Origin of the sequence: Nitratireductor sp. StC3 (genome assembly GCF_003015025.1) — a bacterium.
In the GTDB taxonomy this organism is placed as follows: domain Bacteria; phylum Pseudomonadota; class Alphaproteobacteria; order Rhizobiales; family Rhizobiaceae; genus Mangrovimarina; species Mangrovimarina alexandrii.
Genome location: NZ_PYBP01000003.1, coordinates 55,554 through 167,569, shown reverse-complemented (window position 1 = coordinate 167,569; position 112,016 = coordinate 55,554). Strand labels below are relative to the sequence as shown.

Below are 112,016 nucleotides of genomic sequence, written 5' to 3'. Positions count from 1 at the left end.
TCGGCTAAAGAACGCCATCATGTGGAAAAGCGCTCGCCTTCGCCGGATTGCGATACGAATTACGGGCCCGGCCCTGCGGGCGGCCTGAGGCTGCCGGAAGGTCCGGGTAGTTCTGCGCCTCGCGCATCCCCTTCGTTCTTTTCAGCCCGGCCCGGGCGCCACAGCCCCGCGGCCACCGACACGGCGAGACCATGACCGACACGTCCGACAAGCTCGACTATTCCAAGACCCTTTATCTGCCGAAGACCGATTTTCCCATGCGCGCCGGCCTGCCGCAGAAGGAGCCGCAACTCGTGGCGCGCTGGCAGGAGATGCAGCTTTACAAGACGCTGCGCGAGGCGGCGGCCGGACGGCCGCGCTTCGTGCTGCATGACGGGCCGCCCTATGCCAACGGCAACATCCATATCGGCCACGCGCTCAACAAGATCCTCAAGGACATGATCACGCGCTCCTTCCAGATGCGCGGCTACGATTCCAACTACGTTCCCGGTTGGGACTGCCACGGCCTGCCGATCGAATGGAAGATCGAGGAGCAGTACCGCGCCAAGGGCAAGAACAAGGACGAGGTGCCGGTCAACGAGTTCCGCAGGGAGTGCCGCGACTTCGCCCAGCACTGGATCGAGGTGCAGACCGAGGAGTTCAAGCGGCTCGGCATCGAGGGCGATTTCGAACGGCCCTACACGACGATGAATTTCCACGCCGAGGCGCGGATCGCCGGCGAATTGCTGAAATTCGCCATGTCGGACCAGCTTTATCGCGGCTCCAAGCCGGTGATGTGGTCGGTGGTCGAGCGCACCGCGCTGGCCGAGGCCGAAGTCGAATATCACGACTACGAATCCGACACGGTTTGGGTGAAGTTTCCGGTGGCAGAAGGCGCCGATGAGCTGCTTGGCGCCTTTGTCGTCATCTGGACGACCACGCCCTGGACGATCCCCGGCAACCGTGCCGTGTCGTTTTCGCCGCGCATCGCCTACGGTCTCTACGAGGTCACCGCCGCCGAGAACGATTTCGGGCCGCGGGCCGGCGAAAAGCTGATCTTCGCCGACGCGCTGGCCGAAGAATCCTTCACCAAGGCGAAGCTGGACTATAAGCGCCTGCGCGATGTCTCCCCTGAAGAACTGGGCGCCATCACCTGCGCCCACCCGTTGAAGGGTCTCGGCGGCGGCTATGACTTTTTCGTCCCGCTGATCGCCGGCGAGCACGTCACCGACGACGCCGGCACGGGATTCGTGCATACCGCGCCCGGTCATGGCCGCGAGGATTTCGACGCCTGGATGGACGCGGGCAAGGATCTGCGCGCGCGCGGCATCGACACCGCGATCCCGTTCACCGTCGACGATGCCGGTTTCTTCACCAGGGACGCGCCGGGCCTCGGTCCGGACCGCGAGGGCGGGGCGGCGCGCGTCATCGACGATAACGGCAAGAAGGGCGACGCCAACAAGGCCGTCATCGAAGCGCTGATCGAAAAGGACATGCTGTTCGCGCGCGGGCGGCTGAAACATTCCTACCCGCATTCCTGGCGCTCGAAGAAACCGGTGATCTTCCGCAACACGCCGCAATGGTTCGTCCATATGGACAAGGATCTCGGCGATGCCACCACGCTGCGCTCGCGGGCGCTGAACGCCATCGACGCCACCCGTTTCGTGCCGGCCGCCGGCCAGACCCGGCTGCGCTCGATGATCGAGGAGCGCCCCGACTGGGTGTTGTCGCGCCAGCGTGCCTGGGGCGTGCCGATCTGCGTCTTCGCCGACGACAACGGCACCGTGCTGAAGGACGAGGCCGTCAATGCCCGCATCCTCGAGGCGTTCGAGAACGAGGGCGCCGACGCCTGGTTCGCCGAGGGCGCCAAGGAACGCTTTCTCGGCAACGAACACGATCCGGCAAAGTGGAACCAGGTTACCGACATCCTCGACGTGTGGTTCGATTCGGGGTCCACGCATACGTTCACGCTGGAGGACCGGCCCGATCTGAAATGGCCGGCCGACGTCTATCTGGAAGGCTCCGACCAGCATCGCGGCTGGTTCCATTCCTCGCTGCTGGAAAGCTGCGGCACGCGCGGCCGCGCGCCCTACGACACCGTCATCACCCATGGCTTCACCATGGCCGAGGACGGGCGCAAGATGTCGAAATCGCTCGGCAACCAGGTCTTTCCGCAGGACGTAATGGCCAAGTCGGGCGCCGACATCCTGCGGTTGTGGGTGTCGACCACCGACTATTGGGAGGACCAGCGCCTCGGCAAGAACGTCATCCAGACCAATGTCGACGCCTATCGCAAGCTGCGCAACACGATCCGCTGGATGCTCGGCACGCTCGCGCATGACGACGGCGCGGAGGTGGCGCTCGCCGACATGCCGGAACTGGAGCGGCTGATGCTGCACCGGCTGGCCGAGCTCGACGGGCTGGTGCGCACCGGCTACGACAATTTCGACTTCAAGCGCATCGCCCGCGCGCTGGTCGATTTCATGGTCGTCGACCTGTCGGCGTTCTATTTCGATATCCGCAAGGACGCGCTCTACTGCGACGCGCCGTCGAGCGTCCGGCGCAAGGCGGCGATCGTGGTCGTGCGCCGGCTGTTCGACGCGGTGGTGAAATGGCTGGCGCCGATGCTGCCCTTCACCATGGAGGAAGCCTGGCTCGCGCGCTACACGAATGCGGTTTCGGTGCATCTGGAACAGTTTTCCGAGATCCCCGCCGACTGGCGCGACGAGGCGCTCGCGGCCAAATGGCGCAAGATCAGGCAGGTGCGTCGGGTCGTCACCGGGGCGCTGGAACTGGAGCGGGCCCGCAAGACGATCGGCTCGTCGCTGGAGGCGGCCCCGGTCGTCCACGTCGCCGACGCCGAGCTTCTGGCCGCGCTAGACGGCGTGGATCTCGCCGAGATCGCGATCACCAGCGGTGCCGAACTGGTGGCCGGTGCGGCACCCGACGGCGCGTTCGCCCTTGCCGAGGTCGATGGCGTAGGCGTCGTTTTTGCCCGCGCGGCGGGCACAAAATGCGCGCGCTCCTGGCGGTTCACCGACGATGTCGGCTCCGATCCGGACTTTCCCGACGTGTCGGCGCGCGACGCCGCGGCGCTGCGCGAGTTACAGGCGGCGGGACGATTGTGATCGGGCAGACGCGCCTGCCGGGGGCGGGCGCGTTGCTCTTGTTTCGGGCTTCAGGTAAAAGGCGGGCCGATGTCCCGTCAATTTGTTGCCGGATTTTCGGCTCAAGACGGTGCGGACGGGCAGATTTGCAAGACCAAGAGGCGGTTTGAAGTGAAAACAACTGGCGTTTTACGCACAGGCGGTCCCGCCGGGGCGAAAGTGCTGATGCTTGCCGCGGCGGCCGTTTCGCTGTCGGCCTGCATGGGCGCACCGACCTACGGCACCGACAAGCCCGCCGACCAGCAATTGCTGGAGGATCTGACCGGCGTTCTGTCGCTGGGGCCGAAGGACAAGAAGACGATCCAATACAAGCCGCGTCCCGAACTGGTCAAACCGGCCTCGACCGCGAGCCTGCCGGCGCCGCAGGACGATGTCGTGACCGCGTCGAACCCGGCCTGGCCGGAATCGCCCGAGCAGCGCCGCGAGCGCATTCGCGCCGAAGCCTCGATCGGCAGCGAAGCCTATAATTTCGAACCGGAAGTGGTCGACGGTGCCGCGACCAGAAGGCAGCGTATGCCTTTAAGACATACGAAAGGCGATCCGGTCGACATCAACGGCAATTCGATCCTCGAAAACACGGGAAGCGGTCGCAAGGAATTCAACCGCCGGCTGGCGGAGAACAATCAGGGCAGCCCCACCAACCGCAAATATCTGTCCGAACCGCCGCTCGATTACCGCGCACCGGCCGCCTCGGCACCTGCCGGGGATGTCGGCGAGGACGAATGGCGCAAGAAGAAGCGCCGCGAGCAGGGCAGCACCAAGGGAAGCTGGAGCCTGCGCGATCTCGTGCCCTGGTGAGCGCGCGTGCCTGACGCGCCGGGGCTCACATGATCGTGACCCGCGACCGCGTTTCCAGGCCAAGTGGAAACCCGCTCGCCGTTCGGAAGCGCGTTAGGTCAACAAGTCAGAGCCGGTCTGCGGAACCGTGAAAGGCAGAACGGCGCTAATCGCGGCGGTCGCGAAAAAAATCCTTCAACAGCGCGGCGGCTTCGCGCTCGGCGAAGCCTGAATAGATTTCCGGCGCGTGGTGGCAGGTGGCCGAGGCGAAGAATCGGCCGCCATGGTCGACCGCGCCGCCCTTGACGTCGGCGGCGGCGAAGTAAAGCCGGCGGATGCGGGCGAAGGAGATCGCCGCCGCGCACATGGCGCACGGTTCCAGGGTTACGTAGAGATCGGCCCCGTCGAGGCGCTGCGAGCCGGCGGCGCGACAGGCCTGACGGATCGCGAGTATCTCGGCATGCGCAGTCGGGTCGTTCAGTTCGCGGGTGCGGTTTCCGGCCCGCGCGACGATCTTTCCGTCGGCGACGATGACGGCGCCGACCGGCACTTCGGCGCGCGCGGCAGCGGCGCGCGCCTCGGCCAGCGCCTCGCCCATGAAATCGGGACGTTTCACGGCGTCTCCATCGGATAATTCTCTCGCATGCCTTCGGGCTTGCTGATAGTTAGCCGCGCGGGACGGCTGAGACCAGAGCCAATGGAGGCACGGGCGGCCATCCCGCAGATCAGGCACGACCCGGCGATGACAGGGCGTGATCGCGTTTGGACGAGACGGCGCCATGCCCGTTACCGGTCGCGGGCACGCAACGAGAAAGCAAGACGAGACGATGTCGAAGGATGACAAGGCGGGTCGCGGCCGGCGCGACCAGGATCGCAAGCCGGGCGGCGGCGCGGGCTCCAAGCCAGGCTTTGCCAAGCGCGCGAAAATGGGCGGCCGCGGGGCGCCGGACGCAGAGCGCGAAACCGGCGAGCGGATTGCCAAACGTCTGGCGCGGGCCGGCATCGCGTCGCGTCGCGAGGCGGAAACGCTGATCGCGGCCGGGCGCGTGGCCGTCAATGGCCGGGTGCTCGACAGTCCCGCGATCAATGTCGGGCCGGCCGACCGGATCGAACTCGACGGCAAGCCAATCCCGGCGGTGGAGCGCACGCGGCTTTTTCTGTTTCACAAGCCGGCCGGTCTGGTCACCACGAATCGCGACCCGGAAGGCCGCACGACGATTTTCGATGCCCTGCCCAAGGACCTGCCGCGCCTGATCACGGTCGGCCGGCTCGACATCAACACCGAGGGGCTTTTGCTTCTGACCAATGATGGCGGCTTGGCGCGGACGTTGGAACTGCCGTCGACGGGCTGGTTGCGGCGCTACCGTGTGCGCGCGCATGGCGCCGTCGACGAGGCGCGTCTGAAGGCGCTTGCCGACGGCATCGCCGTTGACGGGGTTTTCTACGGCTCCATCGAGGCGACGCTGGAACGCCAGCAGGGCAGCAATGCCTGGCTGAGCATCGGCCTGCGCGAGGGCAAGAATCGCGAGGTCAAGAACGTGCTCGGGTCGCTCGGCCTGGAGGTGACGCGGCTCATTCGCATTTCCTTCGGTCCCTTCCAACTGGCCGACCTCGCCGAAGGCGCCGTGCTGGAGGTCAAGGGCAAGACCCTGCGCGACCAGCTCGGCGAACGGCTGATCGAGGAGGCCGGCGCCAATTTCGACGCACCGGTCGTCACGGCTTTTTCCAACAGTCCCGTCGTCGCGTCGCCGGCCCGGCCGGCGCGCGAACCGGCCGGGCCGGGCGAGCGCCGGCGCCGCGAGCCGCTGGAGGCAGGCGAGGGCGGGCTGATCAAGTCGAAGCGCCGGTCGCGCGACGATCGCCGGGAGGGCGCGCTGTCGCGGCTCGACACCAAGCCGCAACGGAAGGATTTCGGGGCCAAGAAAACGGCCGAACCGCGTCGCGCCCGCTCGGCCAATGTGTGGATGGCGCCCGGAGCCAGACCGCCGGGCAAGGCGAAGGCGGACGAGCCGGCCGAAGCGGAGCGGCAGCGGAAGGGCACGCGCGGCGAGGCCCCGCGCAAACCTTATGCGCGGTCCGAACGCGACAAGGGCGAGGGACGCGGCGACGGCCCGCGCAAGCCTTATGCGCGGCCCGAGCGCGACAGGACCGAGGGACGCGGCGACGGCCCGCGCAAGCCTTACGCGCGGCCCGACCGCGACAGGACCGAGGGACGCGGCGACGGCCCGCGCAAGCCTTATGCGCGGTCCGAGCGCGACAAGGGCGAGGGACGCGGCGAGGCCCCGCGCAAGCCTTATGCGCGGCCCGAGCGCGACAGGACCGAGGGACGCGGCGACGGCCCGCGCAAACCTTATGCGCGGCCCGAGCGCGACAAGGGCGAGGGACGCGGCGAGGCCCCGCGCAAACCTTATGCGCGGCCTGATCGCGACAGGACCGAGGGACGCGGCGACGGCCCGCGCAAGCCTTACGCGCGGCCCGAGCGCGACAAGGGCGAAGAGCGGGGTAAGGCCGAAGGCGTCCGCCATGACGGCAAGCCGGCCGGCCCGCGCAAGGATTTCACCGGCAAGGGCAATAGCGGCAAGCCCCGTCCGCCGGGTCGGGCCGGCGCAGGGGGCAAGCCGACAGGCAGGCCCGGCGCAAAACCGGCTGACGCGGCCGGCAAGGGCGGCAAGCCCGGCGGTTTTGCCGGCAAACCCGGCGGCGGTCCGCGCAAGAGCGGTCCGCGGGTGAAGCCGAAGGCACGCTGATGCGGATTGTGGGCGGTGCACTGCGCGGCCGGCCGCTGAGCGCGCCGCGCTCGGACGCCATCCGGCCGACGAGCGACCGCGCCCGCGAGGCGTTGTTCAACATTCTCGCACACCGTTTTTCCGGCCGGCCCGAGGGCGCGCGCGTGCTCGATCTTTTCGCCGGTACCGGCGCGCTTGGCCTGGAGGCGCTGTCGCGGGGGGCGGAGTTCTGCCTGTTCGTGGAGGAGGCGGCCCCGGCGCGCGCCCTGATCCGCGCCAATGTCGAAAGTTTCGGCCTGCAGGGACGCACCAAGATTTTCCGCCGCGACGCCGCGCGCCTGGGCGAGGCGGGCACGATCATGCCCTTCGACCTGGTCTTTGCCGATCCGCCCTACGGCAAGGGGCTGGGCGAGCACGCGATCGCGGCCGCGCTGGCGGGCGGCTGGCTCAAGCCCGATGCGCTGATCGTGCTGGAAGAGGCCGCGTCGGCCGCCTTCGTATCGCCTGCCGGCACGCAGATTGTCGAAGAGCGCCATTTTGGCGACACGATCCTCCGCTTCATGCAAGCGACCTGAGCCCTCCGCGCAAGGCGGTGCCGAAGAGTTCATCGGCGCGCCGTTCAGGCAACGGCCGCGTTGCGCTAGGCTGCGCGGGACAGATCCACGATCGAGGTGATTCATCATGCCACAGGCCCGATACCGTTTTCGACTGGCGGCCGCCGCCGTCATGTCGGGTGCGGTCATGCTTTCCGCCGCCAGCGCCGCACCGCCGGCGCCGGCTCCCAAACCGGACGGGCAATCGGCGGTCAGCCGCTTCGTGCTCGACAACGGGCTCGAAATCGTCGTCATACCCGACCGCCGCGCGCCGATCGTCACCCATATGTTGTGGTACAAGGTCGGCAGCGCCGACGAGGCGCCGGGCAAGTCCGGCATCGCCCATTTCTTCGAGCATCTGATGTTCAAGGGCACCACCAACCACGCACCGGGCGAGTTTTCGCGCCGTGTCGCGGAGATCGGCGGCCAGGAAAACGCCTTCACCTCGTATGATTATACCGCCTATTTCCAGCAGGTGACGCCCGAGGCGCTTGAGACGATGATGGCCTACGAGGCCGACCGCATGCGCAATCTCGTCCTGACCGAGGCGGTGATCGGGCCGGAGCGCGACGTCATTCTGGAAGAGCGCGGCTCGCGGGTGGAAAACGAACCGGGCGGCCTGCTGGGCGAGGAGGTCAACGCCACGCTCTACCAGAACCATCCCTACGGCGTGCCGGTGATCGGCTGGATGCACGAGATCGAGGCCCTCAACCGGACCGACGCGATCGCCTTTTACGAGCGTTATTACGCGCCCAACAATGCGGTGCTGGTGGTGGCCGGCGACGTCTCGGCCGAGCGGGTGCGCACGCTTGCCGAACGGACTTACGGCAAGGTGGCGCGCGGTCCGGCGCTGCCGCCGCGGCTGCGGCCGCGCGAGCCGGAGCAGAATACCCGGCGTACGGTGACGCTGAACGATGCGCGCGTGTCGCAGCCCTCCTTCCGCAAGGCCTGGGTGGTGCCGTCCTACGCGACCGGCGCCTCCGGGGAGGCCGAGGCGCTCGACCTTCTGTCGGAAATTCTCGGCGGCGGCGTACGCAGCCGCGCCTATGAGGCGCTGGTGGTCGAACAGGGCATCGCCTCGTCGGTGGGCGCTTATTACCAGTCCAATGCCCTCGACGATACCAGCTTCGAGATTTACGGCCGGCCGCGCGGCGGCGCGACGATCGCTGAGGTCGAGGAGGCGCTGGACGCCGAAATCGACCGGATCGTCACGGACGGGGTGAGCGAAGACGAGCTTGCCGCCGCCAAGAAGCGTTATGTCCGCTCGCTGATCTTCGCGCGCGACAGCCAGCGCGGCATGGCGCATATTTACGGCGCGACCCTGACGACGGGCGGCACGATCGAAGACATCGAAAAATGGCCTGAGCGCATCGAGGCCGTCACCGCTGAACAGCTCCGGGACGTCGCGCGACGCTATCTGGTGCTCGACCGGTCGGTGGCCGGTTATCTGTTGCCGCTCGAGGAGGCCCGCCCGTGATGCTTTTCCGTCCGATGCAGAAACCGATCCTTGCCGCGGCACCGTTGCGCCCGGCCGTCATCCTTGCCGCCTGCGTCGCCGTCCTGGCGAGCGCCTTGATCGCGATCGCGCCGGCCCGGGCGGCGGTCGAAATCCAGAAAGTGGTCAGCGACAAGGGCATCACCGCCTGGCTGGTGGAAGACTATTCGGTGCCGCTGATCTCGATCCGTTTCGCCTTCGAGGGCGGCAGCACCCAGGAGCCGGCCGGCAAGGAAGGCTTGGCGAAGCTCATGGGCGGCCTGTTCGACGAAGGCGCCGGCGATCTCGAGCGCAAGGCGTTTCAGGAGCGTCTCGACGCCAGCGGGGCGGAAATGTCGTTCAGCTCGGGCGCCGACGCGTTTTACGGGTCGATGCGCATGCTTGCCGAGGAACGGGCCGCGGCCTTCGAATTGTTGGCGCTCGCCGTCAACAAGCCACGCTTCGACGCGGAGCCGCTGACGCGCATCCGCGCCCAATTGATCGCGCGGCTCAAGGCGCGCGAGCGCGACCCGGCAACCCGCGCGGATATCGCCTGGACCAGCGCGATCTACGGCGAACATCCCTATGCGCGCCGCAGCGAGGGCACGGCCGAAACCCTGGCCGGATTGACGGCCGACGATCTGGCGGCGTTTCACTCCCGCCTATTCGCGCGCGGCAATCTGGTCGTCGGCGTGGTCGGAACGATCGATGCCGAAACGCTCAAGGGCGAACTCGACCGCGTGTTCGGCACGCTGCCGGCCGCGCCGCGGCTTGCGCCCGTCAACCAGGTCGAGCCGAAGCTTGATCAGCGCATCGCGCTCGATTTCGACGTGCCGCAGGCTTCGTTGCGTTTGGCCTATCCCGGCATGGCGCGCGACGATCCTGAATTCTTCGCCGCCTATCTGATGAATCACGTTCTGGGCGGGGGCACGTTTTCCTCGAGATTGTTCACCGAAGTGCGCGAAAAGCGCGGCCTGGCCTACGGTATCGGCTCGGGAATCGTGAACCGCGACTATTCCTCCGCGTTGATGATCGGGACGTCGACCCGCGCCGACCGCGCGGCCGAGACGCTGGCCGTCATCCGAGACGTGGTCGCGGACATGGCCGAGAACGGGCCGACCGCGCAGGAACTGGCGGACGCCAAGGCCTATGTCAAAGGCGCCTACGCGATCGGCAATCTCGACACCTCGATGGCGATCGCGCGCACGCTGGTCGATTTGCAGGTGGAGGATCTCGGCATCGACTATATCGAACGGCGCGAGGCGCTGATCGACGCCGTCAGCCTGGACGCGGTAAAAAAAGCGGCCAAACGCTTGCTCTCGGCCGAACCGGCGGTGATGATCGTCGGACCGGCGACCGGCGCCAACAAGGAGGACTGAGCGGTGCGGGATGAAGCGGGGCGGGGCGGCAGCACCGGCGGCGGGCCGACATTCGCGGTCGCCTTCGGCGGCGGCGGCGCGCGCGGCCTTGCGCATATCCACGTGATCGAGGCGCTCGACGAACTCGGCATCCGGCCGCGCGCGATCAGCGGCTCCTCAATCGGCGCGATCATGGGCGCGGGCATGGCGGCCGGCATGAGCGGGCGCGACATTCACGCCTATGCGCGCTCCATTCTCGGGCGCCGCTCCGAGGTCGCGACGCGGATGTGGCGCGCGCGGCCGGGCAGTTTCGCCGAATTCGTGTCGGGGGGCGTCCGCGTCAGCCAATTCAATGTCGAACGCATCCTGAAATCCTTCCTGCCCGACGCGATACCGGACACGTTCGAGGAGTTGTCGATACCGCTCAAGGTGACCGCCACCGACTATTACCGCCACGACCTGGCGGTGTTCGACAGCGGCGAGCTCAATTCCGCGCTTGCCGCGTCGGCGGCGATACCGGCCGTGTTCCGGCCGGTGCGGCGCGACGGACGCATCCTGATCGACGGCGGCATCTACAATCCCGTGCCGTTCGATCTGGTCGAGGGCCTGGCCGATATCGTGATCGGCATCGACGTCGTCGGCGCGCCGGCGCCCGAAGCCACCAAGATGCCCAATTCGATCGACCTGATGTTCGGCGCCACGCAATTGATGATGCAGTCGATCATCGCGCTGAAGCTGCAGTCGTCCCGGCCGGCGATCCTGCTGCGGCCGCCGGTCTCGCGGTTCCGGGTGCTCGATTTCCTGAAGATCGACGCCGTGATGGCCGACACTGTGTCGATCAAGGACGAACTCAAGCGCGCCGTCGACGTTGCGGTGGCGAAACACGCGAAAATTCCCGCCGAATAGGCCTTGCCGTTCCGGAACCGGCTTATCCGGCGGTCGCGGCCTTGCCGGTGGAAAACGGCGACTGGCCGGCCGGCGGCGGCCCGGGCAGGGGCGGTTCGGCGGGCGGATCGTCCGCGATCCGGCGCACCACCCTGAAACAGACGACGACCGCCGCCAGGCCGAACATCACCGCGCCCAGGCCCCAGCCGGCGATCACGCCCTCGGCGCCGTAGAAATGGGCGCCGGCCCACACGAACGGGATGACGCCGAGCGTCGAGCGCCCCCAGTTGAAGGCGGTCGAATAGGTCGGATAGCCGAGATTGTTGAAGGCGGCGTTGGCCACGAACAGGGCGCCGTTGAACAGGAAACTGCCGGCCGCGAACAGGCAGAAGAACACCACCAGGTCGCGTGCGCCGCCATGGGCGTTGAACAGGGCGGCGATCTGCTCGCTTAACAGCGCAAGCAACGCCCAGGCAAACAGCACATAGACCACCGTGACGATAAGGCTGCTGCGCATCGTGTCGTAGAGCCGATCGAAACGCCGGGCACCGTAATTTTGGCCAAGAATCGGGCCGACCGCGCCGGAAAGCGAGAAAATCGCGCCAAAAGCGACGGGAATCAGGCGGCCGATAATGGCCCAGCCGGCCACCGCCTCGTCGCCGAAACGGGAAATGACGCTGGTGACATAGGCGTTGCCGACCGGCGTCGCGATTTGGGTGAGCACGGCCGGAATGCCGATTGAGAAGAACGGGCGCGCCGTCGCCATGAAGCGCGTGCGGTCCGGCCAGCGGATAAGCCCATGCACGATCTGGGCGCCGTGTAGGCCGACCACGATCATCACCATGCGCGATAAAACCGTGGAAATGGCGGCGCCGTCGAGGCCGAGACCGAAGCCGAAGATCAGCAGCGGATCGAGGATCGCGGCGGCGAAGCCGCTGGTCAAGGTCACGTACATGGCGCGGCGGGCGTCGCCGGTGCCGCGCAGAACGCCGGTTAATGCCATGCCGACGCCCACGATCGGCGCCGACGGCAGCACGATCTGCAGGAAGCGCGTCGCCATGTCGAGGGTTCTGCCCTCCGCGCCGAGAAGGGCGACGAGTTCGCGCAGGAACGGCCAGGCGATCGCCGTCATCAGCCCGAGCGTGGCGGCCATGTAGACGAGCGCGGCGCCACCGGCGGCGGCGGCGTCGTCGCGCGAGCCGCGCCCAAGAGCGCGCGACACCAGCGCCGAGGTCGCGATCGTCAGCCCGATGCCCACAGAAACGGTGAAGAACATCAGCGTGGTTGCAAAGCCGATCGCCGCGGCGAGTTCCTGGACGCCGAGCAGCGAGATGTAGAACAGGTTGAGCGCGTCGACGATGAAGATCGATACCAGACCGACCGAGCCGGTGGCCGTCATCACCACGACGTGGCGCATCGTCGACCCGGTGGTGAACTTGGCCTGCTCGGGCGGCGGCGTGCCGGTTTCCGGTTCGGCGGTCATGCCGCAACCACCCGCTCGACGGGGCTCGTCCGGGCACGGGCGCGTGCTGGTGAAAATGCGGTCATCCGGTCGGGTTCCAGAAAGAATGCGGGCACGAGGCGTTTATCGGGCGGGTTCGGTGTTGCCGGACGCCTCGGCGTCCTTGTCGATGCGCCGCGCCTCCCGGCTCGGCTTGACCAGCGGTTCGGGTGTCATGGGTCGGGTCTTCAACATGTCGGTGCCGGCGTAAAGCCCCTCGACCGCCTGGATCGCCAGGCGTTCCTCGTCGCGCCGCCGCACGTCCTCGCCGATCCCGGCGACGGTTTCCTCGTCGAAGCCCAGGGCCTCCAGGGTCCGGCGGCCGAACAAAAGCCCGGATTCGAAGGTTTCGCGCAGTTCGTAATCGACACCCTTGGCGCGCAGTTCGAGCGCGTGCGTGCGGTCGTAAGAGCGCACATAGAGCTTGGCGTGCGGATATTCCATCTGGATCAGGTCGACGATGCGGTCGGTCGTCTCCTTCTCCCTGGTGCAGATGGCGACGATCTTGGTGTGGCGAATGCCGGCGGCCTCCAGCACGTCCTTGCGGCAGCCGTCGCCGAAATAGATGCGGAAGCCGAATTTCTCCACCGCGCGCACCCGGTTGGCGGAATGGTCGATGATGGTGACGTCGCGGCCGCCCGACAGCAGGATCTGGGCGGCGATCTGGCCGAAGCGCGAAAAGCCGATCATCAGCACGTCGGAGCCGGCGCCGTCGAAATCCTCTTCCATGGTTTCGGCCTCCTCGGCGGGGATGAGCCAACGCGACAGTCCGGCGCCGATCGGCGTCAGCACCATGGACAGCGTCACGATCGAGATCAGCAGCGAGGCGGTGGTCTCGGGGAAGATCGAAGCCGAGGCGGCGGCCGAGAAAATGACGAACCCGAACTCGCCGCCCTGCGGCAGCAGCAGGCTGACGCGCACCGAGGGGGCATGCGGCGAGCCGAACAGGCGGCACAGCGCATAGATACAGGCGGCCTTGATCGCCATCAGGATCGGCACGGATACCACGATCGTCAGCCAGTTCTCCAAAATGACGTCGAGCTGCAGCGACAGGCCGACGGCCATGAAGAACAGCGCGATCAGGATGCCGCGAAACGGCTCGATATCGGCCTCCAGCTCGTGGCGGTAGGACGATTCGGCCAGCATCACCCCGGCGATGAAGGCGCCCATCGCCATCGACAGGCCGGCAAACTGCATCAGCGCGGCGGCGCCCAGCACGACGAACAGGGCGGCCGCGATCATCGCTTCCTTGGCGCCGGTATTGGCGATGATGCGAAACAAGGGGTTGAGCAGATAGCGGCCGGCGGCGAGCAGGGCGACGACCGCCACGACCGCGATCGCGAACTGCTCGAGACCGGTGCGTTCGCTCTCGCCGCCGCCGGGCGCAAACAAGGGTACCAGTGCCAAAAGCGGCACGATCGCCAGATCCTGAAACAGCAGGATCGAAAACGACGTCTGGCCGTAATGGCGGTTGGTGTCGCCGCGTTCCTCCAGAAGCTGCATGGCAAAGGCGGTCGAGGACAGCGCGAGCGCGAACCCGACGATCATGGCGGACTGCCAGACCAGATCGGTGAAAGCCAGCGTGACCGCGGTCAGGACAAGGCCGGTGACCATCACCTGGCTCAGTCCGAGGCCGAAAATGTCGCGGCGCATCGCCCACAGGCGCGAGGGTTTGAGTTCCAGCCCGATGACGAACAGCAACAACACCACGCCGAGCTCGGCGACGTGCAGCAATTCCTCGCCGTCGGCGATCAGGGTCGCGACCGGGCCGATCGCCACGCCGGCGGCGAGATAACCAAGCACCGTCGCCAGGCCGATCCGCTTGAAAAGCGGCGCTGCGATCACGGCCCCGCCGAGAAGCAGAAGCGCCTGCGAGAAATATGTCGCGCCTTCGGCAGCCATGGACCTCCCCGGTAATCGTTCGAGCGCGGCGATGCGCGCCATTGCACATGAGCCTGCGGCGCAATAGATGGAACCTGTCCGCGTCGCGGCCGCTCCTGCCCGCATGGCGAGGCTTTCCACCGGAAATAACGTATGTCAGACCGCATGAATACCGAAAAGCTTGGCGACCTTGTCACGGCACTGGTCGAGGCGGGCACGCGCGCCGGGGCCGATGCAGCCGACGCCGTCGTCATGCGCAGCCGCTCGTCCAGTGTCTCGGTGCGGCTCGGCAAGGTGGAATCGACCGATTCGTCGGAAAGCGATTCGGTCGCGCTGCGGGTTTTCGTCGGTCGGCGCGTGGCGAGCGTTTCGGCCAGCAACGGCGCGGATATTCCCGCACTCGCCGAGCGCGCCGTCGCCATGGCCAAGGCCTCGCCGGAAGACCCGTTTCAGGGGCTGGCCGAGCCGGCCCTGCTGGCGGCCGACTTTCCCGATCTGGACTTGTTCGATCCCACGGAGTTGAGCAGCGAGCGGCTGCGCGCCGACGCGCTGGCGGCCGAGGAGGCCGCGCTCGCGGTCGAGGGCGTCACCAATTCTGGCGGGAGTTCGGCCAGTGCCGGTCTCGGCGGACTGGTGCTGGCGACCTCGAACGGATTTTTCGGACACTATGCCAAAACCCGGTTTTCGCGCGCGGCAAGCGTGATTGCCGGCGAGGGCACGGCGATGGAGCGCGATTACGATTTTTCCTCGCGGCTGCATTTTTCCGAACTCGACGCTCCCGAGGAGATCGGACGCAGAGCGGGCGAACGCGCGGTGCGCCGGCTCGGCGCACGCAAGGCCGGAAGCGGGCCGATCACCGTGATATGCGATCCGCGTGTGGCGCGCGGCATCGCCGGGCATCTGGCGAGCGCCATCAACGGCGCGGCGGTGGCCCGCAAGACCAGTTTTTTGCGCGACCGCATGGGCAAGCCCGTGGCCGCGGCCGCGATTACGGTAACCGACGCGCCGCGTCGCGTGCGCGGCCCCTCGTCACGGCCCTTCGACGGCGAAGGGGTTGCCGGCGAGGCGCTGGTGATGATCGACAAGGGCGTGCTCGGGCACTGGTTCTTGTCGACCTCGGTCGCGCGCGAACTCGGCCTGCGCACCAATGGCCGCGGCGTGCGCTCGGGCTCCTCCGTCACGCCGGCCTCCACCAATCTGGCGATCGAGCCCGGCGAGGCGTCGCCGCAGGAGCTGATCGCCTCGGTGCAATCCGGGTTTTACGTCACCGAGGTGTTCGGTCAGGGCGTCAACATGGTGACGGGTGAATATAGTCGTGGTGCGTCGGGGTTTCTGATCGAAAACGGCGAACTGACGCGGCCGGTTTCGGAAGTCACGATCGCGTCCAATCTCCAGGACATGTTCATGCGCATGGTTCCGGCGAACGACATCGACCGCAGCTTCGGCACCGCGGCGCCGACCCTTTTGATCGAAGGAATGACGCTTGCGGGAGACTGACCCCACCCGGCTTCACGAGGCTGATCTCGACCTGATCCGCGAGGCGGCGACCGAGGCGGGCCGGATCGCGCTCGGCTATTTCGGCAAGAATCCGGAGGTCTGGCTCAAGGGCGGCCGTTCGCCGGTCAGCGAGGCCGATCTCAAGGTCGACCGCTTCCTGCGCACATCCCTGACCGCGGCGCGGCCGGACTATGGCTGGCTTTCTGAAGAAACCCAGGATTCGCCCGCACGGCTGACGGCGCGGCGAACCTTCGTCGTCGATCCGATCGACGGAACACGCGGTTTTCTTGAGGGCCGCGACACGTGGTGCGTCAGTATCGCCGTCATCGAGGACGGCAAGCCTTTGGCAGGCGTCCTCGAATGTCCGGCCACGTCGGAGACCTTTTGGGCGACGCCGGCGCAGGGCGCGTTTCTGGACGGGCGCGGCATTGCCGTCAGGCAGCCCGGCGAGCCGGCGCTTGTCGGCGGTCCGAAAGGGCTCGTGGGCGCGGTGGCCGAGCCGCTCCGCTCCGGCATCAAGCGTGCCGCCTACGTGCCGTCGCTGGCCTACCGTCTCGCGCTCCTGGCCTGCGGCCGGCTCGACGCCACGTTCGTCAGTCCCAATTCGCACGATTGGGACCTTGCCGCCGCCGATCTCATCTTGAGGGAGGCGGGCGGGCTTATCTTGAACGAATTCGGGCAAGCACCGATCTATGGCAGGCCGGATGTGAGCCACGGCGCGCTGGTGGCCGGCAGCGGCGATCTGGTGCGGGCGCTGGCGAAAACCATCGACCCGCAGGCGGCGTGAGAGGATGCGCGTCCGAATCGCTGATGTGGCGGCGAACGCGTGAAACGGAGCCGGCGGTTTACGTAAACGGAAAAGCGTGTGTTTCCATCCGCGCATGAATGATTTAAGCAGATTCGGAATTTCGAACATGATGGCGGGCAAGGAAATGGCTGAGGACACCGGCGAGAAGCAGCTTTTGCACCTGGTTTTCGGCGGCGAGCTCGATTCCCTCGACGGCGTCAATTTCCGCGATCTCGAGGCGCTCGACATCGTCGGGGTCTATCCGAACTACAAGGCGGCGGAAGCGGCCTGGCGGGCCAAGGCGCAAGCCACTGTCGACAACGCGCATATGCGCTATTTCATTGTCCACCTGCATCGTCTTCTCGATCCAGAGACGGACGGTTAGCGGGACGGATCCGATGACGGATGAGCATCTGGGCCGCCTTGACGATGCGCCGGCCCCGCGCGCGAGAAAGCGACCGGCCATGACCAAGAGGCTTTGGCGCAAGGTGCGGGCTCCGCTCGCCGAATCCACCTTCGTGCTCGACGGCATCGCGGTGGCAATCGGCGCGGCGTTGCGCTTCATCTACGCCACCAACAGGGCCGTCAAGGGGTCGCACGACGCCACCGCCGCCTTCGACGCCCATGCGCCCGGCATCGCCGCCTTCTGGCACGGCCAGCACATCCTGGCCCCTTGCGTGAAGCCGAAAGGCGCGGAGATGGCGGCATTGTTTTCGCGCAGTCGCGACGCCGAGCTCAATGCGCGGGTCGCCGAACGGTTCGGGTTCGAGATCGTGCGCGGTTCGGGCGGACGCGACCGCGCGCGCACGCTCGAAAAGGGCGGTATTCGCGCACTCCTGAGCCTGAAAAAAGCCCTCGACGGCGGCAAGGCGGTCGCCATGATCGCCGATATTCCGCACGGAACCCCGCGCGAGGCGGGTCTGGGGATAGCCATGCTGGGGCGGATTTCCGGCCGCCCGATCGTGCCGGTCGCGTTTGCCACCAGCCGGCGCAAGGTGATCGAAAGCAGCTGGGACAAGACGACCATCAATCTGCCGTTCGGGCGCAAGGCGGTGGTTTTCGGCGATCCGATCCATGTGCCGGCGGATGCCGACGACGCCGAGCTCGAGCGCAAGCGCCGCGAAATCACCGCCGGGCTGAACGCGGCCACCGCCGAGGCCTATCGCCTGGTTAGCGCGCGGCAATGAGCGAACGCTGGGCGCGCACCTTGCTGTCGGCCTACCGGCTGGCCGGAGCGGCGGCCTATCCGCTGATCGGCGGCTACGTGGCGTGGCGCTCGACCCGGGGCAAGGAAGAGGCCGGCCGCCGGCGCGAGCGGTACGGCTTCACCACCGTGGCGCGCCCGCGCGGGCCGATCGTGTGGATGCATGCGGCCAGCGTCGGTGAAACCAACGCCGTGGTGCCGCTGATCGAGCGCATCGTGGGGTACGGTATCGGCGTCGTCATGACCACCGGGACGGTCACCTCGGCGCGCGTCGTCAGGGAGCGACTCGGCGACCGGGTCATCCATCAATATGTGCCTCTCGACCTGAAGCCGGCGGTCAGCCGGTTCCTGTCGCACTGGTCGCCCGATCTGGCCATCATCGCCGAATCGGAGATCTGGCCGATGACCATTCTGGAACTGGGCGCGCGCCGGGTTCCGCAGGTCCTGGTCAATGGCCGTCTTTCGGACCGGTCTTTCGCGGCCTGGAAAAAGCGCAATCACCTGGCCGAGGCGCTGTTGGAAAATCTCGCCCATGTCGTGGCGCAGTCGGAAACCGACGGCGAGCGTTTCACTGCGCTCGGCGCCCGTCCGGTGACGGTGTCGGGCAATCTGAAGGTCGATACCGACCCGCCGCTGGTCGATCAGGCATGCCTGGCGCAACTGAGCGCCGATATCGGCGCGCGTCCGAGCTGGGCGGCGGTTTCCACCCATGACGGCGAGGAGGCGATCGCCGCCGACGTCCACGCGCTTTTGAAGTCGCGCCATCCTGATATCCTGACGATCATCGTGCCGCGCCACCCCGAGCGCGCCGACGCCTTGCTGGCGTTGTTCGCCGAAAAGGGACTGAAGGTCGCCCGCCGCAGCCGCGGCGAGCCGGTGACGCCCGACACCGACATTCTGTTGGGCGACACGATCGGCGAGATGGGGCTTTATCTGCGCCTGACCGAAATCGCCTTCGTCGGGCGTTCTCTGGTGGCCCAGGGCGGGCAAAACCCGCTCGAGCCGGCAATGCTCGACACGGCGGTGCTTTCGGGCAAGAACGTCCAGAATTTCCGCGACGCCTATCAGCAACTGATCGAACGCGGCGGCGCGCGGCTTGTCCACGATCGCGACATGCTGGCCGGGGCCGTCAACTTCCTGCTCAACAATGAAGCCAAGCGCCGCGAGATGATCGTTGCCGGGCGCGCGGCCGTCGAAGACATGCGCGGCGCGCTTTCCACCACCCTGCGCGCCCTCGAGCCCTATATCCAGCCGCTGATCGTCAAGGCCCGGCTCGAGGATGCGAGCGCCAGGAGGCGCTGACAGTGGCGAGCGAGGCCCCCCTTTTCTGGTGGGAGAAAGCGGATTGGCGCGCGCGCGCCCTTTTCCCGTTGTCCTGGGTCTACGGCCTCGTCGCCGGCCGGCGGATGGCGCACGCGCCGCGCGAGAAAGTGGCCGCGCCGGTGCTGTGCGTCGGCAATCTGACCGTCGGCGGCGCCGGCAAGACGCCGACCGCGATCGCGATGGCGCGGGCCGCCCGGCGCGCCGGTTACAAGCCCGGCATCCTGTCGCGCGGCCATGGCGGAACCAATATGCGCACGCATGTCGTCGACGCCAAGCGCGACGCCGCGCGCCATGTCGGCGACGAGCCGTTGCTTCTGGCCAGACACGCGCCGGTCGTCGTGACGCCGAAACGGGCCGAGGGCGCGCGGGCGCTGATCGCCAAGGGCTGCGATTTTGTGATCATGGATGACGGTTTCCAGAGCGCCCACATCCATATCGATTGCGCGCTGATCGTCATCGACGCGCGGCGCGGGCTCGGCAACGGTCACACCATTCCCGGCGGTCCGGTGCGCGCGCCGGTGGTGCGGCAGATGGCGTTCGCCGACGCCGTGCTCGCGGTCGGCGACGGTGCAGGCGCCGCCGGGGTGATCCGGCGCGCCTCGCGCGCCGGCAAGCCGGTCTATGCGGCGACGGTCAAACCGAAAAAGGCCCGTGCCCTGCGTGGCCGGCGGTTTTTGGCGTTTGCCGGCATCGGCGACCCTGAAAAATTCTTCCTGACCGTCGAGGCCGCGGGCGGCACCGTCGTCGTTCGCCGCGGCTTCGGCGATCATCACGTGTTCGCGGAGGACGAGATCGCCGATCTCGCGGCCGAGGCGGCGGCGCAGGATCTCGACCTGATCACGACCGAAAAGGACGCGGTGCGGCTTGCCACCGGCTCGGATGCCGCGCGGGCGCTGGCGCAAACCGCCACGGTTCTGGAGATCGGGCTCGCCTTCGAGCCGGCCGACGCGCCGCAGCGCATCATCGCCGCAACGCTTGAAGCCTACGAGACCCGGCGCCATGGCGTGTCGCGACACGGCTGAAGGGCGCACCACCGGCATCGGCTGCCGGCCGTCATCGACGCAGCGGCCGGGCGAGGCCGGGCACGGTCAGTCGCGGCGGCGCAAATCCGGGTCGAGGTCGATCTCGCGGTCGAGCGACACGGTGGCGCTGACATAGGCTTCCTGGCGCGCCACGCTCCAGTAACGCAACTCGTCGAGCGGGATCGGCTCGCCGGTCACTGCGCAGCGCACGAAGGATCCCGGGCTGGTGACCTGAAAGTCTCCGTCGAGATAACGCAATCGCGCTTCCTTGGCGCCTGGTCCTTCGAACCGGTTCATCGTCCGCTTTCCATGGTTGCGATGTGCGACCTAAGCGCCATATTTCGCCCGCCGGGTCAAGCCGGCGCGGGCACCGCGTGCCGCCCGCGCGGTCAAAAGCGCGTCAGCGGCGGCCGAACAGGCGCTCGATGTCGGCCAGTTTCAATTCGATATAGGTCGGCCGGCCGTGATTGCACGTGGCCGAACCGGGGGTCGCTTCCATCTGGCGCAGGAGCGCGTTCATCTCCTCGGCCTTCAGCCGGCGGCCGGAGCGTACCGAGCCGTGGCAGGCCATGGTCGCGGCGATGCGGTCGAGCCGCTCCTTCAGCGTGTCGGCGGTGTCGTTTTCGGCGATCTCGTCGGCTAGGTCGCGCACCAGGGCGGCGGCGTCGGTTTTTCCCAGCATGGCCGGCGTCTCGCGCACCGCCACCGCGCCGGGGCCGAAACGTTCCAGGCCGAGCCCGAAATGGCGCAACGTGTCGGCATGGCGCGCCAGCCGGTCGGCGTCGTCCTCGGCCATGTCGACGATCTCCGGCAGAAGCAGGAGCTGGGCGGGCAGGGGACGGGCGTGGATCGCGGTCTTCAGCGCCTCGTAGACCAGGCGTTCATGCGCGGCGTGCTGGTCGACGATGACCAGCGAATCGGCGGTCTGGGCGACGATGTAGTTTTCGTGCACCTGCGCGCGGGCGGCCCCCAGCGGCGCACGCAGCAATTCGGCCGGGACGTCGGGCGCGGCCGCCCGCGCGTCGGCGCTTGGTTCTGCGGCGGCAAAGAAGGCGGCCTGGCCCGGCTCGGCGAAGCCGTCGACGAGCGGACGGTGCGGCGAGCGCGCCGGGTCGAAACCCGGCCCGGCGAAGGGGCGCGGCCAGGAGGCGGGCGCGCCGTGGCCGGGGCCGGCCGGCCGGCCGGCGCCCGCGCCCGGGCGAAAGGCCTCGACCAGTTCGCTCGCGGCGCTGGTGGCGGGGCGGATGCCGGCCTCGGCGAGGCTCTGGCGGATGGCGCCGATGATCAGACCGCGCACCAGACCGGGGTCGCGGAAACGGACGTCGGCCTTGGCCGGATGGACATTGACGTCGACAAGGGCGGGGTCGAGGGTCAAGAACAGGGCGGCGACCGCGTGCCGGTCGCGCGGCAGAACGTCGGCATAGGCGGCGCGGATCGCCGCGGCGACCTGGCGGTCGCGCACCGGCCGGCCGTTGACATAGGCATATTGGTGCAGCGCGTTGGCGCGGCTGAAGGAGGGGATGGAAATCCGCGCCGACAGTTTCACCCCTTCGCGCTCGGCTTCCACGGCAAGCGCGTTTTCGGCGAATTCGTCGCCCAGCACGCGGGCGAGCCGGGCGAGCATGCCATTGGGGCCGGGCGCCTCGGCGGGCAGGTCGAGACGCGTGCGGTCGCCGCTGGTGAGCGTGAAGCGGACCTGCGGAAAAGCGACCGCGATGCGCTTGACCATATCGGTGACGGCGCTGGTTTCGGCGCGCTCGCCCTTCATGAATTTCAGCCGCGCCGGGGTGGCGAAGAAGAGGTCGCGCACCTCCACCATCGTGCCCGGATTGGCCGGCGCCGGTTGGGGGCCGTTGAGAACCCCGCCCTCGACACGGATTTCGCTGCCGCTGCCCGCGCCCCTGACGCGCGATCGGATGACGAGCCGGGCGACGGCGCCGATCGAGGGCAGCGCCTCGCCGCGAAAGCCGAGCGAGCGGATGTCGTGGATGTCGTCGGAGAGTTTGGAGGTGCAATGGCGCGCCACGGCAAGCGGCAATTCGTCCTCGGCGATGCCGCCGCCATCGTCGAGGACGCGGATCAGGTTGAGCCCGCCGCCGGCGGTCGTCACCTCGATACGCCCGGCGCCGGCGTCCAGCGCGTTCTCGACCAGTTCCTTGACGACGCTGGCGGGACGCTCGATGACCTCGCCGGCGGCGATCTGGTTGATCATCGTGTCGGTCAGCTGGCGAATGGGCATGGCGCGCTTATAGCCGGATTCGCCGGCAAGGACAGCGGGGGCGGCGTGCCGATCTTGCCGCTGCCGACCGGGGTCAGGCCTGGCTCAAAAGCCAGTCGCGGACGGTGCGGGCGTTTTCGGTGAGCTCGCGGTCGCGCGGCCAGACGACGAAAAACCGCTTGCCGGTCGTCATGGCGTGGTCGGTGACGCGGACCAAAAGCCCGCTGCCAAGCAACCGGCCGGCCAGGTGCTGCCATCCCAGCGCGATGCCCTGGCCCTCCATCACGGCCTGAATGACCAGCGCGTAGTCGTTGATCAAAAGGCTGCGGCTCGCTACCTGGCCCGTGAGGCCGGCCGATCGGAACCAGTCGGCCCAGCTCGCCGCCTCGCGATAGGGCTCCTCCAGGTGGATCAGGCGATGCGCGTGCAGCGCGGCCACCGTCTCCGGCACGCCGAAACGGGCGGCGTAGGCCGGGCTTGCGACGGGAAAGATCACCTCTTTTGCCAGCGGCAGCGCTTCGTAGCGCGGCCATTGCTTCGGGTCGCCGCCGCGAATGCCGAGCGGAATATTCTCGGCGACGATGTCGAGGTCGCGCTCGGCTGTCTGGATGCGCAGATCGATACCGGGCACCTGCTCGCGAAAAAGCTGCAACCGCGGCATCATCCAGAACGAGGCGAAGGCGGTCGACGCCGACAGCGTGACGTGGCCGCCGCTGGCGGCCAGGCGCAGGTCCTCGGCCGATTTGCGGATATGGGAAAGCCCCAGCGACACGTCGGCGAAGAAATGGCTGCCCGCCTCGGTGAGACGAACCTGCCGGTGGCGGCGCTCGAACAGCGGCAGGCCGAGCCGCTCTTCCAGGCCGCGAACGGCGTAGGAGACGGCGGCCTGGCTCATACCGAGCTCGCGCCCGGCGGCGGTGAAGCTTTGCAGCCGTCCCGCGGCCTCGAAGACGATCAGGCTGCCGGCCGACGGCAGCAGGTGACGCAGGCTTTGCATAATCGGAGCTTATAGAAAGACTGAAGATTTTCCAGCATCACAAAAGATCGCGACACGGTTAGCCTCGATCCTGCTTTTGCTTGCTTGTGTTCGGGAGGTCCCATGGAAGCGGCGGCAACTCAGGCCACGACGGACGGGACGCGCCGCGAAAGGGGCGGACGCAGCGCGCGTCGCGAACAGCGCGCGCATGCCGGGCAGGGGCCCGGGCGGCCCTATATCACCCGCAACATTCCCACCTACGACATCCTGTCGGACGAAAACCTCGCGCGCATCGAGGCCACGGCCGACCGGATCCTGGCCGAGATCGGCATCGAGTTCCGCGACGATCCGGCCGCGCTCGACCATTGGCGGCGCGCGGGAGCGCGTGTCGACGGCGTGCGGGTGACCTTCGAGCCCGGCTTGTTGCGCGAATTGCTGAAAACCGCGCCGTCGAGCTTTACCCAGCATGCCAGAAACCCGGACAAGACCGTGCGGATCGGCGGCGACGCGGTGGTGTTCGCGCCGTCTTACGGCTCGCCCTTCGTGATGGATCTCGATCAGGGACGACGTTACGGCACCATCGAGGATTTCCGCAATTTCATCAAACTCGGCCAGGCCTCGCCGTGGCTGCACCATTCCGGCGGCACGATCTGCGAGCCGGTCGACCTGCCGGTCAACAAGCGCCATCTGGACATGGTCTACAGCCATATCCGCTATTCCGACCGTCCCTTCATGGGCTCGGTCACGGCGGAGGAGCGGGCCGAGGATTCGATCGCGATGTGCCGCCTGCTGTTCGGCGCGCCGTTCGTCGAGGACAATTGCGTCATCCTCGGCAATCTAAACGTCAATTCGCCGCTGGTCTGGGACGGCACGATGACCAGGGTGCTGCGCGCCTATGCGCGCGCCAACCAGGGCACGGTGATCGTGCCGTTCATCCTCGGCGGCGCGATGGGACCGGTCACCAATGCCGGCGCCATCGCCCAGTCTCTGGCCGAGACGATGGCCGGTTGCGCGCTCGCCCAGCTCGAACGGCCGGGCGCGCCGGTGATCTTCGGCAATTTCCTGTCGTCGATGTCGCTGCGCTCGGGCTCGCCGACCTTCGGCACGCCGGAGCCGGCGATCGGCTCGATGGTGGTCGGCCAGCTCGCCCGCCGGCTCGGCCTGCCGCTCAGATGCTCGGGCAATTTCACCACCTCGAAGCTGCCCGACGCGCAGGCGATGACGGAATCGACCATGTCGATGCTGGCCGCGATCCATTGCGGGGCGAATTTCATCCTGCATTCGGCCGGCTTCCTCGACGGGCTGTTGTCGATGTCGTATGAAAAATTCGTCATGGACACCGATCTGTGCGGCGCGCTGCACCGCTATCTCGACGGTGTCGTGATCGACGACAACCAGCTTGCCCTCGACGCGTTTCGCGAGGTCGGGCCCGGCAGCCATTTCTTCGGCTGCCAGCACACCATGGCCAACTACCAGACGGCGTTCTGGGACAGCGAGACGGCCGACAACGATCCGTTCGAGAAATGGGAGGCGGCCGGCGCCGACGATACCGCGACGCGGGCCAACCGTCTGTGGAAGACGCGGCTGGCCGAGTTCGAGGCGCCGCCCCTCGATGCGGGTGTGGACGAGGCGCTCAGGGATTTTATCGCGCGCAAGGACGCGGCGATGGAGGACGCGTGGTATTGAGGATGCAGCCTGCCGCCCGGATAATCGGGGCAAGACCGCGCGCTTCGTCGAGGGGCGATGCTGCGATGAAAACGATCGAACGGTCGGGCCAATGAAGATCACCAAGATCCGCGTCACCCATGTCAACGTGCCGTTCGATGCGCCGTTCTGGTGGACGGCCGGGCTTTATGGCGGGGCGTCGAAATCGATCGTCGAGGTGGAAACCGACCAGGGGCTGGTCGGGCTCGGCGAGGCGCCGTGGTGGCATTTCGGCGAGGTGATCAAGGCCGAGATCGCGCCGGCCCTGTTCGGCGCCGACCCGCTCGACCTCGCCGATTGCGAGGCGCGCTGCGTGCCGCCCTGGCAGATCACCGCCAATACCGGCGAAAACGCCGCTTCGGTCGCCTTCGGCGCGGTCGAACTCGCGCTGTGGGACATTCGCGGCAAGGCGTTCGGCCTGCCGCTCTACAAGCTCCTCGGCGGTGCGGTCAGGAAGGACATCCCGTTTTCGGAATATTTCGCCTTCCGCCCGTCGCAGAACGGCGCCGGCGGCGAAATGAGCCCGGAGGCGATCGTCGACTATTGCCTGAGGATGCGGGCCGAGCACGGTGCCTCGATCTTCGAGGGCAAGCTGATCCTCGGCGATCCGCAGCTCGAAATCCGCACCGTGCGCATGCTGCGCGAGGCGCTCGGCGAGGAGGTCCAGCTCAAACTCGATTCCAACATGCAGTGGTCGCTGACGACCGCGCGCTGGGTGCTGCGCGAGATCGAGCCTTTCAATATCCGCAATTACGAGGATCCGGTCGCGACGTTCGAGGACATGGCGGCGCTGCGCCAGCATTCGGCCATCCCTTTTTCCACCCATGTGCCCGACCTTCGCCGCGCCGTGGCGCTCGGTGCGCCCGACACGTTCGTGTGCAATTTCGCCGCCCTGGGCGGGCTGTCGAAAACGCTGAAATTCATCGCCGCCTGCGAGGCAATGGGCAAGGGGTTCTGGTGCTACTCCAACGATCTCGGCATCATGACGGCGGCCTATCTGCACGTGGTGGCGGCCACGCCGTGGATCACCGAAGCCTCGCAATCGCTGTTTCGCTGGCAGGTCGGCGACGTCATTCGTGACGGGCCGTTCCGGCAAAAGAACGATACGGTCCGGGTTCCCGAAGGGCCGGGGCTCGGCGTGGAGCTCGACCCGGCGGCGATGAAACGCTGGGCGGCGCATTTTTCCGAAAACGGTCCGATGAGTCATTTCGACGACCCGGCGCGGCCTGGCCGCTATCGCCGCCTGCCGCTACACTGACCTCCCGGTGATGCCATGACCAACGATCCGCTGCTCCAGCCCTATCGGCTCAAGCATCTGACGCTGAAGAACCGCGTCATGTCGACCGCGCACGAACCGGCCTATTCCGAGGATGGCCTGCCGAAGGCGCGCTACCGGCTCTACCATGCCGAAAAGGCCAAGGGCGGCATGGCGCTGACCATGACGGCCGGATCGGCGCTGGTGTCGCGCGACAGCCCGGCCGCCTTCGGCAATCTGCACGCCTTCCGCGACGAGATCGTGCCGTGGCTGGCCGAACTGACCGACGCCTGCCACGAACACGACTGCAAGGTGATGATCCAGCTCACCCATCTCGGCCGGCGCACGGGCTGGAACACGGGCGACTGGCTGCCGGTCCTGTCGGCCTCGCCGGTGCGCGAGCCGGCCCATCGCGCCTTTCCCAAACAGGCCGAGGACTGGGACATCGAGCGCATCGTCGCCGACTACGCGGCCGCGGCGCAAAGGATGCAGGCGGCCGGCCTCGACGGCATCGAGTTCGAGGCCTACGGCCATTTGATGGATTCGTTCTGGTCGCCGGCGACGAACCGGCGCGAAGACGCGTTCGGCGGGACGCTCGACAACCGGCTGCGCTTCGCCTTTCAGGTGATCGAGGCCGTGCGCGCGGCCGTCGGCCCGGACTTCGTCGTCGGCGTGCGCCTGGTCGCCGACGAGGACTGGCAAAAGGGGCTGTCGCGCGAGGAGGGGATGGAAATCGCGCGCCGGCTCGCCGGCTGCGGCAAGGTCGATTTCCTCAACATCATCCGCGGCCATATCGAGACCGACGCCGCGCTGACCGGGGTGATCCCGATCAGCGGCATGGCGTCGGCGCCGCATCTCGACTTCGCCGGCGCTGTCCGGGCGGAGACGAAATTTCCGGTCTTTCATGCCGCCCGCATTGCCGACGTCGCCACCGCGCGCCACGCGATCGCGGCCGGCAAGCTCGACATGGTCGGCATGACCCGGCCGCACATCGCCGATCCGCATATCGTCAAAAAAGTGCTGGCCGGCGAAGAGGACCGCATCCGCCCCTGCGTCGGCGCCACCTATTGCCTCGACCGCATCTACGAGGGCGGGGAGGCGTTGTGCATCCACAATGCCGCGACCGGGCGCGAGGCGACGATCCCGCACGTGATTACGCGCAGCGACGGGCCGTTGAAACGGGTCGTGGTGGTCGGCGCCGGACCGGCGGGCCTGGAGGCGGCGCGGGTGGCGGCCGAACGCGGCCACACGGTGACGGTGCTTGAAGCCGCGCCTTTGGCCGGCGGCCAGGTGCGGCTTGCCGCGCAGAACCCGCGCCGCAAGGAACTGATCGGCATCGTCGACTGGCGGCTTGCCGAACTCGAGCGGCTTGGCGTCGACATCCGTTACGATTGCTGGGCCGAGGCAGACGACGTCACCGCGCTTTCCCCGCAGATGGTGCTGATCGCGACCGGCGGCCTGCCGCAGCCGCCGCCGCTGGAGGCGGGCGAGGAACTGGTGACGACGAGCTGGGACATTCTTTCCGGTGCGGCCAAGCCGGCCGGTTCGGTGCTCGTCTATGACGACAATGGCGGCCACCAGGGCATGGGTGCCGCCGAAATCGCCGCGTCGTCGGGGGCGGCGGTCGAACTGGTCTCGCCCGAACGGTTTTTCGCGCCGGAAATGGGCGGCATGAACCACGTGCCCTATATGCGCGCCTTCCACCGGCATGGCGTGCGCGTGACGATCAACACCAGGCTTCTGGCCGTGCGCCGCGAGGGCAACCAGCTTGCCGCCGTGCTCGGCTCGGACTTCGCGCCCGAGTGGCGCGAGGAGCGGCTGGTCGACCAGGTGGTGGCCGAGCACGGCACCGCGCCGCTCGACGAGCTTTACCTGGCGCTCAAGCCGTTGTCGCGCAATCGCGGCGCGGTCGACTACGAACGGCTTGTCAGCGGCGGGGCGGTGTTTCCGTCGCAAGACGCGGCCGCGCCGTTCGACCTGGCGCGGATCGGCGATGCGGTCGCCGCGCGCAACGTGCACGCCGCGATCTATGACGGCATTCGCTACGCGCTGCGGATCTAGGCCGGCTCAGCCCGTCTCGCGCGTCTCGGTCTCGATCCAGGACAGGAACTCGCGCAGGCCCGGCTGCTCCTCGCCGCCGGGCCGGTAGGCGAGGCGGTAGGGATGCTGGCCGGCGATCGCGTTGTGCGAGGCGAGCGCCAGGCGGTCGTTTTCGAGTTCGGCTTCGACCAGCAGGCGCGGCACCAGCGCCACGCCGAGCCCCGCGGCGGCGGCCTCGATCAACATCGAGAACTGCTCGAAGCGGTGGCCGCGCAGGGTGGTGCGCGGGTCGATGCCGGCGGCCTGGAACCATTCCAGCCACAAGGTCGGCCGCGTCGATTGCTGCAATAGCGGCAGCGCGGCGAGTTCGGCGTCGTCGAGAAATTGGCGGCCGGCGAGCAGGGCGGGCGCGGCGACCACGATCAGCTCCTCGTCGAACAGCGGCACGATGCCGGTGGTCGCCTGGTCGACCGGCCCGCGCTGGATGGCCGCGTCGAAGGGCTCGGCCTCCAGATCGACCGGGTCGAGCCGGACGGCGATGTCGACGGTGACGTGCGGGGCGAGCTTGTGGAAGCGGCCGAGGCGCGGGATCAGCCAGCGGTCGGCGAAGGTCGGCAGCACGGCCAGGCTCAGCACGTCGGCCTGGCCGCCGAAGGCCATCACGCGCACCGCCGCCTCGTGCAGGTCGTCGAGAATGGCGTCGGCATCGCGCAGGAAGCGCCGGCCGGCATCCGACAGCACCAGGCGCTGGCGCACGCGGTGGAACAGATGGACGCCGAGCCGGTCTTCCAACTGCCCGACCGAGCGGCTGACCGAACTTTGCGTCAATCCAAGATGATCGGCCGCGCGCATCGTGGTGCCGAAGCGAACACAGGCGCGAAACGCCTGAAGCTCCGAAACCGTCGGGATAAAGGCGCGGCGCATCGAGTTCTTATGCCTGTCATCTATCGAAAAAATGCATCATCCGGTCCGAAATAGTTGTTAGCGCGAAATCGCCCGAGCGTCTACAATGCTCGACGATGCCGCTGGAAAAGGCGGCTTTTTCGTTTGCAGGGTTTTCGTGCCACCCATGGTCGCGGCCCTGTCCAGCAGAACAGACCGGGAGGTTGTTTGACTATGTCCGCTCAAAAGCCGGCGAGCTTCGTGTGGAACGATCCGTTCCTGATTGAAGACCAGTTGACCGAAGACGAGCGCATGATGCGCGATGCGGCGGCCGCGTTCGCCGCCGACAAGCTCGCGCCGCGCGTGCAGGACGCCTATATGGAAGAAAAGACCGACCCGGCGATCTTCCGCGAGATGGGCGAGGCGGGCCTGCTCGGCATCACCATCCCCGAGGATCTCGGCGGTCTCGGCGCCAACTATGTCACCTACGGGCTGGTGGCGCGCGAGATCGAGCGTATCGATTCGGGCTATCGCTCGATGATGAGCGTCCAGTCCTCGCTGGTAATGTATCCCATTCACGCCTATGGCACGCCCGAGCAGCACAAGAAATACCTGCCCAAACTGGCGTCCGGCGAGTATATTGGCTGCTTCGGCCTGACCGAGCCCGATGCGGGGTCCGATCCCGGCGGGATGAAGACGCGGGCGGAAAGGATCGACGGCGGCTACCGGATTTCCGGCTCCAAGATGTGGATCTCCAACGCGCCGATCGCTGATGTCTTCGTCGTGTGGGCCAAGTCGGCCGCGCACGACAACCAGATCCGTGGTTTCGTGCTGGAAAAAGGCATGAAGGGGCTGTCTGCACCGAAGATCGGCGGCAAGCTTTCGCTGCGGGCCTCCATTACCGGCGAAATCGTCATGGACGGCGTCGAAGTCGGCGAGGATGCGCTGTTGCCGAACGTATCCGGCCTGAAAGGGCCGTTCGGCTGCCTCAACCGGGCGCGCTACGGCATTTCCTGGGGCGCGATGGGAGCGGCCGAGGATTGCTGGTTCCGCGCCCGGCAATATGGGCTGGAGCGCAAGCAGTTCGGCAAGCCGCTCGCCGGCATGCAGCTATACCAGAAGAAGCTCGCCGACATGCAGACCGACATTTCGCTCGGGCTGCTGGGCTCGCTGCGCGTCGGCCGGCTGATGGATGAAGGCCGCATGGCGCCGGAGATGATCTCGATCGTCAAGCGCAACAATTGCGGCAAGGCGCTCGACATCGCCCGGCTCGCCCGCGACATGCATGGCGGCAACGGCATCCAGATCGAGTACCACGTCATGCGTCACGCGCAGAACCTGGAAACGGTCAACACCTATGAGGGCGCGCACGACGTGCACGCGCTGATCCTGGGCCGCGCCCAGACCGGCCTGCAGGCGTTCTTCTGACGGGACGGGCCTTCCCCGCGCTGTGGGAAGGCCCGTTCGTCGCCCCTTTCGGGCATTTTCGGAACTATCGCGAAGACCGGTCCGTCTATTTCGCCGAAATCACGGTCATGACCAGCTTGTCGTCAACCCGGACGGGACCGTCCTCCTTGGCGCCAAGCGTGTATTCGAACACGCCAGTCTTCATGCCGCCGGCCTCGCCGTGGACCATAAGCATCAGCATCTCGCCCGATTTTACCTCCTCTTGGAGGATCGCGCTGACATCCATGTTGTCGCCGGCCTTGAGCGGGGCATAGCCGATGACGGGTCCAGGTTTCATCTGCGTATCGGTGCGATGCACGACCAGCCAGCCATTGGCGTCGGCAGTGATCTTGTCGGCGGTCACGACGCCGGACGAAACGTCCTGGTCGGTGACCATGACCGCGTCATTCGACATCGCGAGCGCGGCGGAGCCCGACAGGGCAAGGGCAAAAGCGGCAGTTGGAAATTGGCGCATAACAAGTCTCCTGTGTTGAGATCGCCCCATAGCCACGGAGACTGCGCCGGATTAGTTTCATCCTTAGGGGCGTTGGGTGGCGGCATGCGTAAGTGCGGAGCACGTGCGGTGCCTGTCTGAACGTCGAGCGATCCGGAATTCGGGCGGAAAACCCGCTCAGGCCACGTCCTGGGCGCGCGGGCGGTTGTCGAAGCAGACCCGGTTGCGGCCCTCCGACTTGGCGCGATAGACGGCGGCGTCGGCCTCCTCCATCAGATCGGACAGGGATTTCGGCCGATCCGCCGCGCGCGTCGAGACACCGATGCTGACGGTAACACGGCACCTGACGCGGTGTGGGCCCGACATTGGCAGCGCCTGGACATTGGCGCGGATCGCCTCGGCGCGTGCCCGTGCCTCTTCAGCCCCGACATCGCTCAGCACGATCGCGAACTCCTCGCCGCCGAGGCGCGCGACGAGATCGTGTTCCGGGCGGACACTGCCGAGCAGCGCTTTGGCCACGCTCACCAGACAGGTATCGCCTTCGACATGTCCATAGGTGTCGTTGTACGATTTGAAGTGGTCGATATCGACGATCATCATCGCGCAACGGCCGCGCACCGCGCGGGCGAAACTCATCAGCCGGCGCCGGTTGGCCAGGCCGGTCAGCGGATCGGTGTGGCTTTCGATCTCGAGCTCGCGGTTGGCGGCCTCGAGCGCGGCGCTGCGCTCCTCCAGATGCTGGGCCAGGCGCTTGTTCTCGATCGACAGACGCAGCGCGGTCGAAAGCTGGTAGCCGAGCACCCGGCCGATGACGATGGCAAAGGCGCCGAGAAGAAAGAAGCCGATCGCGATCGGCCAGCTGTATTGCAGCGAACTGAACAACGCGCCGACGGCGTAGGACCAGAAGATCGGCAACTGGAACAGATTGTAGGCGGGCAGGTGCACGACCGACGGGATCGATACGGTGACGGCGGCCAGGCCGATCGATACGGTCACGAGCGCCTGATGCTCGTTCGCGAAACTGAGCATCCAGCCGCCGCCGACGCCCCATGCCAGGCCGGACAACAGATGCATGACGCTAACGAAGCGGGCCCAGGAGCGGGCGTTCCAGCCCGACGGAAGGCCGCGGGCGTAAAGGAGCGTGGACAGCAAATTGGTGAGAGCGACGGCCACGATGCAGGCCAGCCAGGCGATCAGGCCAAATGCAACCGATGGTGCCCAGTAGACGTAGACCGCGACCAACCCGCCGACAATGCTGAGAAACGATGCGGGCGATGAATTGAGCATCGCGTCCATGCGCATCGACAAAATGAGGTCGCGTTCCTCGTCGTCGGCCAGCTCTCCGGTCACGGTACCGTTTCTCCTTCCCGGCAGTGCCTTCACGCTAGTTGGGCAGTCCTAACATTTGCTTTCGCGACGCGGCCGTCCCTGGCGCGGCAATCCGGCGCGAATATCGCGGAGCGCGCTCGGCGACCATTGTTTGCATGCGCCGAATGCGCGACAAGAACCGAGGAGGTCCTTGATGACGACGACATTTCTCACCCATCTGCAGAGCGAGCTTTCCGAACTGCGGGGGGCCGGGCTCTACAAATCCGAACGCGTGATCACGTCCACCCAGTCGGCCGAGATCGCGGTCGCCGGCGGCGGCAAAGTGCTCAATTTCTGCGCCAACAACTATCTCGGCCTTGCCGACAGCGAAGAATTGCGCGAGGCGGCGAAGGCAGCGCTCGACCGCTACGGCTACGGCATGGCCTCGGTGCGCTTCATCTGCGGCACGCAGGAGGAGCACAAGCAGCTCGAAGCGCGCATCGCCGGCTTCCTCGGCATGGAAGACGCGATCCTTTATTCTTCCTGTTTCGACGCCAATACCGGCCTGTTCGAGACCTTGCTGTCGCAGGAGGACGCGATCATCTCCGACGCGCTCAACCATGCCTCGATCATCGACGGCGTGCGGCTGTCGAAGGCCAGGCGCTATCGCTACGCCAACAACGACATGGCCGACCTGGAGCGCTGTCTGAAAGAGGCGGCCGACGCGCGCTTCCGGCTGGTGGCGACCGACGGCGTGTTTTCCATGGACGGCATCGTCGCCAATCTCGAGGGCGTGTGCGATCTGGCCGAAAAACACGACGCCATGGTGATGGTCGACGACAGCCACGCGGTCGGGTTCGTCGGCGCCGGCGGGCGCGGTTCGCCCGAACATTGCGGCGTGGAAGGCCGTATCGACCTGATCACCGGCACGCTCGGCAAGGCGCTCGGCGGGGCGTCCGGCGGTTACACGGCCGGCCGGCGCGAGGTGGTCGACTGGCTGCGCCAGCGCTCGCGGCCCTATCTGTTTTCCAACACGCTGATGCCGGCGATCGCGGGTGCGTCGCTGAAAGTGTTCGACCTGATCGAAGGCGGCGGCGCGCTGCGCGAGCGGCTTTACGCCAACGCGGCGCGCTTCCGGGCCGGGATGAGCACGCTCGGGTTCACGCTTGCCGGTGCCGACCATCCGATCATCCCGGTGATGATCGGCGACGCCGGGCTGGCAGGCGCCATGGCCGACAGGCTGCTGGAACGCGGCATCTACGTGATCGGCTTTTCCTTCCCGGTCGTACCCAAGGGCCAGGCGCGCATCCGCACCCAGATGTCGGCGGCGCACACGCCTGACGACATCGACCGGGCCGTCGACGCGTTCGGCGCGGTCGGCAGGGAACTGGGCATCATTGCTTGATCAGCGACAATATTAAAGATATTGTCGCAAAGCGATTCGGGAGATGACCAATGTCGGAAACGATGAACCTCAATGTGCGAGTCAGCGGTTCGCTTCGCGACTTTGTGACCGAAACGATTTCTGGCGGCGACTACGAAAATGTCAGCGAATATGTCCGCGCCCTCATTCGACACGACAAGGAGCGGGCCGAGCGGGAAGCGTTCGAGGCCATGAAGCTGCGATTGCAGGATGGATTTGCCACGCCTGACAGCGAGTACGAACATCTTTCGGCGGACGATATCCGGCGAAGGGCGCTGGCGCGAGCACGACGATGAAAAAATACTTCCTCCAGCCGGCCGCGTCGGCACGGCTGGAGGAGATATTTCTTTATACGCTCGATCGCTTTGGCCCGGTTCAGGCAGACGAATATCTGGATGGCGCCTTTGCCCTGTTCGAGGACATCGCCGAACGGCGGGTCGCGTGGCAGCGCATCCCAAGCGGTTTCGACGTTGACGGTTTTTTTGCGCGATACGAAAGTCATTTCGTGTTCTGGAAATTGCGGTCCGACAATCAAGTCGCGATCGTCGCGATTCTCCATCAGCGCATGGACATGGCCCGCAGATTGCGTGAGGCTGTCGGTGACCGCTGAACGTCGTGGTGCCCGGCGGTGAGAAGCCATTTCTGGAAATTCACCAATATAAGGAAACCAGAAAGCGCCCACCACCACACGTCAATGACCCGGGCTTTGCTCACATTGCCTTCGAGGTGGAAAATATTCGAGCGATGAGAAGCGAAATCATTCGGTTGGGCGGAACGGATCAGGGGAAAATTACCGAACTTGGAACGTCCAAGTCAGCCTTCTTGGCGGTCTATATGAGGGATCCGGAGGGCAATGTGATCGAACTGGAGCAATCCTGACTGTTTCGGTTTCGACGAACGGCAGGCGGCGTCGAGGCGCGGTTTGCGAGGCGGTTTTTCGTTACGTTTGGGAATTTGAGCCATGTCCAACATGATGCGGGCGCTGGTGAAGGCGAAAGCCGAGCCGGGGATTTGGATGGAACGGGTGCCGGTGCCCGAGATCGGCCCCAACGACGTCCTGATCAAGGTCGGGAAGTCGGCGATCTGCGGCACCGACGTCCACATCTACAATTGGGACGAATGGGCGCAAAAGACCGTGCCGGTGCCGCTGGTGACGGGGCACGAATTCGTCGGCGAGGTCGTCGATGTCGGCCAGGCCGTCAGCGAGTACCGGGTCGGCCAGCGCGTGTCGGGCGAGGGGCATATCGTGTGCGGCCATTGCCGCAACTGTCGTGCCGGCCGCGGCCATCTGTGCCGCAATACGCTCGGCGTCGGCGTCAACCGGCCGGGCAGTTTCGCCGAATATCTCAGCCTGCCGCAGCACAATGTGGTCGCCATCCCCGACGACGTGCCCGACGAGATCGCCGCGATCTTCGATCCGCTCGGCAACGCCGTCCACACCGCCTTGTCGTTCGATCTGGTGGGCGAAGACGTGCTGGTCACCGGCGCCGGACCGATCGGCATCATGGGGGCGCTGGTGGCCCAGGCGGTCGGTGCGCGCAAGGTGGTCATCACCGACATCAACCCGGTGCGGCTCGCGCTGGCGCGCAAGCTCGGCGTCCATCACGTGGTCGATGCGTCGGCGGAAAAGCTCGCCGACGTGATGGAGGAGGAGCGCATGAAGGAGGGTTTCGACGTCGGGCTGGAAATGTCGGGCTCGGCGATCGCCTTTCGCGACATGATCGATGTGATGAACAATGGCGGCAAGATCGCCATTTTGGGCATCGCGCCGACCGCCTTCGAGATCGACTGGAACAAGGTCATCTTCAAGATGCTGACCCTGAAGGGCATCTACGGCCGGGAAATGTTCGAGACCTGGTACAAGATGATCGCCCTGGTGCAGGGGCCGCTCGACGTGTCGGGCCTGATCACCCACCGGATCGGCATCGACGACTACCGGACCGGCTTCGAGGCGATGCGCGACGGCAGCGCCGGCAAGGTGGTGATGGACTGGTAGGGCGTGTGCCGCGCGCCGGACGAGCTGGGGCGACGCTCAACCGAATGCGCGTTCGAGCGCGCGCAGGCCGGCCAGAAGCGCGGCGCGATCCTGCGGGCTGATGCGGGCGAGAAGTTTTTGCTCGAAATCGCGCGCGATCGGGACGAGTTCGCGATAGACGCGCGCACCGGCCTTCGTCAGCGCGAGATTGTCCACCCGCCGGTCGGCCCCGTCGGGCAGGCGGGTCAGCCAATGGCGTTTTTCCAGCGCGGTGACGGCGCGCGAGACCTTGGTCTTGTGCATGGCCGAATGGCGTCCCACGGCGGTCGCCGTCATGGTGCCGTACTGGCCGAGCGTGGCCAAGAGCCGCCATTCGGGCCGGGTCAGCCCGTGGCGTTCCTTGTAGATGCGGGCGAAGTCGCGGCTGACCGCATCGGCCAGCCGGTTGAAGCGGTAGGGCAGGAAGTTTTCCAGTTCCAGCGCGGCCGCATCCATGGTCTCATGGCGGGAAGAGGACATGGCGAGAATCGTTGATGGTTGCACTTTTGATCGTTACGGGTGCAACAAATTTCGCAACGGGTCAAACCCGGCCGGCCTTCGTGACCGGGCCGGGGCCGGCCAAAAGCATGGGAGCAGGCGGACTTGAAACTCGCGACGCTGAAAGACGGAACCCGCGACGGCAGGCTGGCGGTCGTTTCGCGCGACCTGACACGTTATGCCGACGCCTCGTTCCTGGCGCCGACATTGCAGGGCGCCCTCGACGACTGGAAGCGGATCGCGCCGCATCTGGAGGCGCTGGCCGAAAGCCTGGAGCACGGCTCCGTGCCGGCGGAGCGCTTTCACGAGCACGACGCGCATTCGCCGCTGCCGCGCGCCTTTCAGTGGGCGGACGGGTCCGCCTATGTCAACCACGTCGAACTGGTGCGCAAGGCGCGCAACGCGGAGATGCCGGCCTCGTTCTGGACGGACCCCTTGATGTATCAGGGTGGCTCCGATGCCTTTCTGGCGCCGCGCGACCCGATCCTGATGGCCGACGAGGCCTGGGGCATCGACATGGAGGGCGAGGTCGCCGTCATCGTCGACGATGTGCCGATGGGCGCCAGCCTGGATGAGGCGCGCGCGGCGATCCGGCTCGTCATGCTGGTCAACGACGTGTCGCTGCGCGGCCTGATCCCGGCCGAGCTCGGCAAGGGGTTCGGTTTTTTTCAGTCGAAACCGTCCTCCGCCTTTTCGCCGGTCGCGGTCACGCCAGACGAGCTCGGCGCGGCCTGGGACGGCGGCAAGCTCGCGCTGCCGCTGTGGGTGGACCTGAACGGCAAGCCGTTCGGGCGCGCGGATGCCGGCACCGACATGACGTTCGACTTTCCGACCCTGATTGCGCATGCAGCCAAGACGCGGCCGCTTTCGGCCGGCGCGATCATCGGGTCGGGCACCGTCTCCAACAAGCTCGACGACGGGCCGGGCAAGCCGGTCGAGGCGGGCGGCGTCGGCTATTCCTGCATCGCGGAGATCCGCATGATCGAAACCATCGAGACCGGCGCGCCGAAAACGCCCTTCATGCGCTTCGGCGACACGGTGCGCATCGAGATGAAGGACGCGTCCGGTCATTCGATTTTCGGGGCGATCGAACAGACGGTGGAGAAATACCGGCCCTGATCTCGGTCGGTGAGCGAGAGATTGTAATGGCGGCGGCTTCGGCTATCGTGCCGGCCTGCACGCGGATCGCGACCTTTTCGGCCGGTTGCGGCCGCGTCAGGCTATGTGATCGTGTATCCGTCTGCCGGGGAGTGCGTGGGGAATGAACGGCCTGTTTTTCGTGGTCAGCGGCTTGTGGGCGGTGGCGATGCTGGTGCTTTTCGTCCAGGCGATCCGCCTTAGCTATCGCATCGAGGCCCGTTCCGATGGCCTTCGCAATCGCAGCGGATTGCCGCGCTATGCCGCGATGCCGTTCACGGCGACGAATTACAAGGTGGCGCGCGATGCCGAGACCCAGGCGCTGCGGCGGCGCATGCTTGCCTATCTGGCACTGGTTGCGACTGGCTTCGTGCTGATGGCGGGATGGCTGGCGACGGGCGGGTCTTGAGCCGAAAGCTCGCCGGGAGGGTAGCCCCGGCGCATGCCTCCGGCTCCAAGGCTAAGGCAGCGGGTCGTCGGGCAGGACGAATTTCGGCTGCAGCGTTTCGATGCAGGAGACGTCCAGTTCCGCCGTCGGGTCGTTGGTGAAGGCGGCCGCAATATCCCGTGCGCAGCTTTGGTAGATGATCGTGCCGTGCCCGGCCTCGGGGATGATGTAGTTGCGCGCATTGCCCAGCGTCTCGGCGGCCAGTGCGCCCCAGTGCATCGAGGTCTGGGTGTCGAGCGTGCCGTTCAGCGCCAGGGTCGGGATGTCCGAGACGACGGGGTCCAGGAACCCTTCGCGGGGGTGTTTCTCAAAATAGGCGCATTGGTCGATCGCGCCAGTGGCGATCTTGCGGAGATCCTCGTCGCCGAAGATCGGGTAGCGCGCGGCAATCTCCTTCGTCACACGGTCGTAACCTTCGAGGCTGTTGTCGGATTCCTGGCAGATATAGATATCGAACCCGATCGCCTTGGCGACTGCGATCTCGTAGGGTTTCGTGGTTTCCGCAGCGATGGCGAAGGTGCGCTCGATATCCGCCGGGCCCATGGCGGCGACGAGGGCCAGAAGGTCGGCCCGATCCTGTCCCGTGAAATGCTCCCGAACGAAGCTTTCCAGAGCCTCGCGCGATGGCGGGCCCGACCGCATCACCGTATAGTCGGTCATGAACCTTGCCGCCGCTTCGCGGTCGGTCATCTCGCGCAGCGCTTCGCTGGCGCGCCGGTCGAAGGCCTCGGCGACGCTGACCGATCGCAGCGTGGCATTGAGGTCTCCGCGCAACTGTCTGACCACCGCATCGGCCGAGGCGCCGAGGGTGCGCATGGCGGCCGCCATGTCCAGCGCGGCGGCGGCAAGCGCGCGCGCGTCCTCCGTCAGCTCGGCGCTTCCCAGACCGGCCTTCGGATCCGGCGCCTTGCCGAACCCGGCCACCATCGCGTCGAAGGCATCGCGCTTGCCCTCGACCGCCTCGGCGAAGATGCGCGGCAAGTAGGGGGTGATGGTGTATTGCAGGCGCCACTTTTTCCGCAGCTCGAAGGTCGCGTGATAAAGCGCGCCCGCATCCAGGGACTGGTCTCGCGGGCCGCCGGCAATGGGGTCGGTCTGGAGCTTTTCGAACGCCGCATTGAACGAGGCGCTGATATCCGGGTAGGCCGCGTGACAGGCGGCGTCTGCCGCGCACTGGTCGGCAAGCTTGTCCAGCGCGTCTGCGAAGGGGGTGTTGAAGGTGTCGAGAATCGGGACAAAGGCGGGCGCGACTCCGTCGATCACGACCGAACGCACGCCCTCGGGCGCTGTGCGCATGACTTCCAGCGCCAGGCGCGTGCCATAGGAGATGCCATAGACATTGTATTCGCCATAGCCGAGCGCCGACACCAGGGCGCGAACGTCGCGGGCGTTGTTCTCGGTATTGTAGGCCGACAGATCAGCGCCCGAGGCCTTGATCTCTTCGACGCAAGGGGCGACCAGTTCGGACAGATAGGCCGCTTCCCGAGCGGGCGAGTCCTTCGTCGCCACCGCAAGCTCCAGCATGTGGTCCGCCAGGCCCGTCGTGCAGGCCACCGAACCGGCGGAAAGGGCGGCACCGCGCTGATCGAAGGTGAGGATGTCGCGCGTCAGCCGGTGTTTGGGGAAGGCGGCGGTCGCGACGGCATCGATCATGTGCAGCGTGCCTCCAGCCGGGCCGCCATGCAGGTAGACCAGCGGGTCGGGGGCGGGCGACTGGGTGAGCGCATCGAACAGCGCGAATTCCAGCCCGACGCGACGCCCTTCTGGCTTGTCGTAATCCTCGGGCACGCTGACCGTGCCGCAGAGGATCGTCGAGCCCTCGACCTCGAACGGCGCAGGCGGAAAATCGCAGGCATGGACCTCGACCGGATAGCGATCGTCGTGGCCGCCGGAGCGCAACTGGTCGAAGTCGGGATTTTCCGTTCCGGCAATGAGCGTGGCGACGGCCGCAAGAATCTGGTCTGCTGTCACCGTGTCATCCTTCGATGCGTTGCTACACGGGGGAAACACTCACGGCGCGACCTTGGCGCCGGGCGCATCGCCACCTTGCCGGCAAGAGCCGGCGAAGTCCACCCTGAGGGCGTTGCGCTGCCTGCCCGCGTGGCTGGCCGGCAAGAACGCCGCCTGATGCACGGGCCGCCGAAATCGCCAAAGAAAAAGCGGCGGAAACCCGCCGCTTTTTCCGTCGTTTCGAGTTGAAGGCGCGGCCTACTCGGCAGCTTCGGTTTTGATCACGCCGCGGCGAAGCTGGTCTTCCTCGATCGATTCGAACAAGGCGCGGAAATTGCCCTCGCCAAAACCTTCGTCGCCCTTCCTCTGGATGAACTCGAAAAAGATCGGGCCGATCACGGTCTTGGAGAAGATCTGCAGCAGGATCTTGGTCATGCCGCCGTTCACCACGCCTTCGCCGTCGATCAGAATACCGTGCTTTTTCATGCGTTCGATCGGCTCGTCGTGGCCGCTGACGCGCTCGTGGCTGCGCTCGTAATAGGTCGGCGGCGGGCCGGGCATGAATTTCAGACCGTTTGCGGCCAGCCTGTCGGTGGCGTCGTAGATGGCGTCCGTGCCGACGGCGATATGCTGGATGCCTTCGCCGCGGTATTTTTTCAGATATTCCTCGATCTGGCTGGTGTCGTCCTTGGACTCGTTCAGCGGAATGCGGATCTTGCCGCAGGGCGAGGTGATGGCGCGGCTGACCAGCCCGGTGATGCGGCCGTCAATGTCGAAGAAATGGATCTGCGAAAACCCGAACAGTTCGCGGTAGAAGTCCCACCATTTGTCCATATTGCCGCGATAGACATTGTGGGTGAGGTGGTCGAGATAATAGAATCCGACCCCTTCGGGTTTCGGGTCGCGCTTGCCGATCCATTCGAATTCGGCCTCGTAGGCGAAGCCCTTGTCGCCGTATTTTTCGACGAAATAAAGCAGCGAGCCGCCGATGCCGACGATCGCCGGCACGTCGAGCGTCTTGTCGTCGCCTTCATAGGGCGTGGCGCCCTTCGACACGGCGTGTTCAAAAGCATGCCTGGCATCGACGACCCGCCAGGCCATTGCGGGGGCGCAGGGACCGTGCTGGTCGACGAAGCGCATCGCGTGCGAGCCCGGTTCGGCATTGACGATGTAGTTGATGTCGCCCTGGCGCCAGACCGTGATCGCCTTGGTCTTGTGCCGGGCAACGGCGCTGTAGCCCATCCGGGCAAACAGCTCGCCGAGCTTTTCCGGTTCGGGGTGGGCGAATTCGACGAACTCGAATCCGTCCGTTCCGGCCGGATTGTTTTCGGTGATTTTAGCCGGTGGCGCGTCGTGCGGGAACGGTCCCATGCTGTCCTCCTCGGTGTCGGCGGCGCGGGAAAGGCGCGTTTGCGATTTTTAACAGTGTAACGCGACGGCGCCGCACGGGGCTTGCAATCTGGGCGGCGAAATGGTCTTTTTGCGCACAAATCATGCACGATATCGGCCTTATGAGGGAAGCGTGACGCAGATCGATCAATTCGACCGCAAGATACTCGCGCATTTGCAGGAGGATGCGCGCCTGACGAACAACGATATCGCCGAGCGGGTGAACCTGTCGCCGTCGCAATGTTCCCGGCGCCGGCAGCGGCTGGAGGAGGACGGTTACATACGCGGCTATCGCGCCGTGCTCGACCGCGAGAAGCTCGGCTATTCGCTGGTCAACATCATATCCGTCACGCTTGCCACCCATAATCGCGACAATGCGCGCCGCTTCGCCGAGCTTTTGTCGCGCCTGCCGGAGGTGCAGGAGGCGCACGCTTTGACCGGCGAAATGGACTATGTGCTCAAGGTCGTCACGCCCGATCTTCGCTCGCTGTCGGAATTCGTCAACGGCGTGCTGTTGCCGCACGAATCGGTGCAGCACGTCAAAACCGCGATCGTGCTCGAAACGCTCAAGGAAGCCGGCGGGTTGCCGGTGCGCTAAACGCCGGTGGCCGCCAGGCGCCGAATTCCGGCCAGCAACCCGGTCATGCGCGCAATCGCGCGCAACAATGTTACGATAAAATCGCCGCGGCCCGCTTTATTGTTACACTTTTTCCGCTAAGGATAGATTCCGACCGGACGCTGGTCGTGGCCGTCAGTCGCCAAGCTCCGGCTTAGGATCAAATGGGAGGAACAGAATGAAAATGAATTGCTTGAAGACGCTGGCACTCGCCGGCGCGGTCACCGCCTCCACGTTCCTGGCGGGAAGCGTGGCCTTCGCGCAGGACGTCACGCTGAGGATGCATCAGTTCCTGCCCGCGCAGGCGAACGTGCCCAAACTGGTGCTCGATGTGTGGGCCAAGGATGTCGAGGAGGCCTCGGGCGGCCGCATCAAGGTCGAGCATTATCCGTCGATGCAGCTTGGCGGCACGCCGCCGCAGCTCATGGACCAGGCGATCGACGGGACGGTCGACGTGATCTGGACCGTGGTCGGCTACACGCCCGGCCGTTTCCCGCGCGTGGAAGTGTTCGAACTGCCCTTTATGATGACGAATGCCGATGCGACGTCGCGCGCCTATTGGGATCTGTTCGACAAGGAGATGAAGGACACCGATTTCAAGGATGTCCACATCATCGGCACCTGGGTGCACGGACCGGGCATGATCCATTCCAGCAAGCCGGTCAACGGGCTCGCCGACATGAAGGGCCTGAAGCTGCGCGCGCCGACGCGCATCATCACGGGTCTGCTCGGCGAACTCGGCGCGACGGCGGTCGGCATGCCGGTGCCCGCGGTCACCGAGGCGCTGTCGAAAGGCGTCATCGACGGGGCGGTCATTCCCTGGGAAGTGACGGCGGCGCTGAAAGTGCCGGAACTGGTCAGCAACCATACCGAGTTCGGCGGCGACCATGCCCTCTACACCACCGCCTTCGTTCTGGCGATGAACAAGGAGCGCTACGAAAGCCTGCCGGACGATCTGAAAAAGGCGATCGACGACAATTCGGGCCGCGAGTTCTCCGCCTTCGCCGGACGGACCCAGGCCTCGGCTGACGGACCGAGCAAGCAGGCCGCGGTCGACCGCGGCAACAATATCATCACGCTTGACGAGGACGAGGTCGCCCGCTGGAAGGAGGCCGCCCAGCCGGTCTACGACAAGTGGGTCGAGGAGATGGAGGCCAAGGGCATCGACGGCCAGGCGCTGATCGACGAAGCCCGCGCCCTGATCGAGAAATACACCAATATGTGATCCGGCATGCCGGTGGCGGGGCGGGCTTTGCAGCGCGCCCCGCATCCCGTTCCAGTCCGTGGCGCACATAGGCCGATGTGCAAGTAATATGTCGGGATCGGTGCGTGCGGCACAGATCGTTGCGCATCAAACGATGCCATGGCATCAAGGCTTGTCGGCGACTTTTAATTGTTATAGGGCATAGCAAAAATCGGTGCCGATCAAGGGACCAGCGCGGCCGCGAGCCTGCGAGCGGGGTGGATCATGGAGAGGATTTCCGGCGTCATTTACGCGCTTGCCCGGATGATGGCCATTGTCGGAGGCATCGTCCTGGCCGCGATCACCGTGTTGACCGTGATCAGCGTTACCGGGCGTTCGCTGGTGCCGATCGGCCTGGCGCCTGTGCCGGGCGATTTCGAACTGGTCGAGGCGGGAACGGCGTTTGCCGTCTTCGCCTTCCTGCCCTGGTGCCAGCTCAACCGCGGTCATGCGACGGTAGACCTGTTCACCAGCTATCTTTCGGCCGGCGCCAATCGATGGATCGACCTGGTCGCCGAAATTCTGATGACGCTCACGCTCATCGTGTTGACCTGGCGGCTGGCCTACGGGATGGCCGACAAGCTTCGCTATGGCGAGACGACCTTCATCCTGCAGTTTCCGGTCTGGTGGGGTTTTGCGGCCGCGATGGTCGGGGCGGTGGTCGCCGTGATCATCTCGCTCTACATGATGGCCATGCGGGTGCGGGAAGTGGCGACGGGCAGGACGCTTTTCGCGCAGCGCCATGGGGGCGGGCATTGAGCAATCTCGAAATCGGCGTCTGGTCCTTTCCGGTCCTGCTGCTCATGATCTTCCTGCGGCTGCCGATCGGCCTGTCGATGCTGTTGTGCGGCATCGTCGGCACCTATCTGGTCACCGGCACCTGGAAGCCGATGCTGGGCAAGCTGAAACTGGAAACCTATTCGACCTTTTCCAGCCATTCCCTGTCCATCATCCCGCTGTTCCTGCTGATGGGCCAGTTCGCGGGCCTGGGCGGCATGTCGCGGGCCCTGTTCAAATCGGCCGAGACCTGGCTCGGCCATCGCCGCGGCGGGGTGGCGATGGCGGCGATCGGCGCCTGCGCGGGGTTCGGCGCGATCTGCGGCTCGTCGCTGGCCACGGCCGCGACCATGGCCCAGGTGGCCCTGCCGGAACTGCGCCGCTACGGTTATTCCGGTGCGCTGGCCACCGGCACGCTGGCTGCCGGCGGCACGCTCGGCATCCTGATCCCGCCGTCGATCGTGCTGGTGATTTACGCCATCCTGGCCGAGCAGAACATCGCCAAGCTGTTCTTGTCGGCCTTCGTGCCCGGCGTCCTGGCCGCGATCGGCTACATGATCGCGATCTCGATCTATGTGCGCGTGTTTCCGGATTCCGCCGGCGCCAGCCCGCGCGCGCCCTACAAGGAACGCTTCCGCGCGCTCGTCGACGTGTGGCCGGTGCTGATGGTGTTCTTCGCCGTGGTCGGCGGCATCTATTTCGGCTGGTTCACGCCGACGGAAGGGGCGGCGGTCGGCGCGGCCGGCACGGGTCTGATCGCCTTCGCCAATGGCGGGCTGACGCGCAAGACCTTCATCGATTCGGTGCTGGCGACGGCGACCGCCACGGCGATGATCTTCTTCATCGTGTTCGGCGCCTCGATCTATAACGGCTTTCTGGCGCTGTCGCAGGTGCCGCAGGAAATCGCCGCCTATATTTCGGGCCAGGGTTTCAATCCGTGGGTCGTGCTCGTCTTCATCCTGCTGCTCTACCTGATCCTCGGCTGCGTGATGGATTCGCTGTCGATGATCCTGCTCACCATTCCGATCTTCTTTCCGATCGTGACGGCGCTCGATTACGGGCTGACGGCGGAGGAATTCGCCATCTGGTTCGGCATCCTGGTGCTGATCGTGGTGGAGGTGGGGCTGATCACGCCGCCGGTCGGCATGAACCTGTTCGTCATCAACTCGATGGCCAAGGACACGCCGATCTCGCACACCTATCGCGGTGTGGCGCCCTTCGTGGCGGCGGACCTGACCCGCACAGCGATCCTGGTGCTGTTTCCGTCGATCTCGCTGTTCCTGCTGCGCTGGCTTTACTGAGCCGTCGCGGCCGGCGCCAGCTTGGCGATCGCCATGTGCTGGGACAGGAAGAGCTCGCCGGTCATGTGGTCGAGGAAATCGGTGCGCTCGAGCCGGTCCATGACCGGGCCCTTGACCTCCGAAAGATGCAGCGTGACGTTCATGTCGGCCAGGCGGTGGTTGATCGCCTCGAGCGATTCCAGCGCGCTCATGTCGATATGGTTGACGGCCGGACACATCAACACGACGTGGCGGATGTCGGGCGTCTGGGCGACGAGATCGTAGACCCTGTCTTCGAGATAGCGCGCATTGGCGAAATAGAGGCTTTCGTCGACGCGCAAGGACAGGATGCCGGGCTGGGTTTCGACCGTGTGGCGGCAGACATTGCGGAAATGCTCGGTGCCGGGCACGCGGCCGACGACGGCCATATGCGGCTTCGAGGTGTTGTAGAGATAAATCAGCACCGACAGCGCCACGCCGGCGGAAATGCCGGCCTCGACACCGACCAGCAATGTTGCCAGGATCGTTACGGAAACGGCGGCGAAATCGGCTTTCGAATAGGTCCAGGCGCGGCGCAGGATCGAGAAATCGACCAGGGAGAGCACGGCCACGATGATGGTCGCGGCGAGCGTTGCCTGCGGCAGGAAGAACAAAAGCGGCGTCAAGAACAGCGTTGCGAGCGCCAGGCCGACGGCGGCGAAGGCACCGGCCGCCGGCGTTCTGGCGCCGGCGTCGAAATTGACGACCGAACGGGCGAAGCCGCCGGTGACGGGATAGCCGCCGGTGACGCTGGCCGCCACGTTGGCGGCGCCGAGCCCGATCAGTTCCTGGTCGGGCTCGATGTGCTGGCGCTTCTTGGCCGCCAGCGTCTGCGCCACGGAAACCGATTCGACGAAGCCGATAATGGAGATCAGTGCTGCCGAGCCGAACAGGCTTGCCCACAGATCGGGCGACAGGTCGGGCATGGTGAGCGGCGGCAGGCCCTGCGGGACCGCGCCGACGAGCTTGACGCCGGCCTCTGCGAGCCCGAAGCCCCAGGCCGCGACCGTGGTGGCGGCGACGGCGGCGACCGGGCCGGCCTTGGCGATCACGTCGGCCGATCGCGCGCCGAGGCCAGCGCGCATGAGAAGCGGTTTCAGGCCCTTGCGCACCCAGAACAGGAAGGCGGCCGACAAGACGCCGATGGTCGCGGTGATCGGGTTGATCTCGGACAGGTTGCGCGCCAGCGATCCAAGGATTTCAAGAAGATTGTGACCGCCGGCGTCGATGCCGAACACATGTTTGAGCTGGCTGGCGGCGATCAGCAGACCGGAGGCGGTGATGAAGCCGGACACGATCGGGTGCGACAGCAGATTGGCGAGGAAACCGAGCCTGAACAGGCCCATCGCCAAAAGGATGACGCCCGACATGAAGGCGAGCGCGATCGCCGCCGTCACATAATCGGTGCTGCCCTGTTCGGCGATCCTTCCGACCGCGGTCGCCGTCATCAAGGACACGACCGCGACCGGCCCGACCGCCAGCGCGCGGCTGGTGCCGAACAGCGCGTAGGCGAGCAGCGGCAGGATGGAGGCGTAAAGGCCCATCTCCGGCGGAAGGCCGGCCAACAGCGCATAAGCGAGCGATTGCGGGATCAGCATGATGGTGACGATCACGGCGGCGAGCAGATCGTCGGCGAGCACGCCGCGGCCATAGTCCCGTCCCCAGTCGAGAACCGGCAGATATCGGCGCAGGAGGCCGGTCTTGTCGGCGCTATTGTTGTTCATGCCGCAGGTTCCTTCAGCGCGCACGCCACGGGCGGCCGGCGGCAGGCGCCGGCGCGTGGTCCAGTCTTGTTGCAGGTCGCGGGGCGGCCGGCGTGCGCCGCCCTTAAGCCGTTCTGCCTTTCACGGAAGCGCAGATCGGCTCTAACTTTTTACGGCGTTTGCGAACGGCGAACCGGCTTCCGTTTCGCCTGGAAGCGTTCTCGGTGCCGCTTAGCCGGCCGTTTGCTGCACCAGGCCGTAAAGGTTCATGCAGCGCCCGCCGGTGCGGCAGTAGGCGAGTACGGGCCGGGGCAGCGCGGAAAGCGCCGCCGCCATCTCCGAGACGTTGTCTTGGGTCACGGCGCCGGACACGACGGGAATGAAGCGGAACTCCAGCCCCGCCGCGCGAACCGCGGCCTCGACCTCGTCATGCGGAACCGCGCCTTCCTCGCTGTCGGGCCGGTTGCAAACCACGCTTTTGAAGCCCGCATCGGCGATGGCCTGAACGTGCTCGGCGCCGATCTGGCCGGCCACGGCGAAATCCTGGTTGATCTGGCGGATTTCCATGTCTTGAACCTCTTGCGGTGCTGCGTGGTGAAGGTGGACGCGCAGGCGCTTCAAAGCCCGTTTACCGGCACCTTCAGATAGGTTTTGCCGTCTTCTTCCTCGGGTGGCAAGTGTCCGGCGCGCATATTGACCTGCAGCGAGGGAATGATCAGCTTCGGCATGTCGAGCGTGGCGTCGCGCGCTTCGCGCATGGCAACGAATTCGTCCTCGGTGATGCCGTCACGCACATGGATATTGTGCTGACGCTCCTCCGCGACCGTGGTTTCCCATTTGATGTCGCGGCCGTTCGGGCCGTAGTCGTGGCAGATGAAGAGCCGCGTCTCGCCGGGCAGTGCCAGCACCCGCTTGATCGAGCGATAGAGTTCGCGGGCGTCGCCGCCGGGAAAGTCAGCGCGGGCCGACCCGCCATCGGGCATGAACAGCGTGTCGCCGACGAAGGCGGCATCGCCGATCACATGCGTCATGCAGGCCGGCGTGTGGCCGGGCGTGTGCATGGCATAGGCGGTCATGGAGCCGATCGTGTAGCTGTCGCCGTCCTTGAACAGTCGGTCGAACTGCGAGCCGTCGCGCTGGAACTCGGTGCCCTCGTTGAAGACCTTGCCGAACGTGTCTTGCACGATGGTGATCCGGTCGCCGATGCCGAGCTTGCCGCCGAGCTTCTCCTGGATATAGGGCGCGGCCGACAGATGATCGGCATGGACATGGGTCTCGATGATCCACTCCAGGGCCAGGTCGTTCTTGCGGATGAAGTCGATGATCTGGTCGGCGTGATCATAGGTGATGCGGCCGGCCGCGTAATCGATATCCATCACCGAATCGACCACCGCGCAGGCCTTCGAGTTCGGATCTTTGACCACATAGGTGACGGTGTTGGTGGCCTCGTCGAAAAATGCCGTGATTTCCGGCTTGACCGACAGGTCGGGGGTAAAGGGCAGGGGGGACGTCATGTCTGCGCTCCTTTGTCGAACATGGGTTCAGGCGATTGCGGCGCGGGTCGTGCGGGCCTTGAGCCAGCGCGCCAGGATAATGCCGGCGATCATCGCGGCGAGGAAGATCGGCGTCTGCGGATGGCCGAGGCCGAGTGCGGGAACCGCGCCGCCCGGGCAGAAGCCCGCAATGCCCCAGCCGATGCCGAACAAGGCCGAGCCGCTGACAAGCGGCATGTCGATGTCGCGGGTGGTCGGCAAGGAGTACCGCGCGTCGAAAAGCGGGCGTTCGCGGGCACCGAAGACCAGGCGGTAGCCGATCGCGGTGGTGACGAGCGCGCCACCCATGACGAAGATCAGGCTGGGATCCCAAGTGCCGGCGATGTCGAAGAAGTTCAGAACCTTGGCCGGGTTGGCCATGCCGGAAAGGGCGATGCCGATGCCGAACAGGCCACCGATCAGAAAGGCGGAAACGATTTTCATCTTCAGGCTCCGATCACATGACGGGCAATATAAACGGTCACGAAGGACGCGATCATGAAAACAACGGTGGCAACAATCGAACGCGGCGACAGCCGGGCCATGCCGCAGACGCCGTGGCCGCTGGTGCAGCCGGCGCCGTAGCTGGCGCCGAAGCCGACGATCAAGCCACCGACGACGAGCGCGACCGTCGACACGGGCACGGAAAAGGCAACGCTGCCGCCCGCCGCGATGAAGACGAGCGGGGCCGCGACCGCGCCGGCCAAAAACGCAGCCCGCCAGGCCCAATCGGTCGCCAGGGGAGGGATGACGCCGGCCAGAATGCCGGTCATGCCGGCCACGCGGCCGTGCACGGCCATCAGCGCGACGGCCGCCAGTCCGATCAGGACGCCGCCGAACAAAGAAAGGTACGGTGTGAATTCTGTCATGGGAAGGTTACCGGAGGGGTTGGAGGTTGGGCTTGCGGTTGCTGGTTTCTCGCCATATATGATTACATATTCATATGTTCAAGGAAAAAAATATGCGCATGGATATCGATCTGCTCGATCGTTCCGCCGAAAGCGCGGCCGAACTCCTGTCCGCGCTCGCCAACAAGAACAGGCTCATGATCCTGTGCAATCTGCTGAATGGCGAAATGGCGGTCCAGCCCCTGGCCGAGGCCGTCGGCATGAGCCAGTCGGCGCTGTCCCAGCAGCTCGCCAAACTACGCCTTCAGCATCTCGTGGCCACGCGCCGCGCCGGGCGGGAGGTCTATTATCGGGTCGCCTCGCCGCAGGTCGCCGAAGTGTTGGCGACGCTTTACCGCCTCTATTGCGAGCCGATCCAGGAGGCCTCGGGCCACAACGCGGTGGCCGTCGGCGCGTGATCCGGGCGCCACAGGGCGCCCGGATCGGCGGCGGGCCTTCTTGATCTGTCGTCGCGGTCTGTGCGTTCGTCGCCGAAAGCCCAGCCGGTCCCGGTCGCGACGCGTCTTATGCGGCCGCGTCGGCGAACAGCCCGCCCGCGCGCGCGAGTTGGCGCAGATGGTGGTCGGCATTGCCGAAGGCGACGTCGATCATGGTCATGCGCTTGAAATAATGTCCGACCGCATATTCCATCGTCATGCCGACGCCGCCGTGGATCTGGACGGCGTTCTCGCCGGTCAAGCGTCCGCCACGCCCGATCTCGGCCTTGGCCGCGTGCATGGCGCGGGCGCGCTCTGCGGCGTCGGTTTCGTTCGCCATCATGGTGGCGAACATGGTGATCGAGCGTGCCTGTTCCACCGCCACGAACATGTCGACGGCCTTGTGCTGCAGCGCCTGGAAGGAGCCGATCGGCACGCCGAACTGTTTCCGGACCTTCATGTAGTCCACGGTCAGCCCATGCATGGCCGCCATCACGCCGACCGCCTCCGCGCACAGCGCGGCGATCGCCTGGTCGACGACGTGGCGCACCAGCGGCAGGCCGTTTTCGGGATCGCCCAGAACGGCGTCCACCGGAACCGTCACGCCGTCGAGGGCGATTTCGGCCGCGCGCAGCCCGTCCTGGGTGGCATAGCTGCGGCGCGAGACGCCGTCGGCGTTGGCGTCGACCAGAAAGACGCCGACGCCGCCTTCCTCGCGCGGGCCGCCGGCCGTGCGGGCGCTGACCACGAGGCGATCGGCGCAATCGCCGTGCAGCACGACGCTCTTTGCGCCCGAAAGCACGTATGAGCCGCCGTCCTTGCGGGCCGTCGTCTCGACATGGTTGAGATCGAAACGCGCATCGCGCTCGGTATGGGCGAAGGCGAGCTTGAGCGCTCCCTCTGCGACCTGCGGCACCCATTCGGCGCGCTGCTCAGCCGAGGCGCCGAGCCGCAGGAAGCCGCCGCCCAGAATGACGGTGGCGAAATAGGGTTCCAGCGCCAGCACCCGGCCGAGCGCTTCCATCACGATCATCGTCTCGACGGCCCCGCCGCCAATGCCGCCGTCTTCCTCGGCAAACGGCAGCGCCATCAGGCCCATCTCGGCATAGTGGCTCCACATGGCCGTGCTCCAGCCCGCGTCCGACTTCAGGATGCGGTTGCGCTCCTCGAACCCGTATTTGTCGGCCAGAAGCCGGTCGAGCGAGTCCTTCAGGATCGATTGTTCCTCGGAAAGGTCAAAGTCCATCGTCTGTCCTGATCCCTGTCAGTGTGGCACCGTTGCCGGAAGCCTGCCCTTCGGGCCGTCCCGGCGGGTGAAGGAGAGTGACGTCGCGCGCACCCGTGGCGCGATCCGGCCCGCGTTCAAAGCCCCAGTACCGCCTTGGCGATGATGTTTTTCTGGATCTCGTTCGAGCCGCCGTAAATCGACACCTTGCGGTTGTTGAAATAGGACGGCGCGGCGAAGTGCGCGTAGTCGGGCACGTTGGAGGGTTCGTTCCAGCGATCGTCGCCCTCGGGCAGGTAGGGCGCGGCGTAGGGGCCCATGACCTCCATCAGCAGATGGGTCGTCGCCTGCTGGATCTCCGATCCCTTGATCTTCAGGATCGAGGAGGCGGGGTCGGGGCGGCCGGTGCTGCCACGTTTGGCGTCGGCGGCGACCACGCGCAGCTGCGTCATCTCCAGCGCCTTCAGGTCGATCTCGATCGAGGCCAGCTTCTCGCGGAAGCGCTCGTCCTCGATCAACGGCCGTCCCGACGACATTTGCTTGGCCGCCAGCTCGCGAATGCGCGCCACGCGCTGCTTGGAGACGCCGATGCGCGCGATGTTGGTGCGCTCGTTGCCGAGCAGGAATTTCGCGTAGTCCCAGCCCTTGTTTTCCTCGCCGACCAGATTCTCGACCGGCACCTTGACGTCGGTCAAAAACACCTCGTTGATCTCGCGGCCGCCGTCGATGGTGACGATCGGGCGGACCTCGATGCCGGGCGACGTCATGTCGATCAGCAGGAAGGAGATGCCCTGCTGCTTCTTCGCCGCCGGGTCGGTGCGCACCAGACAGAAGATCCAGTCGGCATATTGGGCCAGCGTCGTCCAGGTCTTCTGACCGTTGACGACGTAATGATCGCCCTCGCGCACGGCGCGGGTCTTCAGCGAGGCGAGATCGGAGCCGGAGCCGGGTTCGGAAAAACCCTGGCACCACCAGTCGTCGAGATTGGCGATGCGCGGCAGGAAGCGGGCCTTCTGGTCGTCGTTGCCGAACGTATAGATCACCGGCCCGACCATGTTGACGCCGAAGGCGAGCGGCTGCGGGGCCGGGAATTTCTGCAGCTCCTCCAGAAAGATATATTGCTTCATCGGTCCCCAGCCGGTGCCGCCGTGCTCGACCGGCCAGTGCGGCACCGCCCACCCCTTTTCGTTGAGGATGCGGGTCCAGCGCACGAAGTCGTCCTTGCCGACATGTTCGGCGTCGACCATCTTTTCGCGGATGTCGGCGGGCAGCGTGTCGCGGAAGAAGGCGCGTACCTCTTCGCGAAAGGCGAGTTCCTCATCGGTGTAGCGAAGGTCCATGTGAAGCTCCCTGCTCGATGGCGCCGCCCCGGCTCTGCCGGCCGCCTTGCCTGAAAACCGGCAGGCGGCGCTCCGGCGAACCGGCGCGGGCCGTGTTCAGTTGATTTCCAGCAATCCCGCCGCGCCCATGCCGCCGCCGATGCACATGGTGACGACGGCGTATTTGACGCCGCGGCGCTTGCCCTCGATCAGGGCGTGGCCGGCGAGGCGGGTGCCCGACATGCCGTAGGGGTGGCCGACCGCGATCGCGCCGCCGTCGACATTGAGCTTTTCGGGATCGATGCCGAGCTTGTCGCGGCAATAAATCACCTGCACGGCGAACGCCTCGTTCAGTTCCCAAAGGCCGATGTCGTCGACCTTGAGCCCGTGCCGTTCGAGCAGGCGGGGCACGGCGAAGACCGGGCCGATGCCCATTTCGTCGGGCTCGCAGCCGGCGACGGCGAAGCCGCGGAAGATCCCGAGCGGGGCAAGGCCGCGCCGTTCGGCGTCCTTGGCCTCCATCATCACGCAGGCCGCCGCCCCGTCTGAGAGCTGGCTGGCGTTGCCGGCGGTGATGACGCCGTTCTCGCGCACCGGCTTCAGCCCCGCCAGCCCCTCGGCGGACGTATCGGGGCGCGGCCCCTCGTCATGTTCCAGCGTGACCTGTTTGTGCGAGACCTCCTTGGTCTGCTTGTCGACGACCGCCATGCGCACGGCGATCGGTGCGATCTCGGCGTCGAAGCGGCCGGCCTCGCGCGCCGCCGCGACGCGTTGTTGCGATTCCAGCCCGTATGCGTCCTGGCGCTCGCGCGAGATGTCGTAGCGTTTGGCGACGATCTCGGCGGTGTCGATCATCGGCAGGTAGACCTCCGGCTTGATCGCCATCAGCTTGTCGTCCATCAGCCGGAACGTGTTGCGATGGTCGTTCTGCACCAGACTGATCGATTCCAGCCCGCCGGCGATTCCGGCCTTCACCCCGTCATTGCGGATGGCGTTGGCCAGAAGGGCCATCGACTGCAGGCCGGACGAGCATTGCCGGTCGATCGTGGTGCCGGCGACTGAGACCGGCAGGCCCGCCGTCAACAGCGCCCGCCGGGCAACGTTGAGGCCGGTCGCGCCCTCCTGCATGGCGCAGCCCATGACCACATCCTCGATCTCGCCGCCCTCCAGCCCGGAGCGCTTGAGCGCGTGCTCGATGGCGTGGCCGCCGAGCGTGGCACCGGGCGTGTCGTTGAGCGCGCCGCGATAGGCCTTGCCGATCGGCGTGCGCGCGGTGGAAACGATGACGGCTTCGGCCATGGCAGTTCTCCTTGAACCTGTTCCTACGAGGCGTGGGCGGCTTCGCGCCGCGCCGCCTCTTCGTGCTTGAGTTCCAGTTTCGACAGCTTGCCGACCGGCGTGCGCGGCAGCGCGTCGCGCAGTTCGAGCGCGCTTGGCATTTCGTGCCGGCCGAGCCGGGTCTTGAGGAAGGTGCGCAAGTCCTCCAGCGTCAGCACGGGCGCGCCGGGCCGCAGCTTGACGAAGGCCTTGGCGGCCTCGCCGCGATAGGCGTCTGCCACACCGATCACCAGCACCTCCTCGACATCCGGGTGCTCGTAGATCATCTGCTCGATCAGTTGCGGATAGACGTTGTAGCCGCCGGACAGGATCATGTCCTTCTTGCGGTCGACGATGGTGAAGAAACCGTCCGCGTCCATGAAGCCGATATCGCCGGTCAGGAAACCGCCGCCGGCGAAGGCGGCCGCCGTCTCTTCGGGGCGGTTGAGGTAGCCGGCAGTCACATTCGGCCCGAAAATGCGCAACTCGCCGGTCTCGCCTGGGCGCAACACGCGTTCGGGCCCGTCGAGCGCCACCACGTCCATCCAGATGCCCGGCAGCGGCACGCCGATCGTGCCGACCTTGTCCGGCCGGTCGAGGGGGATGTTGGTGCCGGCCGGTGCGGTCTCGGTCATGCCCCAGCCGCCGAGCAGGTCGTGCCCGGTCGCGACCTTCAGCCGCCGCGCGATTTCGACCGGCAGCGGCGCGCCGCCGGAGGCGCAGTAATGCAGCGAGGAGAAGTCGCGCCTTTCGAAGCCGGGGGTGGAGCAGATCGCGATCCACATCGTCGGCACGCCGGGAAAGCTGGTCGCGCCGGCCTCGATTTCGTCGAGCGCGGTCAGCGGGTCGAAACGGGTGTGAACGAGCAGCGTGTGGCCGTTCTTCACGCTGCGCAGCATCACCGCGGTCAGCGCGTAGATGTGAAACAGCGGCAGGAACAGCAGCACCCGCTCCTGCGCCGGGCGCATCAGGCCCCAGGCGTCGAACCACAGATCGTAGCTTTCGACCGCCGTCGACAGATTTTTATGCGTCAGCAGTGCGCCCTTGGGCATGCCCGTCGTGCCGCCGGTATATTGCACCAGCGCCAGGTCGCCGAGTTCGACTTCGGGCAGTGATTCAACGCCTTCAGAACTTGAGTCAGCCTGTTGCCGGCCTGAGTCCAGAAATTCGTCGAACGTCTTGAAATCGTTCGTTTCCGGCAGCGGTCCCGTGAGCGGGGAGGGGCCGAATTTCGCGTCCTCGCCGATGACGAGGAGATCGACCAGACCGTCTGCGACGAGTTCGCCGGCGCGTGCCGCCAGCTCGCCGATATTGGTGGTCACGAGCAGCCGTGCGCCCGAGTCGGCGAGCTTGTGGCAAAGAACGCGCCGGCTGTCGAGGGGGCTGAGATGCACCACGGTGGCGCCGGCCTTGAGCGCACCGAAAAAGGCCAGCAGATGGTAGATCGTGTTGGGCAGCAGCAGTGCAATCTTGACGCCCGGGCCGGCGCCGGCGGCCCGGAAGGCGCGTGCGGCCCGATCGGTCTCGCGGCTGAGCGCCGAGAAGCTCAGCCGCGCGTTGCGAAAACACACCGCCTGCTTGTCGGGCCAGCGCGCGGCGGCGCGGTCGACGATGGTGTGGACCGGCCAGGCTGCAAGTGTCGTGTCGGGCGCCAGGCCCGGCGGATAGATCGCCTTCCAGGGAGCAGAGGCGAGATCCATGGTCAGGCCGCCTTGCCCTTGCGCAGTGCGGCGAGCCGGGTGCCGGAGGCCGCGGCCTCCTTCAAAAGGGCGGCGGGTTCGAACACGTCCTTGCCGGTGCGCGCGTGCCAGAACTCCAGGCGCTCGACGATGCCGCCCACGCCGTGGCTTTCGGCCCAGAACATCGGCCCGCCCTTGCCGACCGGAAAGCCGTAGCCGTTGACCCAGACCAGGTCGATGTCGGAGGCCCGGGCGGCGATGCCTTCCTGCAGGATCTTCGCGCCCTCGTTGATCAGCGGATAGAGCGTGCGTTCGGTGATTTCGTCGGCCGGAATGTCCCGGCGTTCGATGCCGCGCTCGGCCGCCTTTTCCGCGATCAGGGCCTCGACCTCGGGGTCGGGCGTGGGCGTGCGCGCGCCGGCCTCGTAGATGTAAAACCCCTTGCCGGTCTTCTGGCCGAAGCGGCCCTGTTCGCACAGCGCGTCGGCGATCGCGGCGGTCTTGCCGAGTGCCTTGCGGTTGCGCCAGCCGATGTCGAGGCCGGCGAGGTCGCCCATCGCGAACGGTCCCATCGGCCAGCCGAAATCGGTGAAAACCTTGTCGACCTGCTGCGGGGTGGCGCCCTCCAGCAGCAGGTCCTCGAGCTCGGCCGAACGGGCGGCGAGCATGCGGTTGCCGACGAAGCCGTGGCAGACCCCGACCACGACCGGCACCTTGCCGATCCGGCGCGCCAGCGACACGGCGGTGGCGAGCACGTCGGGCGCCGTCTTGGCGCCGCGTACGATCTCCAGCAGCCGCATGATGTTGGCGGGCGAGAAGAAATGCAGCCCGACCACGTCCTGCGGGCGGCCGGTGGCGGCGGCGATCTCGTCGATGTCGAGATAGGAGGTGTTGGAGGCGAGCACCGTGCCCGGCCGGGCGACCGCCTCGATCTTGGCGAACACCTCCTTCTTGATCGCCATCTCCTCGAAGACGGCTTCGATGATCAGGTCGCATTCGGCGAGGTCGGCATAGTCGGTGGTGCCGCCGAGACGTTCCAGGCGCGCGTCGCGGGCCTCCTCGGTCAGCGAGCCGCGCTTGACCGAAATATCGTAGTTCTTGCCGATGGTGGCGAGGCCGCGATCGAGCGCCTCCCGGCTCAATTCCAGGATCGTGACGGGAACGCCGCCATTGAGGACGGACATGGCGATGCCGCCACCCATCGTGCCGGCGCCGATCACGCCGACGCGCTTGACGGCGCGCGGGGCGACATCCTTGCCGACGCCGTCGATTTTGGCCGCCTCGCGTTCGGCGAAGAACAAATGGCGCTGGGCGCGCGACTGCTCGCCCTGAACGAGCTCGACGAAATAATTCCGTTCGGCGGCGAGCGCGTCCTCGAACGGCATCGTCAGGCTGTTGCGGACCGATTGCGCGCAGCGTACCGGCGCGTCGAGGCCGCGCTTCTTCTTCAAAAGAGCGGCGACGGCGGCGTCGAAGCCGTCGAGATCGTTCTTGGCCTCCGCCAGCTTGTCCTCGCGCCGGCTCACCGGCACGAGGGCCGCACCCTCGTCGGCCCTGGCGCGTGCGAAGGCGATCGCGTTGGCAAGCAGCGCGTCATCGTGGACCGCCTCGACCAACCCGGCGGCAAGCGCATCGCCGGAGCCGATCGGATTGCCCGATACGATCAAGGTCAGCGCCTGCATGGGGCCGATCAGCCTCGGCAGCCGCTGCGTGCCGCCGGCGCCGGGCAGGATGCCGAGCTTGACCTCGGGCAGGCCGAATCTGGCGCCGGCATCCGCGACGCGGAAGTGACAGCCCATCGCCAGCTCAAGCCCGCCGCCGAGCGCGGTGCCGTGAATGGCGGCCACGGTCGGCTTGGCAAACGATTCCAGCGCGGCGATCAGGTCGGGAAGGTTGGGGCGCTCCAGCGCCTTCGGGGTGCCGAATTCCGTGATGTCGGCGCCGGAGACGAAGGTGCGGCCGGCGCAGGCCAGCACCAGGCCGCGTACGCCATCGTCGTCGCGCAGGGCTTCGAGCGCATCGTGCAACGGCTTGCGCAAATGCAGGCTGAGCGCGTTGACGGGCGGATTGTCGAGCGTCACGATCGCAATGTCGCCGTCTCGGGTGACGGTCACGGCTTCTGTCATCAATTCTCTCCCTTGGCGGGCGCCGATCACGCGGCACCACTATCGCGCAATTATGGCAGGCGGGCCTGTTTCAGGAAATCGGAAAGCAGCGCTGCGACTGCGTCCGGTTGTTCGATGCACGGTAGATGTCCCGCGTCCCGGACGATCTCGAAACGGGCGCCGGCGATCAGATCCGCCGTCGACCGCACCAGATCGGGCGGCGTCGAGCCGTCCTGGTCGCCGACCACGCACAGGGTGGGCAGTGTCAGCGCCGCTGTGCCGGCGGTCAGGTCGGCGTCGCGGAGTGCGGCGCAGGTGCCGGCGTAGCCGTCCGCCGGGGTGCGCGTGAGCATGGCGACATAGCCGGCATAGTCGGGATTGTCGGGGCTGCGATAGGCCGGGGTGAACCAGCGTTCCATGATCGCGTCGGCCAGCGAGGCGATGCCGTTTTTAGTCACGCCGTCGATGCGTTGGTTCCACATCTCGGCGGTGCCGATCTTGTGGGCGGTGTCCATCAGCACCAGCGCCTCGGCCAGATCCGGCCGTCTGGCCGCCAGGCCCTGCGCGATCATGCCGCCGACCGACAGGCCGACAAGGGCGCACGATCCGACGCCGCAATGGGCAAGCAGCGCCTCCAGATCGCCGATATGATCGTCGAGCCGGTAGGGCGGCGGCGGTGCCTCGGACAAGCCGTGGCCGCGCTTGTCGTAGCGGATAAAGCGAAAGCCGTCTCCCAGGCGCGCCATCACCGCATCCCAGATGCGGAAATCGGTGCCGAGCGAATTGGCGAAAACCAGCGTGGGTTTGGCCGGGTCGCCCCGGTCCTCGTAATGCAGAACAATGCCGTTGGCACGGACGAACGCCATGCGGTCTCCTCTCCATCTCCGCGACATACTACCGAGTATGTTGCGCGTTTTTCAACCGGTCAATTGGGCCTGAATCGGATTCTTGGGCCCCGAATGCAAGCGCTTTGCCGGTATGGTGCAAGCAGATAGCGGCGCCGGGCGAAGCATGCTTGCCAGGGCGCGGCAAGGCCGGTATAGGACGACTATGTCGACCGCACGCCCATATACGCGTTCAGCCTTGCGCCCGTTCTGCGCGCCGGCGGCCGCGCGTGCGCTTTCCTCGACCCTTCTTCTGCTCGGTCTTATCGGCGATCGCCGGGTCCGCTGAAGGAGCGCCCGGCGGTCGATATGCCTGACCGGGCCTGCTGCTCCTCGCACAACCAATACCGTGATAGCGACGATTGCGTTCCCGTTCGGGCCTTGGCCCGATTGGTGGAGACGCCGGAGACAAGACGATGAACGAACAATCCCCGATCAAGACCACGCCGGCCGGCATGCCGGACGCGGCCAGGAAATATCAGCCTTACCCCGCCGTCGGGCTGCACGACCGGACCTGGCCCGAAAAACGGATCGAACGAGCGCCGATCTGGTGCTCGGTCGACCTGCGCGACGGCAACCAGGCGCTGGTCGACCCGATGGGCCACGAGCGCAAGGCCCGCATGTTCCGGCTCCTGCTCGACATGGGGTTCAAGGAAATCGAGATCGGCTTTCCGTCGGCCTCGCAGACCGATTTCGACTTCGCCCGCTGGGCGATCGAGGAAGCCGGCGTGCCCGACGACGTCGACCTGCAGGTCTTGGTGCAGTGCCGGCCCGAATTGATCGCCCGCACCTTCGAGGCCCTCGAGGGCGCCCACACGCCGATCGTGCATTTTTACAACTCGACCAGCGAGTTGCAGCGCCGGGTGGTGTTCGAGAAGGACGTCGCCGGCATCAAGCGCATCGCCACCGACGCGGCCAAGATGATCACCGACATGGCGGCCAAGGCGGGCGGCGGCTACCGCTTCCAGTATTCGCCTGAAAGTTTTACCGGCACCGAGCTCGAGGTGGCGCTGGAGATCTGCAACGCGGTGATCGAGATCGTCGATCCCACGCCGCAGGATCGTCTGATCATCAACCTGCCGGCGACGGTGGAGATGTCGACGCCCAATATCCATGCCGATCAGATCGAATGGATGTGCCGCAATATCGACCGGCGCGACAGCGTCATCATCTCGCTGCATCCCCACAACGACCGCGGCACCGGGATCGCGGCGACCGAGCTCGGCTTGATGGCCGGCGCCGACCGGGTCGAGGGCACCTTGTTCGGCAATGGCGAGCGCACCGGCAATGTCGATCTCGTCACGCTGGCGCTCAACATGTATACCCAGGGCGTCGATCCGATGCTCGACTGCCGCGACATCACGCGCATGCGCGACGTGTTCGAATATTCGAACCAGATGAAGATACCCGAGCGCCACCCCTATGTCGGCGAGCTGGTCTACACCGCCTTTTCCGGATCGCATCAGGACGCCATCAACAAGGGCATGAAGGCGATCAAGAAGGCCAACAAAGAATTGTGGGAAGTGCCCTATCTGCCGATCGACCCGGCCGATGTCGGCCGCACCTACGAGGCAATCATCCGCATCAACTCGCAGTCCGGCAAGGGCGGCATCGCCTATGTCTTGCAGGCCGACTACGGCATCAATCTGCCGCGCAACCTGCAGGTCGAGTTCTCCCGCCACGTCCAGCAGATCACCGATGCCGAAGGCAAGGAACTGCCGTCGACGCGCATTCACGACAGTTTTATGGAGACCTATGTCGATCAGCCGGACGCGCGGCTCAAATATGTCGATCACCACACCTATCCCGACAGCGAGGCCAAGGGCCGGCGCGTGGTGGAAGCGGTGATCCTCGACAAGGGCCAGGAAATAACGATCCGGGGTACCGGGACCGGGCCGATCGACGGGTTCGTCGACGCGCTTTCGCGCCATATCGGGGTCGAGTTGTCGGTGCTGGACTATTCCGAGCACTCCCTGCAGCAGGGCTCCAACGCCGCGGCGATCAGCTATGTCGAGGTTGAATACCCCAAAGGCCGTCTGTTCGGCGTCGGTATCAACACCAATATCGTCGCCGCCTCGCTCGAGGCGGTGGTGTCGGCGGTCAACCGCATTTTGGGACGGTAAGGGCGGCCGGGAACCGAGCAAGGCGCATCCGCGGCCGGTCGGCCCCGCCGCGGATGATCCCGGTCCTGCCTGACCGGAATGTGGTGCCAGGAGCGGAGGAGGTTGCGTGTCGGATAGTCTTTTTGCCCACGAAATCGGGACCGGAGGCGAGCCGGTGGTGTTTTTGCACGGTTTCGGCGCCGGACATTTCGTCTGGCGCGACATTCAGCCCGCCATCGCCGCGTTCCGTTCCACAATCGCCTATGACCTGCCCGGGCATGGCGGATCGCTGGCCTTCGCCGAGGCGGGCCCGCCCAAGGTGGCGGCAAAGGCCGTGCTCGCCGATCTCGACGCGCGCGGGGTCGGCCGGTTTCACCTCGTCGGCCATTCGATGGGCGGGGCGATCGCGACCCTGATCGCAGCCGGCGCCCCGGAGCGGGTCGCTTCGCTGATGGCGCTGGCGCCCGGCGGTTATGGCGAAACCATCGATGCCGCGCATCTTCGCCGCTACGCCGCGGCCGATACGCCCGCGGCCCTCGGCGCGGCCCTTCGTGTCATGTACGGGCCGGATTTCGCGCTTGCACCGGCCCTGGTGGCGCCCTACGCCGAGGCGGTCGCCCGGCCGGGCCAGACGGACAGGCTGGTCGAGATCGCCGCCTTGCTGTTTCGCGGCGAGCGCCAGGGTGTGATTCCCTACGCCTTGCGGGCCGGCCTGGCGATGCCGGTCAAGGTACTGTGGGGCCGCGAGGACCGTATCCTGCCGTTCTCCCACACCGAGGGGCTGCCGCCGCGCATGGCGCTGCACGCCTTCGCAGGCGCCGGCCATATGCTGGCCGACGAGTGCGCGGCCGACGTCATCCATCTGATCCGACAGAACATTCGCTGACGGCCGCGCAGAGGGCTCAGGGGCGTAGCGGCCGCTTGGGGAGGCGGCTTTCGTGCGCGGCGAGCGTGGCCCGGCTCGCCCAGACGGCAAGTTCCTGGCGGCGTCCCTCGAGCTGGTTGTCGCCGAGATACTCGAAATCCGCCAGAAGCCTGTCGGCGGCCTCGGGATCGCGCCGGCGGATGTCGGCGACGACGTCGTCGCTGATGACGGCGGCGCGGCCGACCAGGCGGGTCAGTTCCTCCAGACGGCTTGCCGCGTTGACCGTGTCGCCGATGACGGCGAGTTCGAGCCGTCTTTCGGTGCCGATATTGCCGACCACGACCGGACCGTAATGCAGGCCGATGGCGATTTGGACCGGCTCGGCGCCGCGGGCGCGGCGCCGCTCGTTGAGCGCGGCGACATCCGTCAGGATCGCGTTGACGCAGGCGACGCCGTTCAGCGGATCCTGGGGCACGGGCTCGGGCGTGCCGAACGTGGCCATCACGCCGTCGCCGATGAACTTGTCGAGCGTGCCGCCATGCCGGAAGATCGCTTCTTCCAGCAATCCGTGCACCTCGCGCAGCAGACTGATGGTTTCGACCGGGGTGTGGCGCTCCGACCAACGGGTGAAGCCGACGACGTCGGCAAACAGGATCGCGGCGTCGAGTTCGCGGATCTCGGCGAAGGGCAGGTCGTCGCGCGCCAGTTCGTCGACCGTTGCCGGCGGAAAATAGCGCGCGAGATTGAGCCGCTGGCGCTCGATCGCCGCGTAGCGCCACACCAGCCGGCGCGAACGCGCCACGCCGCCGGCCAGGATCGTGGCGACGATGCCGAACACGACGATCTTCTGCGCCTCGACCGACAGGTCGATCAGAGCCGGATTCGCGATCAGGGTGATGCGCTCCGACAGGTCCAGCGACGACGATCCCGGCGCGAAGGGGGAATAGATGACGCTGTCCGGCAAGGAGGCGAGCCAGGTCAGGCCGACAACCCAGCTGACGATGCCGACAAACCCGCCCCACAACACCAGCCTGGGCTGGTCGGAAAAGGCAAGGCCGGCGATCAGCACGAAGAAATAGCCGAAAGTCTCGAACCGCAATGCCAGTTGCGGCGGATAGTCGGCGGGCGAAAACGGATTCGGATACAGCATCATCACCGTGATCAGCGCGAAATCGAGCGTGACGAATACGTAAAGATGCCAGTTCCGGAGCCAGCCCAACCGGTCGATCATTGCCGGAATGAAGCCCGTCAGCAGAAAGACGATGACGAGCGACTGATAATAGAAGGATTCGGGATAAGGCGCGATGACGGCGACCAGGATATAGATTGCCACCAGCGCCGCGACGCGCCCGCGCAACTGCAGTCGCCGCCCCTCGCGCTCGTGCCGGTCGAATGTCTCGTTGAGAAGCGTTGGAAACGATCTCGGCTTGCGCCGGGAGCGGTTCCGCATTGTCGATCCGAACCGTTCCGCAACCGCCATGTCGTTCATCCCGCGCGAATCTAGCGTCCCACACATAATTGACCGGACGGGGATTACCAAAGGGCGGCGCGATTTCCGCCGGTGCGCCCGCCGCATTCGGGCCGATACTCTTTGTGACCGGGACGAACACTGTGTTAAAGAAGTGTTAACCCACACGATCGGCACGGGGATCGGTCATGAACGACGGACAGAAGATCGCGGCGGAACAGTCGCAGGGCAAACTCGCGCAGGCGCTGCGCGAAGTCAGGACGGCATCGGCCGAACGCGAGGACGTGGTGGTGGAACTGCGCGAGGCGGCGCGCATGCGCCTCGAGCTTCTAGCGCAGGAGCTGGAGCCGGTTTTCGCCGACGTGCCGCCCGAGGAGATCCAGTTCGACTTCGCCATCTCCTCCGGCGTCCAGCCGCGGCTCTGGATCGACGCCGTCACCCATGTCGCGCTCGGACGCGACCGGCGCACCTATCGATTTGTCCGCGACACCCGGCTGGGGCGCACGGTGCTTGCCGAATCGACCGAGATCAAGCCGGTGGCCGACCAGGTCACCCGTTATATCGCCGAGCGTATGATCGAGCGACAGCGCTGGCTCGACGGCACGGTCGAGCCTCTGCGGCCGGCAAGCGCTGAAACCGCCGTGGCCACCGGCCGGGAGGCCGGGGATGATGGCGTCGACGAGCCCGCCGAGGCGCCGTCTTTGTCCAATGGAGAGGCGCGGGCCCGCCGGGCGCGCAAGGCCGGCCAGGGTCTCAGGGCGTTCCTGTCTGGGCTGGTGATCGTGCTTGCCGGGGCGGCGGTCGCCTTCGCGATCGCCGCGGCGATCTACTGGGAGCGTCTGGCGGCCTATTTCGCCGCCGGCTGAAGCGGCTTGAGCAGCGCGGTCCGTTCGATCTCGCGCAGCGCCAGGGCCGCGCCCGTGACGCCCTTGCGCGTCAGGTTGAGCGTCCAGGCGCCCGGCCGGCCGCCGATTTCGAACAGGTTGAACTGGGCCGCGGGCTTCTTGCCGCCCAGACCCTGACTGGCCGAGGTGACGCCCACCACCGGGGCGGGACCGTCGCGCGCGGGAATGTGATGGAGCGTCGGCAGGTGGGTATGGCCGTGCAGCACCAGTTCGACGCCGTGCCGGCGCACGATGCGCTGGAACAGGCCGATGCCGTAGAGCCGCTTGTGGGCGGACGTTGCCCCGCGCACGGGCGGGTGATGGATCATGATCACCCGGAACAGGCCGCGCTGTTCGGCAAGGCGCAGCAGATGGCCGAGGCGCGCGGCCTGGGTCGCGCCGAAATGGCCGAGCGCCATGAACGGGCCGGTGGCGCGGGCCGACGACACGCCGATCAGCGCCACGTCGCCGCGCACCCGCAGATAGGGAAAACCGTATTCGGATAGCCCCACCCCGGTTTTCTCGCCGGTGATCCAGGGGCGCCAGGCCCGGCAGCTCTTGACGAGCGCGCCCGGCACATAGGCGTCGTGATTGCCCGGCACGACCGAGACGTCGTCCGGCCGGCCCAGGGCTGTCAGCCATTCGCGCGCCAGTTCGATCTCGGCGTCGAGCGCCAGGTTGACCAGGTCGCCGGTCACCGCCAGATGATCGGCCTCGGCCTGGGCGAGGCCGGCCATCAGCGCCTCGGTCACGCCCGGGTTCAGCAGGTGCTTGCGGTTGCGTTTCCAGTTGACGTAGCCGGTGATGCGCTTGGAGGCGAGCTCGCGGTAGGATAGATCGGGCAGGGGGCCGAGATGGATGTCGGAAATATGCGCGAGGCGAAACATGCGGTTCGTTCTGAAGCTGCTGTTGTGGGGCCGAACCTAAAGTGGTTCGGCTGCGAATGAAACGGCCTGCGTTCGTTTGCCGCTCGGTGTCGGTGCGCCCGTGAGTGCGGCCGGCGCGTCATCGGCGGGCTGGTCGCGGCTGCGCACCCGGTTGATGCATGTCGTCTTTCTGCTCGGCCGGCCGATGACGCTCGGCGCCCGCGCGATCGTCTTTCGCGCCCCGGACCGCTCGGTGCTGCTGGTCCGGCACAGCTACGTGCCGGGCTGGCAGCTTCCCGGCGGCGGCGTCGAGCCGGGCGAGGCGCTGGAGGAAGCCCTGACGCGCGAATTGCGCGAGGAGGCCAATGTCGAACTCGACGCGCCGCCGGCGTTGAAGGCGGTCTATTTCAACCGCAACGCCAGCCGGCGCGATCACGTCGCGCTTTATCTCGTCACCGCTTTTCGCCAGACGGCGGACAAGGCGCCCGACCGCGAAATCGTCGAAGCGCGCTTTTTCGGCCTCGATGCGCTGCCGGCGACCACGACGCCGGCCACGCGCCGGCGGATCGGGGAAATTTTCGGCGATGCGCCCATTTCGCCCTACTGGTAGCGGCCGCAGGGGCACTCAGGCGGCGGCGGGCAGCCGGGCGCGGTCGTGCGGGGCCTCGTAGTCGAGCGCGGGGCCGACCGGCACGACGCGGGTCGGGTTCACGCTCTCGTGGCTGGAATAATAATGCTGCTTGATATGGAAGAGATCGACCGTGTCGGCAATGCCCGGCAATTGGTAGAGTTCGCGCAGATAGTTCGACAGGTTGGGATAGTCGGCGATCCGCCGCAGATTGCACTTGAAGTGCCCCACATAGACCGGGTCGAACCGCACCAGCGTGGTGAAAAGCCGCCAGTCGGCCTCGGTCAGGCGCTCGCCGGCCAGGTAGCGATGGTGCTGCAGATGCGCCTCGATCTCGTCGAGTGCTGAAAAAAGCTCGGCGAAGGCTTCTTCGTAAGCTTTCTGCGTGGTCGCGAAGCCGCAGCGATAGACGCCATTGTTGACCGGCTCGTAAATGCGTTCGTTCCACCGGTCGATTTCGGCGCGCAGTCGGGCCGGGTAGAGATCGACGCTGGCGTCGCCCCAAGCGTCGAAGGCGGCATTGAGCATGCGGATGATCTCGGAGGATTCGTTCGAGACGATGGTCTCTTCCTTCCGGTCCCACAACACCGGAACGGTCACCCGCCCCGAATAGGCGGGATCGGCCCTGGTGTAGATCTGGTGCAGGAAATTTGCGCCGTAAAGCGGATCGCCGGTGGCGCCGTCGCGCTCGCGGAAGGTCCAGCCGTTCTCGCCCATGAAGTGGTCGACGACGGCGACCGAGATCACGTCGTCGAGCTTCTTGAGCGCGCGCACGATCAAGGTGCGGTGCGCCCAGGGGCAGGCCAGCGACACGTAGAGATGGTAGCGTCCCGCCTCGGCCTTGAAACCGCGCTCGCGTCCCTCGGCCGGTGCGCCATCCGGCGTCACCCAGTCGCGAAACCGGGATTGGGAACGCACGAACCGTCCGCCCGATTTCTTGGTGTCGTATCCCTTGTCGAACCATTGTCCGTCGACGAGCAAACCCATGTCGCAACTCCCTTGTTGGAGACCAATTTAGGCATCGGTTCCGGATTTCACAGCCCGTTCGGGCTTGAACGGATCGTCACCGCAGCGGCGACGTCGCCCGCAACGGGCCGATTTTCGCGTGGACGGGTGGGCGAATTGGTGCTAGCTGGATTTTTCCAAGGGGGCAAAAATCAGCCATGAACCGTATCCAGCGACGACGACCACGCCCGCGCGGCTAGCCGCGTTCGCCTTCCGCCCACGGGCGGCTGTCGTCACCGCTTTGCGATACGGATTATCATGCTCGACATTGCCTATCTGGCCGAGACGGCCGAACACGATCACGCCATCGAAGACATCAACGCGGAAGCCTTCGGGCCCGGCCGCTATGCCCGCGCGGCCTACAAGATCCGCGAAGGCGGCCCGCATGAGCGCGCGCTGTCCTTCGTTGCCATGCACGACGGCCAGGTGGTCGCCACCGTTCGGCTGACCCGGGTGGCGGCCGGTTCGGGGCGGGCGCTGCTGCTCGGTCCGCTGGCCGTGAAGCCGGCCTTCAAGGACAGGGGGATCGGCCGCGCGCTCGTGCGCGTCGCCATCGAGGCGGCCCGCGCGGCGGGCGCCCCGGCGGTGATTCTGGTCGGTGACGAACCTTATTACGGTCCGCTCGGTTTCCGGCGCATTCCGGCCCGGCGCATCGTCATGCCGCGTCCGGTCGATCCGAACCGGCTTTTGATCCACGAGATTTCCGAGGGCGCGCTCGATGCGCTGCAGGGCGTGATGGTTCACGCCGATCACGCGGTTCCGGCGTAGCGTGTCTGGGCGCGATCCGCGCCGGGGCTGATCCGGTGTCGTGGGCTCAGCGCCCCTCGCGATACCACATGGCGCAAAAGGCGAACAGCAGCAGCGCCAGGCCGAAAAAGCCGGCGAACAACGGCACCCGATTGACCGATTTGAGCACGCTGTCGCGGGTCGTGCGCAGGCCGATCCAGTCGCGCCCCGACGCTTCGGTGCCGGCGGCGCGCACGGGCACGATGCCGGGCATCGCCAGCCCCCCGCCCAGGCCGGCGAGGCGACGGACGCTGCCGCCGGTCGCCTCGGCCGCCGGACGCAGCACGTCCAGGGTCGATACGGTCTCGGCGAATTCCGGCGCGTTGACCGGGCCGACATGGGCGAGCGCGGTCAGATCGCCATTGGCGACCTGGTAAAGGCCGATTTCCTCGACCGTGGCGCTGCCGGAGAAAAGCCCCGGCTTGCCGGCGACCAGCGGCAGGTCCATCGTCGCGCCGGACGGGGTGATGATCCGCGCCGGGCCTGCCTCCTCGCTCATCGTCTGCCGGCTGACTTCGAGCGTCATGCCGCGGCCGGAGGCCGTCAGGCGCTCTTCCTCGAGTTCGGGTTCCTTCATCAGCCAGTGGGCGATGCGGCGGTAGAGCGAGACATGCGGCCCGCCGCCCTCGAAGCCGCGCGCCCACAGCCAGCCCTGGTCGGACAGGAACATGCCGACCCGGCCCTCGCCATTGCGGTTGAGCAGAAGCAGCGGTTCCTCGCCGGGCCCCTTCATGACGACGTCGCCCAGGGGCCGCGAAATGCCCACCAGACGGAACCAGCGGCTCCAGTTCGGCGGTTCCTGTCCGGATCCTTCCAGCCCGCGCGTCACCGGGTGGCGGGCGCCGGTTTCCGTCAGGCGCGGGTAAAACGCCTCCTCGATCACGGTCCCCGTCGGCAGGGCCGGCAGGGCCGACATCAGCGGCGTGCGCGAGATCGACTGCTCGCCCGCATATTCGGGGCCGGCGGCGATCAAAAGCGCGCCGCCGCGTTCGACATATTCGGCGATGTAGTCGTAATACAGGATCGGCAGCACGTCGCGGTGCTGGTAGCGGTCGAAGATGATCAGGTCGAAATCGTTGATCTTCTCCACGAACAGTTCGCGGGTGGGAAAGGCGATCAGCGACAGGTCGTTGATCGGCGTGCCGTCCTGTTTTTCGGGGGGGCGCAGAATGGTGAAGTGCACCAGATCCACCGCCGCGTCCGATTTCAAAAGGTTGCGCCAGGTGCGCTCGCCGGCATGCGGTTCGCCCGATACCAGCAGCACGCGCAAATTTTCGCGAATGCCGTCGACGATCGCGATCGCGCGGTTGTTGGTGTCGGTGATCTCGCCCTCGGCGCGTTCGACCGACAATTCCACGATGTTGCGTCCGGCGCCCGGCACGGTGATCTCGAGCGGCATTTCCGAGCCGAAGATGGCGCGCTCAAGGGCGACCTGTTCGCCGTTGATCGACACCCGCACGTCGACGGGCCGGCCTTCCTCGCCGGTGCCGATGACGCGGTAGGACATCGACAGCGGCTTGCCGACAATGCCGAAACGCGGCGCGTTGACGAAGCGTACGCGGCGGTCGCGCTCGCCGTCGTCGCCGGTGACCAGCGCATGCAGCGGGCCCGGCAGACCGTCGAAGACGGCCGGCATGTCGTGGACCTGGCCGTCGGTGACCATCACCGCGCCGCCGATACGCGACGGCGGCACGTCGCGGAACACGCTTTCCAGCGCCGCGAACAAGCGGGTCTGGGTGCGATCGTCGGTGTCGCTGGCGCGACCGGCCTCGACCACGCGCACGTCGAACTGGTTGAAGCGGCCGAGGCGGGCCTTCAGCTCCTCGACCGCCTGCTCGGTCGTGGCCTGGCGCGCGCCGATATCCTGGCTCTGGCTGCGGTCGACGACGACGGCGACCACGCTTTGCAGCGGGTCGCGTTCCTCGTCGAGCAGGACCGGATTGAGGAGCGCGAGCGCCAGGGCGGCAAAGGCGGCGACGCGCAACAGCGCGCCGCGCTGGCGAAAATAGAGCGCGGCAAGGGCAAGCAGTGCCATCGGCACGGCGAGGGCCGCCATAAGTGGCCAGGACAGGAGCGGTTCGAAGGCGAGCGACCAGTTCATCAGCCGCTCCTATTGCCCGAGCCGTTCGAGCAGGACCGGCACGTGCACCTGGTCCGATTTGTAGTTGCCCGTCAGCATGTACATCATGATGTTGACGCCGGTGCGAAGCGCGTAGATGCGCTGCATCGGATCGGCCGGCACCGTCGGCAACAGCGGATCGCCGTTGGCGTCGATCGCCCAGGCGCCGGCGAGATCGTTGGCGGTGATCATGATCGGCGAGACGCCGTCGCCGGTCCTCACCGGCCGGCCGTCGCTGCTTTGCGCGTTGAGCACGGCCTCCACCCACAACGGGCCGCCGGCGTAGCGACCGGGGAAATCGCGCAGGATGTAGAAGGACTTGGTCAGCACGTGGTCCTCCGGCACCGGCTCGAGCGGCGGCACGTTCAGGTCGGAAAGAATATCGCGCAGCCGCCGCGTGGCCGGGCTTGCGGCGCCCGACAGGTCGAAGCCGGTCGCATATTGGTCGCGCGTGTCGAACAGAACCGAACCGCCCTGGCGCATATAGGCGTCGACGCGGGCGATGGCGGCCTGCGAGGGCATGGGCGCTGCCGGATCGACCGGCCAGTAGATCAGCGGATAAAACGCCAACTCGTCATTGGCGATGTCGACGCCGGCCGGCGGACCCGGCTCGAGCGCGGTCTTGTCGATCAGGAAGCGGGTGAGCCCGGCGATGCCGGCACGGCTGACGGCGTCGATCGAAGCGTCGCCGGTCAGCACGTAGGCGATGCGGGTGGTCGCGATCGCGGCGATCGCCTCGGCGTCGCCCGGCTTGGTGTCCTGGCCGGCGGCCTCGTTGACGCCGCCGGCCAAAAGTCCCGCGCCGAGCGCGATGGCCACAAATGCGGCACCCGCCGCCCTGGGCGCGGCGCGGCGTCTGCGGGCAAACACGCCGCCGATCCAAAACACGGCCAGCGTGTCCAGCACCATCAGCGCCAGGGCCAGCCCGATCAGCGGGCCGCGCAGGTCGCGCGACTGGTCGAGCGCATAGGCGGCCGTGGAAACCGGCAAGTCGGTCGCCGGGCGCTCGATGGTGGCGAGCGTGGCCTCGGCACCGAGCAGATTGTGAGCCACAAGCCCTTCCTCGGTGCCGTAGAGGCCGGGCGGGTTTTCGATCGTCACCGTTTGCGGGCCGCCGGTGGCAAGCGGTCTGGCGTCGGGGGACGGCGGTGCCAGCATGCCGTTGGCGGCGATCATGCGAAACGGCGCCAGCGTCTGGAGATTGCCGCTGGCAACGGCCTCGATCGCGCCTTGGTTGCGCGACATCTGCACCAGCCGCCGCAGCACGTCGACGAAGCTGCCGGAGATCGGCAGGCTGGACCAGGTCGCCTCGGGGGTAACGTGAAACAGCACGATCGTTCCCTCGCCGCGCGCCGCGCCGGTAACCAGCGGCGTGCCATCGGCGAGGTTGGCCCAGGTCCGCTCGAAAAGATCCGGCGTCGGCTCGGCCAGCACCTGGCGCGTGACGGTGACGTCGCGCGGCGGCGTCAGGTCGGCGAAGGGACCGGTGGGCGGAAACTCGGCCACCGGCTGCGGTTCGGTCCACGTCAACGAGCCGCCGAGCGCACGTTCGCCGAGCCGCAGACGCACCGGAAGCAACGCGTCGTCATTGTCGGCCGCGGCCAGCCGCGATCCGGCAAAACGCACCAGCGTGCCGCCGCCCTCGACCCATTCGATCAGTGCCTGGCGGGCGGCGTCCGGCAATGTGCCGACATCGGCCATGACGATCAGCGCCGGCTTTTGATCGAGCAGGTCGGGGATCGCCTCGGCGAGGTCGAAGGTCGGCGCCTCGACCAGGTCGGCGAACGGCGCCAGCGCGCGCTCGATATAATAGAGCGGCGACAGCAGCGGTTGAGCCTGGTCGCCCTCGGCTTGCGAGACCAGACCGACGCGGCGGCGTTTGGCGTTTTCGTCCAGAACCCTGACGGCGGCAGCCTGGTTCTCGCCGTCGACGCGGATGGTGGCGAAGTCGTTGCGCAGCTCGAACGGTACCCGCAATTCCGCCGTTGCCGCGGTCTCGCCCGGAGCGAAAGCGAACACGGTGTCGGCGATGCGGCGTCCGCGATCGTCGAAGGCGCCGGCCGTTACCTGGCGCGGACCGGTATCGGCCGCCGCCCGTATCGCGGTGACCGCGAAATGGTCGGGGCGGTTTTCCGTGGCGGTCAGGCCGATCATGGCCAGCCGCTCCGGCGTGATCCAGACGACTTCGCCGGCCGTTCCGCCCAGCAATTGCGCGAAGGCAGCCTCGTCGCCGGCGCTGGCCAGCCCGTCGGACAGCACGGCGACCGTCGCCGTCGGCAGGGCGTCGAGAGCGCCGGCCACGCGGCCGAATATCGCGGCGCGGTCGACCGGGACAGGCCGCGGTTCGGCCGCGCGCAAGCGGTTGCGGGCTTCCTCGGCATCGAAGGGACCGATCTCGGCATTCGGCTTCTCGGCCGTCAGCGCCAGCACGACCGGCGCGCCGCTTTCGGCGGCGTCGGCAATCAGCCGTTCGGCGGTGGCGACGCGCAGGTCCCAGTCCGTCGCCGCCGCCCAGCCATTGTCGATGACCAGCGCCAGCGCCTCGCCGGCCGTCTGGAGCTTTTCGCGCGGGCGGAAGATCGGCTCGGCGAGCGCGAGGATCACCAGCGCGGCCATCACGAGCCGCAACAGGGTTAGCCACCACGGGCTTTGATGCGGCGTTTCCTCCTTTTTCAGCACGCGCGCCAGGATGCGCAGCGGCGGAAACAGCTCGGACTGGGGCTTGGGCGGCGTCAGCCGCAGCAGCCACCAGATGACGGGCAGCGCGAGCAGGCCGAGCAGCACCAGAGGCTGGCCGAAAGCTAGGAAACTCATCGCGGCCCTCCCGCCGTGCGGGCGAAAGCGGCGCTCAGCGCCAGGTGGACCTGCACCAGCGCCTCCGAGGCCAGCCTGTCGGTGTGATTGACCGTGTAGCTCCACGACAGGCGCTTGCACCAGGCGGCCAGCGCCTCGCGGCGCGCCAGATAGGCCTGGCGATAATCCTCAGCCAGGGTTTCGGCCCGGCCGGCGGTCAGTTTCGCGCCGGTTTCGGGATCGCGAAACTCGGTGCGGCCGGCATAAGGAAAGCTTTCCTCGGCCGGATCGGCAATCTCGATCAGATGGGCGCGTACGCCGTGGCGCGCCAGCACGTCGAGCCAGGCCATGGTCTCCTCGACGGGATCGAGGAAATCGCTGACGATGACGATGTCGGAAAAGCGGCGGATCGCGGCCAGTTCGGGCCGGTCGGGCACGGTTTTGGCCTGTAGCAGGCTCGAGGCCAGACGCTCGGCGCCGTTTCGGGCCACGAACGGATCGGACAGGCCGGGCCAGGCGATGCGCTCGCCGCCGCGCGACAGCAATTCGGCCAGCGCCAGCACCAGGACCAGCGCGCGCGATTCCTTCGACACCGCGGCATTGGCGGAGCGGTAGAGCATCGAGGGCGAGGGATCGGCCCACAGCCACACCGTATGGGCGGCTTCCCATTCGCGGTCGCGCACGAAGATGTGCTGATCGTCGCGCGCCGAGCGGCGCCAGTCGATGCGGGCGGTCGCCTCGCCCTCCACATAAGGCCGGAACTGCCAGAAATTTTCGCCGATGCCGCGCCGGCGCCGTCCGTGCCAGCCGGCGATCACCGTGTTGACGATACGGCGCGCATCGACCAGCAGATCGGGGATCAAGGCGGCGCGCGACCGTCCCCTGGCCAGGGCATCGCTCGGTGCGACCGGGGTGGCCGCCTGGCCTATCGGCGCCACCATCAACCGCCTTCTTTCACCAGCCTCGCGATCACGTCGCGCACGTTCATGCCCTCGGCGCGAGCCGAGAAGGTCAGCGCCATGCGGTGCTGCAGCACCGGTTCGGCCAGCGCATGCACGTCGTCGACCGACGGGGCCAGACGTCCGTCGTACAGCGCGCGCGCCCGCGCGCACAAGGTCAGTGCCTGGCTGGCGCGCGGCCCGGGCCCCCAGGCGACATGCTTGTCGGTCTCGGCATTGCCGTTGCCGGGGCGCGCGGAGCGCACCAGATCGAGAATCGCCTCGACCACGCTTTCGGGCACCGGCATGCGTCGGATGAGCGCCTGAATCTCGCGCAAACGCTGCGACGACAGCACGTTTTCGGCCTTCGCCTCCTCGGCGCCGGTGGTTTCCAGCAGAATGCGGCGTTCGGCCTCGATATCGGGATAGAGAATGTCGACCTGCATCAGGAAACGGTCGAGCTGGGCTTCGGGAAGCGGGTAGGTGCCTTCCTGCTCGAGCGGGTTCTGGGTCGCGAGCACGTGGAACGGGGCCGGCAGGTCGTGACGCGCGCCGGCCACGGTGACGTGATATTCCTGCATCGACTGCAACAGCGCCGACTGGGTGCGCGGGCTGGCGCGGTTGATCTCGTCGGCCATCAGGAGCTGGGAGAAGACCGGGCCGGGGAGGAAGCGGAAATAACGTTTGCCGTTGTCGTCCTGCTCCATCACCTCGGAGCCGAGAATGTCGGACGGCATCAGGTCGGGAGTGAACTGGATGCGGCGGGAATCGAGCCCCAGCACCGTGCCCAGCGTGTCAACCAGCTTGGTCTTTGCAAGCCCGGGCACGCCGACGAGCAGGGCGTGTCCGCCCGCCAGGATGGCGACCATGGTGCGCTCGACCACCGCTTCCTGGCCGAAAACCACCTTGCCGACCGCCTCGCGGGTGCGCGAGATGTCGGCCAGCGCGCCTTCGGCCGCGGCGATCATCTGTTTTTTGTCGACCGCCTGTTGCTTCACCGTGACGCCCATGCCGTTTTTCCTTCGCTGATCGACCGCCACCGGCGACATGATCCCCCGATTCGCGCCATTCCGGTATATGCACCTTAAACTTAAAACGCCCAAAGTGGCTGACAAGCGGAGCGACAGTGACTATTTCGTGACCATGACCGATCAATCCGAGACAAAAGGCAAGGGCTTGAACGAAGCCGGCGACGCCGCGTCGCTCGCCGCGCTGGTGTCGCGTGCGACGCGGGCCGGAAAGGGCGCTGCGCCGGTCGAGCGCTGGAATCCGGACCATTGCGGCGACATCGACATGGAGATCCGCGCCGACGGCACCTGGTTCTATATGGGTACGCCGATCGGCCGCATGCCGCTGGTGCAGCTTTTTTCCACCGTTCTGCGCAAGGACGAAGACGGTAAGACCTATCTCGTCACCCCGGTTGAAAAGGTCGAGATCAGGGTCGAGGACGCGCCGTTCCTGGCGGTCGAGCTGGCCGTGTCGGGCACTGGCGACGACCGCAGGCTCACCTTCCGCACCAATGTCGGCGATGTCGTGGAGGCCGGCGACGCCCACCCGCTGCGTTTCGTGCTGGAAGACGAGACCGAAGGGCTGAAACCCTATCTTCTGGTGCGCGGGCGGCTGGAAGCGCTGGTGGCGCGGGCGGTGATGTACGAACTGGTGGAGCTCGGCGAGGACATCGAGGTCGACGGCGAGACGATGTTTGCGGTGCGTTCCGGCGGCGTCGTCTTCCCCATCATGCCGGCGGCCGAGCTCGAACGGCTGAGCGCGTAGATGGAGCTGTGCCACCCCACCGCATACACGGCGGCCGAATTCGGCCGGCGCGCGGTTCGCGAGAAGGCGCCGCACGCGGTCGAGCTGGGCGATCACGTGCTCAACCCGTCGCTGAAGGAGCTGATCCTGGGCAACAGGCTGCGCGATGCGGCGGTTCTGGTGCCGGTGGTCGATCGCGGCGCGGAGGCGACATTGCTGTTGACCACGCGCACGGCCGCGCTGCGCAACCATTCGGGCCAGATCGCCTTTCCGGGCGGCCGCATCGATCCCGACGACGCGACGGCGGAGTTTGCCGCCCTGCGCGAGGCGCGCGAGGAGATCGGCCTGGATCCCGGCCATGTCGACATTGTCGGGCGCCTGCCCGACTACGTCACCGGCAGCGGCTACCGGATCGCGCCGGTGCTGGCCACGGTCAGCCCCGGCTTCGACATGACCATCAATCCCGCCGAGGTTGACGACGCCTTCGAGGTGCCGCTGCGCTTCCTGATGGACCCGGCCAATCATCGCCGCGAAAGCCGGTTGTGGAACGGCCGCGAACGGTTTTTCTACACCATGCCGCATGGCGAGCGGTATATCTGGGGCATCACCGCCGGCATCATCCGTACCGTTTACGAAAGGCTCTACGCGTGACGCCGGTTTCGATCGCGGACAGGGCGCCCTGGCTTGCCGCGCCGGCGCTGCAGCGTCTTTTGGCCCTGTTGTCGGAGGACGGCGAAGAGGGGCGGATTGCCGGCGGCGCGATCCGCAACACGCTTTTGGGCGAGGCGGCCGGCGATATCGACATCGCCACCACCTGCCTGCCCGACGAAACCGTCGCGCGCGCCGAGCGCGGCGGCTTCAAGGCTGTGCCAACCGGTTACGAACACGGCACGATCACCGTCATCGCCGACGGCGTCGCCTACGAGGTCACCACGCTCCGGGCCGACATCGAGACCGACGGGCGGCGCGCCAAGGTGCGCTTCGGGCGCGACTGGCAGGCCGATGCCGAGCGGCGCGATTTCACCATCAACGCGCTTTACGCCGACGCGGCCGGTCGCGTCGTCGACCTGGTCGGCGGGCTCACCGACATCGACAGCCGCACGGTGCGCTTCATCGGCGATGCAGAGGCCCGCATCCGTGAGGACTATCTGCGCATCCTGCGGTTTTTCCGCTTTTTCGCCCGTTACGGCTCGGGCCGGCCCGACGCGGCCGGGCTCAAGGCTTGCGCGCGGCTCAAACGCGGCCTCGACACGCTGTCGGCCGAGCGGGTGTGGTCGGAGCTCAAGCGGCTGCTTGCGGCCGACGATCCGTCCCGCGCGCTGTTGTGGATGCGCCAGGCGGGTGTGCTGACCGCCATCCTTCCCGAGAGCGAGAAATGGGGCATCGACGCCATTCACGGCCTCGTGCGGGCCGAACGCGACCTTGACTGGCCGCCCGATCCGCTTGTGCGGCTCGCCGCGATCGTTCCGCCGGACGCCCCGCGCATTGCCGCCCTGGCGCGGCGGCTGAAACTCGCCAACGCCGAGCGCGACAGGCTGGTTGCCTGGGCGGCGACGCCGCAAATCGGCCCCACGGCGAGCGAAACCGAGCTGGCGCGACTCGCCTACAGGACCGGTCGCGCCGGGTTCGATGATCGGCTGCGGCTGGCGCTGGCCTCGGCGCGGGCGCGCGCCGTCGCCGACGACACGGCGATGATCGAGGCCGGCGGCTACTACCGGCTGAAAAAATTCCTCGACGGCTGGACGATGCCGGAATTTCCGATCGGCGGCGCCGATCTGATCGCGATCGGCATTCCCGCCGGCCCGAAAATGGGCAATGCGCTACGCGATCTTGAGGAAATCTGGATCGATTCGGGCTTTGTGCTGGAACGCGATGCCCTGCTCGCCCGCGCGGAAGAGCTGAAGCGAACCATCCTGTCCTGACAGACTTGCCTGCCCTGAAAGACTTGGCGGTTTTGATATTTTCCGGCCGGCGCCCGGCGACGGTGTTGCCGGGCGCGGCGGAGGACGCGGCTGCCGTCAGGCGGCGTTGCGCGTCTTTTCGATGCGCGAGCGGATGGCCTCGACCATCGATTCGCGAATGACGTCCTCGCCATGGTCGAGCCGCATATGCTCGACGACGCGGCGCATGATCTCGGCCTCGTCCTCGTGCCTGGTATGCCATTCGCAGCCCGGAACGAGCGATCCGCAGTGATATTCCTTCATGGTCTTTCCTCCTGGATCCGTTCTGCTTGCGGGTTCGTCCAGGATAACACGAAATCGGGCAAATCGTTGCCCCCGACGCGATCACGATTGGCGGCGAACGCCGATCTCAGGGCCATTTCACCAGTGGCGGCATGGAGGACAGGATCGACTCCACATTGCCGCCGGTCTTCAGGCCGAACGTGGTGCCGCGGTCGTAAAGCAGGTTGAACTCGACATAGCGGCCGCGCCGGACAAGCTGTTCCTCGCGGTCGGCCTCGCTCCAGGGCGTGTCGACATTGCGCGCCACGAGCTTGGGATAGATCGTCGCGAAGGCGGAACCGACCTCGCGGGTGAAGGCGAAATCGGCCTCCCAGCCGCCGGCCTGGCTGGAGGAATGCAGCCAGTCGAAAAAAATCCCGCCGATGCCGCGCGGCTCGTCGCGATGCGGCAGGAAGAAATAGTCGTCGCACCATTTCTTGTAGCGTGGATAGTCCGCGACCTCGTGGCGGGCGCAGGCGGCCTGCATGGCGGCGTGGAAATCGCGCGCGTCGGCATCTTCCTGGGTGCGGCGCCGGTCGAGCACCGGGGTCAGGTCGGCGCCGCCGCCGAACCATTGCCGGGCCGTCACCACCATGCGGGTGTTCATGTGCACGGCCGGCACGTTGGGATTGTGCGGATGCGCGATCAGCGAAATGCCGGAGGCCCAGAAGCGCGGGTCCTCCTCGCTTCCGGGGATCTGCTTGCGGAATTCCGGCGAGAACTCGCCATGGACGGTCGAGGTGTGCACGCCGACCTTTTCGAAGACACGCCCGTGCATCATCGACATCACGCCGCCGCCGCCCTTGCCGCCGTCGCGATGCCAGGGCTTGCGTTCGAAACGGCCGGCCGGGCGCTCGCGAAGCGGACCCGTCAGCGCGTCCTCCAGCGCCTCGAAATCGGCGCAGATACGGTCGCGCAGACTTTCGAACCAGTTTCTGGCCGTCTCCTTCTTGTCTTCGATGCCGGCGGGCATGTCGGCGGGAATGTCCGGGCGTTGCATGGCGCGTCCTCGCTGCTGCTCGATCCTCCCAAGCCCTTAGAGCCAAGCGCGCCCGGAGGCCAGCCCGCCGATCGCCGCATGCGCCCGGCGGCACAAAAGACTCGCCTTGGCGCCGATTCGATCCTAGTCTTGAGGCCGATCTTGGGAGAGGCTTTGCGTGCGGACACCGCCGAGACCGCCCCTCGACGGGCTTAAGAAGAGGCTCGACAGACATCGCAGCCAGGGCGAACGCCTGCCGCGCGACGGGTTTTTGCGCGAGACCTTCGTGTTGCCGCGCGCGGATGCGCGGGCCAAAGCGCGCGAATGGTTCGACCGCTGGCCGAAACAGGCCTACTGGACCGCGATCGAAAGCTGGTGCGAGCGTCCGCGCGACGTGATCGAGTTCACCATGCGCCGCCTGCCGACGGCGGATTAGCATCGCGATCGCCTGGCGGCGCGTCCCGTTTTTTAGCCTGCCGTCAGTTGACGCATGACCTCGCCGGCCGCCATCGCCGCCGTCATGGCCAGGTTGAGGCTGCGGCCGCCGCCGGGCATGGGAACAAGCACGCGCTCGTCGGCGGCCTCGTGCACGGTGTCGGGCACGCCGGCCGATTCGCGCCCGAACAGCACGATATCGTCGGGTCGAAACGCCAATTCGGTATAGGGCAGGGTGGCGCGGGTGGTGAACAGCACCAGACGCCGGCCCTCGGCCTCGCGCCAGGTCGCGAACGCCGCCCAATCGGCGTGCCGGGCAAGGGCGGCCGTGGCCAGATAGTCCATGCCGGCGCGCTTCAAAGCCCGGTCGGAGAGGTCGAAGCCAACCGGGCCGATCACGTCGACGGTCATGCCCATGCAGGCGCCGAGCCGCAGGATCGCGCCGGTATTGCCGGGAATGTCGGGCTGGTAGAGCGCCAGGCGCGGACGTTCGTTCACGAAGTAGCTCCCCAATTGGCGTGGCCCATCGGCCACAGTCGCTGCAAGATCAGCCTCCGCTAAAGTGCGCGGGCTGGCCTCACCGCCGCCAAGAGGCTATATAACGGCCCTCGTCAACCCGAACCGCGGAGGCAGACATGACAATCATGATGTTCGCATCATCCTTCTGCCTCATCGGCAGACCCCGTTCCTGACGGCGGTATTCGGCTCGACGCTTCCTCTTTTGACAGGCATTTCCGTTTCGAATTCCGCCGGGCCTTTTGACCCGATAGCCGAGGATTCGAACCGTGCTCTGTCTGTTTTGCCCTTACCCCGCTGCGCGAGCGCGCCCTGAACATCCCGACACCTGCCTGACGTCGGGCATTGTCGTCGCTCTGGGGCTGGCAGCGATCGCGGTGCTGACCGCGGCTCTTGCCCCGCACTCTCCCGCGCCGGACGCCATCGCAAGAACACGGCTTGCCGCATGCGGCGATGGGTCTGCTGACACGGGCTGGCAGCACCGGCCCGTCGCTTACTCCTGTCCGCGCTCCTTTGACCTATATTGATGTTTTCGAGGCCACTCATGTTTCACTGGTTTGAACAAAGACTGAACCCGTTTCCGCCCGACGAGCCGGAAGAGCCGCCGCGCACGCTGCTGGCGTTCTGCCTGCATTATACGCGCGGCGCCTGGCCGTCTCTCGTGCCGGCCGCCATCCTGATGGCGCTGATCGCGATCGTCGAGGTGTGGCTGTTTTCCTTTCTCGGCAACATCGTCGACTGGCTGGCGGAGAGGGACCGCGCCACCTTTCTCGAGGAAGAAGGCCTGAAGCTCGCCGGCATGGGCGCCGTCGTGCTGTTCGCCCTGCCGATCATGGTGTGGTTTCATTCGCTCGTCAGCCAGCAAACGCTGATGGGCAACTATCCCATGCGCATCCGCTGGCAGGTTCATCGCTATCTGCTCAAGCAGTCGATGACCTTCTACCAGGACGAATTTGCCGGCCGTATCGCGACCAAGCTGATGCAGACCGCGCTCGCCGTGCGCGAATGCGTGATCAAGCTGTTCGACGTGATGAACTATGTCACGGTCTATTTCGCCGGCATGCTGTTCATCGTGGCCGCGGCGGACTGGCGGCTGGCGACGCCGATCGCGGCGTGGCTGGTGGCCTATATTTTCCTGATGCGCTATTTCGTGCCGCGGCTCGGTCGCGTCGCGGAGGTGCAGGCCGATGCGCGTTCGCTGATGACCGGCCGGGTCGTCGACAGCTACACCAATATCCAGACGGTAAAACTGTTTTCGCACGCCAACCGCGAGGCGCGTTACGCCCGCGACGGCATGGCCAGTTTCCTCGATGCAGTCTATCGGCAGATGCGGCTGGTGACCGGGCTTTACGGCGTGCTCTACGTTTTGAACTCGCTGTGCCTGTTTGCGGTCGGCGCGCTCGGCATCTGGCTGTGGCTCGCCGAGGCGGTGACGGTCGGCGCGATCGCCGTGGCGCTCGGCCTGGTGCTCAGGCTGTGGGGCATGTCGCAATGGATCATGTGGGAATTGTCGGCGCTGTTTGAAAATATCGGCACGGTGCGCGACGGCATCAACTCGATCTCGCTGCCGCGGCTGGTGGAGGACAAGCCGGATGCCGGCCCGCTCGAGGTTTCGCAGGGCGGCATCGTGTTCGACAATGTCCGCTTCCATTACGGCAAGGAAAAGGGCGTCATCGAGCAGTTGTCGCTGACGATCCGACCCGGCGAGAAGGTCGGCGTGGTCGGTCGCTCGGGCGCGGGCAAGTCGACCCTGGTCAATCTCGTGCTGCGTTTCTACGACATCGAGGCCGGCCGCATCCTGATCGACGGCCAGGATATCGCCGAGGTCACCCAGGATTCGCTCAGGGCCAATATCGGTATGGTCACGCAGGACACCTCGCTGCTGCACCGCTCGGTGCGCGACAACATCCTTTACGGCCGGCCGGACGCGACCGAGGAAATGATGCTGGACGCGGCGGCGAAGGCGGAGACGCTGTCCTTCGTTGCCGAGCTGACCGACCCGAAAGGGCGTAAAGGCTTCGACGCCCATGTCGGCGAGCGCGGCGTGAAACTGTCGGGCGGCCAGCGCCAGCGCATCGCGATCGCGCGCGTCATGCTGAAGGACGCGCCGATCCTGATTCTCGACGAGGCGACCTCGGCGCTCGATTCGGAGGTCGAGGCCGCGATCCAGGAAAACCTCTATCGGCTGATGGAGGGCAAGACGGTGATCGCGATCGCCCACAGGCTTTCCACCATCGCGGCCATGGACCGTCTGGTGGTGATGGACAAGGGGCGGGTGATCGAGGAGGGCACGCATGAGGAGCTGCTTGCGCGGGGCGGGCTCTACGCCCAATTGTGGGAACGGCAGTCCGGCGGTTTCCTCGATCTGGAAGCCGCGCAGGCCGCGGAGTAGGCATGCTTGAAAACCGTCCGTTGCCGCCTCGCCAGGTGGGGACGGACGGAGATGAAATCGGATAGACACGAGTCATGACGGTATCGACGGATAGGCATTCGACTGCGCGGGACGACAAGCCCGACCGCTTCTGGCGTCGGATCGAAGGCGTTATCGATCCGTTCCACGACACCGAGCAGGAGGTCCTGCCCAAGGATGCCTGGCGCTTCATCCTGTATTTCGCCCGCCAGGCGAAGGGGCCGTTCGTGCTGCTTTTGATCACCGGCGGGCTGGTCGGCGCGGTCGATGCCGGGCTCTACTGGTCGATCGGCTGGCTCGTCGACCTGCTCGACAGGGCGGAGCCGGCCACCTTGTTCGCCGAGCATTGGCCCGAACTGGTCGGGCTGCTTGTGCTCGTCTTCGTCATTCGCGCCTCGGTGATGGTCGGCGCAGCACTCGTGGAACAGCAAATCATCGTTCCCGGCTTTTTCGCCATGGTCCGCTGGCAGGCCTTCCGCCGCGTGATCGAGCAGCCCTACGAGTTCTACCAGAACGATTTCGCCGGCCGCATCGCCACCAAGATCATGCAGGGCGGCGAGGCGGTCGGCGACTTCATCGTGTCGGTGCTGCAGTCGATCTGGTCGTTCCTCACCTTCGTCATCCTGGCCACGTCGCTGCTGGTCGCACTCGATCCGCTGATGGGGCTGGTGGTGGCGCTGTGGTTTTGCGGCTATCTGCTGATCATCCGCTATCTGCTGCCCCGGTTGCGGCGCGCCGGACGGGCGACGGCCGACCAGCGCTCGATCTTCAACGGCAGGCTGGTCGACGCCTTCACCAACATCGTGGCGGTCAAGCTGTTCGATTCGGGACGACGCGAGCACGCCTTCGTGCGCGACGGGCTGGAGGGGTTCTTCAATGCGGTGGTGCGGCTCACCCGCGCCATCACCACGGTGCGCGCCGCGGTGAATTTCCTCAACGGCGCGATGATGGCCTCGGTCGGCACGATCGCGGTCTGGAACTGGACCCAAGGCACGATCTCGACCGGCGCGATCGCCGCGGCGCTCGGGCTCGTCTTCCGGCTCAACAATATGTCGGGCTGGATGATGTTCAACATCAACGGCCTGATCCGCTCCTACGCCACCATCCAGGACGCGACCGGCACGATTTCCGTGCTGCCGGCGATCCGCGACGCCGACGACGCGGCGACGATGGCGCGCGCAAAGGGCGATATCCGCTTCGAAAACGTCACCTTCCACTATGGCAAGGGCGCGGGCGTGATCGACGGCTTCAACCTGCATGTCAGGCCGGGCGAGCGCATGGCGCTGGTCGGGCCGTCGGGCGCGGGCAAGACGACCATCGTCAATTTGATGCTGCGGCTGTTCGACGTCGAGGGCGGGCGCATCCTGCTCGACGGCCAGGACATACGCATGCTGACCCAGGGTTCGCTCAGGGCCCAGTTCGGGGTGGTCAGCCAGGAGCCGATGCTGATGCACCGCTCGATCCGCGACAACATCGCCTATGGCCGGCCGGGCGCCAGCGAGGCCGAGATCGTCGAGGCGGCCAAACGCGCCGCCGCGCACGACTTCATCGTCGAGGTCGCCGACCAGAAGGGGCGCACGGGCTACGACGCCCATGTCGGCGAGCGCGGGGTGAAGCTGTCGGGCGGCCAGCGCCAGCGAATCGCGATCGCACGGATGATGTTGAAGGACGCGCCGATCCTGATCCTCGACGAGGCGACGTCGGCGCTCGATTCGGAGGTCGAGGCGGCGATCCAGGACAATCTGGAGCGCATGATGGAGGGCAAGACGGTGATCGCGGTGGCGCACCGGCTGTCGACCATCGCCGCGCTCGACCGGCTGGTCGTGCTCGACGAGGGCCGCATCGTGGAGGACGGCAGCCATGCCGAACTCGTCGAGAAAGGCGGCCTTTACGCGCAGTTGTGGAAACGCCAGTCAGGCGGCTTCCTGCCCGGCCGTATCGCGGCGGAGTAGGCGGGCTTGGTTCGGCGCTCCCCCGATGGCCACCTGGTCGCCGGCGTGACGCCGCTGCTTGCGCTCGACGTCGATATTCTGGCCGAAAAGGCCTCCGCGCTCGGTCGAGCCGGCGACAAGGTGGAAAAGGCGCTCGAAAGGCTGCGCGGCGTCGGCGGGACGGCGCCCGAGCGCCGGCAGGCCTTGAAGGCGGCGGCCGATGCCGTCCACGGCTATTTCATCCAGCGCGAATTGTGCGGCCTGCGCCGGCATGAGGACGTGATCCGCGAATACGCCATTCCGCGCGAGGTGCTGGCGCGACTTGGTGCGCGATAGCCGGTTGCCGCTGTGGAAAAAGCCGCGCGGGCGCGCGCGGTCCGGCGTCACGCCGGCGATCGTTCGGCTTGCGCCAAAAAAGCCCGCGACAAACTGCCCACCTGTTCGGCAATCATATGGACAAGCGAAACCATCGCGCCTAGAAACCATCGCCAATTGCCGGGATTCCAGCCCGTCCGTGCGCATGCGCACGGGCAACCCCGATCCGGGATGCCGGGGTGCGGGGTGCGGCTCACAATCGCGAGAGGAACAGGACCTGTGAGCGTCAACGAAACCCACGATCCCAATCGCAGGGATTTTCTTTATGTGGCGACCGGAACGGCGGCCGTGATCGGCGCCGGTGCCGTGGCCTGGCCGTTTATCGACCAGATGCGTCCGGACGCCTCCACCCTTGCCCTGTCGACGATCGAGGTCGACGTGTCGGCGATCGAGCCGGGCATGTCGGTTGCCGCCAAATGGCGCGGCAGGCCGGTCTTCATCCGCAACCGCACGGCCGAAGAGGTCGAGGCCGCTAGGGGCGTTGCGCTTGAGGATCTCAAGGATCCCGTCGCCCGCAACGCAAACATCTCGGCTGACGCGCCGGCGACGGATATCGACCGCTCCGCCGGCGAGGGCAAGGAGAACTGGATCGTCATGGTCGGCGTGTGCACCCATCTCGGCTGCGTGCCGCTCGGCCAGGCCGGCGAGTTCGGGGGCTGGTTCTGCCCGTGCCACGGGTCGCACTACGATACGGCCGGACGTATCCGCAAAGGCCCGGCGCCGGAAAACCTGGCCGTGCCGATCTTCGAATTCATTTCCGACACCACCATTCGGATCGGCTGAGGACCTGGGGAAGAGCATTATGGCCGGCGGACATTCCACCTACAAACCCAACACCGCATTCGAACGCTGGATCGACAAGCGTCTGCCGCTGCCGCGGCTAATGTACGATTCCTTCGTCGCCTATCCGGTGCCGCGCAACCTGAATTACGCCTACACGTTTGGCGGCATTCTCTCGATCATGCTGGTCGCGCAGATCCTGACCGGCGTCGTGCTGGCCATGCACTATGCGTCGGACACCGGGCTCGCCTTCGAGTCGGTCGAGAAGATCATGCGCGACGTCAATTCCGGCTGGCTCTTGCGCTATCTGCACGCCAACGGCGCGTCGATGTTCTTCGTCGCCGTCTATATCCATATTTTCCGCGGGCTCTATTACGGCTCCTACAAGGCGCCGCGCGAGTTGCTGTGGATCCTGGGCTGCATCATCTATCTCTTGATGATGGCGACCGCCTTCATGGGCTACGTGCTGCCGTGGGGCCAGATGAGCTTCTGGGGCGCGACCGTCATCACCGGCTTCTTCACCGCCATCCCGCTGGTCGGCGAGTGGATCCAGCAGCTTCTGCTGGGCGGTTTCGCGGTCGACAACCCGACGCTCAACCGCTTCTTCTCGCTGCATTACCTGCTGCCCTTCATGATCGCCGGCGTGGTCGTTTTGCATGTGTGGGCTCTGCACGTGACCGGCCAGACCAACCCGACCGGCATCGAGGTCAAGTCGAAGACCGACACGGTGGCCTTCACGCCCTACGCGACCATCAAGGATTCGTTCGCGATGGTGGTGTTCTTCATCGTGTTCGCCTATTTCGTCTTCTACATTCCCAACTTCCTGGGCCATCCGGACAACTACATCCAGGCCGACCCGCTGAAGACGCCGGCCCATATCGTGCCGGAATGGTATTTCCTGCCGTTCTACGCCATCCTCAGGGCGATCACCTTCAATATCGGCCCGATCGATTCCAAGCTCGGCGGCGTGCTGGCCATGTTCGGCGCGATCGCAGTCTTGTTCGTGGTGCCGTGGCTCGATACCTCGAAGGTGCGTTCGGCCGCCTACCGGCCCTGGTACCGGCTGTTCTTCTGGGTGTTCGTGCTCGACTCGATCTTCCTGGGCTGGCTCGGCTCGCGTCCGGCCGAAGGGGCCTATGTCGTGATGGCGCAGTTGGCGACGCTCTACTACTTCGCCTTCTTCATCGTCATCATGCCGGTGCTCGGCCTGCTTGAAACACCGCGCAAGCTGCCCGGATCGATCACCGAGGCCGTACTGGCGCGCAATGCCGGAAGCGCGGCCGCGCTGCCGGAAGGCGCCAATGCGGCGCCGGACAAGAATGCCTGAGGCGAGGACCGTGAAGCTTGAAAGGAATTCCCGCATGAAGACCATCCTGAGCGGTTTCGCGGCGCTCGCCTTCGTCTTCGCCGGACTGGCCGGGCCGACGTTCGCGGCCGAGGACGCCGGCAACGAGGCGGAGCCGGCCCATTACCCGATCAAGAAGCCGAAAGAGCTCGACTGGTCGTTTGCCGGCCCGTTCGGCACCTACGACAAGGCGCAGCTCCAGCGCGGCCTGAAAGTCTACAAGGAAGTCTGCGCGGCCTGTCATTCGCTTGATCTGGTCTCGTTCCGCACGCTGCAAGATCTCGGTTATTCCGAAGCGCAGGTGAAGGCTTTCGCGGCCGAGTACACCGTACAGGCCGGCCCGGATTCAAACGGCGATATGTTCGACCGCCCGGCCATTCCCGCCGATTATTTTCCCGCGCCGTTCCCGAACGCGGAAGCCGCCGCGGCCTCCAATGGCGGGGCGGCCCCGCCCGACTTTTCGCTGATCGCCAAGGCGCGGGCTGTGGAACGCGGTTTCCCGACCTTCGTGTTCGACGTCTTCACCCAGTACGCCGAGGCCGGCCCTGACTATATCCATGCCCTGCTGATCGGTTACGAAGAGACCCCGCCGGAGGGTTTGAACGTGGCGGAAGGCACCTACTACAATCCCTATTTCCTCGGCGGTGCGTCGCTGGCCATGGCGCAGCCGCTGTTCGACGACATGGTGACCTATGACGACGGCTCGCCGCAGACCGTCGATCAGTATGCCAAGGACGTATCGGCTTTCCTGATGTGGGCGGCCGAGCCGCATATGGAGGAGCGCAAGAAGACCGGCTTCCGGGTGATGGTCTTCCTGCTCTTGTTCGCCGGCCTGGTCTATCTCACCAAGCGCAAGATCTGGTCGCAGATCGAGCATTGAGCGGGCGACTTATCCGTTGATTTCAGAAAAGGGCGCCGCGTGCGCCCTTTTCTTTTGCCGCCGCTGCGGTCAAAACTGTCCTGCAACGGGGCAGGGGCCATGAAGACCAGTTTGGAAAATACGCTTCGCGACGCGATCCGCACGATTCCCGATTATCCGAAGCCGGGCATCAAGTTTCGCGACATCACCACACTGCTCGGCAATGCGCGCGCCTTCCGCCGCGCCGTCGACGAACTCGTCCATCCCTATGCCGGCACGAAGATCGACAAGATCGCCGGCATCGAGGCGCGGGGGTTCATCCTCGGCGGCGCGATCGCGCACCAGCTTTCGGCCGGCTTCATTCCAATCCGCAAGAAGGGCAAGCTGCCGCACGAGACCGTGCGGGTCGCCTACAGCCTCGAATACGGCATCGACGAGATGGAGATGCATCGCGACGCGGTCGAGGCGGGGGAAAAGGTGATCCTGGTCGACGACCTGATCGCGACCGGCGGCACGGCCGAGGGCGCGACCAAGCTGTTGCGGCAGATGGGGGCGGACATCGTGGCGGCCTGCTTCGTCATCGACCTGCCGGAACTCGGCGGCCGGGCCAAGCTCGAGTCGCTCGACGTTCCCGTCCGCACGTTGATTTCGTACGAAGGGCATTGAACCGGTAGCCGCGCCCAGCGCCTGCATTGGCAGCCGAACCACGACATCTTCTCGCGAGCCGGCGATTTCCTTCCGCGGCGAACGGTTTTAGCCTGAAGCGATGGAATCACCTGCGCCCGCCGAGACCGAACGCCTTGCCGGGATCATCGCCTTCGTCCAGGCGGCGGAGCGGCTGAAGGATACGCTGCGCAGCGGCGTCACCAGCAAGGGGCGTGCCGAAAGCACGGCAGAGCACAGTTGGCGGCTGTGCCTGCTGGCACTTCTGTTCGAGCGCGAGCTGGCCGGTCGCGACCTGCTGCGGCTGCTCAAGCTGTGCATCGTCCACGATCTCGGCGAGGCGATTTCCGGTGACGTGCCGGCCATCCACCAGGCCGGCGACGACGGTCGCGCCGAACGCGAACGCGCCGATCTGGAAACGTTGTGCGCGCCGCTGCCGGACGATCTGCGCGCCGAAATGCTGGCGCTTTGGGACGAATACAATGCCGCCCTCACGCCGGAGGCGGTCTTGGCCAAGGGCTTCGACAAGCTGGAAACCATGCTGCAGCATGTGATCGGTCGCAACGCGCCGGATTTCGATTACGCGTTCAATCTCGATTACGGCGTGGCGCAGACCAGCCGCGATCCGCTGCTCAGCCGGTTGCGCGCCCTGGTCGACGCCGAAACGCGCCGCCGCGTCGACGGGGGCTGAGCCTACTCGGCCTTCACCAGCGTCAGCGACACGAAACGCATCACCGGCTCGCCGTTCTGGTTGTGCGCCTCGCAGCGGCTCGACAGCAGCCGCCAGCCGGGTCTCGACACCAGCGCGCGGTGGCTTTCGGCGGTACGGGTAAAGGAGATGGTGTCGCCGACATAGACCGGCTTCAGCCATTTCAGGTCGCGCAGGCCGGCGGCCGGACCGAAGGTGAGGGTGGCGCCGCGTGCCCGTGCCCGTTCGGCGGTGGCCGGAAAGGAGGCGACGTTGTGTTTCATCCACATGGCGGCCGTATGCCAGCCCGAGGCGCATAATTTGCCGAACACGCTCGCCTTGGCCGCCTCCTCGTCGACGTGAAAGCGCTGCGGGTCGTATTTCGACGCGAACGCCTTGATTTCGTCGGCTTCGAACGTGTGACGGCCGAGCGTGACCGTGTCGCCGATGGCCAGTGCCGCGTCGAGTGTCATGCCGCCGCTCCGCCGTTGCGCATCAAGAACATGCCGGTATTGGCCATCTCGCAGACCAGCTCGTCGTTCTGGTTGAACAGCTCGTGTTTGACGGACACGAAACCCAGGCCGGGCCGGGAGGCCGATTCGCGCTTGGCCAGAACCGTCGTGCGGCCGCGCACCGTGTCGCCGGCCATCAGCGGGCGGCGAAAATTGACGTAGTCGAGCCCCGGCGACCCCTGCGAGGTGGAATTGAGCAGGTAGCCGTCGCACATCATGCGCATGAAGATCGAGGCGGTGAACAGGCCCGACGCGGCGAGCCCGCCGAGCAGGCTTGTCTCGCCGGCAGCCTGGTCGAGATGCATGGGCTGGGGATCGTACCGCGTGGCGAAATCGATCATCTCGTCGGCAGGCACGGCGCGCGGCCCGAACTCGATCGTGCCGCCGACCTCGAAATCCTCATAGGCGATCTTTGTGTCCGTCATCGCATAACCTGTTCAAGTGCGAACGGGTTTTCGCCGGTTTGCGGCCGCTGCGCAAGCGCTATCGCTGCGCCTTTGGTGGGGCCAGGGTCGGCGCCGGCGTCATCCGTGGTGGGTGAAGAAGAAGAAGGCCGGCACGGCGACGTAAAGTCCGAGCGCGACCAGAAGACCGGCGCGCAGCGGCAACGCGCGGTAGCGGCGGAAAAGCACGAGGATCAGCGCAATGCCGAGCGCGGCCTCGAACAGGCCGAACCAGTTGCCGTAATGGTCCGGATCCCAATACGACACCGGCGAGCGGAAGCGCCAGTCCGACAGCGGCCAGAAATGCATGTGCGCGTCGGCGCGATGGGTGAGGAAATCGATCAGCGAATGCAGCAGGGCGGAGGCCGAAAACGCGAAGACGAGCGCCGCGACGCCAGCCGTTTCGCTACCGGGCGCGGGAGAGGACGCCTGGGGCGGGCCGGTCCGCGACCGGGCGATCGCAAGTGCGGCGACGATCGTGAGCGTGCCCCAGAGCAGGAAATTGTGGCCGATCGCATTGGCGATCTGCCACCACGGTTCCCAATAAAGGCGATCGAAAATGTCGGAGACGGAATAGCCGAGCAGGCCGAGCGCGGCGACGATCGTGTACATCGGCAGGTCGGGCAGGATGCCGCCGGCGGCCCCCGCCCAGGCCAGGCGCGGCAGGGGGCGGCCGAAAAAGGCGGCGCCCATCAGGACGTGGGACTGGGTGTTCATGGCCGGTCAAAGTGAACCGGCGGCCGGGCGCCGTAAAGTGTGCGACCGCTTATGTGTTGAATTTGAACAGCATCACGTCGCCGTCCTGGACGACATACTCCTTGCCCTCGTCGCGGGCCTTGCCGGCTTCCTTGGCGGCGGTCTCGCCGCCGAGGCCGACATAGTCGTCATAGGCGATTGTCTGGGCGCGGATGAAACCGCGCTCGAAATCGGTGTGGATGACGCCTGCGGCCTGCGGCGCCTTCGCGCCCTTCATCACGGTCCAGGCTCGGGTTTCCTTCGGGCCGGCGGTGAAGAAGGTGATCAGGTCGAGCAGGGCGTAACCCTCGCGGATCAGGCGGTCGAGGCCGGGTTCCTCGAGCCCCATCGCCTGGAGATATTCGGCCGCCTCCTCGTCCGGCAACTGGGCGACTTCGGCCTCGATCGCAGCCGAGATGACGACGGTGTGGGCGCCCTGCGCCGCCGCCATCGCCTCGACCGCCGCGCTGGCCGCGTTGCCGGTCGCCGCGTCGGCCTCGGCGACGTTGCACACATATAGAACGGGTTTCGAGGTCAGGAGGTTCAGCGCCTGCAGATTGTGCAGATCCTCCGCCGCGATGCCCGACAAGAGCAGCCGCGCCGGCTTGCCGTCCTGCAAGAGCGCAAGCGCCTTTTCCATCATCGGCAAGGCCGCGACGGCCTCCTTTTCCTTGCCGGTGGCGCGTTTGCGGGTCTGGACGATACGCCGCTCCAGGCTGTCCAGGTCGGCAAGCATCAGTTCCGTTTCGACCGTCTCGGCATCGGCGACGGGATCGATACGGCCCTCCACATGGGTGATGTCGTCATCCTCGAAGCAGCGCAGCACGTGGACGATGGCGTCGACCTCGCGAATGTTGGCCAGAAACTGGTTGCCGAGCCCTTCGCCCTTCGACGCGCCGCGCACCAGGCCGGCAATGTCGACGAAGGAGATCCGGGTCGGGATCAGTTCCTTGGAACCGGCCACGCGGGCGATCGGGGCCATGCGCGGATCGGGCACCGCAACCTCGCCGGTGTTCGGCTCGATCGTGCAGAACGGATAGTTCGCCGCCTGCGCGGCCGCGGTCTTGGTCAGGGCGTTGAAAAGCGTCGACTTGCCCACGTTGGGCAGGCCGACAATGCCGCATTTGAAACCCATGATGCAGAGGTCCTATGCAAGAAATCGCCCCGGCGTATGGGCGAAAGGATTGATGATCGTCAAGGTCTTTCCGCCTGGCGCGCCGCCATCCGCCGGCGGGGCGGAACCGCCCCTGCGCCGGCTGCGCGCCGGCCGGTCTATTTTCCGAGCAGTTTTTTCAGCATCGCCGCCATCGGCCCGCTTTCGGGCACCGGCACAGACGGGGCCTGGGGACGGGCCTGGCGGATATGGCTTTGGCCCTTGGCCGGGGGCTTGGTGTCCGTCGCGGCCGCCGGGCGGCCCGGTTTCGCCGCGCCGGGCACCGCCAGGCTCAGCTTGTTCATGAAGCCGTTGTCGTCGCCCTTGGCGAGCAGGACGGCGCTGTCGGCGGTGGCGTCGAGCAGCGGCTCGAGCCAGGTCCGGTCGGCCTTTGCGAAATCGCCGAGCACGTGATTGTGGACCAGCGCCTTGTCGCCGGGGTGGCCGATGCCGATGCGCACGCGCCGGTAGTCCTTGCCGCAATGGGCGTCGATCGACTTGATGCCGTTATGGCCGCCGGAGCCGCCGCCGGTCTTGATCCTGACCTTGCCGGGGGCAAGATCGAGCTCGTCGTAAAACACGACCAGATCGGCGGTCGAAAGCTTGTAGAAGCGCAGCGCGTCGCCGATCGCCTGTCCGGACAGGTTCATGAAGGTCTGCGGCTTGACGAGCAGCACCTTTTCGCCGGCCAGCCGGCCCTCGGCGATCTCGGCCTTGAACTTCTTCGACCAGGGCGAAAAGGAATGGCGGCGGGCGATCGCGTCCGCCGCCATGAACCCGACATTGTGCCGTTGGTTCTCGTATTTCGGGCCGGGATTGCCGAGACCAGCAAAGATCAGCACTGCTCGCACACTCCCGGCAGGCCGGGCCTATTCCGCCTCGTTCTCGCCTTCGCCGTCGGTGCTCTCTTCGCCGACGATCTCGGTCTCCGGCGCCTCGGGCGCTTCGGCGTCCTCTTCCGACTTCAGGCCGGCCGGAGCCGCGATCGTGGCGATGGTGAAATCGCGATCGGTGATCGTCGGCTTAACGCCGTCCGGCAGGGCGACGGCCGAAATGTGGACCGAATCGCCGAGATCGAGGCCGGTCAGGTCGACGGTGATGGCGTCGGGGATCGCGTTCGCCGGGCAGGTGAACTCGATGTCGTGCCGCACGATGTTGAGCACGCCGCCGCGGCGGATGCCCGGGCACTCGTCCTCGTTCTCGAAGTGAACGGGAATGTTGACGGTGACGATCGTGCCCTTGCCGACGCGCAGGAAGTCGACATGCATGGTGAAATCGCGCACCGGGTCGAGCTGGTAGTCTTTTGGCAGGACCTGGATCTTCTTGCCGTCGACATTGATCGTGACCAGCGTGGTCATGAACCCGCCGGCGGTGATGCGCAGATGCACATCCTTATAGGGCAGGATGATGGGCAGCGGGGGCTGCTTTTCGCCGTAGATGACGGCGGGAATTTTACCGTTGCGCCGAATTTCGCGGGCGGACCCCTTACCGACCCGTTCGCGCGCCTCGGCCGTGAGCTCGTAGCTCTCGCTCATGGCTTTTCCTTTCGCGTTGCTGGAGCGTTCACGGCTGGCTGGGCCAGTCCCGTAAACGTCGAAAGCCGCCGGTCGGGCGGCCTTCCGCCGCGTTGCCTCCAAGGGTGTCTACGCGGGTGGCGGTGCTATAGGCGAACATGCCGGAAAAGGCAAGAAGCCCGCAGCCGTCGCAGGACGTCGTCCGGCGCGGTCTCGACCGGCCGGGCCCTCGCGGAGACGGCGCGGCTTGACGCGCACCGTGCTTGAGGGTCCAAATCCGACAGAACCGAACGCGATGAGAAAGAGAGCGGCGATGAAACATTTTTCCGGCGGCACGCGGCCGTCACGACGCGCCCCCGGCGACTGGTTCACCGGCACGGTGTGGCAGGATCCGATCGTGGAGGCGGACGCGCCCGCGCGCCTGCGCGCGCTTGTCGTGCATTTCGAGCCCGGGGCGCGCACCAACTGGCACACCCATCCGCTCGGCCAGACGCTCTACGTCGTGTCGGGGTTCGGGCGCGCGCAGAGCCAGGGCGGCCCGATGGTGGAGCTGCGGCCCGGCGACACGTTGTGGATTCCGCCCGGCGAGCGGCATTGGCATGGCGCCTCTCCGCGTACCGGCATGACGCATATCGCCATGCAGGAAGCGCTCGATGGCGAGACGGTGGCCTGGCAGGAGCCGGTGGCCGATGCCGACTACGATGCGTGAGCGGACAAAAAAACGCCGGTCCGAAGACCGGCGGGAGTGAGGAGAGTGAGGTCTCCTGAAACTGTCCTGGGGCGGGACCCCGCCGGCTCTGCGTCGGGCCGGCTCGAGCCTTCGGCTTACGCCGCGGCTTGATCCTGTCCGAGCGCCGGTACCGGCTTCTGTCGGACGGGTCTCAAAGCTGCCAGAGCCGGCGCTGCCGTGCCAGATCCTCGAACACGACCGCGTCGCGGCCCTGCAGCGCGGCGCGGCTGATGCCGATATCGCGCAGCAGCCGATCGTCGCGTTTTGCCAAAAGATCGCGCGTGGGCGCGTCGAGCTCGGGCTTGGCCGGGGCGGCCGCGGTTTTCCTCAGCCGGGCGAACCAGCCGGTTCCTGTCTGAAAGTCGAGTGCGAGGGCCATGGCGACCACCTCATGCATTGAATTGTCCATGAGATAGGTCCAGCCTTGACATGTTTCAAACGAATTGCAGTGATGTCTGGCATTAGAAAATCTGATGGGGGAGGCGGGCCGATTCAACTCGACAGCGATCAGTTGCGCACATTCGTGGCCGTGGCCGAGGCCGGCAATTTCACTTACGCGGCCGACCGTATCGGCCGCACCCAGTCGGCGGTGAGCATGCAGGTCAAACGGCTCGAGGACACGCTCGGCGAGCAATTGTTCGAACGCGGCTCGCGCGGTGTCACGATGACCCGCAAGGGCGAGCAGCTTCTGTCCTATGCGCGCCGTGTCGTCGCCTTGCTGGAGGAGACCGAGGCCTCGTTCCGCGCACCGTCGCTGAGCGGGCGGGTGCGTATCGGCGTCCCGGAAGAGTACGGATATTCGGTGCTGTCGCAGGCACTTGGAAATTTTGCGCGCTTCCACCCGAAGGTCGACATCACCGCCCACTACGGACCGTCCGTGCGTCATCTGACCGCGCTTAAGACCAATCAGCTCGATCTCGCCATCGTTTTCGAGTGGGAGGACAATCCGAGCGGCGAGACGTTGCGTATCGACCCGACGGTGTGGGTGACGTCGGACGAACACAACCAGCATCTGGAACGGCCGCTGCCGATCGCGCTTTACGAGACGACCGGCTGGTGCACCGAATTCGCCATGCGCTCGCTCCAGCAACAGCGGTGCGACTATCGCATCGCTTATCGCAGCGACACCAGCGGCGGGCTGAAACTCGCCGTCGCCTCCGGGCTGGCCATCGCGCCGATCTCGCGCAGCAACATTCCGCAGGGATGCCGCGAACTCGCTCCCGCCGAGGGGTTCGGCGACATCGATACGTCGCGCGTTGTGCTTTACCGCAATCCGCGCTCCAACGGGGCGGTGGTCGACGGCATGGTGGATGCGGTGCGCGAGGCGTTCCGGGATGTGGAGCCGGTCTTCTGACGTGTTTCGGACCGCGGCCCAGCACCTCATCCGCCCGGCGGGTCGCCGCATCGGCCGGCGTTGCCGGGTGCGGATTTTCCCGATCGATGACTTGGCTCTGTCACACCCCGCGGCCATTGTGCGGGGCGCCCCTGCCGTCCGGCCTTTCGGCGCTCGAGGGCGATGAGCATTCGCGAGTGGAAAAGAGCATGATTCCCTACGATGCGCTTGGCGGCCGGTGTCGCCATGCCGGTGCCGAACCTCGCCATCGGCCGGCGATCTCGGCATGACCACGCAGACCGCGAAACGCCCGGCCGATGCGCCGTCTTTGCCGGAGGCGGCCGCGACCTTCGCGCGCATCGGCCTGTTGTCCTTCGGCGGGCCGGCAGGCCAGATCGCGCTGATGCATCGCATCCTGGTCGAGGAGAAGAAATGGCTCGACGAGGCGCGGTTCCTGCACGCGCTCAACTATTGCATGCTGCTGCCGGGGCCGGAGGCCATGCAGCTTGCCACCTATGCCGGCTGGCTTGGGCACGGGGTGCGCGGCGGGCTGATCGCCGGGCTGTTGTTCGTTCTGCCCGGTGCGCTGGTCATCACCGGCTTGTCGGCGGCCTATCTGGTCGCCGGCGACGTGCCGCTCGTCCAGGGATTGCTGTTCGGCCTCAAGGCGGCGGTGCTCGCCGTGGTTTTGGAAGCGCTGATCAAAGTGTCGAGACGCGCCGTCAAGGGGCCGCTGATGGCGCTGATCGCGCTCGCCGCCTTCGTCGGGATCGCATTCTTGAAAATCCCGTTCCCGCTGATCATCGCCCTTGCCGCGGCGGCCGGGGTGCTCCTGCATCGGCTCGGCGACCGGGGCGGCGGCCACGGCATGGCAGTTTCGCCGGCGCCGGCCGCTTCCGTTCCGGACTGGGCGCGGCCGAGCGCGCGCCGCTTCCTCGTCACGACCGTCACCTGGCTGGCGATCTGGTTCGGCCCGCTGCTTGCGATCGCGGCCGTGGCCGGCGGTGGGCATGTTTATGCCCAGGAGGCCGGTTTCTTTTCCAAGATGGCCACGGTCACGTTCGGCGGCGCCTATGCCGTGCTTGCCTATGTCGCCCAGCAGGCGGTCGAGGTGCATGGCTGGCTGCGGCCGGACGAAATGCTGACCGGTCTCGGCCTGGCCGAAACCACGCCGGGACCGTTGATCCTGGTGCTTGTCTTCGTCGGTTTTCTCGGCGGGGCGCGGCTTGCGGGGGGGGAGCCGCTGGTGGGCGGGCTCGGCGGCGCGCTGGTGACGCTGTGGTTCACCTTCGTGCCGTGCTTCTTGTGGATATTCGCCGGCGCGCCCTATGTGGAAAGGGTCCGCGCCGTGCGTTGGCTGGCGCGGGCGCTCGAGGCGGTGACGGCCGCCGTGGTCGGCGTCATCGCCAATCTCGCGCTGTGGTTTTCGCTGCACGTGGTGTTCGCCACGGTCGGGCAGGCGCGGTCCGGTCCGTTCGAATGGCCGGTGCCCGATCCGGCGAGTTTCGACCCCATGGCGGCCGCGATCGCGCTTGCCGCGGCCCTGGCGCTGATCGGGCTCAAGGCCAACATGGTCGTCGTTCTGGGATTGGCCGCGCTGGCGGGGATGGCGGTTCGGCTTGTTGCCGGTTAGCGCATGAGCTTGTTCAGTCGAACAGGCTGGAGACCGATTCCTCGCTGGCCGTGCGCGAGATCGCTTCGCCGATCAGATCGGCGATCGTCACGACGCGGACATTGTGCGCCGCCTGGACGCCGGAGGTGGGCTGGATCGAATCGGTAATCACCAGCTCCTTGAGCCTGGAGCCGGCGATGCGCGCCACCGCCCCGCCCGAAAGCACGCCATGGGTGATGTAGGCGGTGACGCTGGTGGCGCCGTTGCCCAACAGCGCGTCGGCGGCGTTGCACAAGGTGCCGCCCGAATCGACGATGTCGTCGATCAGCAGGCAGTCCTTGCCGCGCACGTCGCCGATCACGTTCATCACTTCCGATTCGCCGGGCCGCTCGCGGCGCTTGTCGACGATGGCAAGCGGCGCGTCGATGCGCTTGGCCAGTGCCCGGGCGCGCACCACGCCGCCGACGTCGGGCGACACCACCATGACGTTGGCAAGGTCGTAATGCGCCTTCACGTCACGCGCCAGCACCGGCACGGCGAACAGGTTGTCGGTCGGAATGTCGAAAAAACCCTGGATCTGGCCGGCATGCAGGTCGAGGGTCAGCACCCTGTCGGCGCCGGCCTGGGTGATGAGATTGGCGACCAGCTTGGCCGAGATCGGCGTGCGGCCAGACGCGCGACGATCCTGCCTGGCATAGCCGAAATAGGGAATTACCGCCGTTATGCGTCGCGCCGAGGAGCGGCGGAACGCATCGATCATGATCAGCATTTCCATCAGGTGATCGTTGGCCGGATAGGAGGTCGATTGCAGCGCGAAGACATCCTCGCCGCGCACGTTTTCCTGAATCTCGACGAAGATTTCCTGATCCGCGAAGCGCCTGACGCTTGCTTTTCCCAGCGGCGTGTTCAGGTACCGGGCGACGGCCTCGGCCAGCACCCGATTGGAATTGCCCGCGAAAAGTTTCATGCAGCGTCCCCGGCGGTCGGCAAGGTATGTAGGCGGCTTTTAGCGATCAGCCGCGCTATTGCAAGCGCGCGCGGCAGGATTCTCGGGCTAATCCAAAGAAAGGGTTTCCATGCGCGGTGCGCGCGCCGGAACGAGGCTACCCGCTGCGGCTCGAAAGCCAGCCCGACAATTCGTCGATCGTGCGCTCTGCGATGGTTTCCATCGTCGCCGCCGGAACGGCCGACCAGGGATCGGGCGCCACCGAGCCGACCGTTTCCTGACCCTGGATGCGATGCAGGCGGTTGCCGGCCGGATCGAGCACGTCCCACACGAAGATGACCATGGTTTCGCGCCCTTCGGTGATGGCGGAGAAATAGCCCTTTACCAGATGGGTGGGCGGGTTGGCGCCGCCGGCGGTGATCGCCAGGCCGCGCTGGCTGGCCCGCGCGGAAATACGCTGCGCCAGCGGCGTCGCTGCCTGAACGGTCGCCCCGACAACCGGGGCGAATTGCAGCCGCACGTCGGCCTGCGCCAGATTGGCGGTCTGCGGCGGGATGGCGCCGGCCGCGCCCGGCGCGGCGACGCCGTTGGCCGTCTCCTGCGGGGCGAGCGCGCTCACCGTGCTGGCGCGCTTGTCCGTCCCGACCGAGGCCGGGTCGAGCGTTGCCTCGGTGCTGTTGCAGGCGGCCAGGACGGCGCACAGAAGCAGGCTGCATCCAACGCGCGGCGTCGTCTGGCGCATTTCCCCGGCTCTCCCCGTGCTGTTGGCTTCGTTGCAAGTCTAACGGCTTTCGCGGTTCGATTGAACAGCGAAAGCGGCCGGCCACAGGCCGCATTCAACGCACGATCAAGTCGAGATCGTGGCGTGACAGCGAGCTGGGCGCGCCGTCGGTGGTCAGATAGGTCCGGCCCAGGGTCATCGCGGTTTCGGTGTCGGAATCCATGATGATCATGTGGGCGAACAGCGTCATGTCGGGGGCGATCGGTTCGGGATTGGCGGCGTAGAACATCGGTTTGTCCATCCACGACGGCGTGAAGCGCGCACCGAGCGAATAGCCGCAGGCATTGAGCCTGTGGCGGGTCAGGCCGTGGCTTTCCATCACCCGCGCATGCGCGTCGAACACGTCGCCGAAAGTCTTGCCGGGGACCATCGCTTCCTCGACGGCGGTCATGGCCGCGCGCGCGGCCTCGAACAATTCCTGCTGGCGCTTGGAGACCTTGCCGAGCACGACCGTGCGCATCATCGCGGCGTGGTAATGATGGAAAACGCCGGCCCATTCCAGGGTGAGCTGGTCGTTCTTGCGCAGCTTGCGCCGGCCGGCCTTGTAGCGGCACAAAAGCGCGTCCGGTCCCGAGCCGATGATGAACTCGTTGGCCGGGTAGTCGCCGCCGCCGGCAAAGATCGCGCCCTGCATGGCGGCCAGGATCTTGCCTTCGTCGCCGCCCTGCTTGATCAGCGGCAGGGCCGCGTCGAGAGCGTCGTCGGCAAGCTGGGCGGCCTTGGTCGCCTTGACGATCTCGGCCGGGCTCTTGAACAGGCGCAGGCGGCCGACAAGGCCGGACGCGTCCGAGATCTTGCCGAATGTGCGCAATTGCTCGTCCAGCCGCCGGCCCTCGAAGGCGGTCAGGCCGTGCGTGTCGTATTCGACGCCGATCTGGCACCCCAGCAGGTCGAGGTCGTTCAACAGGTTGCGCAGATCGACGGTCGGGTCGGCGCCGTCGCGATCCGTCCACACGCGCACATCCTCGAGGATCGAGGTGTGGCGCGCCTGGCGCAAATCGGCCGAGCGGGTCAGAAGCACCATCTGCCCGTCCGCCTTCACCACCAGGCACTGGAAGAAGCAGAAGCCGAACGTGTCGTAGCCGGTCAGCCAGTACATGCTCTCCTGAGCGAAGAGCAGCATGGCGTCGAGCTTGCGATCGGCCATCTCGATCAACAGGCGGTCTTTGCGCGCGTCGAACTCCGAGCGCTCGAAATGCAATGCCATCACTTCTCCTCCAGGACGATTGCCGAGATCTGGCGGCCGTAATCGGCTTCTTGGCGATGCGTGGTGCGGCGGTAGGAGAAGAAAAGATCCTCCTCCGCATAGGTGCAGCGTTTCAGCTGCGATGCCTGTGCGCCGGTCATGCCGGTCCGGTCGAGCGTGTAGGCGTTGAGATCGAACATGGCATGATCGGGACGCGCGGACGCGGTGAAATACCGGGCGTTGGCCGGATCGGCAAGCGCGAAACGCGCAACGAATTCGGGACCGACCTCGTAATTGGCCTGGCTGATCGCCGGCCCCAGCACGGCGACGATGCGTTCGGCGCGCGCGCCAAGCTCCACCATCGCCGCAATCGTGGCTTCCAGCACGCCGTTCAATGCGCCCTGCCAGCCGGCATGGGCGGCGCCGATCACGCCGGCGTCGCGGTCGGCGAAAAGCACGGGGCCGCAATCGGCCGTCAGGATGCCGATCGCCAGGCCCGGCCGGGCCGTGACCACGCCGTCGGCGCGCGGCCGCTGCGCGCCGAACGGTGCGTCGGCAACCACGATGTCGGGCGAGTGGATTTGATGCGGCGTGCACAGATTCGCGGCCGGCACGCCAAGCCACGCCGTCACCCGGCTACGGTTTTCGAGCACGGTCTGGCGGTCGTCCTGCGAGCCGAGCCCGACATTCAGACCCCGATAGAGCCCTTTCGAGGCGCCGCCCGCGCGCGTGAAAAAACCGTGGCGGACTCCTTCGAGCCCGTCAAGCGCCGGGGATCGCAGAGGCTCCGGCCTCGATTCGTTCAGCATCGTGCATCTTGCCATTGGTTGCCGCGGCGGCGCGGATCGTGGGGCAGGGACATGGTCAAGTCAATCCGCCGTCCGGGAACGGATACACCTCCAGGTGGTGGGGCAACAGTGCCAACACCTTAAACAGTTCGCCCATCTGCTCGGCGCCGGCGAGCCTCTCGACCTGATCGGCGAGCGTGTCGCGCAGCGCCGCGTTGCCGCTTGCGCCAAGCTGCCCGGCCCGTTCGCCAAGACCCATGGCGCGGAGGAAGGCGCCCTGCGTCATCGTGTGGGCCGCCAGGCCGTGCGCCCGCGCGGCGGCTGCCAGCGCGGCGAAGTCGACATGGCTGGTCAGGTCGGCCTCGCCCGGCGTTTCGAAGACGTCATGGGGGGCGTGGCCGCGCACGGCCTGCAGCGTGTCGCCGAGGCCCGGTTCCAGATGGCCGTAATCGAAAAACAGCGCCGCCCCGCCATGGCGGGCGATCCGGTCGGCGACGGTGTCGAGCAGGGCGGTGCGCGCCGGCGCGATCTCGAACACGACGCCGTCGGCGGCCCTGTCGGCCCCGTGCGGCAAAAGCGCTTCGTCGAGCGTGTCGACCCCGGCCGCGAAGCGAAAGCCGCCGCTCTCGTCGAGCGAGACGACGCGTTCGCGCCAGGCATTGCCCGACTTGACGAACTGGCGTGTCGGGATCGCGTCGAAAATCTCGTTGCCGATGAAGAACACCGGCCGGTCGGGCAAGGCTTCGACGGAAGCCGGCCAGGCTGTTTGCATGCCGGCCTCGGCCAGCGCCTGCTGCTGCACCTGCGCCAGCCTGGGGCTCGCCTCGATCAGGGCGAGGTCGCAGGCGGCGGCGCATTGCGGATCGAGCTTGCCCAGCGTGCGGGCGATGTCGGCGGCAAGCGTGCCGCGACCGGGGCCGATCTCGGCGAAGGTGGCGGGCTTGTCCATGCCGCTCGCGCGCCAGGCCGAATAGAGCCAGACCGCAACGAGTTCGCCGAACATCTGGCTGATCTCCGGGGCGGTGATGAAGTCGCCCTTGGCGCCGAACGGTTCGCGGCTCGTGTAATAACCGTGCTCGGGATCGAACAGGCACAGCGCCATATAGTCGGACACGCTGATCGGTCCGGTCTGACGGATCAGTCCGGCGATGGTTTCGGCCAGCCGGTTCATGCCGCTTCTTTATCGGGCGCGCGCGGCCGCGCGCGGGCAAAGACCCAAAGCCCCACCAGCACCATCGGCACGGACAAGACCATGCCCATGGTCAGCCAGCCGCCGGCGAGATAGCCGATATGGGCGTCCGGCTCGCGGAAGAATTCGACGATGATGCGCGAGACGCCGTAGCCCGCGACGAAAGCGCCGGCGATCCGGCCCGGCGCGCGCAGCGCGCCGAAACGGTGGGTGAGCACGCGCAGGACAAAAAACAGGATCAGCCCTTCGAGCGCGGCCTCGTAGAGCTGGCTCGGATGGCGCGGCTCCGGCCCGCCATTGGGAAACACGAAGGCCCAGGGGACGTCGCTGGTGCGGCCCCACAATTCGGAATTGATGAAATTGGTGACCCTGACCAGGCCGAGCCCCACCGGGACGCCGGCCGAGATCACGTCGAAAAGCCGCCATGGGGCGATGCCGCGCGAGCGCGCGAACAGGATCATCGCCAGCGTGGTGCCCAAAAACCCGCCGTGAAACGACATGCCGCCCTGCCAGACGGCCAGGATCGCCAGCGGATTGTCGAGATAGCGGGCGAAATCGTAGAAGAGAATATAACCGATGCGCCCGCCGAGGACGACGCCGGCCGCCGCCCAGACCACGAAATCATCGAGATCCGCGGCCCGCATCGGCGGCCCGTCGGAGCCCCAAAGACGCTGATTGGCGATGAGGCGCTTGCCGTACCACCAGGCAAACAGGATGCCGATGACGTAGCCCAGCCCGTACCAGCGGATCGCCAGCGGACCGATTTCGATCAATACCGGATCGATCTGCGGAAAGGGCAGCGCCGCGAGAGGCAGGATCAGCAGGTCTGGCACGGCGAAATCCGCTTTAACGGGGCGAGTCGGCGCGAAAATGGGCGCGCGCCGCGGCAAGGTCAAGTCGACGCATGCGCGCGCCGATTGGACCAACGCCCTTGCAATCGCTTCGCGGGGCCCCTAATTGCGGTTTGCGCGTGTCGGCGGCCAGCTTTCGGGCCGGCGCGCCGAAGTTTGCGAGGCAGCGCCCATGAGCAACGGACCGAACCGCATTCTCGACGATTTCGCCAAGCTGCTCACCGATGCGGCCGGGGCCGCGCAGGGCGTGCGCAATGAGGTCGAAACGGCGTTCCGCGCTCAGGCCGAACGTATCTTGAACTCGATGGACGTGGTCCAGCGCGAGGAGTTCGAGGCGGTTCGCGAGATGGCGATCAAGGCGCGGGCGGAAAACAAGGCGCTTGCCGCGCGGCTGGCCGAGATCGAGGCCAGCTTGGCCCAGTCCGGCAAGAAAACGCCCAAAAAGACCGGCTCCGACTCCTAGGTCGGGATTTTTTTCGGGCGCTTGTCCACAGCCCCCTGTCGCGAAAAAAGCTTCACGCAGAATCCCTTACGCGGTGCGGGCCGCAGCCGGCAAATAATCTATCCACATGCCGGTGCCGCATGCGGGAAAAAAGCGCTGGAACTCGGACTCTGCATCAATACACTGAATTTACTGCATGATTCGTTTTTGGGTCATGCGCCGGGGAGGGGGTGTTCCGGCCAGGAGCCATTTGGCCGGCATTTCGTAACCTGGCAGTTCGGTTTGTCGCGCGTAGGCATTTTAGGCGGAGCGCGCGGGGGCGCGCCCACAATCACAGGGAATTTTTGATGAGCCTTCTGGAACTCGACATCGCGCGTACCGCGCATCCCGTCGATGTCATCGAGCAGGTCGCGCACGCGAATGACTGGGCCTTCGAACGCGCCGGAGACGACGAGATCGCGATTTCGGTCGCCGGCAACTGGACCGACTATCACATCTCCTTTTCGTGGATGGAGGAATACGAGGCGCTGCATCTGGCCTGCGCCTTCGACATCAAGGTCACCGATGCCCGGGTGATGGAGGTCATGCGGCTGTTGGCGCTGATCAACGAACAGATGCTGATCGGCCATTTCGATCTGTGGGAGCAGGAGGGGGCGATCATGTTCCGCCAGGCGCTGCTGCTGGCCGGCGGTGCCGAGCCGACCGCGCAGCAGGTCGAGATGCTGCTGGCAAGCGCGCTCGAGGCCTGCGAGTGCTATTTCCAGGCTTTCCAGTTCGTCGTCTGGTCGGGGGTTTCGGCGCGCGACGCGCTGTCGGGCACTCTGTTCGAGACCCAGGGCAACGCCTGACGCGCCTGCCTGGCGCTGTTTGAAGAAGCGGATCGCGACCATGAGCCAGGAGACCGAGCGCAAGCCCGAGATCGGCTTTGCCGATTTCGACAAGGTCGATATCCGCATCGGCACGATCGTGGCCGCCGAGCCCTATCCCGAGGCCCGCAAGCCGGCGATCAAGCTGCGGATCGATCTCGGCCCCGCGATCGGCATCAAGAAATCCTCCGCGCAGATCACCAAGCACTACCGGCCCGACGAACTGGTCGGCCGCCAGGTGATGGCGGTGGTGAATTTTCCGCCGCGCCAGATCGGGAAATTCCTGTCGGAAGTGCTGACCCTGGGCTTTCCGGACGAGGAGGGGGCCGTGGTGCTGGCCACGGTCGACAAAAACGTCCCGGACGGCGGCCGCCTGTTTTAAACCCGGTCCGGATATCGCCTTTCCTCAGGAGAGCGGCCGCTGCTTGCACCTTGCCGGTCCGGCGTCGGCAATGAGCACCGGCGCGTGCGCTTCAGCGCCTCAGTCTCAGTCGATCTTCCGCAGCGGGTCGCCGCCGTCGCTTTGAAGCACACCGCCCGGCTTGAGCGCGGCGGCCATTTTTCGGCGTCCGGCGGCGCCTAGGCCCTGCCCATCAGCCCGGCCAGTTCCTCCAGCCCGGCGAGGATCGCCCGGCGCCGCTTTTCGGGCAGGGCGGCAAAGCGGGTGACGAAGTCGACGCCGAAAAAACCCGGCGTGTTGGTGACCATGTCGCGGCCCTTTTCGGTCAGCCTTGTGTAGACGATGCGCCGGTCGGTGGTCGAGCGATAGCGCTCGACGATGGCGCGGCTTTCCAGATTGTCGAGGATGGTGACGACCGTCGCCGGGCTGAGATCGGCGTAGTGGGAAAGGGCGTTGGTGGTCACTTCGCCCAGTTCGGCGACCCCCATCAGGACAACGAGCTGCGGCGTCGTCAGCCCGCTGGCGCGGGCGAGCGCACGCGACTGCAGGTCGGTCGCGCGCACGACCCGGCGGATCGATTTCATAAGGCCGCGCAGCTCCCCGGTCGGGAACGTTTCGTCGCGTCGCGCGTTCAGGGTCTGTTGTTCGTCCATCGACAGCCGGCAATCATTTGACTTCTAATCATTCGAACTATAATAAACCGGCGACGAAAGCAATGGCATCCCTTAAGACACTGGAGGTTTGAACGCGCGCCTATGTGCGGCATTTGTGGTGAAATCAGATTCGACAGGGCGGAGCCTTCCGCCATCGCAATTTCAAAAATGGCTGATGCGCTGGCGCCGCGCGGGCCGGACGGTTCGGGTATCGTCATCCACGGCAATGCCGGCTTCGGCCATCGCCGGCTGAAGATCATCGATCTGTCCGAGCGCGCGCGCCAGCCGATGAGCGACCCGGAACTCGGTCTGACCATCGCCTTCAACGGCTGCATCTACAATTATCCCGAATTGCGCGCCGAACTGGAGGCAAAAGGCTACCGCTTCTTTTCCACCGGCGACACGGAAGTGATCCTGAAGGCCTGGCATGCCTGGGGCGAGCGCTGCGTGGAACGTTTTCACGGCATGTTCGCCTTCGTGCTCCAGGAGCGCGAGACCGGCCGCATCGTCATGGCGCGCGACCGCTTCGGCATCAAGCCGCTCTATCTGAGCGAAAATCCCGAGCGGCTGCGGTTCGCCTCGTCGCTGCCGGCGCTCTTGGCGGCGGGCGACGTCGACACCGGCATCGATGCGGCGGCCCTGCATAATTACATGTCGTTTCATGCCGTGGTGCCGCCGCCGCGCACCATCCTTGCCGGCGTGCGCAAATTGCCGCCGGCGACGATCCGCGTCATCGAAGCCGACGGCAGCAGCCGTCAGAGCATCTACTGGGATCCGCCCTTCGCCCGCGATCCGGCCGACAGCGGCGTGTCGTCGGAGGAATGGCGCGAGCGGGTTCTCGAGGCGCTCAGGCTCGCCGTCAAGCGGCGCATGGTGGCCGACGTTCCCGTCGGCGTGTTGCTGTCGGGCGGCGTCGATTCCAGCCTGATCGTCGGCCTGCTGGCCGAGGCCGGCCAGACCGGGCTGATGAGCTTTTCGGTCGGTTTCGAGGAGGCGAACGGCGAAAAGGGCGACGAATTCGTCTATTCCGACCTGATCGCCAAGACTTTTGGCACCGACCACCACAAGATCTTCGTGCCCTCGGACAATCTCATGGACGCGCTGCCCGGCACGATCGCGGCCATGTCGGAGCCGATGGTGTCCTACGACAATGTCGGCTTCTACCTGCTCAGCCAGGAGGTTTCCAAGCATATCAAGGTGGTGCAGTCGGGCCAGGGCGCGGACGAGATTTTTGCCGGCTATCACTGGTATCCGCCGCTGATGAACTCTAACGACGTGGTCGGCGACTACGCCAAGGTTTTCTTCGACCGCACGCATGAAAAGCTGAAGACGCAGCTCGGGGCGGACTGGATCGACGGTGTCGACCCCAGCCGCGAACTGGTCGAGGCCCATCTGACCCGTTCGGGCGCCGACACGCCGGTCGACCGGGCGCTGAGGCTCGATTCGACCGTCATGCTGGTCGACGATCCGGTCAAGCGGGTCGACAACATGACCATGGCCTGGGGGCTGGAGGCGCGTGTGCCGTTCCTCGACCACGAATTGGTGGAACTCGCCGCGCGCATTCCGCCGGAGGAAAAAATCCGCGACGGTGGCAAGGGTGTGCTCAAGGACGTCGCCCGCCAGATCGTGCCGAGCGAGGTGATCGACCGCAAGAAGGGCTATTTTCCCGTTCCCCAGCTCAAATATGTCGACGGCCCCTATCTGGACATGGTGCGCGACGCGCTGACCTCGCAGGCGGCGCGCGAGCGCGGTCTGTTCCGCAAGGACTATCTCGAGACGCTGTTTGCCGCGCCCTCGGATCACATCACGCCGCTGCGCGGGTCCGAATTGTGGCAGGTGGGCCTGCTCGAGATGTGGCTCCAGACGCATGGGATCTAGCCCAATGACCAAGGATCGCGGCGCGGAATCCAAATCCCACCCCATCCGCGCGGACAAGGCGCTCGGCCACCGGCTCAAGCGGCTGCGCGCGGATTCGCTGAAACCGCCGATCGCGCACGGCGAGGGCGAGCACGAGGCCATGCGCGAGGCGGTGGCGCTCGATTGCGGCTGGGGGCGGCTTTTGTTCGCGCAGACCTTTCCCGACAATGAGAGCATCATCGCTGCGCTGGAGGAGGAGGGCGACAAGCGCCGCGACATCGCGTTCTATATCCGCGACCCGCACGTGGTCCTGGCGCTCGCGCCGCAGGAGACGTTTCTCGATCCCTCGCACACCTACCGGCTCGACCTGCCGACCTACCGGCCGAGCCGGCGCAAGCCGCGCAGCTACTTCGTGCGCCGTCTGTCCTCGCGCGACGATGCCGAGGCCGTCAACGCGATCTATGCCGCGCGCGGCATGGTCACGGTCGATCCGGACTTCTTCTGGGCCCAGCGCGACAGCCGCTCGATCACCTATTTCGTGGCCGAGGAGGAGGCGACCGGCGAGGTGATCGGCACGGTGACCGGCATCGATCACCAGCGGCTTTTCGGCGATCCCGAACGGGGCTCGTCGCTGTGGTGTCTGGCCGTCCATCCCCAGTCGCGCCATCCCGGCATCGGCGAGATGCTGGTGCGCCGGCTGGCCGAGCATTTCCAGGCCCGCGGCGCCGCCTTCCTGGACCTGTCGGTGATCCACGACAACGAACAGGCGATCGCGCTTTACGAAAAGCTCGGGTTCCGCCGCATTCCGATCTTCGCCGTCAAGCGCAAGAACTCCATCAACGAAAAACTGTTCGCCACGCCGATCCAGGAGCACGACGCGCTCAATCCCTATGCGCGCATCATCGTCGACGAAGCCCGCCGGCGCGGTATCAAGGTCGAGGTGACGGACGCCGAGGGCGGCTTCTTCCGGCTGACCTATGGCGGGCGCTCCGTCCATTGCCGCGAAAGCCTCTCGGAAATGACCTCGGGCGTGGCGGTGTCGATCTGCGACGACAAGGCGGTGACGCGCCGCGTGGTCGCGCGCGCCGGACTTGCCGTGCCCGAGCAGATCGCGGCCGACGCGGATGCCGGCAATGTGGCCCCGTTCCTGAAACGCCACGCCAGCGTGGTGGTGAAGCCGGCGCGCGGCGAGCAGGGGCGCGGCGTCGCGGTCGGGCTCCAGACCATGGACGAGGTCGTCAAGGCGGTCGCCGAGGCCAGAAGCGTGTCGGACCGGGTTCTGGTCGAATCCTGTTTCGACGGCGAAGATCTGCGCCTGGTGGTGATCGACGGCAAGCTGGTCGCCGCCGCCGTGCGCCGCCCGCCGCTGGTCGTCGGCGATGGCGAGCACGACGTGCGCACGCTGATCGAGCACCAGTCGCGCCGCCGCGCCGCGGCCACTGGCGGCGAAAGCAGGATCCCGATCGACGACGAAACCGTGCGCTGCCTCGGCGCCCAGTCGATCGCGCTCGACCAGGTGCTTGCGGCCGGTCGCGAGATCGTGGTGCGCAAGACCGCCAATCTGCACACCGGCGGCTCGATCCACGACGTCACCGGCATCGTGCATCCGCGCCTGGTCGAGGCCGGCTGCGCGGCGGCCAGGGCAATCCGCATCCCCGTCGTCGGGATCGATCTGATGGTCAAGTCGCCGACCGAGCCCGACTATGTCTTCATCGAGGCCAATGAGCGCCCGGGCCTGGCCAATCACGAACCGCAGCCGACGGCCGAGCGTTTCATCGACCTTCTGTTTCCCCACGCGCGCATGCCCTGGGCGGAGATTTCGGGCTCCGAAGGGGCGGAGGTGGCTCCATGAGCGGCGGGATTGCGATTGACACCGCCTATTTGGTCGAGCAACTCAAGGCGCTTCTGGCGATCGACAGCCCGACCGGCTTCACCGACACGGTCGTGCGCCATTGCACCGAGGAGCTGGAACGGTTGGGCCTGACGCCGGAACTGACACGGCGCGGGGCGATCCGGGCGGTGCGCCAGGGCAGCCGGCGCGAGGGTGCGCGCTCGGTCGTGGCCCATCTCGACACGCTTGGCGCCCAGGTGAAGCTGGTCAAGCCGAACGGGCGCCTCGATCTGGTGCCGATCGGCAACTGGTCGGCGCGTTTCGCCGAGGGCGCGCGCGCCAACATCTATTCCGAAGACCGACATTTCCGTGGCGGGATCCTGCCGCTCAAGGCGTCCGGCCACACCTATAATGACGAGATCGACACCCAGCCGGTCGGCTGGACCAATCTGGAGCTGAGGGTCGACGAGCGCACGACCTCCTACGAGGAGACCCGGGCCCTGGGGATCGATGTCGGCGACATCGTCGCCATCGACCCGCAGCCGGAATTCCTCGACAGCGGCTTCATCGTGTCGCGCCATCTCGACGACAAGGCCGGCGCGGCGGTCACGCTGGCCACGATCGAGGCGCTGGAGCGCGCCGGTGCGCGCACGCCGGTCGACATCCATTTCCTGTTCACGATCGCCGAGGAGGTCGGCACCGGCGCCACGGCGATCGTCGCGCCGGAGGTCGCCTCGATGGTGACGGTCGACAACGGCACCAGCGCGCCCGGGCAGAATTCGTCGGAATTCGGCGTCACCGTCGCCATGGCCGACCAGACCGGACCGTTCGACTATCATTTGACCAAGAAGCTGGTCGAGCTGTGTCGCGAGAACGAGATCGACTTCCAGAAGGACGTGTTCCGTTTCTACCGTTCCGATTCGGCGTCGGCGGTGGAGGCCGGGCACGACGTGCGCACGGCGCTCGTCGCCTTCGGGGTGGATGCCTCGCACGGCTACGAGCGTGTCCACGAACACGCGCTGCATTCGATCGCGCGGCTTTTGACGGCCTACGTCACCAGTCCGCTGGAGATCCAGCGCGACGTGGAGGAGATTTCCGACATGGAAGGCTTTACCGAACAGCCGACCGCCGATCGCGATGACTGAGGCCGGGCGGCGGTGCCCGCTCAGTCGGTGGTGACAGTATAGTCGGGCGTTCCGCTCCACTGCAATTTCCAGCGCGCGCCGGGGCGCACGTTCTGCACGCAATGCGGCTCGAAGGCGACCAGGCAGGTGCCGCCCGGCCGGCGCGTCGAGGGGTAGATCAGCCCGCGCGCGCCATCCTCGCGCAGCGCGCGGGCAAGGGCCTGTCCGGCCGGATAGCCGACGGCGGGGTCGGGATCGAGACAGGTGAGGGCGCCATCGAGGCCGCGCAGGTCGTGATAGTCGCCGATGAAGCCGGCCAGCAGCGCCTGGTAGACGCCTTCGTCGTGATAACGGCCGATACGGGCGAGTTCGCGGGTGCGGTGATAGCCGATCTCGGCCAGCGCGGTCAGATCCTCGAAGGCGGCGTACCAGGCGCCGCGCGTCCCGTCATTGAAGCGGTTTCCCTCAGGCCTCGTATAGGCGAAGGCGGCGTTGACATGGGTGTGCCCCCAGGCGCGGTACAGCAATTCGCGCGCGTCGAGCCCGCCGACCTCGCCCCTTTCGGCGCGCAGCCGCCGGCTGGTCAGTCCCTCGATCTCGGCCAGCAGCGCCAGTTCCTCGTCCGTGTCGACGAGCGGGCGCAGCACCGGCGGCTTGAAATAGGCCGTCGAGATCAGCCGTACCGTCGCCGGTTCGGCGATCGCGGTGATGGAAGGGGTCAAGCGCCGCCCCTCAGTGCATCGACATGGTCGCGCGCCTGCAGGATCGCCGGCAGGCCGCCCGCGATCATCACGTCGACCGGCCGGCGGCCGCCGAAGGCGGGACCGGTATTGGCAAGCCGGACCCATTCGTCGGCGAGCGGGTCGCTGAAATAAAGATGCAAGCCCTTGTAAAGGCCGATCAGTCCGCTCGCCCGCAGCAATTGATCCTGCGACAGGCGGCCGGTCCACGATCCGGTCTTGACCCGCGCCCAGGTGCGGGCCGAAACGTCGAGCAGGCCGGCAGCCTCCTCGTTGCGCAACCGCCAGGCGTCGGCGATGCGCGCGCAGGCCTTGGCCGCGACGGCGGCCCGGTCGACCGGCGCGGCGCCTTCCGGGGTCCGCCGTGCGTTTGGCGCGTTCGATCTGGATTTCATGTTTGCCATCTGGCATTGAATATAAGGCCACTTGGCAGAAATATCAAATCACGCGATGGCGCGGCCGCTGCTCAGGCCGGAACGCGCACGACACAGCGCAGGCCGCCGAGCGGGCTGTCGTCGAGGGTTATGTCGCCGCCATGGCTGCGCGCGATATCGCGGGCGATCGAGAGCCCGAGCCCGGTGCCGCCCGAATCCTGGTTGCGCGCCTCGTCGAGGCGCACGAAGGGACGGAACACGTGCTCGCGCTCCTGCGCCGGAATGCCCGGACCGTCGTCGTCCACGGTGACGATCAGCGAGCCGGGCCCGTGGATCGCGGTGATGTGGACGGATTTGGCGTAGCGGAAGGAATTGCCGACCAGGTTGGTCACCAGTCGGGAGAAGGCGGTCGGCCGGACGTGTACCTCCGGATCGCCCGACAATTGCACCGTCAGCGTCCGGCCGCGCAATTTGGCTTCCTCGGTCAGCTTGGCAAACAGCGTTTCCAGATTGATGCGGCCGGTGTCTTCCAGCGCCTCGCCGCGCGCGAAGGACAGGTAGCCTTCCAGCATGGACTGCATGTCCTCGATGTCGTTGTCGAGCGCGGCCACGTCGGTCTTGCCGCCGGACACGGCCAGTTGCAGGCGGAAGCGGGTCAGGATGGTGCGCAGGTCGTGGCTGACGCCGGTCAGCATGGCGGTACGCTGCTCGATCTGGCGTTCGATGCGTTCGCGCATCTGCAGGAAGGCGAGCCCGGCGCGGCGCACTTCCTCGGCCCCGCGCGGGCGGAAATCCTCCGGCGTCGGCCGTCCCTTGCCGAAACTCTCGGCCGCCTCGGCCAGTTGCTGGATCGGGCGGATCTGGTTGCGCAGGAACAACACCGCGATGATGATCAGCACCAGCGAGGTGCCGCCCATCCACAACAGGAAAATATGCGTGTTGGAGGCGTAGGCCTGGCTGCGCCGGGCAAACACCCGCAGAACCTGCTCGTCGAGCTGGATGCGGATTTCCACGACGTTGGAATTGCCGACCGTGTCGATCCAGAACGGCCGGTTGATCTGGCTGGTGATTTCCGCGCTCAAAATCTGGTCGAGGATGGAAAAGAACGGTTTCGGCCCCGGCGCCGGCAGCGGGTCGGGCGGCATGATGTCGACCCGCAGCGACAGCCGCTCCTGGGCGATGCGCACCGCGTTTTGCTTGCCGCGCTCGTCGGGATAGGTCTCGATCAGGTCGATGATGGCGGCGATGTCGCGCGTCACCGCCGTCGACAGGCGCTGGGTCACCGTCTGCCAGTGCCGCTCCATGAACACGAACGCCACCACCGACTGCAGCAGGATCATCGGCGCGATCACGATGATCAGCGAGCGCGCGTAGAGCCGCTTGGGCATGCGGCGCGACACCTTGCGCCAGAAACGCCGCCAGATATTGGGAACGGGGCTGACGACACGCGCCAGCCTGCGGCCCAGGCCGGGCCGCTCGGTCGCGGAAGTTCCGTTCGTGGTTGCCATCTGGAGCGCCCGTGGAGTGCTGCCGTTTCGCCCGTCGCGCAACGCGCGGGCCGGAACAGTCTATTCCACGCTCAGCCTGTAACCAACACCGCGCACCGTCTGAAGCCAGACAGGATTGGCCGGATCGCGCTCGATCTTGCGCCGCAGGCGGTTGATCTGGACGTCGATTGTGCGTTCGCCCACTTCGGTGTCGCCGCTGACCAGTTCGTGGCGCGGTATGGTCTCGCCCGGCCGTTCGGCGAAGATCGCCAGGATTTCCTGCTCGCGATCGGTGAGCTTGATGCCTTTGCCGGCCTTTTTCAGCTCCCGGCGGGCGATCTGGAACGTATAGGGGCCGAACACGATCTGTTCGACCTTCGGCGATTGGGGCGGGCCGCCGCGGCGCAGAATGTTGTTGATGCGCAGGATCAGTTCGCGCGGATCGAACGGTTTGGGCAGATAGTCGTCGGCGCCGGCCTCGAGCCCGGTGATGCGGTTGTCGGTTTCCGACAGCGCGGTCAGCATCAGGATGGGGACATCGCGGCTTTCGCGCAGCGCCTTGGTCAAGTCGACGCCGCTTTCGCCCGGCATCATGACGTCGAGCACGATCAGGTCGAAGTCCAGCCCGGCAAGGTGGCGCCGCGCCGCGTCCGCCGTCTCGGCCACGGTGACGCGGAAACCGTTGGTGGTCAGGAACTGGC

General features: G+C 66.5%; 106 protein-coding genes (1 of these 106 only partly in view). 55 read left to right on the top strand and 51 right to left on the bottom strand.

Going from position 1 to position 112,016, the window contains the following annotated elements; translation table 11 throughout:
• Positions 1 to 191: 191 nt before the first annotated feature.
• Positions 192 to 3,107, top strand: coding sequence for an isoleucine--tRNA ligase (ileS, locus tag C7T96_RS07975; RefSeq protein WP_106570681.1), 2,916 nt, complete (start codon positions 192 to 194; stop codon positions 3,105 to 3,107).
• A 204-nt stretch (positions 3,108 to 3,311) separates the two neighbouring features.
• A complete protein-coding gene (locus tag C7T96_RS07970) occupies positions 3,312 to 3,944 on the top strand; it encodes a hypothetical protein (protein ID WP_106570680.1) in 633 nt (210 codons plus the stop codon).
• Positions 3,945 to 4,089: 145 nt separating this feature from the next.
• Here the strand turns inward: C7T96_RS07970 and C7T96_RS07965 are convergent, their stop codons facing one another.
• The gene (locus C7T96_RS07965; protein WP_106570679.1) at positions 4,090 to 4,539 is read right to left on the bottom strand and encodes a nucleoside deaminase; all 450 of its coding nucleotides are present in this window, start codon (positions 4,537 to 4,539) and stop codon (positions 4,090 to 4,092) included.
• A 211-nt stretch (positions 4,540 to 4,750) separates the two neighbouring features.
• Here C7T96_RS07965 and C7T96_RS07960 point away from each other — a divergent pair, with 211 nt between their 5' ends.
• The 5 genes from C7T96_RS07960 (at position 4,751) to C7T96_RS07940 (ending at position 10,980) form a co-directional block, all read left to right on the top strand.
• The gene (locus C7T96_RS07960; protein WP_106570678.1) at positions 4,751 to 6,670 is read left to right on the top strand and encodes a pseudouridine synthase; all 1,920 of its coding nucleotides are present in this window, start codon (positions 4,751 to 4,753) and stop codon (positions 6,668 to 6,670) included.
• On the top strand, positions 6,670 to 7,224 hold the full coding sequence (rsmD, locus tag C7T96_RS07955; RefSeq protein ID WP_106570677.1) for a 16S rRNA (guanine(966)-N(2))-methyltransferase RsmD: 555 nt from the start codon (positions 6,670 to 6,672) through the stop codon (positions 7,222 to 7,224). Before C7T96_RS07960 ends, rsmD begins: the two co-directional genes overlap by 1 nt.
• 106 nt (positions 7,225 to 7,330) lie before the next feature.
• Positions 7,331 to 8,719 (top strand): pitrilysin family protein, encoded by a 1,389-nt coding sequence (locus tag C7T96_RS07950; protein ID WP_245414097.1) that lies wholly within the window; start codon positions 7,331 to 7,333, stop codon positions 8,717 to 8,719.
• A complete protein-coding gene (locus C7T96_RS07945) occupies positions 8,719 to 10,095 on the top strand; it encodes a pitrilysin family protein (RefSeq protein ID WP_245414108.1) in 1,377 nt (458 codons plus the stop codon). Before C7T96_RS07950 ends, C7T96_RS07945 begins: the two co-directional genes overlap by 1 nt.
• A 3-nt stretch (positions 10,096 to 10,098) precedes the next feature.
• The gene (locus C7T96_RS07940; RefSeq protein WP_106570676.1) at positions 10,099 to 10,980 is read left to right on the top strand and encodes a patatin-like phospholipase family protein; all 882 of its coding nucleotides are present in this window, start codon (positions 10,099 to 10,101) and stop codon (positions 10,978 to 10,980) included.
• A 22-nt stretch (positions 10,981 to 11,002) separates the two neighbouring features.
• Here the strand turns inward: C7T96_RS07940 and C7T96_RS07935 are convergent, their stop codons facing one another.
• The gene (locus C7T96_RS07935; RefSeq protein WP_245414096.1) at positions 11,003 to 12,442 is read right to left on the bottom strand and encodes an MATE family efflux transporter; all 1,440 of its coding nucleotides are present in this window, start codon (positions 12,440 to 12,442) and stop codon (positions 11,003 to 11,005) included.
• Between the two features lie 102 nt (positions 12,443 to 12,544).
• Positions 12,545 to 14,362, bottom strand: a complete 1,818-nt coding sequence (locus C7T96_RS07930; protein WP_106570675.1) for a monovalent cation:proton antiporter-2 (CPA2) family protein — start codon at positions 14,360 to 14,362, stop codon at positions 12,545 to 12,547.
• Between the two features lie 132 nt (positions 14,363 to 14,494).
• Between C7T96_RS07930 and C7T96_RS07925 the strand changes: the two genes are divergently transcribed.
• From C7T96_RS07925 to lpxK, 6 genes are all read left to right on the top strand, one after another.
• Complete coding sequence (locus C7T96_RS07925; RefSeq protein WP_106570674.1) at positions 14,495 to 15,838, top strand: TldD/PmbA family protein; 1,344 nt, start codon at positions 14,495 to 14,497, stop codon at positions 15,836 to 15,838.
• Positions 15,825 to 16,625 carry a 3'(2'),5'-bisphosphate nucleotidase CysQ gene (locus C7T96_RS07920; RefSeq protein WP_106570673.1) on the top strand — a complete coding sequence of 267 codons (801 nt, stop codon included), beginning with the start codon at positions 15,825 to 15,827 and terminating at the stop codon, positions 16,623 to 16,625. Before C7T96_RS07925 ends, C7T96_RS07920 begins: the two co-directional genes overlap by 14 nt.
• 145 nt (positions 16,626 to 16,770) lie before the next feature.
• A complete protein-coding gene (locus C7T96_RS07915) occupies positions 16,771 to 17,010 on the top strand; it encodes a DUF4170 domain-containing protein (RefSeq protein WP_106570938.1) in 240 nt (79 codons plus the stop codon).
• A gap of 79 nt (positions 17,011 to 17,089) precedes the next feature.
• Positions 17,090 to 17,812 (top strand): lysophospholipid acyltransferase family protein, encoded by a 723-nt coding sequence (locus tag C7T96_RS07910; protein WP_238719892.1) that lies wholly within the window; start codon positions 17,090 to 17,092, stop codon positions 17,810 to 17,812.
• The gene (gene waaA, locus C7T96_RS07905; RefSeq protein WP_106570671.1) at positions 17,809 to 19,131 is read left to right on the top strand and encodes a lipid IV(A) 3-deoxy-D-manno-octulosonic acid transferase; all 1,323 of its coding nucleotides are present in this window, start codon (positions 17,809 to 17,811) and stop codon (positions 19,129 to 19,131) included. The genes C7T96_RS07910 and waaA overlap by 4 nt, the downstream gene beginning before the upstream one ends.
• Positions 19,132 to 19,133: 2 nt before the next feature.
• Positions 19,134 to 20,174 carry a tetraacyldisaccharide 4'-kinase gene (gene lpxK, locus C7T96_RS07900; RefSeq protein WP_106570670.1) on the top strand — a complete coding sequence of 347 codons (1,041 nt, stop codon included), beginning with the start codon at positions 19,134 to 19,136 and terminating at the stop codon, positions 20,172 to 20,174.
• 66 nt (positions 20,175 to 20,240) lie between these two features.
• On the opposite strand, the gene C7T96_RS07895 is transcribed toward lpxK, so the two are convergent.
• The 3 genes from C7T96_RS07895 to C7T96_RS07885 all read right to left on the bottom strand — a co-directional run bounded on the left by C7T96_RS07895 (position 20,241) and on the right by C7T96_RS07885 (position 23,389).
• On the bottom strand, positions 20,241 to 20,471 hold the full coding sequence (locus C7T96_RS07895) for a DUF2093 domain-containing protein (protein WP_106570669.1): 231 nt from the start codon (positions 20,469 to 20,471) through the stop codon (positions 20,241 to 20,243).
• 103 nt (positions 20,472 to 20,574) lie between these two features.
• Positions 20,575 to 22,413 carry a DNA mismatch repair endonuclease MutL gene (gene mutL / locus C7T96_RS07890; RefSeq protein ID WP_106570668.1) on the bottom strand — a complete coding sequence of 613 codons (1,839 nt, stop codon included), beginning with the start codon at positions 22,411 to 22,413 and terminating at the stop codon, positions 20,575 to 20,577.
• Positions 22,414 to 22,486: 73 nt separating this feature from the next.
• Positions 22,487 to 23,389 carry a LysR substrate-binding domain-containing protein gene (locus tag C7T96_RS07885; protein WP_106570667.1) on the bottom strand — a complete coding sequence of 301 codons (903 nt, stop codon included), beginning with the start codon at positions 23,387 to 23,389 and terminating at the stop codon, positions 22,487 to 22,489.
• 102 nt (positions 23,390 to 23,491) lie between these two features.
• On the opposite strand from C7T96_RS07885, the gene C7T96_RS07880 reads away from it, so the two are divergent.
• The 3 genes from C7T96_RS07880 (at position 23,492) to C7T96_RS07870 (ending at position 28,388) form a co-directional block, all read left to right on the top strand.
• The gene (locus C7T96_RS07880) at positions 23,492 to 25,054 is read left to right on the top strand and encodes a trimethylamine methyltransferase family protein (RefSeq protein ID WP_106570666.1); all 1,563 of its coding nucleotides are present in this window, start codon (positions 23,492 to 23,494) and stop codon (positions 25,052 to 25,054) included.
• A 91-nt stretch (positions 25,055 to 25,145) separates the two neighbouring features.
• Positions 25,146 to 26,330: a mandelate racemase/muconate lactonizing enzyme family protein gene (locus C7T96_RS07875; protein WP_106570665.1), complete on the top strand. Its 1,185-nt coding sequence runs from the start codon at positions 25,146 to 25,148 to the stop codon at positions 26,328 to 26,330.
• 15 nt (positions 26,331 to 26,345) lie between these two features.
• Positions 26,346 to 28,388, top strand: a complete 2,043-nt coding sequence (locus C7T96_RS07870; protein WP_106570664.1) for an NADH:flavin oxidoreductase — start codon at positions 26,346 to 26,348, stop codon at positions 28,386 to 28,388.
• 6 nt (positions 28,389 to 28,394) lie between these two features.
• Here C7T96_RS07870 and C7T96_RS07865 read toward each other — a convergent pair whose 3' ends face one another.
• Positions 28,395 to 29,291 carry a LysR substrate-binding domain-containing protein gene (locus C7T96_RS07865; protein ID WP_106570663.1) on the bottom strand — a complete coding sequence of 299 codons (897 nt, stop codon included), beginning with the start codon at positions 29,289 to 29,291 and terminating at the stop codon, positions 28,395 to 28,397.
• A 192-nt stretch (positions 29,292 to 29,483) separates the two neighbouring features.
• On the opposite strand from C7T96_RS07865, the gene C7T96_RS07860 reads away from it, so the two are divergent.
• Positions 29,484 to 30,677: an acyl-CoA dehydrogenase gene (locus tag C7T96_RS07860; protein ID WP_106570662.1), complete on the top strand. Its 1,194-nt coding sequence runs from the start codon at positions 29,484 to 29,486 to the stop codon at positions 30,675 to 30,677.
• An 85-nt stretch (positions 30,678 to 30,762) separates the two neighbouring features.
• On the opposite strand, the gene C7T96_RS07855 is transcribed toward C7T96_RS07860, so the two are convergent.
• A complete protein-coding gene (locus C7T96_RS07855) occupies positions 30,763 to 31,170 on the bottom strand; it encodes a hypothetical protein (RefSeq protein WP_106570661.1) in 408 nt (135 codons plus the stop codon).
• 156 nt (positions 31,171 to 31,326) lie between these two features.
• The gene (locus C7T96_RS07850) at positions 31,327 to 32,499 is read right to left on the bottom strand and encodes a GGDEF domain-containing protein (protein ID WP_106570660.1); all 1,173 of its coding nucleotides are present in this window, start codon (positions 32,497 to 32,499) and stop codon (positions 31,327 to 31,329) included.
• 172 nt (positions 32,500 to 32,671) lie between these two features.
• Between C7T96_RS07850 and C7T96_RS07845 the strand changes: the two genes are divergently transcribed.
• The 5 genes from C7T96_RS07845 to tdh all read left to right on the top strand — a co-directional run bounded on the left by C7T96_RS07845 (position 32,672) and on the right by tdh (position 35,876).
• On the top strand, positions 32,672 to 33,862 hold the full coding sequence (locus C7T96_RS07845; protein ID WP_106570659.1) for a glycine C-acetyltransferase: 1,191 nt from the start codon (positions 32,672 to 32,674) through the stop codon (positions 33,860 to 33,862).
• Between the two features lie 50 nt (positions 33,863 to 33,912).
• Positions 33,913 to 34,176, top strand: a complete 264-nt coding sequence (locus C7T96_RS07840) for a type II toxin-antitoxin system ParD family antitoxin (RefSeq protein WP_199190431.1) — start codon at positions 33,913 to 33,915, stop codon at positions 34,174 to 34,176.
• Positions 34,173 to 34,490 carry a type II toxin-antitoxin system RelE/ParE family toxin gene (locus tag C7T96_RS07835; protein ID WP_106570658.1) on the top strand — a complete coding sequence of 106 codons (318 nt, stop codon included), beginning with the start codon at positions 34,173 to 34,175 and terminating at the stop codon, positions 34,488 to 34,490. The genes C7T96_RS07840 and C7T96_RS07835 overlap by 4 nt, the downstream gene beginning before the upstream one ends.
• A gap of 8 nt (positions 34,491 to 34,498) precedes the next feature.
• Positions 34,499 to 34,759: a VOC family protein gene (locus tag C7T96_RS07830; protein WP_158264324.1), complete on the top strand. Its 261-nt coding sequence runs from the start codon at positions 34,499 to 34,501 to the stop codon at positions 34,757 to 34,759.
• Between the two features lie 82 nt (positions 34,760 to 34,841).
• Positions 34,842 to 35,876 carry an L-threonine 3-dehydrogenase gene (tdh, locus tag C7T96_RS07825; RefSeq protein ID WP_106570656.1) on the top strand — a complete coding sequence of 345 codons (1,035 nt, stop codon included), beginning with the start codon at positions 34,842 to 34,844 and terminating at the stop codon, positions 35,874 to 35,876.
• Positions 35,877 to 35,912: 36 nt separating this feature from the next.
• On the opposite strand, the gene C7T96_RS07820 is transcribed toward tdh, so the two are convergent.
• Positions 35,913 to 36,374: a MarR family transcriptional regulator gene (locus C7T96_RS07820; RefSeq protein WP_238719893.1), complete on the bottom strand. Its 462-nt coding sequence runs from the start codon at positions 36,372 to 36,374 to the stop codon at positions 35,913 to 35,915.
• A 123-nt stretch (positions 36,375 to 36,497) separates the two neighbouring features.
• Here C7T96_RS07820 and C7T96_RS07815 point away from each other — a divergent pair, with 123 nt between their 5' ends.
• Both C7T96_RS07815 and C7T96_RS07810 read left to right on the top strand, forming a co-directional pair.
• Positions 36,498 to 37,511 (top strand): fumarylacetoacetate hydrolase family protein, encoded by a 1,014-nt coding sequence (locus tag C7T96_RS07815; protein WP_106570654.1) that lies wholly within the window; start codon positions 36,498 to 36,500, stop codon positions 37,509 to 37,511.
• A 142-nt stretch (positions 37,512 to 37,653) separates the two neighbouring features.
• Positions 37,654 to 37,938 (top strand): hypothetical protein, encoded by a 285-nt coding sequence (locus C7T96_RS07810; protein WP_106570653.1) that lies wholly within the window; start codon positions 37,654 to 37,656, stop codon positions 37,936 to 37,938.
• 51 nt (positions 37,939 to 37,989) lie between these two features.
• Here C7T96_RS07810 and C7T96_RS07805 read toward each other — a convergent pair whose 3' ends face one another.
• Complete coding sequence (locus C7T96_RS07805; RefSeq protein WP_106570652.1) at positions 37,990 to 39,948, bottom strand: alpha/beta hydrolase; 1,959 nt, start codon at positions 39,946 to 39,948, stop codon at positions 37,990 to 37,992.
• A 237-nt stretch (positions 39,949 to 40,185) separates the two neighbouring features.
• The gene (gene hppD / locus C7T96_RS07800; RefSeq protein WP_106570651.1) at positions 40,186 to 41,298 is read right to left on the bottom strand and encodes a 4-hydroxyphenylpyruvate dioxygenase; all 1,113 of its coding nucleotides are present in this window, start codon (positions 41,296 to 41,298) and stop codon (positions 40,186 to 40,188) included.
• Between the two features lie 151 nt (positions 41,299 to 41,449).
• On the opposite strand from hppD, the gene C7T96_RS07795 reads away from it, so the two are divergent.
• The 4 genes from C7T96_RS07795 to C7T96_RS07780 all read left to right on the top strand — a co-directional run bounded on the left by C7T96_RS07795 (position 41,450) and on the right by C7T96_RS07780 (position 45,253).
• Complete coding sequence (locus C7T96_RS07795; RefSeq protein ID WP_238719894.1) at positions 41,450 to 41,914, top strand: Lrp/AsnC family transcriptional regulator; 465 nt, start codon at positions 41,450 to 41,452, stop codon at positions 41,912 to 41,914.
• Between the two features lie 196 nt (positions 41,915 to 42,110).
• On the top strand, positions 42,111 to 43,157 hold the full coding sequence (locus tag C7T96_RS07790; RefSeq protein WP_106570649.1) for a TRAP transporter substrate-binding protein: 1,047 nt from the start codon (positions 42,111 to 42,113) through the stop codon (positions 43,155 to 43,157).
• A gap of 243 nt (positions 43,158 to 43,400) precedes the next feature.
• Complete coding sequence (locus C7T96_RS07785) at positions 43,401 to 43,934, top strand: TRAP transporter small permease (RefSeq protein WP_106570648.1); 534 nt, start codon at positions 43,401 to 43,403, stop codon at positions 43,932 to 43,934.
• Positions 43,931 to 45,253: a TRAP transporter large permease gene (locus C7T96_RS07780; RefSeq protein WP_106570647.1), complete on the top strand. Its 1,323-nt coding sequence runs from the start codon at positions 43,931 to 43,933 to the stop codon at positions 45,251 to 45,253. Before C7T96_RS07785 ends, C7T96_RS07780 begins: the two co-directional genes overlap by 4 nt.
• Here the strand turns inward: C7T96_RS07780 and sulP are convergent.
• The 5 genes from sulP to C7T96_RS07755 all read right to left on the bottom strand — a co-directional run bounded on the left by sulP (position 45,247) and on the right by C7T96_RS07755 (position 49,375).
• Positions 45,247 to 46,995 carry a sulfate permease gene (gene sulP, locus C7T96_RS07775; protein WP_106570646.1) on the bottom strand — a complete coding sequence of 583 codons (1,749 nt, stop codon included), beginning with the start codon at positions 46,993 to 46,995 and terminating at the stop codon, positions 45,247 to 45,249. The two genes, C7T96_RS07780 and sulP, sit on opposite strands and share 7 nt — an antisense overlap.
• A gap of 210 nt (positions 46,996 to 47,205) precedes the next feature.
• On the bottom strand, positions 47,206 to 47,541 hold the full coding sequence (locus tag C7T96_RS07770) for a TIGR01244 family sulfur transferase (RefSeq protein ID WP_106570645.1): 336 nt from the start codon (positions 47,539 to 47,541) through the stop codon (positions 47,206 to 47,208).
• Positions 47,542 to 47,591: 50 nt separating this feature from the next.
• Positions 47,592 to 48,488, bottom strand: coding sequence for an MBL fold metallo-hydrolase (locus C7T96_RS07765; protein ID WP_106570644.1), 897 nt, complete (start codon positions 48,486 to 48,488; stop codon positions 47,592 to 47,594).
• A gap of 27 nt (positions 48,489 to 48,515) precedes the next feature.
• A complete protein-coding gene (locus C7T96_RS07760) occupies positions 48,516 to 48,950 on the bottom strand; it encodes a YeeE/YedE family protein (RefSeq protein ID WP_106570643.1) in 435 nt (144 codons plus the stop codon).
• A gap of 2 nt (positions 48,951 to 48,952) precedes the next feature.
• Complete coding sequence (locus tag C7T96_RS07755) at positions 48,953 to 49,375, bottom strand: YeeE/YedE thiosulfate transporter family protein (RefSeq protein WP_106570642.1); 423 nt, start codon at positions 49,373 to 49,375, stop codon at positions 48,953 to 48,955.
• Between the two features lie 92 nt (positions 49,376 to 49,467).
• On the opposite strand from C7T96_RS07755, the gene C7T96_RS07750 reads away from it, so the two are divergent.
• Positions 49,468 to 49,812, top strand: a complete 345-nt coding sequence (locus C7T96_RS07750) for a metalloregulator ArsR/SmtB family transcription factor (protein WP_106570936.1) — start codon at positions 49,468 to 49,470, stop codon at positions 49,810 to 49,812.
• A gap of 106 nt (positions 49,813 to 49,918) precedes the next feature.
• Here the strand turns inward: C7T96_RS07750 and C7T96_RS07745 are convergent, their stop codons facing one another.
• The 6 genes from C7T96_RS07745 to pcaD form a co-directional block, all read right to left on the bottom strand.
• Complete coding sequence (locus tag C7T96_RS07745; RefSeq protein ID WP_106570641.1) at positions 49,919 to 51,076, bottom strand: acyl-CoA dehydrogenase family protein; 1,158 nt, start codon at positions 51,074 to 51,076, stop codon at positions 49,919 to 49,921.
• Between the two features lie 116 nt (positions 51,077 to 51,192).
• Positions 51,193 to 52,395, bottom strand: a complete 1,203-nt coding sequence (gene pimC / locus C7T96_RS07740; protein ID WP_106570640.1) for a pimeloyl-CoA dehydrogenase large subunit — start codon at positions 52,393 to 52,395, stop codon at positions 51,193 to 51,195.
• Positions 52,396 to 52,491: 96 nt separating this feature from the next.
• Positions 52,492 to 53,673, bottom strand: coding sequence for an acetyl-CoA C-acyltransferase (locus C7T96_RS07735; RefSeq protein WP_106570639.1), 1,182 nt, complete (start codon positions 53,671 to 53,673; stop codon positions 52,492 to 52,494).
• A 23-nt stretch (positions 53,674 to 53,696) separates the two neighbouring features.
• Complete coding sequence (locus C7T96_RS07730) at positions 53,697 to 55,391, bottom strand: AMP-binding protein (RefSeq protein WP_106570638.1); 1,695 nt, start codon at positions 55,389 to 55,391, stop codon at positions 53,697 to 53,699.
• Between the two features lie 2 nt (positions 55,392 to 55,393).
• Positions 55,394 to 57,496 (bottom strand): 3-hydroxyacyl-CoA dehydrogenase NAD-binding domain-containing protein, encoded by a 2,103-nt coding sequence (locus tag C7T96_RS07725; protein WP_106570637.1) that lies wholly within the window; start codon positions 57,494 to 57,496, stop codon positions 55,394 to 55,396.
• 50 nt (positions 57,497 to 57,546) lie between these two features.
• On the bottom strand, positions 57,547 to 58,341 hold the full coding sequence (gene pcaD, locus C7T96_RS07720) for a 3-oxoadipate enol-lactonase (RefSeq protein WP_106570636.1): 795 nt from the start codon (positions 58,339 to 58,341) through the stop codon (positions 57,547 to 57,549).
• 473 nt (positions 58,342 to 58,814) lie between these two features.
• Here pcaD and leuA point away from each other — a divergent pair, with 473 nt between their 5' ends.
• Positions 58,815 to 60,482 carry a 2-isopropylmalate synthase gene (gene leuA, locus C7T96_RS07715; protein ID WP_199190438.1) on the top strand — a complete coding sequence of 556 codons (1,668 nt, stop codon included), beginning with the start codon at positions 58,815 to 58,817 and terminating at the stop codon, positions 60,480 to 60,482.
• A gap of 106 nt (positions 60,483 to 60,588) precedes the next feature.
• On the top strand, positions 60,589 to 61,347 hold the full coding sequence (locus C7T96_RS07710) for an alpha/beta fold hydrolase (RefSeq protein WP_106570634.1): 759 nt from the start codon (positions 60,589 to 60,591) through the stop codon (positions 61,345 to 61,347).
• A gap of 16 nt (positions 61,348 to 61,363) precedes the next feature.
• Here the strand turns inward: C7T96_RS07710 and C7T96_RS07705 are convergent, their stop codons facing one another.
• Entirely contained in the window at positions 61,364 to 62,776 is a 1,413-nt protein-coding gene (locus tag C7T96_RS07705) for an adenylate/guanylate cyclase domain-containing protein (RefSeq protein WP_158264323.1), read from the bottom strand.
• 206 nt (positions 62,777 to 62,982) lie between these two features.
• On the opposite strand from C7T96_RS07705, the gene C7T96_RS07700 reads away from it, so the two are divergent.
• A complete protein-coding gene (locus C7T96_RS07700; protein ID WP_106570632.1) occupies positions 62,983 to 63,660 on the top strand; it encodes a hypothetical protein in 678 nt (225 codons plus the stop codon).
• Here C7T96_RS07700 and C7T96_RS07695 read toward each other — a convergent pair.
• A complete protein-coding gene (locus C7T96_RS07695; protein ID WP_106570631.1) occupies positions 63,642 to 64,565 on the bottom strand; it encodes a metallophosphoesterase in 924 nt (307 codons plus the stop codon). The genes C7T96_RS07700 and C7T96_RS07695 overlap by 19 nt on opposite strands.
• Before the next feature lie 154 nt (positions 64,566 to 64,719).
• On the opposite strand from C7T96_RS07695, the gene C7T96_RS07690 reads away from it, so the two are divergent.
• On the top strand, positions 64,720 to 65,154 hold the full coding sequence (locus tag C7T96_RS07690) for an NUDIX domain-containing protein (protein ID WP_106570935.1): 435 nt from the start codon (positions 64,720 to 64,722) through the stop codon (positions 65,152 to 65,154).
• Between the two features lie 15 nt (positions 65,155 to 65,169).
• On the opposite strand, the gene C7T96_RS07685 is transcribed toward C7T96_RS07690, so the two are convergent.
• A complete protein-coding gene (locus tag C7T96_RS07685) occupies positions 65,170 to 66,159 on the bottom strand; it encodes a glutathione S-transferase family protein (RefSeq protein ID WP_106570630.1) in 990 nt (329 codons plus the stop codon).
• A gap of 270 nt (positions 66,160 to 66,429) precedes the next feature.
• Here C7T96_RS07685 and C7T96_RS07680 point away from each other — a divergent pair, with 270 nt between their 5' ends.
• Entirely contained in the window at positions 66,430 to 66,945 is a 516-nt protein-coding gene (locus C7T96_RS07680; RefSeq protein ID WP_164749896.1) for an N-acetyltransferase, read from the top strand.
• Positions 66,946 to 66,991: 46 nt separating this feature from the next.
• Here the strand turns inward: C7T96_RS07680 and C7T96_RS07675 are convergent, their stop codons facing one another.
• From C7T96_RS07675 to C7T96_RS07660, 4 genes are read right to left on the bottom strand one after another with little or no spacing between them, the layout of a single operon-like run.
• The gene (locus tag C7T96_RS07675; protein ID WP_106570628.1) at positions 66,992 to 69,064 is read right to left on the bottom strand and encodes a hypothetical protein; all 2,073 of its coding nucleotides are present in this window, start codon (positions 69,062 to 69,064) and stop codon (positions 66,992 to 66,994) included.
• 9 nt (positions 69,065 to 69,073) lie between these two features.
• Positions 69,074 to 71,896 (bottom strand): DUF4159 domain-containing protein, encoded by a 2,823-nt coding sequence (locus tag C7T96_RS07670; RefSeq protein ID WP_106570627.1) that lies wholly within the window; start codon positions 71,894 to 71,896, stop codon positions 69,074 to 69,076.
• Positions 71,893 to 72,816: a DUF58 domain-containing protein gene (locus tag C7T96_RS07665; RefSeq protein ID WP_106570626.1), complete on the bottom strand. Its 924-nt coding sequence runs from the start codon at positions 72,814 to 72,816 to the stop codon at positions 71,893 to 71,895. The genes C7T96_RS07670 and C7T96_RS07665 overlap by 4 nt, the downstream gene beginning before the upstream one ends.
• Positions 72,816 to 73,823 carry a MoxR family ATPase gene (locus C7T96_RS07660; RefSeq protein ID WP_106570625.1) on the bottom strand — a complete coding sequence of 336 codons (1,008 nt, stop codon included), beginning with the start codon at positions 73,821 to 73,823 and terminating at the stop codon, positions 72,816 to 72,818. The genes C7T96_RS07665 and C7T96_RS07660 overlap by 1 nt, the downstream gene beginning before the upstream one ends.
• 133 nt (positions 73,824 to 73,956) lie before the next feature.
• Between C7T96_RS07660 and C7T96_RS07655 the strand changes: the two genes are divergently transcribed.
• The 3 genes from C7T96_RS07655 to C7T96_RS07645 are packed head-to-tail and all read left to right on the top strand — an operon-like array spanning position 73,957 to position 76,487.
• Positions 73,957 to 74,586, top strand: coding sequence for a DUF1285 domain-containing protein (locus C7T96_RS07655; protein WP_106570624.1), 630 nt, complete (start codon positions 73,957 to 73,959; stop codon positions 74,584 to 74,586).
• On the top strand, positions 74,587 to 75,216 hold the full coding sequence (locus C7T96_RS07650; protein WP_106570623.1) for a CoA pyrophosphatase: 630 nt from the start codon (positions 74,587 to 74,589) through the stop codon (positions 75,214 to 75,216).
• The gene (locus C7T96_RS07645) at positions 75,213 to 76,487 is read left to right on the top strand and encodes a CCA tRNA nucleotidyltransferase (protein ID WP_106570622.1); all 1,275 of its coding nucleotides are present in this window, start codon (positions 75,213 to 75,215) and stop codon (positions 76,485 to 76,487) included. The genes C7T96_RS07650 and C7T96_RS07645 overlap by 4 nt, the downstream gene beginning before the upstream one ends.
• 96 nt (positions 76,488 to 76,583) lie before the next feature.
• Here the strand turns inward: C7T96_RS07645 and C7T96_RS07640 are convergent, their stop codons facing one another.
• Both C7T96_RS07640 and hemF read right to left on the bottom strand, forming a co-directional pair.
• Positions 76,584 to 76,769, bottom strand: coding sequence for a DUF1059 domain-containing protein (locus tag C7T96_RS07640; RefSeq protein WP_106570621.1), 186 nt, complete (start codon positions 76,767 to 76,769; stop codon positions 76,584 to 76,586).
• A gap of 106 nt (positions 76,770 to 76,875) precedes the next feature.
• Positions 76,876 to 77,787 carry an oxygen-dependent coproporphyrinogen oxidase gene (gene hemF, locus C7T96_RS07635; protein WP_106570620.1) on the bottom strand — a complete coding sequence of 304 codons (912 nt, stop codon included), beginning with the start codon at positions 77,785 to 77,787 and terminating at the stop codon, positions 76,876 to 76,878.
• Positions 77,788 to 77,944: 157 nt separating this feature from the next.
• Here hemF and C7T96_RS07630 point away from each other — a divergent pair, with 157 nt between their 5' ends.
• A complete protein-coding gene (locus tag C7T96_RS07630; protein ID WP_106570619.1) occupies positions 77,945 to 78,202 on the top strand; it encodes a hypothetical protein in 258 nt (85 codons plus the stop codon).
• Positions 78,203 to 78,234: 32 nt separating this feature from the next.
• Here the strand turns inward: C7T96_RS07630 and C7T96_RS07625 are convergent, their stop codons facing one another.
• Positions 78,235 to 78,699 (bottom strand): tRNA (cytidine(34)-2'-O)-methyltransferase, encoded by a 465-nt coding sequence (locus C7T96_RS07625; RefSeq protein ID WP_106570934.1) that lies wholly within the window; start codon positions 78,697 to 78,699, stop codon positions 78,235 to 78,237.
• A 562-nt stretch (positions 78,700 to 79,261) separates the two neighbouring features.
• On the opposite strand from C7T96_RS07625, the gene C7T96_RS07620 reads away from it, so the two are divergent.
• The 8 genes from C7T96_RS07620 to C7T96_RS07585 all read left to right on the top strand — a co-directional run bounded on the left by C7T96_RS07620 (position 79,262) and on the right by C7T96_RS07585 (position 87,771).
• A complete protein-coding gene (locus C7T96_RS07620) occupies positions 79,262 to 81,109 on the top strand; it encodes an ABC transporter ATP-binding protein (RefSeq protein ID WP_127599460.1) in 1,848 nt (615 codons plus the stop codon).
• A gap of 74 nt (positions 81,110 to 81,183) precedes the next feature.
• Positions 81,184 to 83,079 carry an ABC transporter ATP-binding protein gene (locus tag C7T96_RS07615; protein WP_106570617.1) on the top strand — a complete coding sequence of 632 codons (1,896 nt, stop codon included), beginning with the start codon at positions 81,184 to 81,186 and terminating at the stop codon, positions 83,077 to 83,079.
• Positions 83,080 to 83,112: 33 nt separating this feature from the next.
• The gene (locus C7T96_RS07610; protein WP_238719904.1) at positions 83,113 to 83,394 is read left to right on the top strand and encodes a DUF6665 family protein; all 282 of its coding nucleotides are present in this window, start codon (positions 83,113 to 83,115) and stop codon (positions 83,392 to 83,394) included.
• Positions 83,395 to 83,652: 258 nt separating this feature from the next.
• Positions 83,653 to 84,216 carry a ubiquinol-cytochrome c reductase iron-sulfur subunit gene (petA, locus tag C7T96_RS07605; protein WP_164749890.1) on the top strand — a complete coding sequence of 188 codons (564 nt, stop codon included), beginning with the start codon at positions 83,653 to 83,655 and terminating at the stop codon, positions 84,214 to 84,216.
• Between the two features lie 19 nt (positions 84,217 to 84,235).
• Positions 84,236 to 85,540 (top strand): cytochrome b N-terminal domain-containing protein, encoded by a 1,305-nt coding sequence (locus tag C7T96_RS07600; RefSeq protein WP_106570614.1) that lies wholly within the window; start codon positions 84,236 to 84,238, stop codon positions 85,538 to 85,540.
• Positions 85,541 to 85,574: 34 nt separating this feature from the next.
• On the top strand, positions 85,575 to 86,438 hold the full coding sequence (locus tag C7T96_RS07595; RefSeq protein ID WP_106570613.1) for a cytochrome c1: 864 nt from the start codon (positions 85,575 to 85,577) through the stop codon (positions 86,436 to 86,438).
• Between the two features lie 99 nt (positions 86,439 to 86,537).
• The gene (locus C7T96_RS07590; protein WP_106570612.1) at positions 86,538 to 87,083 is read left to right on the top strand and encodes an adenine phosphoribosyltransferase; all 546 of its coding nucleotides are present in this window, start codon (positions 86,538 to 86,540) and stop codon (positions 87,081 to 87,083) included.
• A gap of 100 nt (positions 87,084 to 87,183) precedes the next feature.
• Positions 87,184 to 87,771 carry an HD domain-containing protein gene (locus C7T96_RS07585; RefSeq protein WP_106570611.1) on the top strand — a complete coding sequence of 196 codons (588 nt, stop codon included), beginning with the start codon at positions 87,184 to 87,186 and terminating at the stop codon, positions 87,769 to 87,771.
• Between the two features lie 2 nt (positions 87,772 to 87,773).
• Here C7T96_RS07585 and C7T96_RS07580 read toward each other — a convergent pair whose 3' ends face one another.
• From C7T96_RS07580 to C7T96_RS07555, 6 genes are all read right to left on the bottom strand, one after another.
• On the bottom strand, positions 87,774 to 88,241 hold the full coding sequence (locus C7T96_RS07580; protein ID WP_106570610.1) for a MaoC family dehydratase: 468 nt from the start codon (positions 88,239 to 88,241) through the stop codon (positions 87,774 to 87,776).
• Positions 88,238 to 88,705, bottom strand: a complete 468-nt coding sequence (locus C7T96_RS07575; protein WP_106570609.1) for a MaoC family dehydratase — start codon at positions 88,703 to 88,705, stop codon at positions 88,238 to 88,240. Before C7T96_RS07575 ends, C7T96_RS07580 begins: the two co-directional genes overlap by 4 nt.
• 99 nt (positions 88,706 to 88,804) lie before the next feature.
• On the bottom strand, positions 88,805 to 89,440 hold the full coding sequence (locus C7T96_RS07570; RefSeq protein WP_127599470.1) for a hypothetical protein: 636 nt from the start codon (positions 89,438 to 89,440) through the stop codon (positions 88,805 to 88,807).
• 49 nt (positions 89,441 to 89,489) lie between these two features.
• The gene (gene ychF, locus C7T96_RS07565) at positions 89,490 to 90,593 is read right to left on the bottom strand and encodes a redox-regulated ATPase YchF (protein WP_106570607.1); all 1,104 of its coding nucleotides are present in this window, start codon (positions 90,591 to 90,593) and stop codon (positions 89,490 to 89,492) included.
• A 137-nt stretch (positions 90,594 to 90,730) separates the two neighbouring features.
• The gene (pth, locus tag C7T96_RS07560) at positions 90,731 to 91,453 is read right to left on the bottom strand and encodes an aminoacyl-tRNA hydrolase (RefSeq protein ID WP_106570606.1); all 723 of its coding nucleotides are present in this window, start codon (positions 91,451 to 91,453) and stop codon (positions 90,731 to 90,733) included.
• A gap of 27 nt (positions 91,454 to 91,480) precedes the next feature.
• The gene (locus C7T96_RS07555) at positions 91,481 to 92,146 is read right to left on the bottom strand and encodes a 50S ribosomal protein L25/general stress protein Ctc (protein ID WP_106570605.1); all 666 of its coding nucleotides are present in this window, start codon (positions 92,144 to 92,146) and stop codon (positions 91,481 to 91,483) included.
• Positions 92,147 to 92,438: 292 nt separating this feature from the next.
• Here C7T96_RS07555 and C7T96_RS07550 point away from each other — a divergent pair, with 292 nt between their 5' ends.
• On the top strand, positions 92,439 to 92,834 hold the full coding sequence (locus C7T96_RS07550) for a cupin domain-containing protein (protein ID WP_106570604.1): 396 nt from the start codon (positions 92,439 to 92,441) through the stop codon (positions 92,832 to 92,834).
• 172 nt (positions 92,835 to 93,006) lie between these two features.
• Here C7T96_RS07550 and C7T96_RS07545 read toward each other — a convergent pair whose 3' ends face one another.
• A complete protein-coding gene (locus tag C7T96_RS07545) occupies positions 93,007 to 93,264 on the bottom strand; it encodes a DUF1127 domain-containing protein (RefSeq protein WP_106570603.1) in 258 nt (85 codons plus the stop codon).
• Between the two features lie 42 nt (positions 93,265 to 93,306).
• Between C7T96_RS07545 and C7T96_RS07540 the strand changes: the two genes are divergently transcribed.
• Both C7T96_RS07540 and chrA read left to right on the top strand, forming a co-directional pair.
• Positions 93,307 to 94,209: a LysR family transcriptional regulator gene (locus C7T96_RS07540; protein WP_106570602.1), complete on the top strand. Its 903-nt coding sequence runs from the start codon at positions 93,307 to 93,309 to the stop codon at positions 94,207 to 94,209.
• Between the two features lie 265 nt (positions 94,210 to 94,474).
• Positions 94,475 to 95,821 (top strand): chromate efflux transporter, encoded by a 1,347-nt coding sequence (gene chrA, locus C7T96_RS07535; protein WP_106570601.1) that lies wholly within the window; start codon positions 94,475 to 94,477, stop codon positions 95,819 to 95,821.
• A 13-nt stretch (positions 95,822 to 95,834) separates the two neighbouring features.
• Here the strand turns inward: chrA and C7T96_RS07530 are convergent, their stop codons facing one another.
• The 6 genes from C7T96_RS07530 to lgt all read right to left on the bottom strand — a co-directional run bounded on the left by C7T96_RS07530 (position 95,835) and on the right by lgt (position 101,514).
• Positions 95,835 to 96,767 carry a ribose-phosphate pyrophosphokinase gene (locus C7T96_RS07530; RefSeq protein ID WP_106570600.1) on the bottom strand — a complete coding sequence of 311 codons (933 nt, stop codon included), beginning with the start codon at positions 96,765 to 96,767 and terminating at the stop codon, positions 95,835 to 95,837.
• Positions 96,768 to 96,903: 136 nt separating this feature from the next.
• A complete protein-coding gene (locus C7T96_RS07525) occupies positions 96,904 to 97,488 on the bottom strand; it encodes a hypothetical protein (RefSeq protein ID WP_106570599.1) in 585 nt (194 codons plus the stop codon).
• A gap of 94 nt (positions 97,489 to 97,582) precedes the next feature.
• Positions 97,583 to 98,734, bottom strand: a complete 1,152-nt coding sequence (locus C7T96_RS07520; RefSeq protein ID WP_106570598.1) for a Xaa-Pro peptidase family protein — start codon at positions 98,732 to 98,734, stop codon at positions 97,583 to 97,585.
• Entirely contained in the window at positions 98,734 to 99,522 is a 789-nt protein-coding gene (pgeF, locus tag C7T96_RS07515; protein ID WP_106570597.1) for a peptidoglycan editing factor PgeF, read from the bottom strand. The genes C7T96_RS07520 and pgeF overlap by 1 nt, the downstream gene beginning before the upstream one ends.
• Positions 99,523 to 99,577: 55 nt before the next feature.
• Entirely contained in the window at positions 99,578 to 100,672 is a 1,095-nt protein-coding gene (locus C7T96_RS07510) for a class I SAM-dependent methyltransferase (RefSeq protein WP_106570596.1), read from the bottom strand.
• On the bottom strand, positions 100,669 to 101,514 hold the full coding sequence (gene lgt / locus C7T96_RS07505) for a prolipoprotein diacylglyceryl transferase (protein WP_199190437.1): 846 nt from the start codon (positions 101,512 to 101,514) through the stop codon (positions 100,669 to 100,671). Before lgt ends, C7T96_RS07510 begins: the two co-directional genes overlap by 4 nt.
• Before the next feature lie 199 nt (positions 101,515 to 101,713).
• Here lgt and C7T96_RS07500 point away from each other — a divergent pair, with 199 nt between their 5' ends.
• From C7T96_RS07500 to C7T96_RS07490, 3 genes are all read left to right on the top strand, one after another.
• Complete coding sequence (locus C7T96_RS07500; RefSeq protein WP_106570932.1) at positions 101,714 to 102,004, top strand: accessory factor UbiK family protein; 291 nt, start codon at positions 101,714 to 101,716, stop codon at positions 102,002 to 102,004.
• Between the two features lie 326 nt (positions 102,005 to 102,330).
• Positions 102,331 to 102,831: a YbjN domain-containing protein gene (locus C7T96_RS07495; RefSeq protein ID WP_106570595.1), complete on the top strand. Its 501-nt coding sequence runs from the start codon at positions 102,331 to 102,333 to the stop codon at positions 102,829 to 102,831.
• Between the two features lie 40 nt (positions 102,832 to 102,871).
• Positions 102,872 to 103,231 (top strand): tRNA-binding protein, encoded by a 360-nt coding sequence (locus C7T96_RS07490; RefSeq protein ID WP_106570931.1) that lies wholly within the window; start codon positions 102,872 to 102,874, stop codon positions 103,229 to 103,231.
• Between the two features lie 197 nt (positions 103,232 to 103,428).
• Here the strand turns inward: C7T96_RS07490 and C7T96_RS07485 are convergent, their stop codons facing one another.
• Positions 103,429 to 103,902 carry a MarR family transcriptional regulator gene (locus tag C7T96_RS07485; protein WP_106570594.1) on the bottom strand — a complete coding sequence of 158 codons (474 nt, stop codon included), beginning with the start codon at positions 103,900 to 103,902 and terminating at the stop codon, positions 103,429 to 103,431.
• Between the two features lie 102 nt (positions 103,903 to 104,004).
• Here C7T96_RS07485 and C7T96_RS07480 point away from each other — a divergent pair, with 102 nt between their 5' ends.
• From C7T96_RS07480 to C7T96_RS07470, 3 genes are read left to right on the top strand one after another with little or no spacing between them, the layout of a single operon-like run.
• Positions 104,005 to 105,780 (top strand): N-acetylglutaminylglutamine amidotransferase, encoded by a 1,776-nt coding sequence (locus tag C7T96_RS07480; protein ID WP_106570593.1) that lies wholly within the window; start codon positions 104,005 to 104,007, stop codon positions 105,778 to 105,780.
• Between the two features lie 4 nt (positions 105,781 to 105,784).
• A complete protein-coding gene (ngg, locus tag C7T96_RS07475; RefSeq protein ID WP_106570592.1) occupies positions 105,785 to 107,611 on the top strand; it encodes an N-acetylglutaminylglutamine synthetase in 1,827 nt (608 codons plus the stop codon).
• A complete protein-coding gene (locus tag C7T96_RS07470; RefSeq protein WP_106570591.1) occupies positions 107,608 to 108,735 on the top strand; it encodes an osmoprotectant NAGGN system M42 family peptidase in 1,128 nt (375 codons plus the stop codon). The genes ngg and C7T96_RS07470 overlap by 4 nt, the downstream gene beginning before the upstream one ends.
• Positions 108,736 to 108,755: 20 nt before the next feature.
• Here the strand turns inward: C7T96_RS07470 and C7T96_RS07465 are convergent, their stop codons facing one another.
• The 4 genes from C7T96_RS07465 to C7T96_RS07450 all read right to left on the bottom strand — a co-directional run.
• Positions 108,756 to 109,436: an RES family NAD+ phosphorylase gene (locus tag C7T96_RS07465; protein ID WP_199190430.1), complete on the bottom strand. Its 681-nt coding sequence runs from the start codon at positions 109,434 to 109,436 to the stop codon at positions 108,756 to 108,758.
• On the bottom strand, positions 109,433 to 109,849 hold the full coding sequence (locus tag C7T96_RS07460; protein ID WP_106570590.1) for an antitoxin Xre-like helix-turn-helix domain-containing protein: 417 nt from the start codon (positions 109,847 to 109,849) through the stop codon (positions 109,433 to 109,435). Before C7T96_RS07460 ends, C7T96_RS07465 begins: the two co-directional genes overlap by 4 nt.
• 71 nt (positions 109,850 to 109,920) lie before the next feature.
• The gene (locus C7T96_RS07455; protein WP_238719905.1) at positions 109,921 to 111,216 is read right to left on the bottom strand and encodes an ATP-binding protein; all 1,296 of its coding nucleotides are present in this window, start codon (positions 111,214 to 111,216) and stop codon (positions 109,921 to 109,923) included.
• Positions 111,217 to 111,396: 180 nt separating this feature from the next.
• Positions 111,397 to 112,016 carry the 3' portion of a response regulator transcription factor gene (locus C7T96_RS07450; protein WP_106570588.1) on the bottom strand. It continues 85 nt past the right edge of the window, so only the last 620 of its 705 coding nucleotides appear in the window; its start codon lies off the right edge, out of view — the gene reads right to left on this strand; its stop codon occupies positions 111,397 to 111,399.

Bases quoted from the DNA above. Each gene is read 5' to 3' on its own strand.
- C7T96_RS07840 (WP_199190431.1), top strand. From the start codon at position 33,913: ATGTCGGAAACGATGAACCTCAATGTGCGAGTCAGCGGTTCGCTTCGC.
- C7T96_RS07895 (WP_106570669.1), bottom strand. From the start codon at position 20,471: ATGAACCGGTTCGAAGGACCAGGCGCCAAGGAAGCGCGATTGCGTTAT.
- C7T96_RS07685 (WP_106570630.1), bottom strand. From the start codon at position 66,159: ATGGGTTTGCTCGTCGACGGACAATGGTTCGACAAGGGATACGACACC.
- C7T96_RS07490 (WP_106570931.1), top strand. From the start codon at position 102,872: ATGAGCCAGGAGACCGAGCGCAAGCCCGAGATCGGCTTTGCCGATTTC.
- C7T96_RS07870 (WP_106570664.1), top strand. From the start codon at position 26,346: ATGACCAACGATCCGCTGCTCCAGCCCTATCGGCTCAAGCATCTGACG.
- C7T96_RS07595 (WP_106570613.1), top strand. From the start codon at position 85,575: ATGAAGACCATCCTGAGCGGTTTCGCGGCGCTCGCCTTCGTCTTCGCC.
- C7T96_RS07590 (WP_106570612.1), top strand. From the start codon at position 86,538: ATGAAGACCAGTTTGGAAAATACGCTTCGCGACGCGATCCGCACGATT.
- C7T96_RS07675 (WP_106570628.1), bottom strand. From the start codon at position 69,064: ATGAACTGGTCGCTCGCCTTCGAACCGCTCCTGTCCTGGCCACTTATG.
- C7T96_RS07510 (WP_106570596.1), bottom strand. From the start codon at position 100,672: ATGAACCGGCTGGCCGAAACCATCGCCGGACTGATCCGTCAGACCGGA.
- C7T96_RS07500 (WP_106570932.1), top strand. From the start codon at position 101,714: ATGAGCAACGGACCGAACCGCATTCTCGACGATTTCGCCAAGCTGCTC.
- C7T96_RS07485 (WP_106570594.1), bottom strand. From the start codon at position 103,902: ATGGACGAACAACAGACCCTGAACGCGCGACGCGACGAAACGTTCCCG.
- C7T96_RS07750 (WP_106570936.1), top strand. From the start codon at position 49,468: ATGCGCATGGATATCGATCTGCTCGATCGTTCCGCCGAAAGCGCGGCC.
- tdh (WP_106570656.1), top strand. From the start codon at position 34,842: ATGTCCAACATGATGCGGGCGCTGGTGAAGGCGAAAGCCGAGCCGGGG.
- C7T96_RS07705 (WP_158264323.1), bottom strand. From the start codon at position 62,776: ATGCGGAACCGCTCCCGGCGCAAGCCGAGATCGTTTCCAACGCTTCTC.
- C7T96_RS07925 (WP_106570674.1), top strand. From the start codon at position 14,495: ATGTCAGACCGCATGAATACCGAAAAGCTTGGCGACCTTGTCACGGCA.
- C7T96_RS07860 (WP_106570662.1), top strand. From the start codon at position 29,484: ATGTCCGCTCAAAAGCCGGCGAGCTTCGTGTGGAACGATCCGTTCCTG.
- C7T96_RS07525 (WP_106570599.1), bottom strand. From the start codon at position 97,488: ATGCGCCAGACGACGCCGCGCGTTGGATGCAGCCTGCTTCTGTGCGCC.
- C7T96_RS07910 (WP_238719892.1), top strand. From the start codon at position 17,090: ATGACCAAGAGGCTTTGGCGCAAGGTGCGGGCTCCGCTCGCCGAATCC.
- C7T96_RS07785 (WP_106570648.1), top strand. From the start codon at position 43,401: ATGGAGAGGATTTCCGGCGTCATTTACGCGCTTGCCCGGATGATGGCC.
- C7T96_RS07790 (WP_106570649.1), top strand. From the start codon at position 42,111: ATGAAAATGAATTGCTTGAAGACGCTGGCACTCGCCGGCGCGGTCACC.
- C7T96_RS07855 (WP_106570661.1), bottom strand. From the start codon at position 31,170: ATGCGCCAATTTCCAACTGCCGCTTTTGCCCTTGCCCTGTCGGGCTCC.
- C7T96_RS07915 (WP_106570938.1), top strand. From the start codon at position 16,771: ATGGCTGAGGACACCGGCGAGAAGCAGCTTTTGCACCTGGTTTTCGGC.
- C7T96_RS07555 (WP_106570605.1), bottom strand. From the start codon at position 92,146: ATGAGCGAGAGCTACGAGCTCACGGCCGAGGCGCGCGAACGGGTCGGT.
- C7T96_RS07725 (WP_106570637.1), bottom strand. From the start codon at position 57,496: ATGACAGAAGCCGTGACCGTCACCCGAGACGGCGACATTGCGATCGTG.
- C7T96_RS07570 (WP_127599470.1), bottom strand. From the start codon at position 89,440: ATGAACACCCAGTCCCACGTCCTGATGGGCGCCGCCTTTTTCGGCCGC.
- C7T96_RS07575 (WP_106570609.1), bottom strand. From the start codon at position 88,705: ATGACGGACACAAAGATCGCCTATGAGGATTTCGAGGTCGGCGGCACG.
- C7T96_RS07665 (WP_106570626.1), bottom strand. From the start codon at position 72,816: ATGGTGGCGCCGATAGGCCAGGCGGCCACCCCGGTCGCACCGAGCGAT.
- C7T96_RS07730 (WP_106570638.1), bottom strand. From the start codon at position 55,391: ATGGATCTCGCCTCTGCTCCCTGGAAGGCGATCTATCCGCCGGGCCTG.
- pimC (WP_106570640.1), bottom strand. From the start codon at position 52,395: ATGGACCTTCGCTACACCGATGAGGAACTCGCCTTTCGCGAAGAGGTA.
- C7T96_RS07690 (WP_106570935.1), top strand. From the start codon at position 64,720: ATGCATGTCGTCTTTCTGCTCGGCCGGCCGATGACGCTCGGCGCCCGC.
- C7T96_RS07735 (WP_106570639.1), bottom strand. From the start codon at position 53,673: ATGGCCGAAGCCGTCATCGTTTCCACCGCGCGCACGCCGATCGGCAAG.
- C7T96_RS07640 (WP_106570621.1), bottom strand. From the start codon at position 76,769: ATGAAGGAATATCACTGCGGATCGCTCGTTCCGGGCTGCGAATGGCAT.
- C7T96_RS07540 (WP_106570602.1), top strand. From the start codon at position 93,307: ATGTCTGGCATTAGAAAATCTGATGGGGGAGGCGGGCCGATTCAACTC.
- C7T96_RS07580 (WP_106570610.1), bottom strand. From the start codon at position 88,241: ATGACACTCGACGCGGCACTGGCCATCGGCGACACGGTCACGCTCGGC.
- C7T96_RS07970 (WP_106570680.1), top strand. From the start codon at position 3,312: ATGCTTGCCGCGGCGGCCGTTTCGCTGTCGGCCTGCATGGGCGCACCG.
- C7T96_RS07495 (WP_106570595.1), top strand. From the start codon at position 102,331: ATGAGCCTTCTGGAACTCGACATCGCGCGTACCGCGCATCCCGTCGAT.
- C7T96_RS07655 (WP_106570624.1), top strand. From the start codon at position 73,957: ATGACCGATCAATCCGAGACAAAAGGCAAGGGCTTGAACGAAGCCGGC.
- C7T96_RS07650 (WP_106570623.1), top strand. From the start codon at position 74,587: ATGGAGCTGTGCCACCCCACCGCATACACGGCGGCCGAATTCGGCCGG.
- C7T96_RS07755 (WP_106570642.1), bottom strand. From the start codon at position 49,375: ATGACAGAATTCACACCGTACCTTTCTTTGTTCGGCGGCGTCCTGATC.
- hemF (WP_106570620.1), bottom strand. From the start codon at position 77,787: ATGCAACGCCCGGACATTCCCGCCGACATGCCCGCCGGCATCGAAGAC.
- ileS (WP_106570681.1), top strand. From the start codon at position 192: ATGACCGACACGTCCGACAAGCTCGACTATTCCAAGACCCTTTATCTG.
- C7T96_RS07880 (WP_106570666.1), top strand. From the start codon at position 23,492: ATGGAAGCGGCGGCAACTCAGGCCACGACGGACGGGACGCGCCGCGAA.
- C7T96_RS07530 (WP_106570600.1), bottom strand. From the start codon at position 96,767: ATGAAACTTTTCGCGGGCAATTCCAATCGGGTGCTGGCCGAGGCCGTC.
- C7T96_RS07695 (WP_106570631.1), bottom strand. From the start codon at position 64,565: ATGTTTCGCCTCGCGCATATTTCCGACATCCATCTCGGCCCCCTGCCC.
- C7T96_RS07820 (WP_238719893.1), bottom strand. From the start codon at position 36,374: ATGTCCTCTTCCCGCCATGAGACCATGGATGCGGCCGCGCTGGAACTG.
- C7T96_RS07745 (WP_106570641.1), bottom strand. From the start codon at position 51,076: ATGGACTTTGACCTTTCCGAGGAACAATCGATCCTGAAGGACTCGCTC.
- C7T96_RS07945 (WP_245414108.1), top strand. From the start codon at position 8,719: ATGCTTTTCCGTCCGATGCAGAAACCGATCCTTGCCGCGGCACCGTTG.
- waaA (WP_106570671.1), top strand. From the start codon at position 17,809: ATGAGCGAACGCTGGGCGCGCACCTTGCTGTCGGCCTACCGGCTGGCC.
- C7T96_RS07545 (WP_106570603.1), bottom strand. From the start codon at position 93,264: ATGGACAATTCAATGCATGAGGTGGTCGCCATGGCCCTCGCACTCGAC.
- C7T96_RS07885 (WP_106570667.1), bottom strand. From the start codon at position 23,389: ATGCAAAGCCTGCGTCACCTGCTGCCGTCGGCCGGCAGCCTGATCGTC.
- pcaD (WP_106570636.1), bottom strand. From the start codon at position 58,341: ATGGCGTTCGTCCGTGCCAACGGCATTGTTCTGCATTACGAGGACCGG.
- hppD (WP_106570651.1), bottom strand. From the start codon at position 41,298: ATGGGACCGTTCCCGCACGACGCGCCACCGGCTAAAATCACCGAAAAC.
- C7T96_RS07670 (WP_106570627.1), bottom strand. From the start codon at position 71,896: ATGAGTTTCCTAGCTTTCGGCCAGCCTCTGGTGCTGCTCGGCCTGCTC.
- leuA (WP_199190438.1), top strand. From the start codon at position 58,815: ATGCCGGACGCGGCCAGGAAATATCAGCCTTACCCCGCCGTCGGGCTG.
- ngg (WP_106570592.1), top strand. From the start codon at position 105,785: ATGACCAAGGATCGCGGCGCGGAATCCAAATCCCACCCCATCCGCGCG.
- C7T96_RS07835 (WP_106570658.1), top strand. From the start codon at position 34,173: ATGAAAAAATACTTCCTCCAGCCGGCCGCGTCGGCACGGCTGGAGGAG.
- C7T96_RS07960 (WP_106570678.1), top strand. From the start codon at position 4,751: ATGTCGAAGGATGACAAGGCGGGTCGCGGCCGGCGCGACCAGGATCGC.
- C7T96_RS07950 (WP_245414097.1), top strand. From the start codon at position 7,331: ATGCCACAGGCCCGATACCGTTTTCGACTGGCGGCCGCCGCCGTCATG.
- C7T96_RS07620 (WP_127599460.1), top strand. From the start codon at position 79,262: ATGTTTCACTGGTTTGAACAAAGACTGAACCCGTTTCCGCCCGACGAG.
- C7T96_RS07660 (WP_106570625.1), bottom strand. From the start codon at position 73,823: ATGGGCGTCACGGTGAAGCAACAGGCGGTCGACAAAAAACAGATGATC.
- C7T96_RS07600 (WP_106570614.1), top strand. From the start codon at position 84,236: ATGGCCGGCGGACATTCCACCTACAAACCCAACACCGCATTCGAACGC.
- C7T96_RS07700 (WP_106570632.1), top strand. From the start codon at position 62,983: ATGAACGACGGACAGAAGATCGCGGCGGAACAGTCGCAGGGCAAACTC.
- mutL (WP_106570668.1), bottom strand. From the start codon at position 22,413: ATGCCCATTCGCCAGCTGACCGACACGATGATCAACCAGATCGCCGCC.
- C7T96_RS07615 (WP_106570617.1), top strand. From the start codon at position 81,184: ATGACGGTATCGACGGATAGGCATTCGACTGCGCGGGACGACAAGCCC.
- rsmD (WP_106570677.1), top strand. From the start codon at position 6,670: ATGCGGATTGTGGGCGGTGCACTGCGCGGCCGGCCGCTGAGCGCGCCG.
- C7T96_RS07765 (WP_106570644.1), bottom strand. From the start codon at position 48,488: ATGACGTCCCCCCTGCCCTTTACCCCCGACCTGTCGGTCAAGCCGGAA.
- C7T96_RS07550 (WP_106570604.1), top strand. From the start codon at position 92,439: ATGAAACATTTTTCCGGCGGCACGCGGCCGTCACGACGCGCCCCCGGC.
- sulP (WP_106570646.1), bottom strand. From the start codon at position 46,995: ATGAACAACAATAGCGCCGACAAGACCGGCCTCCTGCGCCGATATCTG.
- C7T96_RS07470 (WP_106570591.1), top strand. From the start codon at position 107,608: ATGAGCGGCGGGATTGCGATTGACACCGCCTATTTGGTCGAGCAACTC.
- C7T96_RS07760 (WP_106570643.1), bottom strand. From the start codon at position 48,950: ATGAAAATCGTTTCCGCCTTTCTGATCGGTGGCCTGTTCGGCATCGGC.
- C7T96_RS07865 (WP_106570663.1), bottom strand. From the start codon at position 29,291: ATGCGCCGCGCCTTTATCCCGACGGTTTCGGAGCTTCAGGCGTTTCGC.
- ychF (WP_106570607.1), bottom strand. From the start codon at position 90,593: ATGGGTTTCAAATGCGGCATTGTCGGCCTGCCCAACGTGGGCAAGTCG.
- C7T96_RS07460 (WP_106570590.1), bottom strand. From the start codon at position 109,849: ATGAAATCCAGATCGAACGCGCCAAACGCACGGCGGACCCCGGAAGGC.
- C7T96_RS07935 (WP_245414096.1), bottom strand. From the start codon at position 12,442: ATGACCGCCGAACCGGAAACCGGCACGCCGCCGCCCGAGCAGGCCAAG.
- C7T96_RS07875 (WP_106570665.1), top strand. From the start codon at position 25,146: ATGAAGATCACCAAGATCCGCGTCACCCATGTCAACGTGCCGTTCGAT.
- pgeF (WP_106570597.1), bottom strand. From the start codon at position 99,522: ATGCTGAACGAATCGAGGCCGGAGCCTCTGCGATCCCCGGCGCTTGAC.
- C7T96_RS07770 (WP_106570645.1), bottom strand. From the start codon at position 47,541: ATGGAAATCCGCCAGATCAACCAGGATTTCGCCGTGGCCGGCCAGATC.
- C7T96_RS07480 (WP_106570593.1), top strand. From the start codon at position 104,005: ATGTGCGGCATTTGTGGTGAAATCAGATTCGACAGGGCGGAGCCTTCC.
- C7T96_RS07810 (WP_106570653.1), top strand. From the start codon at position 37,654: ATGAACGGCCTGTTTTTCGTGGTCAGCGGCTTGTGGGCGGTGGCGATG.
- C7T96_RS07585 (WP_106570611.1), top strand. From the start codon at position 87,184: ATGGAATCACCTGCGCCCGCCGAGACCGAACGCCTTGCCGGGATCATC.
- C7T96_RS07845 (WP_106570659.1), top strand. From the start codon at position 32,672: ATGACGACGACATTTCTCACCCATCTGCAGAGCGAGCTTTCCGAACTG.
- C7T96_RS07520 (WP_106570598.1), bottom strand. From the start codon at position 98,734: ATGGCATTGCATTTCGAGCGCTCGGAGTTCGACGCGCGCAAAGACCGC.
- chrA (WP_106570601.1), top strand. From the start codon at position 94,475: ATGACCACGCAGACCGCGAAACGCCCGGCCGATGCGCCGTCTTTGCCG.
- C7T96_RS07930 (WP_106570675.1), bottom strand. From the start codon at position 14,362: ATGGCTGCCGAAGGCGCGACATATTTCTCGCAGGCGCTTCTGCTTCTC.
- C7T96_RS07455 (WP_238719905.1), bottom strand. From the start codon at position 111,216: ATGCCCAAGCGGCTCTACGCGCGCTCGCTGATCATCGTGATCGCGCCG.